The organism is Chitinophaga skermanii (assembly GCF_003259335.1).
Taxonomy (GTDB): Bacteria; Bacteroidota; Bacteroidia; order Chitinophagales; family Chitinophagaceae; genus Chitinophaga; species Chitinophaga skermanii.
Genome location: NZ_QLLL01000001.1, coordinates 462,077 through 577,419, shown reverse-complemented (window position 1 = coordinate 577,419; position 115,343 = coordinate 462,077). Strand labels below are relative to the sequence as shown.

Here is a 115,343-nt window from a genome sequence, read left to right as displayed (position 1 = left end):
CGTGTGCAAGGTGTGGCCGTAGCTCGCTACCATGGCGAAGCAGATGCCGCCACTGTACGGGGTACGCCTTTCGCATGGACCTCCATTTTGTTTAATGGCAGCCGTTTACCAAGTGCCAACGTAATGGGTTCTCGTAACTCGGTATTGGATGCCGTTCCCTCAGAAATGATCCAATACGTGCAAGTAGCAAAGGCTTTAACGCCCGATTTAGAAGGTGATGCTATTGGTGGGTCTATTAACTTCATAACGCGTACGTCGCCAGCTAAACGCCAATTAAACGTAAGCGCAGCAGGTGGATATAATACCTTCTCGAAAGATGGTACCTATAATGGCTCTATCGTATATGGCGACCGCTTCTTTCATAACAAGCTAGGTGTAATGTTGGCTGCGGCAGTTTGGAACCGCCAATGGGGCACCGACGCTTTTGAAGTGGCTTACAATACAGGTTTAACAAATCCTACCCAACAAAAATCGATCAGCACTACCATGCTGAAACGCTACATGGGTACCCGCCAAACATATGGCGCCAATATCGGTTTCGATTATACTTTCAATACCAACCATAAATTATTCGTGCGTGGATTGATGGATAAGTTCAATGATATTCGACCTGTATATGAATCGTACGTAGATTATAACAACAGCCAGTACCAATACAATTACCGTTATTCCTATTATCAAACCGTGTTAAATGGTGCTGAATTAGGTGGTGAACACCAATTATCACCCAAAGTAAAATTAGACTGGACCATTAGCGATTACTATACGAAGTACTTCTTAGAAACCCCGCCTACCAATGGTAATAAAGGATTACCAATTGCTACCTTCAAACAAAAGATCACAGGCGGATTCAATAACTTTTCTTCTGATGGGAAGCGCTATTGGGGATTTGATTCTCCCGACGGTATTGGCGGCAACCCGCTCGGCTTCGATGCAGGTTTAAAGAATGCAAACGAAGTAATGGACCCTACGAAGTTGACGTTACAACAACTCGTTATTGCTCAACTCGACACGAAAGAGGAGGACAAAACCGCCCAAGTAAACTTGAAATACCAAGTAAATACAAAAGTAAACTTGAAGTTCGGTGGTAAATTCCGTCATAAAGATCGTAGCGGCATGTATGGCTCGAATATGGTATACATGGCATCCGCATCTTTAGGAGTACCTAATTCACCTGCCCTATTACCATTAAGCAGTTTAAATCGAACAGATTTCCCAATGGCGGGCGGTTACTTCACCGGCATGCAAGGTAATCATGATGCATTTGCCATCGACCCTATTACCAAGAACCAATTATTCCAATTATTCGATACCGCCACTTTACGTCAAAACGGTTTCATGAACGTAACACCTAAAACAAATCCTACCAACATTTACAATGGTACCGAAGATGTTGCAGCTGCTTACGCCATGGCCGAAATTGATGCAACAGATCGCTTGAAAATTGTTGCAGGTGTTTGAAATGAATACACCTCCTTCAAATTGCACGGTTCAAAAGCTGCTACCGCGGGCACACCGGCTGTTACCACCATTTCTCCCGTAACAGTGAATAACAACTACAACGTGTTGTTACCGATGGTGCACTTGAAATACAAATTGAACGACAATGCCAATTTACGTGCCGCTTACACCAAGTCATTCGTTCGCCCGAACTTCTCTGATTTAACACCGGGTGAATCTATCGACAATACCAAGAACCCCATCACTGTTACAAAAGGTAACATCGATTTGAAGCCTACCATCGCGCACAACTTCGATGTAATGGGTGAATACTATTTCTCGAATATCGGTTTATTATCGGGTGGCGTGTTCTACAAGAACATCAAGAACGTGATTTTCAGTAACCGCGTAAACTATGTTTCGGAAGGACAAAACTTCGTACTTACACAAGCACAAAACTTAAGCGATTCTTGGTTGCTGGGTTTCGAAGCAGGTATTAACAAACGGTTCGATTTCTTGCCAGGTGTATTGAGTGGTATAGGCGTTGAATTGAACTACACTTTTATTAACTCTGAAGTGAAGCCAACAGGCACATATACCACCTCTTTACCGAACCAATCTAAACACCTTTTCAACAGCATTCTATTCTACGAACGCAATGGTGTTATGATTCGCTTAGCCGGTAACTACCGTGGCGCCAGCGTAGAAAGCATCAATACGCAACTAGGTCCCAATTTCTACACCTATACCGATAAAAACTTTACCGTAGATGCTGCTGCAACCGTAAACGTAACGAAAAAAATTCGCGTGTTTGCAGAGTTGAACAACTTAACGAACGAACCTCTGAAAGTGTACATGGGCGATAAACGTCGCATCACGAGCAACGAATGGTACGGTAGCCGTGGACAAGTAGGCATTCGTTGGGACATTATTAAATAACATTCAAACCATTAACACATGAAAAAATTATTCTTTTCGCTTGCTTTATTCATACCGGGTTTTGCTTTTGCACAATTAGCCGATTCTACGCAACGCCTTGTGCACGTACAAGGAGCTGTTAACTTCCGAGATATTGGCGGTTACAAAACCACAACAGGCAAAACAGTGGCTTGGGGTAAAATATTCCGCTCGGCCGACGTTAGTAAATTAACCAATGCCGATTTAGATACCGTTGCCGGTAGAAATATCCATACCGTGTACGATTTCCGTGGCGTAGCAGAAGCGGCAGCAGCACCCGATCGTTTGCCACAAAACACGCAATACCAATTGTGCCCACAAGGCAGCGATAGTATTCCTAACGCAGCACAAATGGCGCAAATTCTTAAAGAAGGCAACTTCCTCGAAAAGTTCTATGGCAATGTGGCACCATTAGGAGAAAGGTACAAACCGCTTTTCCAAACCCTATTGGCTATGCCGAAAGATGAAGCTGTTATGTACCATTGCACTGGTGGCCGCGATAGAACCGGTATTGCTACAGCCCTTATTTTGTATGCATTGCAAGTACCACAAAGTACAATCGAAGCAGATTACACCGCCAGCAATGTTTACTTGGAAAAAATGAACACACGCATGTTCAAAGGTTTACAACAATTCACCAACATGAGTGAAGCCGAAGTGAAAGAAGCCATGGAATTGAAGCCTAAATACATCCAGCTTACATTCGCAGAATTGACAAAGAAATATGGTTCGCTTGAAAAGTTCTTCGAAAAAGAATTAGGCGTAGGACCAAAAGAATTGAAAACACTGCGTGCAAAATATACCCTGTAACCATACACATTGCGTTTCTTTTTAACAACATCCCGCCCGGCGAAAGCTAGGCGGGATGTTCATTTATTTGAAATATTGATTAAATTCAGGGCATGAATTTCATGCAACAAATAGTGTCGTTCGTGAGCTTGCTCGGCGCCTTTAACGGGTTGGTACTAAGTACGTACTTGCTCGTTAGTAAGCGTACACACTCATTAGCAGCTCGGCTGCTGGGGGTTTTGTTGTTAATGATCAGTATCCGTGTTGCCAAATCGGTGTTCTTGTACTTTAACCCGCAAATGCCGAAAGTATATGCACAAATTGGGTTATCGGCCTGCCTATTTATTGGACCTGCGCTGTATTACTTTTACCGGGCAGCCATGCAGCAAAAAACAAGCATTCCGAAAAGTTGGCAACTTACTTGGGCATGTTTAATTGTAAGCATGCTAGCCATCAATATCTTTCTTCCTTACGATACCAACCGGGCATTTTGGAATAACGGGGTTATACAGGTGATTTACCTCGTTTGGGCTGGGTTTATACTTGCCTCGGGTGTTGTTTTGTGGCCGGTGATGAAAACCTTCTTTACAAGGTCGCGCCCTTTACAAGCAACCGAGCAATTTTGGTTATTGCTTTTTCTTGCCAACTTAGCGGTGAAAGTAGTATATGATTTGTCGATGTATAACCTTGTAGCTATCCGGTACTATATCAGCGGCGCTATTATGTTTACCTTCTTGTTGTACCTCACCTTGTTTTTCTATTTCCAGCGGGCTAGCATCGGGAATATTTTGAGTGGGGGTGAAGCGAACCAAGCGAAAGGGAATGGGAAGAAGAAAATTGACGAGGTGGCGGCTTCGGGTTTGAAAGAAAAACTCTTCCATTTATTAGCTACCCAAGGCATTCATAAAGATCCTAATTTGAAAATAAGCGAGGTGGCTAAATTGATGAACATCTCTTCCCACCAACTCTCCCAATTCCTCAACGATAACTTGCAAAAAAGCTTCACCACGTTCATGAACGAATACAGGGTAGAAGAAGCATGCAAATTAATTGCGCAGGACGACCGCCTTACCTTCGAAGCCATTGGTTACGAGGTAGGCTTCAACTCCAAAAGCACCTTTTACGCCGCTTTTAAAAAGATGACAGGTGCCACACCAGCTGGTTTTAAAGAACAAGCAAATAAACTATAACACACTCATTTCCAACACAATCAATTCCAATCACCGTCCTATATTATAAATCAGGACGTGCATTTCTATAAGATCAGACCCCAAGAAAGCCGCTATCCCATACGTTTGCTGAAAACGATTTTATGCCGCGCATCTCTATGATTGCCTGCCTCGCGTTTTTGTTACCATGCAATATTTTTGCGCAGGTTACCCTGCAAGGAAAAGTAGCCGATGAACGAACGAAAAGCGAAGTAGGATATGTTACAATTAGCCTATTGAAAAAAGAAGATTCCAGCCTCGTAAAAGGACAAGTAAGCGACTCGGCCGGTGCTTTTAGTTTAACGAACGTTGCGCCCGGTAGGTACTATGTACTGGCAACCGTATTGGGGTACGAACGAAAATATACCGAATTCCATATCCTCTCCTCCGCCCAATCTAATCTCGGTACCATTTTCCTCGTTCCTAATACCCAGCAACTCGGTACTGTTTCCGTTAGCGGCAGTCGCCCTACCCAGTCCCTACAAGCCGACAAACTAACTATAAGCGTGGCCAACAATGCTTTATACAATACTTCGATGAATGCCTTCGATGTGTTAACGAAAATTCCGGGTATCACCAGGGGCACCGACGGGGCCTTGCAAATTTCGGGGCGTAATACGCCCACGATTTTCATTGATGGCAAACCGTTGGTGTTAACGCCCGGGGAAATTGAACAATACCTTAGCGGTTTACCTCCCAATAGTATACAGTCGATCGAGGTAATAGCACAACCGAGTGCCCGGTATGATGGTGAATACAAGGGCATTATTGATATTAAACTAAAGCGCGATGCTACCTTGGGTTTACAAGGTACAGCCAACATTTACCTGCAACAAAATGCAGCCAGCTTTGCTGAAGGGTACACAAGCCTTACGTATAAAACCCCGAAGTTCGTATATACCGGTAGAATTGGGTATACCCTCGGCACCACCTTGTACCGCTATAACGCTTACCAACAATTGGCCAATACGAATTGGATGAGTACAACCAACAACGTATCCTACCACAACAACAACCTCAACTTTTTAGTAGGAACAGAATACACGATCAACAAAAACCACCAAGTAGAATTCTCTTGGCGGCGCAACAATACCGACCGTGAAACAGGTGCCCGCAGTATGCTAAGTACAACCAATGCGGCAAAAACCACTTTGCTAGATGTATCGCATAGCTTTAACCTAGCATTACCACAAAACACGAACAATACATTTAACCTAAACTATACCGGCCATATTGGCCAAACCAACATCCAGTTCCTAGGTAATCGCATGCAGGCCACATCAAAACAAACAGAAGATTTCCAGCATTACAACGACTTTACCAAAGCCCTGCTAACACAGTGGAAAACCAAGCTGCAAAATGATATAAGTATCACTAGTGCACAAGTAGATGTTAATCGCCCCTTGTTCCAAGGCACCTTAAGGTTCGGTGGACGCTATGCTGCCAATATCACTAAAAATGATCTTCGTTATGATACCTTAAATGTGGAAAAGAATTTCGTAGTGGATAGCGGTCGTACAAACCGCTTTAATTACAATGAATATGTGCATGCCGGGTACGTATCGTATGAAAGGAAATTGGGTAAATTACAATACAGCGTAGGTCTCCGGGTTGAAAACACGCAATCGGCAGCCAATGCCATCACAACAAAAAACATCACGGAGCGCAATTTTACCCGGTTATTGCCTAGCATTAGTTTGTCGTACCAATTGCAAGCACAGCAGCAAGTAAGCTTTTCTTATGCTGCCAGGATGACGCGACCGGTATTTGCACAACTAAACCCCTTTAGGTTTTATAACAGTCCGCTTAACTTCTTTGTAGGCAACCCCTACTTACAACCTTCAACTACCCATACTATCAACCTTTCGTACGCGGTAAAATCGTGGTTTGTAAGTATGAATATCGGCAAAGAATTTGATGTAATGGGTAGGTATCCATTGTATGATACTGTAACGAATGAATTGCAGTATTTAGGTAAGAATTTTCCATACACCGAGTTTATTACCATTGAAACAAGTGTACCTTTGAGAGTAACGAAATGGTGGAGAATGCAACACAATTTGCAGCTCAACTATAAAAAGGAGAAGTTCCCGTATTTGGATCAAGTGTATGCTATACCCAATTACGATTTCAGGCTCAATGGTACCCAGGTATTTACTTTACCTAAAAGCTTCACCTTCGAACTGCGATACTTGTATCAATCGCCTTATGGGAATAGTCTTTACCGCATGCAACAATACAGTAGCATTGATGTAGCCGTTTCCAAATCGTTCCTAGATAATAAGTTAATGGTAAAGTTGAATTACTACGATATATTCGACAATTACCAAGTAACGCTCACCTTCCGCGAGCAACAAATTATTAATAACCGTTTAACACATTACAATGCGAACCGCCGCGCAGGCATAAGTATTGTTTACAACTTCGGTAAATCAACACTAAAAGCTAAACAACGCGTGCGAACCGAAGAAGAAAATAGGATCGGATTTTAATAAAATATTGATATTCAACAGCCCTCATATTTTGCACTTTGTTAGTGTGGGGGCTGATTGAATAGACGTTTATAGGCAGAAAATCATATCATATTGTTAACCAACTATTTCTACATTAAAAACCCATACTTCCTCCGTACGTTCTCTGTACTTTCTCTGTAGCTTCTCTGTACTTTCTCTGTAGTTTCTCTGTAGTTAGCCCGGTAAACCACCGTGGGTCTACCTTTGCGAGGATTATGTTTTATCGTATTACACCCGTTGTTACCCTTACTATTACCTTGGTTGTAGTGCATAATGCCTTGGTAGTTAGTCGTATGAATGCTAGATCGACTCCCATTGCGCACAAAGTCTTTTGTAATTGCCTAGCTGATTTTTACAGTACTAATTCCATTGTTAAATAGCCTGTACATACCCAACAAAGGGTATAAATAAAAAAGTGCCTTAAAATTGCTTTTAAGACACTTTCCACTATTTTGAACTAGCAAATAAGGGTTATTAGAAAAGAACCCCCATGGTAGCCTTATAATCGCTTTTATTAATACCTGTTTGATTCGCTCCGTTTACTTGTACAAACCCAGTTACTTTAGGTGCTACAGGAAAATCGGCGCGCAAGCTGCCACCGAAGTAAGTACCGCCCGTAGTTAAATACTCGAAATTGCTATTTAACATTTGGTAGATAGATGGCTTATCGGGATCAAGGTTCCATACTTTGTTCTTGTCTTGGTTTTCAATTTGCTTGTACTCACCCTGCAGAGAGAACAAAATGTTACTGCATTGCTTACGTAAAGTAAGATCTACACCTGCTATAATATTCGTGTACGTTAATGTACGGTTGGGATCTACATAGCGCTGCGATTGATCGTCGTACGATACATCTGCCCCTACAAACCAATCCACCAAGCCGCCGGTTTTACCGTACACAGCGCGTACTTGTGCAATGGTGTACTCATGCAAATAGCGAAGATCTTCCGATACGGGTACTAGGCTTAATTGACTGCTTTTGTTATCAAATTTCGTTTCAATACCTTTTCTCTTCACCGATTCGAAAGCGGCCTTTACAATAAGCTGTGTATTATTTCGCTCTTGCATATATCCCAAATCAGCTTCCACCTTCGTTTCCTTCGTTCTTGCTACTTCATCAATTACACTGCCCAATTTCTTACCTACATTGTATTGTTGTACACCGGCTGTTACAAAAAAGCCATTCCGCGTAGTAGGTACAAAATTCAACTTTCCACCTACCATAAACCCATTATGCACAGCAGCATCGCGGGTACCTGCTAACAGTTTATTGTATACACCCAAACCGGCATCATGCCACAATAAAGGGCGACCTAAATCGCTCACAAATTGTATGGTATTCGATTGGTTGTATTTCACACCTGTAACATCAACACCCAATGCATAGTGCTGCCCAATTTTACGGGAACCAGCTAAGGTTAAGGTAATCTCTGAAGATATATTTTTAGGGCGTGGATCACGGTTCCTGTAAGCCTGCAATCCTTTAAAGCTTGCATTCACACCCCACTGGTATACACCAACTGATTGCGCAATACCACCACTAAAAAAATACGTTTCCGATTTCATATTACCACCCACAGAATCCACCATCACGTAAGGATAAATGATGCTGTAATCTGCCGATTCATTGAACTTCACTTGTTCAATTGTTTGCGTAGTGTAATAAGCTTTCCCCCACAAGGTGGTTCTTTCATTCGGCTTTAAATAGGTTTCTGAATGCACATGTAACCCCGCTGCACCACTGCCCAATTGTTGTAAATACAAATCTTGTTGGCTCTTGCGGTAAGAAGCAGCAATAAGTGAATATGTATTCACCCTTTGGTACGACTTTAAAGCAGGATTGCTATACACATCATCCCTAACATACGTTACGGGCGAAGCCTGTTCCTTCCATAGCTTAGTAGGAATAGAATCTTGGGCACTGGCTTTTACAGCAGTACCCAAGACTAAAATCGTTATAATGAATGACCAACGCATGGTTATTGCTTAATCAAGTATTTGGCTGTAACTTCAGGATCGAAGTCAAGCGTAGAGTTATTATTATCTTTCAACACAACACGACCATCGGGGTTTGTTAACAACTCCTTACGACGAACAGCTTTACCGTAACGTGTTTTATCTGAATCTACTTTACCACAGTAAGACCAACCCATATCCAAAGAAGGATCAGTTAAAATCCACTCGTAGTTTGTTTCTACTGATAAGTTTACAGCATCCATAATCCAAGCATTCGGGATTTTGTAAGCGTTTTGTTTCGTTGTATCACCGGCAGAATTCAAATATTTGTATTCGTAGTAATTAGCTGCTTTGTATGCGTCGATAGTCATATTCTGCGGGAAACGAGCAATTACGTACGTTTTGAAACCACGGTTGTGCATCGTCATATTACCATTGAGGTTAATTAAATCAGGCACATTTGGATTATCAACATTAATAGAGCCTACCAATGTTAATTCGAATTCAGCGCTTGTTAAATCGAATGAATTCGAGTTATATTCCAAGTGATTGATTGCGTTGTTAGCAATGGTGAAACCTTTACCAGGTAAGATAGGGTATTGTTTACCGGTACCAGGTATCATTACAATAGAACCAGCTGTGAAAGCTTCGCCCATGATGTTTGGAATATAGTTTCTTTTGGTAGTTGTTAAGAATTGTGCTTCAGAAATTACTAAACCATCGGCATATAAAGTATCTTCAGAGTTGTTGTAGATAACGAAATATTTATCACCATTGTATTGTTTACCTTCTTTAGTAACCGTACCTGTGAAGAAGATTTCTTGGAATACGAATTTAGATGCAACGTTGTATAAGAATAACGGGATGTTTAATTTTACTTCTCCACCTGAAATGATAATACCTTGTTTATAACCACGGATTTTAGAGGTTTGTCGATCGTTATCTGCACCAAAAGTTACCGTACCTTCTAAGTTTACGTTATAAGAACCTTCTGGTAAAGTAAGGTTAGATAATTCTGCTGCCGATCTTAAGTTGAACTTAGATTCAACACCACTGTTCACCTCTTTAAATTCAACCGCGATATCAGTAATTTGTGGATTCGTTAAACCAGCTGGGTTTGTTAAAGCAACCCCAACTTGCGAAGTTTTCACTTTTAATTCATCTTTCGAACATGCTGCCAATACGAGACCGATCGCAGCGAATATGAATAAGAATAGTTTAGTTTGACGCATATAACCTTGCTTATTTATTAAAAATTAAAATTCAATTCCATTCCAAAATACGGGGTAACATAACCGCTTCTCAACACTTTAATACCATTACGCACATAATCGGGGCGGTAAGTAAATAACCTATTCACAAACATGGATATGCTAGCTTTCTTTTTAAATTCTTTCGTGATTTTCATGTTCATCTGCAAATCAATCGGCACGGTTTTACGCTGAAAATCCGACTCTGTATATAGTATCGTTAAGAACTTCAAATCCGGGTCAGTCAAGTATTTCTCTGTATACGGCAACCACTGTTCATCAATACCGGCAAACATCACCGGCACACCATTCTTACGCTCGTTCTTCTGAGCGGTAAACCAAATATTTTGAATTGAGGTAGATACCGTTAAACCCAAGTTAGGTAAGTAACTATCAATGGTTAAGTTCGTATTGAAACTCTCTCTTACTTGCCCGTTATTACCTTCATACATACCAATGTACTGGTACGTATCTCCATTCGTAATCACCGAACTTGGGATTAAACCGTAGTAAGGCATAGAGTTACTGTAGATCGATATAAAGTAAGCACCATTCAACGTGAAACGTGTATTGATACCCGCAAAACGTTTAGAAGTATATTGGAACTCAACACCTTCCTTATTTAAAGTACTACCGTTCGTATCGAATGAATAAGTATAATATCTTTTTCTATCCACATAAGGATGCTCACTTAACACCGGTGCTTGGCCATTTAACTTCGTTGTATCGATTAAATATTGTTTGTACCCCAAGGCCAAATACTGCGACGATTCACGGAAACCGGTATTCATTTTCTCTTTGAAATAGGAGATCGATAAACGGTGGTGATCAATTTCGAAATCGACATTGATCTCGAATTTCTTATTGGTAGCTGGACGAAGATCGTAGTTGGTATTGTTTACTATATAGGTAACTGCATTGGCTTTACGCATACCGGGGTTATTGTGGTAGAAGTTTGCCTGTACTAAGTCGAAGTACTTGAAGTTCGGGTACAACTGGTCTAATGTAGGCATCTTCGTAGCATACCCGTACCCTGCACCCACTTCCATCTTCAATATTTTATTCCCTACATCCATCTTCGGCAACGCTAACTTAGCGTTGATACGAGGATCTATATAGATTTTATTGGCGATGGTGTATTTCGAGTCCATACCCAGTAAAGCCATACCACGTACACCAATGGCAGTGGTTAATTTGCTTTTACCGATATAGGTACTTATTTTATCTTCGATGAAGAAGGATTGGTTAAACATACCAGGGATGGTATCAAATGCCCTTGGGCGCGCACTAATGGTAGTGCTGGTAGGAAAATCTAAATCGTATACCTGGCCTTTACCAAAGTTTTTACTGTAACGAGATTCCATACCCACCTTTACTTCATGGCGAACCGCCAATGCATCAAAACCCAAAGTAGTATTGATCCTGAAGGCCGCATTAAATGGCTGGCCATCTACTAACAGGTGACTAGCATAACTAGGTGTTACATATTTCGCATCATGCTCGCCCGGCTCCATCGAATTAATGAGAATTTCGGCAGATTTCGCTTGAATCCATTTGGTAGCATCAATCTTATCTTTCGTATAAGAGGCATTGAATCCAAGGTCTAATCCCTGCCAAAAAGCTTTATGATTGATTGCCTTGGTAGAGAATTGTGTATTGACTTGGAATGAATTACTATTGGATGTATACTTATCAACTGGGGCATACCCATTATCGGGATCTACGCGTTGGTTGTCGATGGTAGTATTGTAATCAAGACTATTCCGCCAGGTATTACTACGGCCATTGGCCACCCATTTTCTATCTAAACGAACACTAGTGTTAATACGGTTATAAGTGTTGAAATCGTTACGTGGATCGCTTTTCGCTTTCATGTAACCGATATCCGTATTTAAAGTCCAGCCTTTTGTTCCGATATTAAAACCTTTACCGAGGTAGAATAATTTACTGAAGCCATCTGCTTTCATACGGGCAGAAAAAGGAGAGGCACCCGATTTGCGTTCGATATTCACAACACCGCTCGTCACTTCACCATACTCAACAGAAGGAATACCGCGAATAATAGTTACTTTCTCAATTTGATCGGTAGAAATGCTGCGCATATCTACACCTTTATTCACGGAGAAGCGGGATGCGTTGGGATCAGTCACGAAATAGTTTTCGGAGTTTTGAAGATTAGCGCTTGTATTAATGGTAGCACCATCTACTACGAAAGCTGTACCTAAAGAAGAAATATCGTAACTCCTGCTATCGTACCCCGTTTCGCGCAAACGTATTTGGTTCATGGAAGTTAATACCGGGTCTTTTGCACGACCGCCAGGTAATAATTCCAATAAATCGGTAAAGCTCGAAGGTTGTAAGTGTTGCATCGCCCGGCGATCGATCACAGACGTGCTTGTCATACCTTTTGATTCCGATGCTGTTATAAATACTTCTTGTAAAGTTCGTTGATTGCTTTGTACGGGCATTTCTACCAATACATCTTTGTGGAGATGGATCGTACGAGGTGCTGTTTTGAAGAACATACTCGTAATACTGAGTTTATAAGTACCCACTGGAATGGCGCCAAATGAGAAAACGCCTTCCGCATTTGAAAAGGCACGGTACTGTACGCTATCCTTTTTTGCAAACACCAACACCGAATCTGGGCGACTTGTATTATCCATGCTGATAATACGGCCCGACAATACGGCCTTGCTCGCCTGCTGTTGTGCATGCGTGAAAGTTGGCAAAACGATTGATAGAATACATGTAAATATTGCCCAGTTGTAAAGTTTTCTCGTATTACTGTTATCCACTTGCTAGTTCTCTATAGTTGATCGGCCGCAAAGTTATTGAAGAATCGCCCGGTTGCACCTTGTATAGCCTTTCCTCCCTGTAAATTTTCCCGATTCGATCATTGAGTTTTCGGTTTCGATTACCAGTGAATCAGCCATAGCAAAGCAAAGGAAACATATAAGGCATTAAATGTCCTCATACCCCTGGCTGTTCCCTGGCTCATTTTTTTACCAATTTCAAAAGCCGCAAAATTTTTTATTGCTGATTATCATTTGCTTGTATGTTTCTTGCCCTATTAGTCTACCATTTCTATAGGATATATCTGATTTAAATTTTACTTTCGTCTTAGAAACTAAAATCAACCTATAATGAAAACGTCCTTACTATTCATGCGGCCTTACTGTTGCTGCCCCGAATTACAATCAAAACACATTATCAACCAAACACTAACGTCACCATCACGACAGTGGCCATCTAATTAATTTTCACAACCTATTTGCATCATGAAAAAAATATTACCGCTCTTTGTCATTCTCTTAGTTACCAGTCATTTCCTCAACGCCCAAACACTTGTGAAGGGTATTGTTAAAAATGCTGAAGGCGAGCCGCTCATCGGCGCCACAATTGTTGTTAAAGGCACGGCTTCTTACGCTGTAGCCAATACTTCCGGTCAATTCACGATCGAATCTAAAAAAGAACCTCCTTTCCTTTTGTTGATTAGCTTTATTGGGTATAAATCTACCGAAGTGCAAGTAAATGGTGCTTCGGAAGAACTAGTGGTTACTTTACCGAAAGATGATTTATTATCCGAGGTGGTAATTACTGCCCGTCGTCGTAAAGAAACACTACAGGCAGTACCCATCCCTATTTCAGTAATAAGTGGTTCCCAAGCTGAAGAAGCGGGCGCGTTCAACGTGAACCGTTTGAAGGAGTTGATTCCGTCTGTGCAGTTGTACTCTTCGAACCCACGTAATACAGGTTTGAGTATTAGGGGTTTAGGTACAACATTTGGATTAACGAATGATGGGATTGATCCCGGTGTAGGTTTCTATGTAGATGGTGTATATTACGCCCGTACTGCCGCCACTACAATCGACTTCATCGATGTAGAACAAATTGAAGTACTTCGTGGCCCACAGGGAACGCTCTTCGGTAAAAACACTACAGCTGGTACTTTCAATCTCACCACTAAAAAACCTAGTTTCACACCTAGTGCCAACTTCGAACTGAGCTACGGTAATTATGGTTATACACAAGCTAAAAGTACTCTTACAGGACCTATCAGCAAAAAGTTAGCGGCACGCTTATCGTTCACCGGTACACACCGCGATGGTACTATTTACAATCAAAGAACTACGAAATATACCAATACAATTAACAACCTAGGCGGTCGTTTCTCCTTACTTTACTTGCCTTCCGATAAAGTAGAAATCACCTTCGCAGCTGACGCTTCGCGTCAACGTCCAGATGGTTATGCGCAAGTATTTGCCGGCGTAGCGCCTACCAAAAGGGCTGCTTATCAGCAGTTCCCAGCGATTGCAGCAGATTTAAACTACAAAGTGCCAAGTACCAATCCATTCGATCGTATTATCGATCATGATACACCATGGCGCTCTGGCCAAGATTTCGGCGGTGCTTCTGTGAATGTGGATATTAAAGTGGGCAGTGGTACACTTACCTCTACTACTGCATGGCGGTATTGGAATTGGGACCCTTCGAACGATCGTGACTTCACAGGCTTACAAGGTTTAGCTCTTTCGCAAGCTCCTTCTAAACATAAACAATGGTCGCAAGAAGTACGCTGGGCAGGTTCTTTCACTGAGAAACTGAGTGCTGTATTCGGGGTATTTGCCTTCGGCCAGAAGTTAGATCCTGATGATGCGCATACTGAACAAGCCGGTAAAGACCAATGGCGTTTCTCTCAAAACTCCACCAGCGAACTGTGGAAAACGCCAGGCCTGGTAGAAGGCTACGGTATTCGTTCATATCCACGCCTCAAAACATTCAGTGGTGCAGTATTTGGTCAACTCGACTGGAAAATCACGAAACAATTGAGCTTATTACCTGGCATCCGCTTCAACTACGACGATAAAGAGGTAGACTTCAAGCGTGAAACGTACGGCGGCTTACAAACCACCGACCCAGCCTTGTTAGCCTTGAAAAACGTTGTTTACTCGAACCAAGCCTTCAAAGCCGATATCGACGATACTAACTGGTCGGGCCAATTAACGTTGGCGTATAAACCAAACGATCGCCTAAATGCTTTTGCTACTTATTCTACAGGGTATAAGCCTGTTGGGTTGAACTTAGGCGGCTTACCAAATGCATCGGGTAAACCGATGACAGAATTAGCGGTGATTAAGCCAGAAGAAGTGCGACACTACGAAGTGGGATTAAAAACATCGCCTACTAAAAACTCTTTACTCAACCTTACCGTCTATAATACCGACATTAAAGACTATCAAACACAAGTACAAGCAGCCGATTTATCCGTTAACCGCGGTTACTTAGCGAATGCAGAAAAAGTACGTGTTCGTGGCGTTGAGTTAGATGGTAATATTAAGATCAAGAAATTCTTGTTGTTCTACGGTGCCGTAGCCTATACCGATGGCAAATACGTGAGCTTCAAGAATGCGCCACCACCATTAGAAGAAACCGGTGGTCCAACATTTAAAGATGTATCGGGTGGTCGTTTGCCTGGTGTTTCTAAATGGGCCGTATCATTAGGCGGTGAAGTGAATACAAAAGCTAAAAGATTCTTAGGGCATTTCGGTGAATACTTCTTAGCTGTTGATGGATATTACCGTAGCGAGTTTTCATCAAGCCCGTCACCATCCACATACTTAGTAGTAGATGGTTATACCTTGGTGAATGCACGTGCAGGATTTAGATCAGCAACAGGATTATCACTTTTTGTATGGGCGCGTAATATTTTCGACACTAACTATTTTGAACAGTTATTACCAGGTGCAGGCAACTACGGGCATTATGCCGGTGTGTTAGGAGATCCACGCACGTTCGGGATAACAGTACGGTACGGATTGTAATTGTACGTTCGTACGAACAAAAAACGGTCTCTATAAATATAGAGGCCGTTTTTTGTTATCGCATATTGACGTGCTATTCCCTCGTTGAAATATTTTATATTAGACCTATTATGATATTAATAGGCGATTTACATGGAGGTTATCCACAAATACTGCATAAGATAAAGCAACTGGATTTGCGACAAACATCGTTTATACAAGTGGGCGATTGGGGCGTAGGATTCCAATCGAAAGAGGATGATATAAAAGCATTGCAACAGGTAGATCGTTTCTTAAGAGAGGGTGAAAATACAATGTACATCTTGCGGGGCAACCATGATTGTAAATGGTTTTGGGATCATCGTTCAGATGTATCACTACAAAACATCGTGCTCGTACAAGATTACGAAGTATTACAAATAGAAGAACAATACGTTTTATTCATTGGTGGCGGTATATCCATTGATCGCGCTAAAAGAAAAACAGGGAAAGATTATTGGGAAGACGAAGTATTCGTATACGATGCAACCAAGCTACAAGCAGCCATTACAACAAATATTGATATAGTCGTTTCACATATCGCACCAAACGAAACATGGCCATTTACATTCGATGAATTGGTGAAGCATTATGCTGAGCAAGATTCTACATTGCTGTACGATTTAAAGGAAGAACGCGCTAGCATGAGTAAAATATTCTCCACTGTAAAACAGGCAAATTGTACATCTTGGTATTATGGACATTACCATCAATCTTATGTAGGTGAGCATGATGGGGTTTGGTTTCGTTGTTTGGGCATGGGAGAATTATTTGCACCTTAACAACATTGACATATCAATTTCTCTTTATCTTTGTACCCATTTAATAACCTAACTATGTCGTATTTTATGGTGGACATCGAGGCAGATGGCCCGATTCCCGGCAATTATTCTATGATCTCATTTGGCGCCGTATTGGTGGATAAAGATCTCAACAAAACCTTTTATGGTCGCTTGAAACCCATTTCAGATCAATTTGATCCCAAAGCATTAGCCGTTTCCGGTTTTAGCCGCGAAGAAACAATGCAATTCGACGATCCTGCGAAAGTAATGCTGGATTTCAAATATTGGCTGAACAAATACAGTTTCACATCTTCCCCTATGTTTATCAGCGATAACAATGGATTCGATTGGATGTTTATCAATTGGTACTTTCATCATTTTCTAGGTAATAACCCGTTTGGGTTTAGCTCTACCAACTTAGGCAGTCTTTACAAGGGCATGGTGAAAGATACGAAGCAAAACTTCAAACATCTCCGTCGTACACGGCATTCGCATCACCCTGTAGATGATGCGAAAGGGAATGCGGAAGCTTTATTGTTCATGATTGATGAAATGGGGTTGAAGATAACTTTGTAATGACACTTTTGGCAAAATGAAAAAAGGATTGGAAATGAATCCAATCCTTTTTTCATGCGCTGCATTAACAACAATGGTTTGCTATAATTTACTTTAACATGGTCGATAAAAAACCATCCTTTCTTTATGAACCTATTGGTAGCAACCGTTTGAGTTTAAGCAATCCATTACGTGGTGAATAGCTACGGAGTACATAGTATCCCAGGCGGTACCATTTGGTGCCGATACCCATACGGAAATCATTTGTCCGCATGCATCCCACATATCGAATCTCTTCTGAATGCGGAAGAAGCTTGCTGCTGGTTGTTTTTCTTCCACCCTAATTTCAGGTTGCGTTGTTTTTACTTCTACTTTAACTGCTGGCGGTGTAGAAGATTTGGGATTAGCTGCATTTGCAGAAAAGCCAATTGCTAGGCAAGCGAATGCTAAAATGAATTGTTTCATGGTTTTCAATTTTTTAATGTTTTCGTGGTAAATGAATGATTTTATTGATAACAACCGTTTGAGTTAAGGCAACCCATTACGTAATCGTATGCACAATCGTACATCACCGTGTTAGACGTGCCATGGGGAGCCGATACATATACGTAGATAATTTGACCGCAAGCATCTTCAATCAAATACGTTCTTTGAATACGGAAGAAATCCTTTCCTTCAGATTTCTTTGTACCTACCGAAATGTTTTTGGGATGAGCAGTAGGCGTATTGGAATCAGCTGCATATGCTGAGAAACCTACAGCGAGGCAAGCAATTGCGATGATAATTCTTTTCATGGTTTTCAATTTAAAATTGGTGTAATTCAGAAATATGTATTGGTTAAAAGGATGGTTATGCTATGGAACGTTTTTCTCTTACTGTAAAATTCGGGATTGCATAATGGTGTATAGATAGCGGATAAATGTCCGTATACGGCGACTTGAAATTCGTGCCGTTTTGGGGAATATTTGATGAATGATAACACATGCTATTACCAACACTTTAAATAAGCGTTACAACATGTAAGAAATCCTAACGAAGCCTGCAAAACAATCACCCTCTTCCTAACTAGGTAATTATTGGTAACAACCGTTTGAGTTCAAGCAACCTACTACGTGATCTAAGGCAGCATCGTACATTGTAATAAAAGATGTACCGTTTGGCGCCGATACCCAAACGTTTACGTGGTTACCACACAAATCGTTGATGGTAAACATTCTTTGAATGCGGTAAAAGTCTTTCTTTTCGAATTTGTTTGCACCAACTTTGATGTTGGCTGTAGTAGTTTTCACCTCTACTTTTTTCTCTGCTGGTGTAGAAGTTTTAGAATCGGCTGCATTCGCCGTGAAACCAATAGCCAAGCAAGCGATGGCGAAGATTAGTTTTTTCATGGTTTTTCAGTTTTTAATGTGAATAATAAAACGGAAGAGGGTGATAACGTTTTTGTTTTAGGGTGTTGTGTTAAAATTTCTGTATGTAAAAATCGTAGTTGCGTGGTAGGACTGCGTGCTTGGATTGAAGTGTGCACGAAGTGGGTTGAAATTCGTGCGGGTTTGGGGGATATTTGCGGGAAGGGTGTATTAAATGAAAAATGTGGTAGTGATGCAAATGCATACAACTACCACATTTAATTTGTCAAAACTATTGTTAACATTAAGATTACTTATGGCTACAAAATACGTTCAATAATAATTGTCATTTTAAGTTACCACATGCTTACTTCGCCAAACTTTCCCTTAGAACAAAACCTTGCTTTACACTTTTATCACTGGCAGTATACTTTACTTCGTACCAGTCGCCATTAGGGATAGAAATTACTTGTACTTTTGTTTTGTAAGGAATTTTATCAATAACCTTATAGGTTGAACCGGGGCCTGATCTTACTTGGGCGAATTGTGTGTTTACATAGTAAAGTAAGCTTTTCGGGTTAACGTCTGGTTTAATGATGAGTGTACTAGGAGGAGTGGATTTTGAAACTTCATTCTTTTTATTTTCCACTTTATTTTCATATCCGCTACTACAAGCACCACAGCTACCGCCACTATTACAATGTTTGCAATACCTACAATTTTTGCAGGCAGTACAATTACTCGAGCCGGTACATTTCCCACAACATTCGTTATAAACATTTGCAATGGAGTGTGTTCCTAATATAATTGGGAGAATGAATAACAAAAGGGTTTTAGGATGCATAAAAATTAGGAATAAGGGTTCATGAATAGCATTTATACAAGAAATATAAAACATCTATATGATAAAAATAGCTTTAACTAGTTTATACAATTTATGGGAACCCGTATGTAAGGGATAAACTGGCAACTAATGAATGGATGTAAATATGTATAAGGGGCGAAATACGAGGAAAATTCGTTGGAGATTATAAAATGGGAGATATAGGCAAGCTAACACCTCCCATTCGACTATTATTATTTAATCGTAGCACCTTCTTTTATCTCATCTGATGCATGGAGGAGGATAGCGTCTCCTTTCTGTAAATCACCGAAAACTTCTATTGAGTCATTTGATTTCAGGCCTTCCCGAATATCTACGAAATGAGCTTTCCCTTCCATTACTTTGATTATATATTGACGTTCAGTTGAACGAATTAAAGCATTTTCTGGAACTAATAATGAACGAGCAGCAGATAGCAACGGGATTTTTACTTCTGCATACATACCAGGTTTCAATTGCAAATCTTTATTATGAATGTCTATTTCAACAGCTTCTGAACGCATACTAGTTAAAGCATTTGCGCTTCTACTAATATGTGCAGTACGTTCACTACCCGGCAATGCATTGAATACAAAGCTCACAGGGCTTTCAAGGTTTACTTTGTCGACATATGCTTCCGGGATAAACACTTCTAACCTTAACTTTTCAAGATACTGTAATACTAACATAGGCACATCATTTCCTTTACTACCCGGCCCTACCAAAGCTCCTGCACTTATGTTTCTTTGAACAATCATCCCATTAAACGGGGAAGTAATAGTTAAGTAGCCTCTCATATTATTCATGGCATCCACGTTAGATTTCTCAACCAATACGATAGCATCATCGCTCCTCATTCTTGATAATGCATTGTCTAACTCCAATGGTGCTACAGCCCCTTGCTCTTTGGCAGCTTCTTTTAAACGGCGATATTTCTCTTTACTTGCCGAAGCATTCTCTTGCGCCTGTACAAATTTCGAGCTAATTGCTTGTAATTGGGATTCCATTTCAGGTGCTTCTATTGTAACCAATACCTGCCCTTTTCTTACAGAAGAACCTCTATCAACGAGCACTTCTTTCACAAAGCCATTTACCTTTCCATAGATATTTACTTCTTCGAAAGGTCGAAGCAGCCCAGGTAGTTTAATATAACCTGCTAACGGCTTTTCAGCAACTGATCCTATTTCATATTTTGTATTATTTGCATGCTGGCCGTCTGTTAGGTCTATGGGCTTTTGTTTTGCATTACATGCACACAATGCAATTAAAAGCGTGATTATGATTGTATTTTTCATGAGTACTTGTTTAAAGTTGTAGATGAAGTTTGGATGTTTTCTTGGATGAAGGCATTAACGAAAGTGAAGTATGACGGGCTGAATGTTGTAACCGGGCAAATACATGTGGTAGGATAAATAAAGCTGCTATCGTTGAAGCAAACAATCCTCCAATAACAGCACAACCCAATGGGGCCGATTGCTCACCTGCTTCTCCCATCCCAGATGCCATAGGTATCATACCGGCTATCATAGCAAAACTCGTCATTAAAATAGGTCGCAAACGGATACTAGCCGCTGTGATGGCTGCTTTATATGCATCTTTATACTCCATGCGCAGATATTCAGCATTTGTAACGATTAAGATCGCATTTGCAACCGACACCCCGGTCGACATAATCATGCCCATGTAAGATTGTAAGTTCAATGTTGCCCCTGTGATCAATAACAATCCTAAGGAACCGGCAATTACAGCTGGAATAGTACATAACACTGATAGTGCGAGTTTAAGAGATTGAAAATTAGCTGCTAGTAGTAGAAATATCACCACGATAGCAAATAACAACCCATATTGCAAACTCGTCAATGTCTCAGATAATAAACTACTCATGCCTTTTACCTCTGTTTTCATGCCACGAGGCACAGGCCCCAACGAGTTTAATGCTTCATTAACAGCATCTGTGGCACGTCCCAAATCCTTTTTATAAATATTGGCACTTACCGTTAAAAAACGACGAGGGCCACTACGATCATATTCGCCCGGTACACGTGTAATTTTAAAATCTGCAATATCACCCAAAGTTGGGCTATTCTTACCCTTCACCAATGGAATCTCTTTTAGTTCATCCATCGTATTCATCACATATTCGGGGATTTGTACTTGAACTTGGTAAGTATAGGCCTTCTCTTCATCAAGCCACTGGTTCTTTTCCGTAAAACGACTCGATGTAGTACTAGCGGTTACAGACCTAGCAATATCCTGTACATTCAAACCGAATTGAGCTGCCTTTAAACGGTCAATACTAATTGATACTACTGGAAACTCTAAGGGTTGAGCAATTTGTACATCTCGTAAAAAGTCGACTTGCTTAAGTTTACTTACAAGTTTAGTGGCATATCCACGAACCTCGTCCATGTCTTTCCCTAATACACGCACTTCAATAGGAGTTGCTGCACCTTGACTCATGATTTTCTCCGTCATATCAATTGGTTCAAAACTGATACGCAAGCCAGGTAAATTATGCGCGATATTCTTTCTTAAGACATCTTTTAATTCATCCATATTTACCTTATAATCTTCGTCAAGATTTACTTGTAATACGGCTTCATGTGTACCGGTGTTAAAAACATACAGGTTACTTGTGCCATAACTGCTGGGAATTAATCCAACATAGGCTGAACTGATAGCCACATGATGGTCAACAGTGGTATCAATAATTTGTAAAACTTTCCTTACTTTTTCTTCTGTACGTTCCAACCTTGTACCATCAGGTTCTTTAATACGCATTTGAAATTGACCATTATTTATTTTCGGCATCATATCTTTTCCTATATAAACAAATGCCCATCCTGTAAAACCAATTACTATTAAGAGATACAAAGCAATTAACCATTTACTACGCAGCATATTTCTATGGAGCGACCGCATGTACTTTAGTTTCATACGCTCAAAAAAATCGTTCTTATCAGCTTCCTTTTGCTCTTCTTTCAAATGATTATCCACCTGTTCAAGCTCTACTTCATCTAACACTTGTCCTGCATGAGCATGTAATTTTCCATGTTCATAATGTTGGTATTTTTCTTCTTTAATTAACCAATTAGAAAGAATAGGCACAAGCGTTAAAGCAGCAACATAGGAAACAATCATGGTCAGCCCAATCGCTAGTGATAATGGTAAGAACATTGCTTTAGGAACACCCGTCATTAAAAAAGATGGAGCAAATACAGCTAAAATGCACAGTAATATTAACAACAAGGGGAAGGCAACTTCTTTACATGCATCAAAGATGGCTTGTCTTTTATTTTTTCCCATTTCCAAATGCTGGTGAATATTCTCGATGGTAACTGTAGCCTGGTCTACTAAAATACCAATAGCAAGGGCTAATCCACTTAATGTCATTATATTCAACGTTTGCCCAAACAGCTTCATTAACAATAACCCAATCAATATAGATACTGGAATGGTGATAACTACAATAAGGCTACTTCGTAAATCTCTAAGAAACAAGAGTACCATTAGCCCGGTTAACAAAGCACCTAATGCACCTTCTGTTATTAGACTTTTAACAGCATTGCTTACAAATACAGATTGGTCAAACTCGTAAGAAATTTTTACATCGGCAGGTAATAAACTTTGCATATCCGGCAATTTGGATTTCAAATCTTGTACAACTTGCCAAGTTGAAGCATCTGCAGTTTTAACTACAGGTATATACACAGATCGTTTCCCGTTGATTAATGCATAATCGACAGTAATATCTGCGGCATCCGCCACACGGGCTACATCCTTAATTCTTACAGGTGCCCCGCTATTCGTAGTAATAGGAATATCTCCAAACTCATCCACCTCTTTCACTAATGTATTGATGGTTGTTAAGTACATTGTATTGTTGAGTCGTAAATTTCCTGAAGGAGACATCACATTAAACTTCGCCAAAGCGGTTACTACTTCATCTGGTGTAAGGTTATAACTCCTAAGTTTAGCTGGATCTACGTTTACAGTTATCGCGCGCGAGTTAGCACCGAATGGAGGTGGTGCCGATAAGCCCGCAACGGTTGAAAAAGCTGGCCGTATGCGTGTGGCAGCTAAATCGTAAATTTCCTTTAAACTGCGCGTTTCCCCAGAAATTACTAATTGTCCAACCGGTAAAGAGGATGCATCAAATCTTACTACTTGTGGAGGTAAGGCCCCTGGTGGAAAAAATTTCATAGCTCTATTCACCTGCAATGCCACCTGTGCAGATGCTTCAGCCATATCTGTATTTTCATAAAAATTCAGTTTCAACATCGTTAGCCCTTGGATATTCTTGGTAGTAATGCTTTTAATTCCATTCACATACAAGAATTGGTCTTGCAACCTAGTTGAAAAGAACCCTTCCATTTGTTGTGCCGACATACCACCGTACGATTCTATTACATAAATAGTAGGCATATTTAATTTGGGAAAAATATCCACCGGGATTCGCATGGCAGCCATGATTGAAAAAAGCAATAGGCTGAAAGTGATGACCATCACTGTAATCGGTCGTTTTAAAGAAGATACTATAATTGACATAAGGCGATCACTTTAACAAATTAATCAAGGCTTGTAATTGGTTAGTTGCAAAAGCTTTTTGGAACATAGCTTTGCAGTAAGCATACCGGGCATTTGTGTAGCTAGTTTCGGCCCGGTATAACATTGTTTGGGCAGCATTTAGCTCCACGATATTTGTTAAACCATTTTTATAGAGCGAAAATTTTTGCCGGTAAGCAGCATTGGCAGCATCTAATTGGTGAGGCATTTCCATTAATCGCTCTCGCGCTGTTTCTAGCTCTACATCCGCCTGGTCATTAAGCATTGTTAAGGCGACTTGTTGTTCTTCGATTTTTTTCTTTGCGTAATATGTTTGTTGCTGTTGAATACTTACTTCTAACTGGCGCCTTTTTAGGTCGAATATGTTAAACGTAAGCCCCAACCCAACTAAATAGTTACTACGTTCAAACCCGAAACCTTTTGACAGCGAACGGAATTCATCTTTTGCACTTACACTGGAACCTCGTCCCCAATATGCTGCTTGTAACATCAGTTTAGGATTGTAGTTCTTCCGTACTTGTTCCTCCCGGTATTGGCTGTTAGTTTCTAATGACTTGTAAACTTGAAGAAGCGGATGATTTTCTATTATTGTATCATTGTCATTTATCATCGGCAGAATAAACTTGCTGTACATTTTGCCTGGTAATGTAGTATCTGGCATTATATCAGCTGGCTGCATCCCCGTAATAGAAGATAATTGCAATTGCAACTTTTTAGCTTGATTATCTAATTCCATTAAATCGAGTCGCGAGCGGGATAGTTCCGCTTCAGCTATACTTGTATCAACACCGGCCTTCACCCCACTCACAGCTAGGGATTGTATGGAGCGACGGATTTCCACATTTCTTGCGATGTTCTGTAATTGAATGGTTCTTTGTTCCAGTAATCGTATTAGTTGTAGGTAACCGTTTAATGCGAGTACTTGTAATTCAAATTTCGCTTGCTCATAGCGGGCTTTTTCTAATGCTGTTTCGGATTTCGCTACATTTCTTTGTGCATTGTATTTTCCAAAATTGTAGATTTCCCAATCAAATGCAGCAATCCCGAGATCAGTTAAAATTGTACTGGTATTCTCCTCTTCTCTTACGCGTGAATTACCGGGAACAATTCCATTTGCGAAATACCCGCCAGGTAAATTGTTGTTTGTGCCTATATCAGCTTGGTAATTAAGTTTAAGAGAAGGAAGCCAATTAAACCGGGATGCTTCTTCTTGTGCTTCTTTTATTCGAATGGCCGATTCGTCGACCATTAATGAGGGAGCATGCTCATTTACCTTCATAAGTAATGCTGATAAATCTAATGGAGGTTTAACTTGCTGCTGCGCAAGTAACGGTAATGGTATCAATGCACCAATCAAACAAAGTCTGATTAGTTTTACAACTATCATATCTATAAACAGTTTTATTCGATTTATTACAATGCCTTATAGGCAAACACATGCTGATATATCTCCTCTCCATAAGAGCAGATATACAATTCAAAATTTGTTGTAAATAGGTTAGCAGGCTGGAGGACCTCGAAGAGAAAGTTGTAAAGTGAAATTAGCGTAGCAAAATGAACCTACTTCTACTTGATAAGCAAAATTGGAAGGATGATAAATTGGAGTAGGCACAAGACTTACCGGCAGTGTATAAACCGCCTCGGGTTGGTAACGCTTGTTTAGAACTATTTTTACTTGTGTGTTCTTAGCCTGCCCAACTTGTGTATGACCACTCTTCTTTTCAACGGAAATAACATGTGAAGTACGATTAATAGCATCGAAGGCTACTACATATTTGAAATGTAGTTGTACGCAGAAAAAGGACAGGTATATCCAGCCCAGTAATGCTTTAAATATGAGGGATCGTTCTGCTCCAATCTTCAACATCTTGCTAAGTTTACAAAAAAAATACTTAGTTCCTAACCTACTTATAACAAGTGATCTTTAAACTTTATAAGCGGAAAATAAACCTGAAGTTGGTCATTTGGGTGGCAATTATAAAAAGGCTAAGTGGATGATATTATTTTCTTCACATGACTTTCATCCGTTAGTCCAAACTCCGCTGCTATTTCTTTTAAGCTATACTGCTTGCTGGCAAGGCGTTGAGTAATGAGTGTTTTGCGGTAATCCTGTATATAATCGCGTAACGTGGTACCTGTATTGCGTTTAAAATATGGGCCTATATAGTCGGCCGTCATATTAAACTGGGCGGCGATAATGGGTGCGCGTAGATTTTCTGGGTGATAGATATTTTTATGAAGATAACAGAACAAGGCTTGCATGTCTTTGCTACGTTGGGGGATAGCCATTAACTCAGGCATATTGCGTTGTAAGATGGTAGCGATCGACAAGAGTTGCATCCAAATAAGCTGTTCGTTATAACTTACATCAGCTTTTAAGGCGGCTACTACTTCGAATAAACGGGCAGCGATTTGTTGATCTTCGCGCGATAATGAGAAGCCTGAAATATGGGTTTCACGGCTTTTAATGAGATACTCCAAATGCTGCCAGTTACGCATATCTCCACTGAGATGCTTATATCGATAAGGATCTGTAAACTTTAAGTATATAAAATGAGTAGGGATTTGAATCTCGAAATAATGTTTGTCTTCAGGGCCTAATAAATAGAGACCTCCTGCCTTATATGGTTGGGTTATTTGGTTGATTACATGCGTACCCTTTCCCTTTTTGATGTAAATGAGTTCATAGTGATTATGGTTATGCTCGGGATGCCGCCACTCCTTCATTTCAAAATCTGATACCAATAATGGCTGGTATTGATGATAACGCTTCATGTAAGAAAGTTACAAAATCTTATCGGAATTATACCAATACTACCGATAGACATACACCACCTTTGTATTGTTCAAACGGCTTGCATGGTAGGCCTTCATTTCAAATTTCTTTTATGAATACTTCTAACAATACAGCCCTAGTAGTGGGTGCCAATGGCGTGATCGGTACCAATTTAATCGAACATTTACTATCCCTCGGCAATTGGCAAGTGATTGGGCTTTCACGTAAAGGTGGCGCGCCACAACCCAACCTTCAACATATTGCAGTTGATTTATTGGATGAAACAGATAGTAAAACCAAACTATCACACCTTACGCAAGTCACCCATATCTTTTATTCAGCATACCAAGACCGCCCAACATGGGCCGAGCTGGTGCCACCAAACCTAAGTATGCTAGTAAACGTTGTAAGCGCCATCGAACCCATTGCGCAAAACTTACAACACATCAGCCTCATGCAAGGTTACAAAGTATATGGCGCCCATCTCGGCCCCTTTAAAACACCCGCCAAAGAAAGTGATGCAGGCCATATGCCTCCAGAATTCAATGTCGACCAACAAGCATATCTCATGGCCCAACAAAAAGGCAAACCGTGGACTTGGTCAGCCATCAGGCCTTCCGTTGTAGGAGGCACTGCCTTGGGCAACCCCATGAACCTCGCTTTAAACATAGCCGTATATGCCTCCATTTCAAAAGAACTAGGCTTGCCCTTACGCTTCCCCGGCAAACCCGGCGCCTACGACAAACTCATGGAAATGACCGATGCCGGCCTCCTAGCCAAAGCCACGATATGGGCCGCCACGACCCCTACAGCCGCCAACCAGGCCTTCAATATCACCAATGGAGACTTATTCCGCTGGAATGACCTTTGGCCCAAAATAGCGGCTTATTTTGGCTTAACAGTTGCCCCATCTTTACCTATGCATCTAGAAACCATCATGGCCGATAAAGGAGCCTTGTGGCAAAGTATGCAAGAGAAACATGGATTAGCAGCGCATGATTATGGAATATTAGCGAATTGGGGATTTGCTGACTTTGTATTTTCTTGGGATTACGACTTCTTTGCCGATGGCAGTAAAGCTCGGCGATTGGGGTTTCATGAGTATGTTGATACGGAGGAAATGTTTTACCAATTGTTTGATACCTTGAGGGCGCGGAAAGTGATACCGTAAGTAAAATATTGAGACTTGGGGGTTCAAGAAAATCCCTTTTCCCAAGCGCTTACAAAGTACACTAGTAAGACACAACACTGAATGTTAGTAAAACTTAATCTTTACTATTCCATCGAGGTAATTCTCCATAGATTTCCCGGTATATTGATAAGAGTTTATTCTCTACGGCTAAGGGGTTGTCGATGTAATCTTCATTATGCGTTACATACCAATAAACGTCTAATGCTATAATTCCTTCTGCCGACATTTGTTGATTCCATGATTTGTGACGCGGACTACCAAATTGACTACCATTTACAAGCCGATCTTTCAAACCACCAAGATCAGACTTTCCAATTAAAAAGGACCCATCTGATTTAATTTCTCCAGCATGCCCGATATAAACGAGTTCTATTTTTCCATCTTTCAAAGCGTAAATAACATAAACACCACTTTTATCAATTGGAGCATTACAAACTTGACTTAAATTATCATTTATTTTATAAAAAAAATGATCAGCATATGTATACTTATCTAATTCATTAAACATAATTACCTGAAAGATTTAAATGAATAAAGCGATTGTATTTACTTCACGATACAAAAACCAAAATAAATATGATAATCAAATATTTAAACAGCATCAAGGAATAAATAGACAATTTTACATATTTACATCTGTAACTATTTACCACTTTTACTTGCAGTTTAGAAGAATTTTAATTGCATTTATTGCTTATAATTTATTCTATTATCCCAATTCCTTGAGCTTCTAGTTTTGCAATTTCTTCTTTCATGAATTTTATTTGTTCTGGTTTATGACTATCCCATATAGTTACTTCCCCTACAATCTTAAGTGGATGCATAGAACGATAAGACATAGAAGCATTACCCTTATACTTTTGATTTGTGAGATTGGGGTCATCTTCAATTGGCCCAGTTGGCTCTACCAGGTAAATTCGTTGTTTTTTATCTCCACCAGCCAATTCTGCTCCCCATACAGCAGGGTCAAGAGTAGCAGTGAAATAGATATATTTAGCTTTGTCTTGTTTACCAAAATTAGAATTATATCCAGGTAGGAGTAATTCTCCAATCATTAGGTCGGCCTTGGTTCCATGTAAATAGACTTGAGCAAATGGAGTATGTATTGTTGATACTCCATAAGGTATTTTATCTTTTTGTGACATACTTAATTATTTTAGTTTATCAATAGTCTTCTCTGTCAATTGAAGTGCTTTAGTTAAATAGTTTTTTATGACTTCTCGTTCTGAACTAGAAAAGGAAGCTATTATTTTATCTGTTTCATTTTGAAAATCTTGGTAATAAGGTGTCATAAGGTCCATAATTTTTTCGCTTTCTGGTATGATGAAAACTTTTCGCCTGTCAATTGAATCATGCTCTCTTTTCACTAAGCCTTTCTTCTCAAATCTATCTATTAGTGCAGTGACGGATCCTGTGGTCAGTCCTGTTAATTCTGCCAGCTCTCCCGGGGTTAGCTTACCTTTTTGAAGGAAAAAACCCAAGTATTTGTGATCTGTTCCAGAAAATCCGGCTTTTTTTGCTATTGTGGAGTGCATTTCGATTGAATTATAAGCGTATTTCTGTCCGAGCTTCCTGATTTCTGAAACTTGAATGTCCTTCATTTATTTATCTTTATTTAAAAGTATCTTGACGACAAAGATAAAATTATGCTTACAATAATCAATTAATGAGCTAAAAAATATTAGAGACTTTGGGTCGTTAGAATAGGAATTTTGCAGCCTGTGTCAAGCTTAGGCTGCAAAAGCCTTGTTAGAGTTGTCTTGCGGTGAATTTGTTACCAAATTACTTACAAACGCACGAGGAAATTAAAGAGGTCAGATCATGAACATACTTATCGAAACTTTGAGTAAAAAATAGAAGCACAAGGGTTGTCGATACGGTAAAACGCATGCTGACAGCCCTTTGGGTGCATTTATCCATTTTTCTGTTGTTATTTGAGATGTTTACTTCCCAATACAAAACTTCGAGAATATCCAATCAAGCCTATCCTCATTGGTTACTTCGCCGGTAATTTCGCCTAGGTAGTGTAAACAGTGCCTGATATCCAAAGCCAGCAAATCGCCTGGTAATTGGTTGTCCATCCCGTTACGCACATCTTCTAATGAACGGAGTACTTCTTTCAGGGCTGCATAGTGGCGGGCATTGGTTACGATGGTATCTTCTGTGTTGATGGTACCACCCATTACTTCGGCTACCAGTTGATCTTTTACTTGTTGGATGTGATCGTGGTTCTTGGCGGAAATATAAATGATGCCAGGGTAGGCGGAGAACTTGTTGCGAAGGGCTACTTCTCCTTGTACATCAATTTTATTGGCAACCAAGATGTAGTTAATATTTTCTGCTTGGAACTGGGCTACTTGGGTTTCCAGTTCTTCTACGGTTAGTTCATTGGCATCGAATAGGTAAATTACCACGCCTGCATTGCGCATTTTCTCGAGTGACTTTTGCACCCCAATACTCTCGATGGTATCATTACTTTCGCGGATACCGGCGGTATCGATCAAGCGGAATAAAATGCCTTCGATATTCAACACTTCTTCGATGGTGTCGCGGGTAGTACCGGCGATTTCGCTTACAATGGCGCGGTTCTCGTTGAGGAGGGTATTGAGCAAAGTGGATTTCCCGGCATTGGGTTTACCCACAATCGCTGTATTTACACCGTTTTTGATCACATTCCCCATGCGGAAAGAATCGATTAGGTGCTGTACGTTTTTGTTGGCTTGGGTTACCAGTTCGTACAATTGCGTTCTATCGGCAAATGCCACGTCTTCTTGGCTAAAATCCAGCTCCAATTCTATTAAAGCCGAAAACTTTATTAATTCATCCCGTAACTGGTGCAATTCGCGTGAAAAACCACCCCGCATTTGCTGCATGGCCGTTTGATGAGAAGCGGCAGAGTTACTAGCAATCAAATCGGCTACTGATTCGGCTTGTGTGAGGTCGAGTTTACCATTCAAGAAAGCCCTTTGGGTAAATTCCCCGGGCTTAGCCATGCGGGCACCTGCTAGGATGCAAGCATCAATAATTTGTTGTTGAATGTACGGGGAACCGTGGCAAGAGATTTCTGTTGTATCCTCGCCCGTATAAGAACGGGGGCCTTTATACAAACTCACCACTACTTCATCAATAATAGCCTTGGTGTGTGGGTGTACAAGTCCTCCGAAATGAAGGGTATATCCTTTTTGCTGGTGTAGGTCTTTAGCGGGGAATACTTTGTTGGTAATATCAATCGCCTCTTTTCCACTGAGCCTGATAACAGCAATGGCACCTACGCCGGGAGCGGTGGCAAGTGCTACAATTGTTTCATCATGGTTCGCTAATTTTCCTAACATATACGCTGGTTTAAATCCTTCACAAAATTGGGTAAAAAAAAATTCCTCACCATGTTCGATGGTGAGGAATTATGTAAAGTTACGAAAGTATTACTACTCTTGCAAAGTAAAGCGGATCGGAAGGTTGAATTGAACCGATACAGAACGACCGTTCTGTTTACCCGGTTTCCAGTTAGGCATGCTTCTAACAACCCTTACTGCTTCTTCCTCTAGGCCACCGCCTTTAGCGGCACCTACAGTCTTCACGTCCTTAATTTTACCTTCAGAATCTACTACGAATGTTACGAACACTGTACCAGAAATTCCGTTTTCAGAGGCCATGTGAGGATAGCGAACGTTCTTTTGAAGGAACTTGTTCAATGCATCTTCACCGCCTGGGAAGGTTGGAGGATTTTCTACGAAAGTGAAAATTTCCTCTTTCGGTGGTGGTGGTGGAGCTTCTACTACACCAGTACCTTTACTGTCGCTCAATAATCCTGGATCGATACCGTTAGGATCACCTTCTACAGTTTTAGTACTTACCGCTTTATCCTTGATTTCTTCGATCTTTGGTGGTTCCTCTTCAGGTGGCACCTCGTTATCTTTTTTAATCACCGGCGGGGTAAATTGTACCGTCGGTTTTACTGGTGGCGGTGGCGCTGGTGGAGGTGGTGGTGGCGGAGGAGTTTTTGGATCATCCGGCATTTTCACGTCCTCAAGCTTAATATCCTCGATCACTGGTTTGCTCTTCGTAGTATCTTCATTAGCTTTCAATGATTTTGAAATCACGTAGCCGCCGATGATCAATACTGCTAAAGAAGCAGTCGCGATGATGGAATTCCGCACACGCTTATTGTATTGCTTACGCAAGTCATAAGCGCCGTATTCTTTGTTCCTGCCGTCAAACAGGATGTCAAGAAAATCGGATTTTAATATTTTAGCTGAATCCATTGTTTAAAAATTTATTGATGGATGCAATTGATGTTAATCTATTATTGAACGCCGTTTGCTGCTTCAGTAGATTTGATCCATTGTTTATCTTGATCAGAAATATCTACAGTTGCATAGCGTTGAATACGGTTGATAGCCATCTCATCCAAGATATCTACGAAGTCTTTGTAAGTAGCGTCATCGTTCGATTTGATGATGATTACTACATCTTCTGGTTCGCCTTTAGCATTACGCATTGTCGCTACCTTGTCTCTCTTCTCGATAATTACGTCGCGGATACCACCTTTGTTAGCAAAGGAAGTAGCTTTGAAGAAATTAGGATCAGCAGAAGCATTCGGATCTTGCGCCAAACCTTCGTAATAATATACACGATGATCTTTTCCTAAGAGTATTGTTAAGGCAGTACTTTCTTTAACTTTCGTTTGTTCCGCCTGGTTCTCAGTATCCTTAGGCATGATGAGATCCATCGTCTTAGGCTTAGACATAGTAGTGGTCAACATGAAGAAGGTAATCAAGAGAAAACCTAAGTCCACCATTGGTGTCATATCCACACGGGTCGATTGTTTCTTCGATTTCGTACCACCGTGCTTCTTGCCACCGCCACTACTGCTGGTATCCATTTCAGCCATGATGCAAGCTTTTTTTAGTTTACACTCACTAAACGCTTTCGGCGAATTAGTGTTTTTTCTCGTCTTGTAAAGCAGCTGCCGCAGTACCTGGAGGAATTGCTTCCAAATCAGTTACCAAGTTCAATTTTTGGATACCTTTCTTTTTGAAAGTTTCCAATACTGCTTCGATTTTTGGATAAGGAGTTGCGTTGTCTGCTTTGATGCAGTATTTCAACAACTTAGAGTTACCTTGAGCTGCTCTCGCATACTCAATCCAAGTGCCTAATTCGTTATTGGCAGAATCGGTTGGGATACCTGACTCAAGCGGCGATTTCTTACGCTCGTCTGGTTTCATATCCAACACAGCTTTCAAATTCTTGAAATCTGTACCGATACTAGATCCAATCGCAAAATTGGCAATCTCCCTATCACTTAATCCCAAGTTGAAATTTGTGTTCAAGTTGGTAATTAACTCTTTCCTTTTAGGCTGACCGTCCATGCTGAAAAACACTCTACCCTTATCATCAACTGTAATCAAGATCACATCAGAATCAGGCAATAATTGTGTGTTAATTGAAGACGGAGTAACCACAGTTACCGGTTCGTCCGGTTTAAACTTGGTTGCCAGCATGAAAAAGGTCAAGAGCAAGAAAGCCACGTCACACATCGCTGTCATGTCGATGAGGGTGCTTTTTCTTGGCATTTTTACTTTTGGCATATCACTCCTTTTTTAATTTTCTCTAATAAAGATGTCTAATCAACTATTTTCCACAAAAAATAACCAAAATTATTTGTGGTTAGCTGCGAAGCTTTGCGTTAAAGTAAAGCCAGACTCATCGATAGAGTAAGTGATGCTGTCGATATTTGTAGTAAAGAAGTTGTAAGCAATGATCGCGATAGCTGAAGTACCGATACCCAATGCAGTGTTAATCAAGGCTTCAGAGATACCTAATGCCAATGCAGAAGAATCTGGAGCACCTGAAGATGACATCGCGGTGAACGCCTTGATCATACCCAATACTGTACCGAAAAGACCTAACAATGTAGCTACTGAAGCGATTGTAGACAAGAATACCAAGTTTTTCTCCATCATTGGTAATTCCAAAGAAGTTGTTTCCTCGATTTCATTCTTGATTGTCAATAATTTTTGATCTGTATCCAACTCAGTGTTAGAGATCATTTCTTTGTACTTTTTCAAACCAGCTTTCAAAACGTTACCTACAGAACCTTTTTGTTTGTCGCATTCTGCTAATGCAGCGTCAACGTTTTTGTTAGCTAAATGGTATTGTACTTTTCTTACCAACTCAGCACCGCTGAATTTACCTTTAGCTTTAGAAAGATACAAGAATCTTTCAATTACGAATAAAAGGCAAACCAATAATGTAGAGATAAGAATAGGTACGATCACACCACCTTTGTAAACTGTACCAAACCATTTTCCGATACCCTCTTCAACTGGGTGTCCTGCTGTAGTACCACCTTGGAAGTTCGCTGGGTTACCCAATACGAATGCGTAGAAGCAAATACCGATAATGATACAAACGGGTACAGCCAATACAGCAAACAGGTTAGATGACTTTTTACCTTGATGAGAAGAAGCCGTCTTAGCAGTAGCTGCAGTCACAGTTGTTTTAGTCTCAGCCATGTTGATTGAATTTTAGTGTTAAAAATTAAACTGTTTGTTTTGTTAGTAATAAAGTAATTATAAGCAATTCACAATATTCAAAAATCCTACTTAGATTTCTTGCTACTACTGCAGCTATAACTATTAAATATAATGTTAATAATCAGCGATTCGCAAAGTTATACGGTTACCTCAAAAAAACAAGTGCAGCCCAAAAAATCTCCCAAAATTTAACTCACAGTTCAAAAAGCCGCTACCAGCACGCTTTTTATTCCTACCTCACTTGATTTGAGCAAACACTTATAACTAAATAAAATCCAGTATTTTTTTTCTGTCCCCGTGGCGTTACCTTTTTGATAACCCCAATTTAATAATTTTTCAAAGTTGGACGCACAATTTAAGAAAATTTTCAAATGTCCCAAGAGAATTTTTTAAAATGGACGATTCGTTTTATATCCCCTACCAGCCTACCTATCCAGCTAATTAAAACCCTTCGGTGCCTTTTTTACACTTATTCCATTACGTGTTCTAACGTACAAATGCAGTACAGCTACAGGTTCTTCCATTATACCCACCTTTCACCCATCCCCCATTTCATACCCTCCAAACGCATTACCCTACCTTCCCTATATGATTCAAATAATTAATTTTTCCATATGAAATTCCACCTATTTATCCACTTTTTAACCCACTTTTAGCCCCATTTCTTACGCTTATGGATTTTACTTGCCGTTCCCTTTTATAATCCATTTATTTGCACCGCTATTTATTTATAGCCCCTCGAAGGCTATTGGGAAAATCAATCATTAACCAATTTACAACATGCATCCAAAGAGCAAATTTATGCTTGCTGCACTGGCGGCCGGTACTATCGTATCCGCTACCCCAGCTTTCAGCCAAGATAAAAAAGAAAAAGGAAAGCAACCTGTGCCGTCAACCGCACCTGCTAAAGATTCTACTCGCCCCGCTGGCCCACAAGGTGGCCCCGGTGCACAGGCTAAACCTGCCGCCAAAAAATTCAGCGACCTCATCTCGCCACGTGCCAAAGCCGACTCAGGCCTGGTAAATATCTATAAACAAGATGACCGCTACTTCATGGAGATCCCAGACGCTCTCCTCGGCCGCGATTTCTTGATCGTTAGCCGCCTTTCTAAATCTGCTGCCGACCTCAGAGCCGGTATGAGCGGTTTCGCAGGCGACCAAATCAACGAGAACATGGTGCGCTTCGAAAAAGGCCCTGGTAACAAAGTGTTCATGAGAAATATCTCTGTAGGCGATGTATCGAAAGATTCTACCCAACCTATGTACACTTCCGTGATGAACTCTAACGTACAACCTATTGTTGCTGCGTTCGACGTGAAAGGCTGGTCTAGAAACAACGATGGTGCTATTATCGATATCACGGATTATATTGCTGGCGACAACGATATCTTCTTCTTCGATGGTAGAATGAAAACTTCGTTGAAGTTGACACAAATGCAACCGGATAAATCTTACATCCTAGATGTAAAATCTTACCCATCTAACACGGAAATTAAAACCGTAAAAACATACGCTAAGCAAGGTAGCTCACCATTCCCTGGTATGCCTCCTGCGCCGCCGGTAAACGCCACTGTAGAGTTAAACACTTCTATCATCTTGTTGCCAGAAAAACCAATGCAGCCGAGATACTTCGACCCACGCGTTGGCTTCTTCGCTACTGGTGTTACAGATTTCGATGCCGATCCACAAGGTGTTAAGAAATTGATCATGATTACTCGTTGGAGATTAGAACCAAAAGAGGAAGACATGGAGAAATTCAAACGCGGTGAATTGGTTGAACCTAAAAAACCAATCGTATTCTACATCGACCCTGCTACGCCGGTTAAATGGAGAAAATACTTGATCCAAGGTGTAAACGATTGGCAATCTGCTTTCGAACAAGCTGGTTTCAAAAACGCTATCTACGCGAAAATGGCCCCTACGCCTCAAGAAGATTCTACTTGGAGCTTAGAAGACGCCCGTTTCTCTGCAATCGTTTACAAACCATCTTCTATTCCTAACGCCAGCGGCCCTCACGTTCACGATCCTCGCTCTGGTGAAATCTTGGAATCACACATCAACTGGTACCACAACGTAATGCACTTATTACGTAACTGGTACTTCGTGCAAGCTTCTCCAAACGACGAGCGCGCTCGTAAAATGGAATTCAGCGACGAATTAATGGGCGATTTGATCCGTTTCGTATCTTCTCACGAAGTTGGTCATACCCTCGGTTTACGTCACAACTTCGGTTCTAGTTCTACTTACCCGGTTGAAAAATTACGTGATAAAGAATGGGTGAAAAAGAATGGCCACGCTGCTTCTATCATGGACTATGCTCGTTTCAACTACGTAGCACAACCTGGCGATGGTATTTCTGGTGCTGATTTGTACCCACGTATCAACTACTACGATAAATGGGCGATCGAATGGGGTTACAAAGCTATTCCTGAAGCAAAATCTCCAGAAGCTGAAACACCAATTTTGAACAAATGGGTGATCAACCGTTTACAAGATAAAAAATACTGGTTCGGTACCGAGTCTAACCCAGATGATCCACGTTCACAAAACGAAGATTTGGGCGACAATGCTATGAAAGCCGGTGCTTATGGTATCAAAAACTTACAACGTATCATGCCGAACTTAGCGGCTTGGACACGTGTAGAAAACGAAGGTTATGCTACTTTAGGCGAATTGTACGGTGAAATCTCTGGTCAATTCAACCGTTATATGGGTCACGTTGCTAAAAACGTAGCCGGTATTTACGAAACTCCTAAAACAGTAGAACAAAGCGGTGCTATTTATGAAGTTGTTCCAAAAGCAACACAAAAAGAAGCGGTAGCCTTCTTACAAGCACAACTTTTCACTACACCAAAATGGTTGATCAACACCGACATTATCGCTAAAACTGGTGGTAATGCTGCAGATGTAATCACGAAAGTTCAAACACCAACTATCAACAGGTTGTTAAGTGCAAGAACGATTTTGAAATTGGTGAATGCTGAAGCGAACTACGGTAAAGATGCTTACCCAGTAACAGAATACTTAACCGATTTGAAAGGTGGTATTTGGAAAGAATTAGCTACACATGCGCCAATCGATATCTACCGCAGGAACTTACAGAAATTGTATGTGAGTGCATTGCTCGACTTGGTAAAAGAACCAAGTGCCAACCAACAATCACCAATGATGATGGGTGGCGGTGCTAGCACAACAAACGATGTAATGTCGATCGGTCGTGCACATGCTACACAATTGAGAAATGAAATCCGCGCTGCGGCTGCAGGTGCTGGCGATGCAATGAGTCGTTACCACTTACAAGATTTAGCTGATCGTTTAACGAAAGGTTTAGATCCTAAATAAGCAACATCGCACAACGATAATAAAAAAGCCCTGGACGCATTGTTGTCCGGGGCTTTTTTATGCATTGAATTAAACAATAAGTAAGCTGAGTAAAAACCGCCCATGAATGAGCGGTTCGGCTATTTATCCCTATACTTAAATAAGTATCTTACCACAAAATTAAGGGGCCGGTACGCATTGAACATGCGTACCGAAATAATGTGTATAACGTTAAAGCCTATACGTTGATCGATTGTATCGATTTCTGCATGTTGACATTTAGGCGTAGTTTTACCGTTTAAATTTGGAAAACCATGTGGAAAGGCGCTTTGCTGGTATTTGCCGGCGCATGTAGTTTCGGGATTCTCTCTACCATCGTAAAATCTGCTTATAAGCTCGGCTATACGCTTACCGAATTATGCGGCATACAGGCCGGTTTAGGCATGATATTCCTCTGGGCGATCTATTTACTTACCCGCGATAAAAAAACGCCTATACAGTGGCGAAATGGCTTAAAATTATTAGCACTGGGTACTTCGTCGGGGATTGTTAGCATTACTTACTATCAAAGCGTACAGTATATCCCAGCCAGCGTAGCTATTTTACTTCTCATGCAATTCACTTGGATGAATATGCTGGTAGATGCCATTCTCCATAAAAAACGCCCTACCGTGCAACAACTTATTTGCGTGGGATTGATCTTATGCGGCACCATATTAGCCAGCGGTATGTTGAACGGCGTAAACAGTCACCTACCTGTTGCAGGTATCGGTTTTGGGTTACTAGCAGCTGCTTTTTACACAGTTTTCATGACTGCCAACAGTTCTACCCGTAGTAATACACCTCCAGTACTGAAAAGTGCTTGGATGGTAACGGGCGCTTTCTTGATAGTGAGCCTTATTTTACCGCCTACATACCTGTTTAATGGTCGATTATTCGACAGTACTTTATTGTTATGGGGACTGCCTTTGGCTTTGTTTGGAACGGTGTTACCTCCATTTCTCTATGCGAAAGGAATGCCGCAAGTAGGACTTTCCTTGGGGGGAATTATTAGCGCGGCGGAGCTACCTGTAGCGGTGGTATCTGCGGCGATTGTGCTACGTGAACAAGTAGGTTGGATGCAAATAGCTGGGATTGTACTCATTTTGGGGGCTATAACTTGGTCGAATTACCCCAAAAAAGCAGGCATAAAAAGCCCTACTGTGTAAACCCTACACATTGCTACAACCCTTTACTGCACTACATTACAAGTAGTATTCCATGGTTCTCATTTTATTTACGTAATATCGCTACCCTAAAGCAATAATTGCGCAAGTGAAACAGCAACCAGGTAAACAGCCAGCAACCAAGAAGGCGAACGCTAATAAGGATGATGTAGGGAAAGTCACTATTTACGACATTGCCAATCGTTTGAAGATATCCGCCTCTACCGTATCACGGGCCTTACAGAACAATTCTTTGATTAACAAAGAAACCCGCGAGCTTGTGCAGCAAACGGCCGATGAACTAGGGTACGTGCCTAACTGGATCGCTTCCAGCTTGCGTAAAAAACGCTCTAACATTATTGGGTTAATTGTGCCCCGTACTTCCATGTACTTCCAGTCTAACGCCATCAGCGGTATTCAACATGAAGCACACAAACATGGCTTTAGCGTGGTAATTGCACAAAGTGGCGAATCGGTAGCGATGGAGAAAGAGGTAGTACAAACCCTCTATTCTTTAAGGGTAGATGGCTTATTAGCAGCCTCCTCTATGTTTACCACGAGCTACGAACACTTCAACCCATTCATCAAAAACAACATTCCACTCGTTTTCTTCGACCGTGTTCCTAGCGGGTTCGATGGATTTGCCGTTACGGGCGACGATTTCAAAGGAGGCTTCCTCGCTACGGAACACCTCATTTTGCAAGGTTGTAAAAACATTGCTCATTTCGCCGGTGCGCTCACTTGTAACTTATACGAAAAACGCCTTGCCGGCTATAAAGCCGCCTTGGAGAAATATAAAATCCCTTTCAACCAGGACCTTCTTTTTGTACATAATCTTACCCTCGATGCAGGTGCCGAAGCTGCGAAAAAGATCTTTTCAGAAAAGATTAAAATCGACGGCCTATTTGCTGCCAACGACTCTTCCGCGGTAGCCTTTATCCAAGAAGCGCGGAAGCACAAAATAGATGTGCCGGGAAAAATTAAGGTAGTTGGATATTCGAACGATTTATCGTCGCGAATTATCTCGCCTTCACTTACTACTATCGAGCAATCGGGGTATAGAATGGGAGAAAAAGCTGCTTCTACACTGGTGTCCATCATAAATAAAACAGAGCAAATCGCTTTAAATCAACAATATGTGTTCGATGTAGAACTTATCTTGCGGGAATCGACCATAGGAAACCAATAAAAAAATTGTATTTTTTGCCCCAAATAACCTGCGACTATTATGAATTTACGAAACCTATGCTTACTTGCGACGCTTGCCGCTGGCTTGGCTGCTTGTAGTTCGCCTACTCACGTGTTTGTAGCTAATACACCGAATGTTCCTTTGCTAAAAGAGAAAAACGAATTCAAAGGAAGCGTTTCCACCCGTAACGCAGCTGCTGCGTATGCCATCACCGATCACATTGCTGTTTCTGCGAATGCGCAATACTTATGGGGCTTCCGTAGTGGCGATCGTAAAGATTATTACGATGATGTGTACTTGAAAGATTACGACTCCCGCGGTCATGGTTTTGAAGGCGCTATTGGGTATTTCACTGCATTCGGCCACAAAAAACTGATGGTGTTCGACGTGTATGCCGGTGTTGGTACAGGGTATGGTAAAACATATGAAAAAACATTCTACGAAAGTCCACAAGATAATACCGTTAAAAAGGATTACCTGCTTGAAACTAAATATTCAAAAGTATTCATTCAACCATCCATCGGGTTTGTACACCGTGCAGTAGAAATCGCGTTCAGTCCACGTTTTCAAGTGGTGAACTTCTATGGTGCTAAAGCAGGTAGAGCTGCTTTTTATGAGAACGAATACGACTTAAAGGATTTCAACCGTTCGGTGAGTCGCTCGATTCCTATGTTCCAACCAACATTTACGTTCCGTGCCGGTAAAAAGCTCGTGAAATTCCAAATGCAATACATGTTCACTTTACCTGTTGACGATTCAGGTGCTTACTATGCAGAAAGTAGCCACCGTTACTACCGTTTCTTCACGGGCGATATGGGTATTGCTTTCAACATTGCTAAATGGTATAATCAAACCTACTCGAAAAGCGCACGCGCTAAAAGGTACAGGGATTAAAAGCTTGATGTAATTGGCCAATAAGCTATTACGATAGCGCTTCAGCACATCATTATACAAAAAAGGAAGTCAACGTCTTACAACGTTGACTTCCTTTTTTTATGCTTGCTAGCCATTCTTAAACACTAATTGAAGCAGCAGTATGTCTCTAAGTAACTGTACATAAGCAATAACCAAAGGAATACCAAGGTAACAATAAGGGTAAAGTCGATGAACTATCGATCTCTATACGATGAACTATATATGAAACTACATGGAAATACCGGTAAATTACATGGCGGTTACATGGAAACTACAGAGAAACTACATGGAGGGTACCTAAAACTACACGAAAAGTACCTTAAAATGCCTTGGAAGATGACTATTGGGGATAGAGTTGTACGCTATTAGCCCATAAGAGGTATTATTATTCAACTCATGTACGCATTAATACCGTATAGGAATCATTACGACATCCGTACGGCCTCGCAAACGCCCCATTACGGTAGATATACGAAACGCATTTTACGCATTTACACCTTTAAAGGCGTTTTGCAACACAAAACTGCTATACAAATATAAAAAAAGCGGGTGCATCAGCCATGTGATACACCGGCTTTTGTATGATGACATTTAATTAGTGCTTAAAGCTAAACGCAACCGCGTGCTTGAAGCCTTTTGATTGAAGACTGGCAGGTACTGTAATTTCAACGCCATTAGCTGTTGATTTCCACTTTACGGTTGTGTTTGTGCCTACTACTTTCATCGTAGCACCTTTTGCAGGTGTTATGCCTTTGAAAGTGATGGTAGCTGGTAGTTGCTCGTTTTCATCCAATAAGTAAATAGCATTTACTTCGTTGGTTTGTTTATGCTGGGTGAAGCATACTTTTCCATCTTTATAGGGGGCAATAGCACGGGTTCCGTAGATCGCGTTACCGTTTAATTTCATCCATGCGCCAATGCCTTCCATGGTGGTATAAGCTGCATCATGCCATTCGCCATCTGGGCCAGGGCCGATGTTCACCAAGTAGTTACCGCCTTTCGCTACGATGTCTACCAAGTTGTGGATGATGGTGTTTACTGGTTTATAAGTGTCACCGGGTACGTATGACCAAGAATTTGCTAAAGTCATGCAGGTTTCCCAAGGATAAGATAATGGTTCATTAGGAATCTGTTGCTCTGGTGTACGGTAGTTTTCGTATGGGCCATGTACACTACGATCAACCACGATCAAACCCGGCTGGTGAGAGCGGGCCATTTTCGTGATACCACCCATGTCGATGTCTTGGTCTTGTGCTGGGGTTTTGTTCCATGATAACGATTCGTCGTTATGCATATTCAACGGGCGAACCCAACCGCCATCTAACCACAAGATTTCCACTTTACCGTAGCCGGTCATTAACTCCTCGATTTGGTTATAAGTGAATTGCTTGAACTTATTCCAACGTTCTGGATATTGTTTCAAGTCGTAGTTGACGTTTCTATCTTTCGGTGGAAAATATGGCCACCAGTAGTTTTCTGTATTCCAATCGGGTTTAGAGAAATAAGCACCGATGTGGATACCTTCGTTACGGAAAGCTGCGAAAATTTCCTTGGTAACATCTGCCTTGGGATTTTTGCTGAAAGCTACGTTAGGGGATGTAATACGGTAATCGGTTTGCTTTGTATCGAACATACAGAAACCATCGTGGTGCTTCGTGGTGAACACCATGTATTTCATGCCGGCATCTTTGGTTGCTTTCGCCCAACGTTGTGGATTAAACTTGGTTGGATTGAAGGTTTTTGCGAGACCTTCATATTTTTGAACGTATTCGTAATAAGGGATGCCATAAGGTTTCCGCTGTGTAAAGCCTTCATCTTCTGGGCATAAACTCCAAGATTCCACCACGCCCCATTGAGAATATGGTCCCCAGTGCATGATCAATCCAAACTTCCAATCTTGCCAATCTTCCAACTTATGCAATACGGCCGTATCTGTTTCGGGTATATACGGACCGGCTTTCTGGGCCACCAAAGGGCCTGCCGTTAGCATAGCGCACCCAAGTGCTACTAGAATTTTCTTCATATTGATGTTGCTGTTTTTCTTGCTATTGTTCACTGTTAATAACTGTCGATTAAACTACTGATTTGTAATTGTTGCTGTATTTCAGCCACGCTTAATGTTGTATTCACGCGCAAACGCACACGGTTCTTAGGTAACAAATCGAAGTAGTTATCTTCAAAATGCGAAGCGTCGTCTTTTGCTAGGAAGAGGTAGATATTCTTCGCTAGCACATCGGTTCTAAGTGTTATGTATTTGCCTGTATTATCTTCTTCTACGTTGAATGTAATGTTCGGTTTGGTTAGCTGTAACTCTTTAGGTGGCACGAGGTAGTATACGTTGTTGGCAACACCTTTGCCGTTAGCATCTAATAGGTAAGTGGAAATAACAGCATCGTTAGGTGTTGCAATGCTACTGGTTGGAATAGATTGTACCAACTGGCTGCTATTGGGTTGTACTGTTATCTTCTTCTCTTCTTTCAATATACCATTTCCTTTTAAGCTATATACTTCTGTTATCAAAGTAAGTTGTTTCGGTGTTAAGGCATCGTTTACAATGTACGTTTGCAGTTGACCATCTTTCACAGTATTACTTACGAGGAGTGGTGCGTAGGCTTTTTGTGTAAAGTATTGCATAGCTTTCCAACGACCGTAATAATCCATACCCGACCAAGAAGCTACCGGCCAGCAATCGTTTAATTGCCAATACAGCGTGCCCATACAGAACGGCATAGCTCTACGATGTGCTTCCATACCTATTTTCATGCCTTCAGCTTGTAATACGTGGTTCACGTAGAGGAACTGTTGGAAGTTTTTGGGTTTATGATAGTAGTGCAAGAGATAGGTATTAATCGCTGCATTTCCGCGGGCCACGCTTCGTTGATGGGATTGCATTACCGTGCTATTCAAATCAAAATCTGCCGGTGTAGCGAATTTCAACACGGTATGTAAATCTGGGAACGATTGGAAACCATATTCACTCATAAAACGAGGGATCTTCTGTTCTAATGCTTCAAACCATTCCATACCGTGCCAAACGCCCCAGTAGTGATTATCCGCGATTTTGAAATCCTCATCTTTCCCCCAATTACTAATGGGCGAGGAAGCGAAATAAAAGCGGTTATCATTTTCCTTTACAGCATGCGGTAATAAATGATTGAAGAGGGTATCGTAGCCTTTCAATAGTTGATTCCATTGTGCGTCTGTGTAAGCATATTGACCTTTCCAGCCCCAGTTTTTTATGGCCACACCAATTTCGTTATTGCCACACCATAAAGCTAACGATGCATGCTGGCGTAAGCGGCGGATATTGTATTCAGCTTCTTTTTGTACCGATTGTAAAAATGCGGGATCGCTAGGATACAATGTACAAGCGAACATAAAATCTTGCCAAACAAGTATACCTTTCTCATCTGCTAATTCATAGAAAATATCTTTCTCGTAAATACCGCCGCCCCAAATGCGTACCATGTTAAAATGGGATTGTTGCATTGTGTTGAAGAGGTATTCATATTTCTCGTTGGTTACGCGGGGTAAGAAGTTGTCTTGCGGAATGTAGTTGGTTCCTTTCATGAATACCGGCACATCATTCACTTTCACGTAAAAGCTAACACCTATGCTATCGGGTTTATTTACCACTTCGATGGTACGAAGCCCTACTTTCTTTGTAGCAACATCCACCACTTGTTTGTTGTGAATGATTTTTACTTGAACAGGGTAGAGGTATTGCTCACCTAAACCATTCGGCCACCAACGTTTCGGCTTATTGATGGTGAACGGCACTTCAATAGATTGTTTACCGGCTTGCGCGTTGATGGTTGTTTTCTGTGTAGGGAAGCTATTATTTGTACTGCTTACTTCTACTGTATATTGACCATTTTTTGTAAAATCTACCTCGAGTTGGGCTTGCATTTTAGCCTCTTTTGTATTGAGTGCATTTTGTTTGACATAGCAATCATTGATATGTGCAATACTGTATGCTTCAATAGATACAGGTAACCATATGCCGGCAGTTACGAAACGTGGGCCCCAGTCCCAACCGTAATGGTAAGGTGCTTTACGGGCATAAATGCTAAGTGGGATTTGGGCTTGATCGTTTCCTGCGGGATAAAGGAATCCATCGCGCACAAACTTTGGCATATCGTGCCTAATGGGGCTATGGAAGAATACGCGGATAATATTAGTACCGGTTTTTAAACGACCTTTTACATTCACTGTTTGTGCTATGAACATATTGTCGGACACTAATACTTTTTCACCATTTACATATACATCGGCATAGGTATCTAAACCACCGAAATAGAGATTTACGACATCTTCTTCTAGTAGTTTGGCCGGTATTTCGATGTTAGTACGGTATTCCCAATCGAGGTTTTCGATCCATTGTAGTGATTTTTCGTTTGTACCGAAGAATGGTTCGGGAATAAGTTTTTGTGCTAGGAGGTCGGTATGCACGGTACCGGGCACAGTAGCGGGATACCATTTTTGATCATCGGCACGTTTAAATTCCCAGCCTTTATCGAGGGGGATCATTGTTTTTTGGGCATGCAAGCAATGTGCAAAAAGCACGAGAATTGCCAGCATACAGCCTTTCACTACCTTCATGTATAAACTTTGTATAAAAATGGGAAATTAATTTTGGATGGCAAGCAGCCTGGATGATGCAAATCTACCCATGTATAATAGATTTTTAGCAAAGTACCGGAAAAATACTATCGGCATAGGCTTGTGAAGAATTTTCACGAACTTCGTAAGCCTAGAAACAATCCAATTATGAAGAAAAGTATGTGGCAACAAATCGCGGAATATCTCTATATCAAAAAGCGCGATCCAAACGAGCCTATTAATCGCAATACTCGCTTAATGCATGGCATGAATAGGATATCTATTATCGTGTTTTTATTTGCGATTATTGTGATGATTATTCGCTTGATAAAGCGGTAAGGTTGAAGTGTGTGACACAACCAAAGGGGATAAGAAATACAACCGCTCGTTTACAGGCAAGAAAAAACCCAGCGCCGCATACATTCGATCGCTGGGTTAACATTTATTTGCGTGCCATATCCACAACGGCCTTCGCGGCTTTGGCAGATGCTCCACCTTCGCCTAATAAAGTCCATAATTGTGCATAATCGGCTTTCAATTGTTGCTGCTTGGCTTCATCTTTCAGCAACAAAGTGAGTTCTTTTAAGAGTTTTTCCTCCGTTAAATCGTGCTGGATAAGCTCTGTTACTACCAGTTTATCCATAATGAGGTTTACGAGGGAAATGTATTTCACCTTGATGAAGTTTTTCGCGAGCATGTAGGAAATAGGGCTGCCTTTGTAGCATACTACTTCCGGCACACCGAATAACGCGGTTTCCAAGGTGGCGGTACCACTTGTTACCAATGCTGCACGGGATTGTAGCAACAGCGCATACGTTTGATTCTTTACAGTACTTACGTTCGGGTAAGCATTCGTAAACTGTTGTAAAAAGCTATCATCCAAGCTAGGTGCTTGTGCTACGATGAATTGATATTCCGGGAAATAACGCGCCATGGTAAGCATGATAGGTAACTTCTTGGTTACTTCTTGCTTGCGGCTTCCGGGCAATAACGCGATGATGGGTTTATCGGAGAATGGTGGCACGTGGTTATTGGCTTTCGCTTCTTGTACCACTTCGATAAGTGGGTGACCAACGTACTGCACATCAAAATTCCATTTCTTATAAAAGGCTTGTTCGAATGGTAGAATGCACAACATTTCATCTACACATTCCTTGATCTTCTTCACACGACCTTCCTTCCATGCCCATACTTGCGGAGAAATATAATACACGGTTTTAAAGCCTTGTTGCTTAGCCCATTCGGCGATACGGATATTGAATCCTGGGTAATCGATCAACACCAATACATCGGGTTTAAATGCCAATATATCTTTCTTACAAGTATCCAGGTTTTTCATGATCGTGCGTAGGTTCATGACCACTTCCACGAAGCCCATGAACGCCAATTCGCGGTAATGCTTTACCACTTTAGCGCCAGCTTGTTCCATTAAATCGCCGCCCCAAGCACGGATATCCGCAGCCGGGTCTTGCAATTTCATTTGCTTCACCAAGTTGCTCCCGTGTAAATCACCCGAGGCTTCGCCTGCAATTATGTAATACTTCATTGATGCATTCCGTTTATAAAATCGCCCAAATATAAAGAAGGAGCGGTGTTTTCCGCCCCCTATTTAATTATTTTCAGCAATAAAATGATGATGGCATATAACATGGTAACTAGGAATATTCCTTTTGCCGTAGTATCTAAGCGGCGACGTGTATATAAATAAAACACGATACCGTTCCCGATTAAGCAAATACTCATCACCTTCGGCAATAAGAAGAAATGGTTCAGGCTAATCAGCTCGATCATTTCTTGAAATGAATACCCTTTAGATGATCTCGCGTACAACCAATACAGCACGAATGCCAGTAAAGGTGTAACAAACCCCAAAACAATGCCGAGTGCGAGATTGTCTTTTTTGAACATAGTTAAATAGGATTAAATAGTGATAGTGTGCTTGATTATAAATTCCAGTCCTGCTGTAATTTGTCCTTCATCTTGTAATCCGTTAAGTCGAACTGTACCGGCACCAGCGATGCAAAATCATTGTCTAATGCCCATACATCTGTATCTGTTCCCGTATCACGATTCTTAAATTCGCCTGTTAGCCAGTAGTACTTTTTACCATGTGGGTCGCGGCGTTCATCGAATTCCTCTACCCATTTCGCATTGGCTTGGCGGCAAATCTTCAATCCTTTATAGCGTTCTTTCGGTACTTGCGGGATGTTTACGTTGAACAAAGTGCCATCTGGCAGGTTGCTTTCCAACATTTTCTTTGTTACATCGTGCGCCACTTCTTTACATAAAGAGAAATCGGCATCGTAACTATAATCAAGGAACGAGAATCCAACCGAAGGAATGCCTTCAATAGCGGCTTCCATGGCGGCAGACATAGTTCCAGAGTAAATAACGTTGATGGAGTGGTTGGCGCCGTGGTTGATACCGCTTACGCAGATATCGGGTTTTACGCCTTGTAGGATTTTGTCGCGGGCTAGCTTCAAGCAATCTACCGGGGTGCCGGAGCAATGCCATGCTTCAATGCCTTCAAAAATATCTACTTGGTACAAACGCAATGGAACACCAATGGTAATAGCGTGACCTTTGCCTGATTGGGGGCTATCGGGTGCTACAACAATTACTTTTCCCAGGCCCTTTACAGCTTCTATTAAAGCACGAATACCCGGCGCTGTTATGCCATCGTCGTTTGTTACGAGTATGATAGGTTCTTTCTTTGCCACGTTCAAATCTCTTTTTACGTTCAAATTTACTACCAAAGTAACAAGCCGCCAATTGTAATTGCAAACAAAGCCGGGTATTATCCAGTTATTTTTTTGTTATAATTCGCTACAGGTCAGCTTTTTTCATCTTCCTGTACGACAAGAATATGAATAATCCTATATAAACCAGTGTGGCAATTAGGTAAATTGAAGGATCGAGAGGCGCCTTTCCAGTAACTTCTTTCGACAATTTATCCATGTTTGGAAACGGAACTAGTTCATCACTGGCTTGTAAAGGCAAGAAGTTACCAACATAGCCACCTAAGTACTTGTTCATAACAAACTGGAGCAAGAACTCACCTCCAATCACCACGTACATAAAATAAATTGCGATTGCCAAGGCGGCGCGCTTCACGTATAAACCAATGAACAATGCCGCTGACAGATAACAGAGAGATTGTAGAAAGATATAGAAAATAAAATATGATCCCTTTGAAGCGTTATGCATATCATCTAGTGCAACACCTGTTATAATCCCAGCAATCGTAGCCACTATTGTAGCTAGAACTGACAACATAATAACTTGTAGCAGCTTTGCAGTAAAAAACTGTTCGCGACTCCAACCATCAATGATATTTTGACGAATAGTACGGTAAGTATTTTCATTGGTTATCATCAAGATCACCAACATCGCTAATAACACGAGGTTGATACTACTCCAGAAACCACTCATTTGCCAGATAGAAGGGAAGGCGGTGAACATAACGCCCACTACTCCCGCTTTCTCATCTATCTTTTTCATGATTTCCATGAAGATGATAGGGAATGGAACAGCGAAAATGCCGAGAATGATCCAGAAGGCTTTATATTTCTTGACTTTCAGCCATTCTACATATAATAAATTAAACATAGTAGATTGTAAATAAGGTTGATAATGAATTACGTGTAAGCGTGACTGTTAGTTAGTTAATTCTATGAACTTCGCTTCCAAGCTCTTCTTCTTAATCGACAGGTGACTTAACACGATGCCTTGTTCGAAGCAGTATTGGTTTACTTGTCCTGTTGTAAATTCACCTTCGAATGTAACTTGCAAGATTGTGTGGAAACGTTGCACAGATTTCACGCCCGGCCAAGCGGTTAGTACACTTTCAAGTTTTGCAAGATCGTCGGTACTTACTTCTATGATATCTTCATTCGACAATACCGTATTTACTAGGCCAGCTGTTAATAAGTTACCTTTTTTGAGGATAGCCACGTGGGTACATACTTTCTCTACTTCGTCGAGCAAGTGGCTTGCCATGATTACTGTTTTACCCAGTTGATTCAGTTTGCGAATCAAATCCCGGATTTCTGCAATCCCAGCAGGGTCAAGACCATTCGTAGGCTCGTCGAACAATAGGATTTGCGGATCGCCCAGCAAAGCTGCGGCAATGGCCAACCTTTGTTTCATACCGAGTGAATAGGTGCTGAACTTCGAGTGCCTTCTTTCGTAGAGGCCTGTCATTTGTAAGGCACCGTCGATATCTTGTTTACCATGACCTTTAATAGCGGCCGTGATTTCCAAGTTCTGAACGGCAGTATAGTAGTGGTAGAAATTGGGCGTTTCTAACAAGGTGCCGATGCGTTTCCGCAGGCTGGAATGTGGCTGTTCGTTAAACCAAGAATAGGTACCTTGGTCGGCTTTCAGTACATCCATGATGATCCCGAGGAGCGTGGTTTTACCGCTACCATTAGGACCTAAAATTCCGAACACACTCCCGCTAGGCACGTCGAACGACACACCTGCTAAAGCTTGCACGGCTCCATATTTCTTGGAGATTTGGTGAAGGGATAGAACGTTATTTTCCAAAGAAAAAGAGTTTTAATAGGATATAAATATAATTAGTTCCGAATTGGTTTCCCTGTTTTTATTACGCTTTGCAATCTTTCCAACGTTTTGCGTTCACCGCTTAAGCTCAAGAATGCTTCGCGCTCTAAATCCAAGAGATATTGTTCAGAAACTACGGCCGTATCGGTTAAATCGCCACCACACATTACGTACGCTAACTTCGTAGCGATTTTCGCATCGTGTTCAGAGATGTAGTTACCGAATTTCATACCGTTGATACCAGCCAATAGCGCACCTAGTGCTCCACGACCCAATACCTTAATATCTGTTCTTTCTTGTGGACGAGTATAGCCGGCTTCAGCCATTTCAATGGCTTTCTCTTTTGCATCGGCAATGAGCCTGCTTTGGTTCATTGTGATACTATCTTTATTGCGGTCTAAGATACCTAAGCCATATGCTTCTTCGGCCGAGGTTGACACTTTTGCTGTGCCGATCGCTAAGAATCTTTCTTGTAAATGCGGTAATTCGATTTGACCATCGCGGAATTGATCGCTGGCACGTACCGTCATTTCCTTTGTACCGCCGCCGCCTGGGATTAAGCCTACGCCTAATTCAACCAAACCGATGTACGATTCCGCTGCTGCTTGCACTTTATCGGCATGTAAACACATTTCACAACCGCCACCTAACGTTAAACCGTGAGGCGCCACAACAGTAGGAATAGACGAGTAACGTAAACGCATGGTACTACGTTGGAACAAGCGAACAGCCATATCGAGTTCATCGTATTCTTGTTCTGCTGCCAACATGAAGATCATACCTACGTTTGCACCGGCAGAGAAATTACCGCCATCGTTACCAATCACTAAACCGCGGAAGTCTTTTTCAGCACGATCAACGGCTTTATTCACTGCGTCGAGTACTTCACCACCGATGGTATTCATCTTTGTTTTCCAATCCAAGCAAACGATACCGTCGCCCAGGTCGTACAAGTTACTGACGCTGTTTTTCCACACAATATTGCTGGCGCGGTTTTCGAGGATGATAAAGCTATCTGCACCCGGTATTAACGCGTAATCGCCTGTATTTTGATTGTAGTAGTATTTCTTTCCACCGTCGATTTTATAGAAGGAAGTGATGCCTTTTGCTACCATATCTTCTACCCAAGTTGCTACCGTTAAACCTTGTGCTTTGATGGCGTCTACGTTTGCTTTTACACCTAAAAGATCCCATGTTTCAAAAGCACCGATTTCCCAACCGAAACCTGCTTTCATGGCGTCGTCTACTTTGTAGAGATCGTCCGCGATTTCCGGGATACGGTGTGAAATATAGCTGAATAAGTGTGCATGGAATTGTTGATAAAACTGTGCTGATTTATCTGTTCCTACGGCTAATGCGCGTATACGTTGTTTTAAATCTTCAATGGGTTTCGCTGCTTCAATACCAGGGAATTTCGCCTTTTGTTTAGGGCCGTATTCCATGGTTTCCAAGTTCAGGGTTAAGATTTCTTTACCACCTGCTCCTTTTGTTTTCTTGTAGAAACCTTGACCGGTTTTATCCCCGAGCCAATTGTTCTCTACAATCTTTTGCAAGAATGGAGGTATTTGGAAGATATCGCGGGCTTCGTCGGTAGGACAATTTTCGGCTACACCATTGGCTACTTTCACCAAGGTATCTATACCTACTACGTCGGCCGTACGGAATGTGGCAGATTTTGGGCGGCCTATTACCGGTCCTGTTAATGCATCTACTTCATCTACCGTTAAGCCCATTTTCTGCATGATGTGGAAAATGGCCATAATGGAGAACACGCCTACGCGGTTAGCAATAAAGGCGGGGGTATCTTTACACAATACGGTGGTTTTACCGAGGTAAAGATCGCCGTAGTGCATGAGGAAGTCGATGACCTCTTGGGAGGTGTGCGGAGTTGGGATGATTTCCAACAAGCGCAAATACCTTGGCGGGTTAAAGAAGTGGGTTCCACAGAAATGTTCCTGGAAGTCTTCGCTCCTGCCTTCGGTCATAAGATGAATAGGAATCCCCGAAGTATTTGAAGTAATGAGCGTGCCGGGTTTGCGGAATTGTTCCACTTGTTCGAACACGACTTTCTTGATATTTAAGTTTTCTACTACCACTTCGATGATCCAATCTACGTTGGCGATATCCTTCATGTTATCGGTGAAGTTACCGGTGGTAATATGTTGCGCTACCTCTTTGGAATAAACCGGTGATGGGTTCGATTTCAAAGCAGCTTGCAAAGCATCATTCACGATCCTATTCTTCACAGCGGGATGGTCGAGCGAAAGGCCTTTCTTTTGTTCTGCCTCGTTTAGCTCTTTAGGAGCAATATCAAGCAAAAGCACTTTCACCCCGATGCCAGCAAAATGACAAGCAATTCTTGATCCCATAACACCCGAGCCTAAAACGGCAACTTTATTGATTCTTCTTTGCATGATTGATCTAGCTTTTTCGGTTAGCGATACTTAAAAATTTAATAAGTAATGAATTTAGTGGATTTTTTCGACAAATGAACAAGGGGAAGGGGGAAGAATGAGGGTTTGGGAGGAATTTAACAAAGATTAAATAGGTCAATATCAAGATATTGCGAGGAAAGGGTAGATAATAAATTTTATAAATATAAAAGCCCCCGGGGTTGATGCCGGGGGCTTAGGTTGTATGCAATTATATGAATAGCATTTCGTTTATTACTTGACATCTATAAACCAGCCATTACTAGCTACCCATTCCCAGGATTTTATCGCTAAAAACATTCCTGCAAATACATAAAGTATTACAAAAATGTTTCCCCATAATTTTTGTGTCCTACTTTCGCCAGAAAACTCCTGTATATATGCATCCCAATCTCTTCTGAAATAAAATACGAAGTAATTCACGGCGAATAATCCCAATAAATACAGGATCATTCCCACACGATTAAAAGTAAGTATGTGGCTACCAAATGAAGGGAATAATACACTTACTATTAAAATTAGAATCGACACATAAAAGAAATGCACGAATGTTAATATCGCTAACGTACCACTTTTGGGAGATGAATTTCGCTTCGCCAAAGACGACATTAACTTGTAAATAATATATCGGTAAGGTTTAATCATATCTACGTTCATGAAACTGTCTTGTTCTCCGTATTCAAATTTTAAGGTGTATGTAAAAATAAGAAATGAGTTAAAAATAGATACCACGAATAATCCTCACTTTTCCCCTCAATGATAAAATACACCAGTGTTTGCGACGATTAATGAAACAAATATCAAGAGAAATAATGATCCCAAAATAAATAGTAGCACTAAAGCATTCCCTCTATTTTTTTGTCTCTTGCTTTCATTGGAAAATTCAAACATATAATCACCCCAATTCCTTTTGAAGCTAAATATTAAATAGTGAATTACTATTAACACTATCATCACAACTGCTACAATTTTCTTATTAATTACACTTAAGAGAAATGAGCCCAATGGAGGATAAAATAAAAAAGTTATTGATACAATAGCTTCTAGGTAAAAGAAGTGTATTAATGATAGAATTAATAAGGTAGTAAACTGCGGTAAACTATTCTTTTTCCTTTCAAGAAAATACAACTTTTTAGTTAAGTATTAAGAGAATGTCTTAAAGTATCCAAACAAAAAAGCGCTGCCTGGGTATCCCATAGCAGCGCTTTTATAATATTATGCTTGCGTTCCAAATCAGCTTACACCACTACCTGGTGCTACGGCTACATTTGGATTTACAAATACTAGTTTGCCATTATCCTCAGCCATCAAGATCATACCCTGGCTCTCGATACCACGCATTTTGCGAGGAGCTAAGTTTGCCACAACGGTTACTTGTTTGCCGATGATATCTTCAGGCGCAAAATATTCCGCGATACCTGAGCAAATGGTACGTTGTTCAGTACCCATATCAACAGATAATTTCAACAATTTATCTGCTTTAGGAATTTTTTCTGCATGCGTAATGGTACCAACACGTAAGTCGATTTTAGCGAAATCATCGAACTGGATTTCCGCTTTTGCCGGTTTTTCTTCAACTGCCGGTGCTACTGTTCCATTTGTAGCATTCATGGCATCTACTGCTTCTTTCAATCGTTGGTGTAATTTTTTAACTTGATCTTCTACTACTTCGTTCTCGATTTTCTTGAACAACATGATAGGTTCGCGGAGACTGTAACCTGTTTTTACGAGGTCCATTCTACCAGCGTTTTCCCATTCCAACATGCGATCTACTACTTTCAACATTTTGCAGATTTTTTCTGCGGTGAAAGGCAAGAATGGATTCGATAAGATGGCGAGGTTGGCCACGATTTGTAAACAAACGTGGATCGCGTTATCGATTTGTTTTTGTGCTTCAGGGTTCGTTGGCAATTGTTTTGCTACGATCCATGGTTCACGGTCTTGTAAGTAACGGTTACCAATTCTTGCTACGTTCATCACTTCTGCTAATGCATCACGGAAACGGTAGTTTTCCAAGAACTCGGTAGCTTTCTTCACAGCATCTTGTAATTCTGTGTATACTGCATCATCTTTCGCATCTTTCAAATCGGCGTGCATTGGTGGCACTTTACCGCCGCACAATTTGTGCATAAGCACCATAGTACGGTGAACGAAGTTGCTGAAGATATCGGTTAACTCGGAGTTATTGCGTTGTTGGAAATCTTTCCAAGAGAAATCGTTGTCTTTTGTTTCTGGTGCTGTGCTGCACAATACATAACGCAATACGTCTTCTTGTCCAGGGAAATCAGCTACATAATCATTCACCCAAACAGCCCAATTACGTGAAGTAGAAATCTTTTCACCTTCAATGTTCAAGAATTCATTAGCCGGTACGTTTTCTGGCAACACGAAGTTTCCATGTGCTTTTAACATGGCAGGGAAAATGATACAGTGGAACACGATGTTATCTTTACCGATAAAGTGTACCAATTTAGTATCGTCTTTCGACCAGTAATCTGCCCAGTTTTCGGTTAATTCTTTTGTTGCCGAAATATAACCGATCGGGGCATCGAACCATACGTATAATACTTTGCCTTCTGCGCCTTCAACGGGTACTTTAATACCCCAGTTGCTATCACGCGTCATAGCACGACTTTGTAAACCGCTATCTAACCAGCTTTTACATTGGCCGTATACGTTGTTCTTCCACTCTTTATGTCCTTCTATTAACCATTCGTTCAAGAACGGTTCATAGTTTTGCAATGGCATATACCAGTGTTTGGTTTTCTTCTTCACCGGCACCGCGTCGCTCAATGCAGAACGAGGGTTGATAAGTTCGTCGGGCGATAATGAAGTACCACATTTTTCGCACTGATCACCATAGGCTTTGTCGTTACCACATTTAGGGCAAGTTCCTATGATATATCGATCGGCTAAAAACACTTGTTTTATTTCATCAAAATATTGTTCGCTTTCTTTTTCTTCGAACAAACCATCGTCGTACATTTTTTTGAAGAAAGCGGCGGCTGTTTCGTGGTGAATTTGGCGAGAGGTACGGGAGAAAATATCGAAAGAAATACCCATCGCTGCAAAGCTATCGCGGATGATCGCGTAATATTTGTCTACAATATCTTGAGGCGTTACCCCTTCTTTCATGGCCTTAATAGTGATAGGAACGCCATGTTCGTCGGTACCGCAAATAAATTTTACATCTGCTTTTTTTGCCCTGAGGTATCGAACGTAGATGTCAGACGGCAAATAGCAACCCGCCAAGTGGCCGATATGTACCGGTCCATTAGCATAAGGAAGCGCAGCGGTAACTAAATACCTGTTAAATTGTTTCATATTGTTAAAAATCCGTAATGTTAAAAAACCCCTAATCGTTGTTAGCATTTTGGAAAGTCCAAAACCTTTTATCAATTTAGCCGCTGGAGTATATTGGATAAAGATAAGGAGAATTGCCGCAATTGGCTACGTGAATACGCGTAAACATAACGTTAAACCACCAAACTATCCTACTTTTCCACCATGCCCAAGGTAAAATCAGAACAAACAATTAATCAGCAAAGGTAAATAAAGCGTACTAGAATGATGAAAATTCCCCCATATCTTAAAAAAGGCGATTTGATCGGCGTTACTTGCGCCAGTAGTAAAATGGAACTTTACCAAGCCGAATATGCTGCTAAAGTATTAGAATCGTGGGGCTTTCGCGTGCATTTGGGTATTACCGTTGGCACGAGCTTCCACAATTTTTCCGCCCCCGACGAACTCCGCTTGGAAGAACTCCAAGATATGCTCGACGACCCCGAAATTAAAGCTATCCTATTTGGACGCGGCGGCTACGGCATGATCTGCCTACTCGACCAGCTCAATTTCCATAAATTCAAGAAACATCCTAAATGGATCTGTGGCTATAGCGATGTAACTGCCCTCCACTCGCACCTCCACCAAAAGGTAGGTGTAGCCAGCTTGCACTCTTTAATGTGTAGCGGCATTACAAGGGTAACCGAAGAAGATGCTTACGTACAAAGCCTCCGCGATGCCTTGGAAGGTAAAAGATACCGCTACGAATTCGAATCCCACGAACTGAATCGTAAAGGAACAGCCCGCGGACAGCTCGTTGGCGGCAATCTAACCCTGCTCGCTTCCCTATCAGGCTCCGAATCGCAGATCGATACAAAAGGTAAAATCCTATTCCTCGAAGATATCGGGGAATATAGATATAGTGTAGACCGACTCATGTACAACCTCAAGCGCGCAGGCTATCTCGAAGACTTAGCAGGCCTCATTATTGGTACATTCACCGAGGCGAAAGACACGGAAACACCATTCGGACAAACAGAATTCGAAATCATCGAGAACATCGTGAAGGATTACGATTACCCTGTATGTTACAATTTCCCAGTAGGCCACCAGCACGAAAATTACGCGCTAAAGATCGGCTTCCACCACGAACTGAAAGTTAGCAACAAAGAATGCTACTTGAAGGAACTGAAAAAGTAAATGATTATTTATAATGCAATAAAAAAAGGCATCTCCCAAGCGGAGATGCCTTTTTGTTTATACGTTGTTCCCTTAGCGAACCATTAACAAGCTATCCAGCTTCCCATGGAACAAAGGGAATTTATTCAAATTGTTATGACGACCTCCCGGGATGGTTACGAACAGGTCCGTAGGCTTCTTCAATAAAGGTTTCAATTTTTCACCGGAACTAAATGGTACCGTTTCATCATCATCGCCATGGAAAATGGTGATTGGCGCTGTTACTTTTTGCAAATATTCGTAGGTAGGAAATTGGTAGTCCATCAACAACGAAAGCGGGTAAATAGGGGCGTATTTACGACCTAAATCCGCCAATTTGTAATAAGGTGTTTCAAGTATCAAGCGTTGGCAATCGCGGATAGCTGCTAGCTCTGCCGCAACACCTGTGCCGAGTGATTTTCCGTAAATGATAATGTCTTGGGGTTGAAAGCGGCCGCGGGCCATATTATACATCAACATGGCATCGTCGTACATGCCTTGTTCTGAAAGCTTGCCTGTGCTTTTGCCGAATTTGCGGTAATCCATTACTAATACGTCATAGCCATGTTTCGTGAAGTTCGGCGCGTATTGCGCATACTGCACAACATTCCGGGCATTGCCATGGAAGTATAGTACGATACCTTTGGCGGAATCGGCTTTGAACAAGATGGCGCTGAGTTGTTCTTTGTCGTTGACTTTGATTAATTTTTCTTCGAAAGGAATGTCGAATTTGAATTGATAATCGGCTGCCAGCACAATGGGATGGAAGATAATCTTCTCTTGAAAATAGTATAGGCTAACACCCACACTTACATAGAAAAATAACAGGAGAATAGCGATTTTCTTCCACATGCTTTTACGTTTCGATTCCATACTGAAAAATAAAAAAACTGCATCAACAATATGTTGATGCAGCGGTATTTAAAATGATGTGTTCGTTTAATTAATCTTCAACATCCGGCACGATCTCCATGCCATAAATTTCGGCTGTTAAAATACCGACTGTTTTCACCTCGGTAATAATTTCCACATTCGGTACTAAATCAACCGTACCGTATTGATGATGTAAGAAGTTACAAGTATAGAGTTTACCTGCTAATGCCGGTACGCCTGCTATATACTTCATGATTTCGGTTGCCAATTGTAAGGCTGTAGCACCATGGGTAGGCCCCAGGGAACCTGCATCAAAATTCCGGTACTCGTCGATCACATGTGTATTGCAACGGTAGCTGGCGCTTCTTTCATTATTCAACACCGGCATGTTGAAGCCACCAAACCATGCCATCCAGTTATGCACTTCTGCAATCACAAATGGTTTGTCTTGCAGCACACAAGCATCGTTAATCACCAAGTGGGTGGGTACGTGCTGCGAACAATCTACAATCAAGTCGAACCCTTCAATTACTTGTGCAACGTTTCCAGGTTTAATTTGAATTAAGAAAGGATAATGTTTCGCGTACGGGTTTAATGCCCATAACCTGCTGGATGCCATTTTTGCTTTGTGCTTACGCACATCTTGCATTTGATACAAAGGCATACGGTGTAAGTCTTCCTCTAAGATCACACCATAATCCGCGATGCCTAATACTCCTACACCGGCGCCACTTAAGTATTGCAAAATAGGACTACCCAATCCGCCTGCACCTACAATCAAAATACGCGCAGCTTTCAGCGCTTCTTGCATATCAATGCCCATGCCCGGTACGGCAATGGGATGCTTGTATCTAAATATTTCTTTTTCAGTTAATGCCATGAGTCCTATGCTTTATTCGCCACAAAAATACGTTACTTAATCTTGCGGAAACTCTAGTATAAATTTCGAACCTTTTCCAATCGTGCTTTCCACCTTGATTTTACCTTTATGTGCATCTACAATCGCCTTCACGTAAGCCAAGCCCAAGCCGAAGCCTTTTACATTATGCACATTACCTGTATGAGCGCGGTAGAACTTCTCGAATATGCGCGACACGGTGTCTTTCGACATACCAATACCATTATCGGCAATGGTAATTTGTAAGCTTTTACGCGTGTTTTGGGTTTGTATTTTGATCAACAAACCTTCTTCTTTCGAGTACTTAATCGCGTTATCGAGTAAGTTGAAAATGAGGTTGGAGAAGTGTACTTCGTCGGCGCTGATGATGGGTTGATGCGCATCCAGTTGCAGTTCTACCTTACCGGATTTGTTATCGAGTTGTAACTGCAAGTTATCCACCGTTTTGTTGATCAGCTGGTGTACATCAATCACGGTTTTCTTCATCTCCAGTTCGTCTTTCTCTAACTGTGCACTTTGCAAAATGGTTTCTACTTGCCTGTTCATCCGTTTATTCTCCTCTTTAATAATGCCGGAGAAGTAGCGAATTTTATCTTTATTGTCCATCACTTTCTCGTTCCCAATTGCATCAATCGCCAATGATATGGTAGCCAAAGGCGTTTTCAACTCGTGGGTCATGTTGTTGATAAAGTCGGACTTAATCTCTGATAGTTTTTTCTGGCTGAACATCGTTCGTACCGTCAGCGAAAAGGCCGCGATAATGATGATGGTGAACAGTACGTTGCCCACGATCATTAACCCCAGTGATTTAAGTAAGTTGGGTTTGGGTACGATGATGGTAATAACGTCAGGTGAATCTGTCAATTCCGACAGGTCGCGTACAATTGGCGATACGAAAGGCGCCAAGTAGACAGACGAATCTAATTCAGCCCGTAGTCTTGGAAAATTCCTGGATGCTACTTTCACAGTATTACCAAAAGGCGTGATGGATTCGATCCCGAATTCGTATTCAGCTTTGATTTTTTGTTTGCGCAAGGCCGAGTCAATCATGGCGCGTACATCTACAACGCTGTATTGATTCATCTTGTAGGTAGTAGGATCGCTGGTAAAGCCTTCGAGCATTACGCGGTTACCGGTAGGGTCGATACTACTGCGCATACGTACCGTTCTAACGCTAATACGCGTAGTACGGTCGTACAGGTTGGAAGCCACTTGGGCTACCACTTCTTGCATCCTTTCTTGGTAGGATTCTTTCCGTAGGTGAACGGCATTTGTAATCCAGTTCACTTGGATAGCGATACTACCTAGGAGCGACAACGTAATTAGAATGATAATTACGGGGAATATTTTCTTTAACGGCCACATGCACTTAAAAATAGAACCATAAAAATAGATAAACAAATAATTGCAACAGTGCCTTATTTTGTTAAAAATAAATAATTGCTATAGCAACTATGATACAAAATTATTATCTCGAAATACGCATCCAGCTTGTTTCTTACAATACAACATCACTTTAACGTAATTTTAACGGAGAATTTATACCGGAATTACTCTACAATCCCCTACCTTTGCATTACAATCTTGGTACTAAATTTGATAAGTATATAGTACTGGTCAAACGCCAGGATTTCAAAATTTCAAACAAAGAGTTTTAAACTTTCTACATACATCGACGTGGATTCGTTCCATAAGCGATTTAGATTTTGGTTGATAAAATGGTAAGGAGGTTGTCTAGCCTCCTTTTTTCTTTTCTATAATTTCCTTCTTTTTTATTAGTTTTCTGTGTTACATTTGAATTGCATCAAACTTATGTGATATGGCCATACTTTCTCCAGGGACGATGTTGATTGCAGATCCTTTCTTAAAAGACCCCAACTTTGCAAGGAGCGTTATATTGGTATGTGAGCATACGGAAGCCGATGGAACATTTGGTTTCGTAGTGAACAACTTATGCCCGGTTACGTTGGCAGAAGTGGTACCCAATATTCAGCACCCCAACGTGCCTTTATACGTTGGCGGCCCGGTAAAGTACGACACCCTGCATTTCATTCACCAATTACCCGGTATTATCGATGGCGGCGTGGATTTAGGCAACGGGATGTATTGGGGTGGTGATTACGAGAAGGTAGTGGAGTATTTAAATGTTGGATTGCTGGATTTAGACTTGGTGAAGTTTTTCGTAGGTTATAGTGGTTGGGATCAAAACCAGCTCGAAGAAGAGATTAAAGAAGGCAGCTGGTTAGCTACGAAAGTACAAGACCCATCGTTATTATTTAGCCACGATGCCCAGAACATTTGGCAGAACGCTTTAAAGAAAATCGAGGACCCGGTAATACAGTTAATGGCTAATTTCCCTATTGATCCTTCATTGAACTAAACAGCCAGCCCTAATGGCGGCACATCTATACTGTACTTATGATATGCTAATTGGCTGTTAGGCTTAAACTAGGTTTTACTTGGCTAGTAAACGTTACCCCCAAATATCTCCCATTCTATTATTCGAACAACTTAATTACTTGTTAATGAAAGTGGTATTCCCGATATGGGAATAGTACTTCCTACAAAATAAAAACGCCTCTACGAGGTAGAGACGTTTATTATTATCAAAATCACTTTCTCAGCGAACTGAATTCAGTATTATTTTACGCTGGCACCTTCCACCAGAACGGTCGCTTTGTTATTTAAAACTTCTACGAACCCGCCTGAAATAGTGTAATTGTCAGCGCTATTTTTATCTTTCAATACCTTCATAGACCCTGTACCCAATGCTGCAATGAGCGGGGCGTGTTTATCAAGGATTTCGAAAGAACCGTCTATACCAGGTAATTGTACGCCGTACACTTCGCCTGTGTATAGTTTTCTTTCCGGTGTTAATATTTCTAATAGCATGAATAATTATTTATTCGTGACGCGGTAATCGGCCGCTATATTTAGGCCGGTGAACCTTGTGGTTAACAAGGCTCACCGGTTATTATCATTTATTTAGAAGCAGCAGCTAACAATTTCTTACCTTTTTCGATAGCATCATCGATAGTACCTACAAGGTTGAATGCAGCTTCTGGATACTCGTCCACTTCACCGTCCATGATCATGTTGAAACCACGGATTGTTTCTTCGATTGGTACCAATACACCTTTCAAACCAGTGAACTGTTCTGCTACGAAGAATGGTTGAGACAAGAAACGTTCAACACGACGAGCACGAGATACTGTTAATTTATCGTCGTCGCTCAACTCATCCATACCCAAGATCGCGATGATATCTTGTAACTCTTTATAACGTTGCAAGATCATTTTCACTCTTTGTGCAGTGTTGTAGTGAGCTTCACCTACGATTGCTGGCGACAAGATACGAGATGTAGAATCCAATGGATCTACCGCTGGGTAGATACCTTTATCGGAAATCTTACGGCTCAATACCGTTGTAGCATCCAAGTGGGAGAATGTTGTTGCAGGAGCCGGATCCGTTAAGTCATCCGCAGGTACATATACCGCCTGTACAGAGGTAATTGAACCGTTTTTAGTTGACGTGATACGCTCTTGCATGAGACCCATCTCAGTAGCCAATGTTGGTTGGTAACCTACCGCTGATGGCATACGACCTAACAATGCTGATACTTCAGAACCAGCCTGTGTGAAACGGAAGATGTTATCTACGAAGAAGAGGATATCTTTACCACCACCTGCAGTACCATCACCATCACGGAAGTATTCTGCCATTGTTAAACCAGACAAAGCAACACGCGCACGTGCACCTGGCGGTTCGTTCATTTGACCGAATACGAATGTAGCTTGAGAGTTAATTAATTCTTTTTTATCTACAGCAGCTAAATCCCAGCCACCTTCTTCCATTGAATGCTTGAATTTCTCACCGTATTTAACGATACCAGCTTCAATCATCTCACGCATCAAGTCATTACCTTCACGGGTTCTTTCACCTACACCAGCAAATACTGACAAACCGTCGTGACCTTTCGCGATGTTGTTGATCAACTCTTGAATCAATACTGTTTTACCTACACCGGCACCACCGAACAAACCGATTTTACCACCTTTTGCGTATGGTTCGATCAAGTCGATTACTTTAATACCTGTGTATAATACTTCTGATTCAGTTGCTAAATCTTCAAATTTAGGCGGTTGACGGTGAATTGAATAACCGTTAGCAGTTTCCAATTGACCTAAACCGTCGATCGCTTCACCAACTACGTTGAATAAACGACCTTTAATTTGATCGCCGATAGGCATTTTAATAGGGGCACCTAAATCTACAACTGCCATACCACGAACAAGACCGTCCGTAGAGTCCATTGACACTGTACGAACTGAATCTTCCCCTAAGTGTTGTTGAACTTCGAGAATGATTTTTTGTCCGTTTTCGCGGGTCAATTCAAGGGCGTTGTAAATTTCGGGCAAATTTCCGTCAAAATGAACGTCCACTACGGGACCGATGATTTGTTTGATCTTACCTGTGTTAGGCATATTTTTATGTAGTTTATATAATGCTATAAATAAGCTTGCGCAAAATTTCGCGCAAAGGTAAGCGTTAATGCATGAAAACCCAAATTATAACAGTCCAAAAAATTCCAAGTGCGCTACAACCGTTTACTGTTCTGTGAATTATGATGTGCGGTTTCTTTTTCAGATGAGTGAATTCTATATTTAAACACTCAAATTATATCCGCTTATCATATGTCGACTAAAAACCAACAACTCAACCGGCGCAACTTCTTAGGAAATGTATCAAAAGCCGGGCTATTAGGGGTTTTCGGTATATCACCGCTTGCTTCTACTGCGAAAAATGTTCTGCAAGATAATCAATCTCCTCCTCTTAACAGCACTGATAATACCCAGTTTTTATGTGCGCCGTACCTTCAAAACCCCGGCAGCACTCACATTACAATTTTTTGGCTTACCAATAAACCTTGTTATAGTTGGGTAGAATTCGGCGAAAATGCCCAACAACTCAGCGAAAAGGCTCACCATGTTACCAATGGCTTGGTAGATGCTAATTCCACGTTGCATAAAATTGTGCTCACCGATTTAAAACCCAATACCACCTATTATTACAAAGCCGTATCCAAAGAAATCGTTGATTTCCAACCTTATAAACTTACTTACGGAGAAACCATCTTTTCCGAAGTATACTCATTTACCACTATCAATCCAGCCGCCAAGGAAACATCCTGGTTGATTCTCAATGATATACACGATCGCCCGAACTCTTTTAAAGACCTCATTAGCTTGAATGGGAACGATCCGTACGATTTTGTATTCTTAAACGGCGACATGTTCGACTATCAAACCGGGGAGCAACAACTCGTAGATCACTTATTTAAGCCTACGTCAGAGGTATTTGCTTCGGAAAAACCGTTCCTATTTGTACGGGGTAACCACGAAACCAGGGGGAAGTTTGCACGGCAGATCGATAGCTATTTCGATAACCCGAACAACCGGTACTACTATTCGTTTACCCGCGGACCTGTACATGCCATTGTACTAGATACAGGCGAGGATAAAGAAGATACACATCCTGTATATGCCGGCATCGTGGATTTCGACCAGTACCGCGAACAACAGCAAGCCTGGCTGAAACGCGCCGTGCAAACCCCGGAATTTAAAAAAGCCAAGTACAGGGTAGTCATGATGCATATTCCTCATTACCATTCCGACGAGGCCCATGGCACCGTACATTGCCGGGAACTCTTCGGCCCCATCTTCAACGATGCTAAAATTGATCTTTTCATCGCCGGGCATACCCACAAGTTTGGGATCTACCAGCCAGAAGCCGGTAAACATAACTACCCGTTTGTAATTGGTGGCGGCCCTAAAGCCGGTAACCGCACTTTAATTAAGGTAAAAGCCAACCAAGAACAATTGGTGCTAACAATGTTGAAAGACGATGGTAGCGAAATTGGAACGGTGAAAGTGAAGGGAAGGAAGTAAAGAGCCAGTTAAAAGGCTCATATATTGTTGCTCATTCTCACCACAGAAAACAACCTACTCTTTTCAAGTACTTACATACATATAAAGCGGGTTCTACCTAGTAGTGCCCGCTTTTTTTAATAGGATATGATTTAAAGATTAGAGCATTGGTAAGGATCATCGGTATTGGGAGGTACCTTTTTATTCACCGACCAGCAGAAATCCATATTTTGACTGGTAATGCTTACAAACCGGATTTTCACCTTCATACCTTTCCTACTCCCCGCCGCTTCAATAGCGCCATTGGAACGTGGCTGTACATTCCGTAGGGTGTAGCTTTCAGTTTTAAATTGGTCGCCATTGCTTCTTAGGTATTGTACTTCTACTACCACGTTATCTAGCTGGTAATCGGTTTGATTGCCGACTGTGATTTTTAAGTTTTTAATACCACCGAATAAGCCTGTTCTGTAATCATTTGAATTAATGGATATGAACTGGCGCCAGTTTTTACGATAATAAGCGCGTTGTTCTACGAACTTGGGTTGTGTAGCTTGTACTTCATGGCGATCAACAATTTGTTGCGCTGTTTCGGAGGTTAAGGAAACTGATTTCCTTAAATCCCGGTTCTCGTTCAGCAAACGCTGATTTTCAGCTAATATACGCGACGCATGCCTTCTTTCACGGCAGGCATCTACCCCGAATAAGATGGTTAATAACGCTAGTCCTCCTATGATGATTTTATTCCATGGCATACCCTTCTTATGAAAAAATAATGCCAATATTTACTCCAAACCATTGCTCATACTGCGTTTAGAGAACAGGCTACCATGTAATCATGGGAAATCATAAGGGTACAAATAAGGAAGTATCGATGAAGATATAGGTAATTTACTATTACCACACGATCAACATACGATGCTAATACGATGAAAGTACATGGATTTACATGGTAGTTACATGGATTTACATAGAAATTACTTGAAAATTACATGGTAGCTACTTAGAAACTACCCGAAAATTACCTTGTTCTTACATGGAGGGTAGCTACTCGGAATAGGGAATGATAAGGGTACTAATAGGGTTTGAAAAGGTAATCAATTGGTAGGATATAGGCAAGCAAGCTTAGTTGCATTGATAATGAATAGTAATACAAAGGCCCTCTCTATACCAACGAGAGGGCCTTTGCCTATTCAAGAAAGGATATTGCTATCTAACGATCTGAAAACTTGTAAGTTATCTTTTCGCTTTTCTCGAAATCGTATAATGTTAGGCGCCTAACGGTGTAGTACGCTGTCCAGAAGTTATCGAGGGCGGAGATATAGCCACGGCTGGCTTGGTTCATCTCTTCTTGGGCTAGGTTTAGGTCGGTAATAGAGATTTTACCGATTAAGTAGCGTTCTTTCGTGATTTGGTAGCGTAATTGCGCAATGGTATCTGATTTTGCGGCACCGGCAAGGAGGCGTTTTTGGATGTTGAATTGTTGACTTTGTAAGAAGATTTCTTGTTCGAAGTTTCTTTCATCCAATTGCACATCAATTTCATTCAAATCGCGGTTCGCTTTAGCTTGCTTTACCCGGTTGCGCGCCCTTCCCCAGTCAACAATCGGTACAGCCACACCAACAGAAAGGGTTTGCTGGGTATTACCGCCAGAGTATGCGTTTTTCAACACTTCGTTACTATTCGATCTACCCAATTGCGCCCGCAAGTTCAGTTCGTAACCGTTACTACCGCGTGCTTGGGCTACGCTTTGTTCAGCCTGCAACCTTCTTCTCCTGAAGGCAATCACGGCTTGACGGTTACTGGCTGCTTCTGCATAGGCTTTTTCCACATCTACATCAAACTGGGGCACATTCTCTGGCAGCGTTAATGCCAACTTCGCGTCTTTCTGAATACCCAAAAATACTTTTAGGTTCTGCATCGCTATCTCTCGTTCTACAATCGCTTGCTCCAAAGTGGTTTTACTACGCAATAGGTTCAATTCAATCTGTAACAAATCATTCTCCGCGATCTTACCTAACTCGTAACGGCCTTTAGAAATGGTATATAAAGTATCCGTGTTCTTCACGTTATCTTCATAAATAGCCACTACTTTCTCCGCCGCCGCAGCAGCAAAGAAATAGCGGGCTGCATCTAAGGCAACTACTTCTAAATCTTCGATATACTTACGTTTCGATTCATCATATAACAAAGGTTCAATTCTTCTATCCCACCTATACTGGTTATACATAATAGAAGGCTGGTTATAGTTGATAGAAAACGGTGTACTCAAATAGTTCTGTGCACTTGTAGGCGTAAACTGGTCGGTACGCTCTAAATCGGATCGAAACGAGAAGTTACCACCTGTTAAGGGCACAATCTGCGTAAGCGATAGGCCTACAGCAGTTGAGGAATATGAACGACGGCGGTAATCGATCGTACCATCGGGTTGCGTGATGGCGATCGTTTGTCCCATGAAGCTCGAGTTATTATCCAGGTTCAATACCAATTGCGGCATTTGCCCGGAAGAAAACCATCTATAACGGTATAAACTGTTGAGCGCATTACTTTGCGCACGGTTATAGGAAGGCGATTTCTGTTTGGCCGATAAAATCACATCATCGAGCGACATGCTTTGCGACATGGCACCAGATGTTGCGAGGCTAAAGAGTGTGGCAAGGAAAACTTTATTCTTAAGCATGACGTAAACATTCAATAGGATTTTGATTGGCTGCTTTTTTCGCTGGCGAGATACCGAATATCACGCCCACAGCGGAAGCCAATACAAAGGATAAGAAAATAGAAAGGCCGGAAATAATGGTATTGATATCAGCCACTTTATCCACAAAGTAAGCGCCAACAACACCGAGGATAATACCAATAATACCACCTGTTAAGCTGATGAGCACCGCTTCGAACAAGAACTGCATAATAATATCTCTCTTCTGCGCACCAATAGCCATGCGAATACCAATTTCCCTGGTACGCTCCAATACAGAGGCTAGCATGATATTCATAATACCAATACCGCCTACCAGCAAAGAAATTCCAGCAATCGCGCTTAACACGATGTTGAATACATCCTTGGTTTTTTGCTGCTGCTTCAAGAGTTGCTCAGGAATGGTAACTTCAAAATCGAGCAAGTCATTATGCCGCCGTTTGAGCATACGTGTAATCACTTCTGCCGCTTCCGATACGTTTTCGGCACGATCAATTTTAACGATGAGTTGATCGAGTTCGCCGGCTTTGCTGTTAGCATTATTATTCCCATCGTCCATCCACCAGCCGCTTTCCCCGGTTTCTACTGTAAATGTTTGTTTAGCGGGGTTTTTATAACGAATATATAAGCTGCGAATGGGTGTATAAATATCCATGTTGTAATCGCGGATACCCAAGTTAGATTGCATGCTGCTATTGATATTCTTCTCCTCCGTTACGCCTATAACTTTCAACCATTGCGGTCCTACTTTAATGAGCTTTCCTACAGCAGCTTCCCCTACGAAAAATTTCTTGGCTACGCCGCTACCGAGTATACATACGGCTTCACCGTTGAGTAATTGTGTAGGATTGAATTGAGTGCCTTGATCGACCGGGATATTGTTTAGGTGGAAGAAGTTGGTATCTACGCCCACTAGTTTCAAGTTTCCGCTGCGCGATTTATAAAGCACATCTTGGTCCATCACTACTTCTGGACTTACATTTTCCACCGTTGGCAGCGTAGCTTGAATATTCGCTGCATCGGCCATGGTTAAGCCTTTAGAGAATTTCTTTTTCGTGGCTTCTTCTTTCGGTGCGTTGGCATCGGTAGATGCTTGTGAAGAAGGTTTGTCTTTATCAGTGCTTTTGGGTTTGATAACAATATTATTCACCCCCACGAGCTTCATCTGATCTAATATTTCCTGTTGCGCACCATTACCAATCGCCAACATGGCAATCACTGCCCCTACGCCGAAGATGATACCCAATGCCGTTAGAAAGGATCGTAAACGGTTGGCTACCAGCGACTCGAAGGCAATAGCAAGGTTATTGAGGTTGCGCGTTCCCCAGAATTTAAACATGTGTAAAGTTTTGTGTGAATGTTTTTAGAGTCGCTTTACGGCTTTCTCTTTCGAGGAAACAGGTTCGCTCAAATAAATCTCGTCGCCTTCTTTAATGCCTTTGGCAACTATCACCTCTTCGTCGTTGGCTTTACCGAGTTTCACTTCTTGTTTGATCACACTATTACCGTCGCGGAGGTATACAAAGCTGATTTCCTTTTCAGCAAATACGGCTTCCAGCGGGATGATCAATTGATTGGGGGTTTCATTCACCAAAATATTATTGGAGGTAGTCATACCCGGGCGTAGGATAGTATCTACTTTATCGAGTTTTATTTGTACTTCGAACACTTTTGCGTTTGAACCGGGACGGTTCTCTCCAATGCTGGCTACGCTAACAATTTTACCGGCGAGCTTCACATCTGGGAAGGCGTCTAAGCTCATATTAACGGGTTGTTCCTTTTTTATTTTGCTAATGTCGACCTCGTTAATATAAGTTTTCGACATCATAGACGAAAGATCTGGCACCATGGCTACCCTTGGGTCCCAAGAGCGTACTACGGAACCGGCTTTCTTTTTACCGTTGGTCATACGATCGGGAATATACACCAATAACCCTTGTTTATTGGCCATGAGGCGGAAGCGGGAGCGGAGGCTTTCCAGGTCGTTGATAATATTTTGGAACCTATTCAAGTTAGTTTGCGCTTGTTGCATTTTAGCTTCGGCTTGGCGCACCTTGATTTTGTAGTTAGATTCCGCTTCAGCAATATCACGGTGTGATTTTTCGTAGTCGATTTCTGCTTGGCGAATCGTTGCTTTCGGTTCAAACTTGCTTAGTTCTACGGCCAACTTCTTTTGTTCAGCTTGGAACTCGAGGTTTTGCATGTTGGTACGAGCTTCGCGGAGTGTAAGCGCGGTATCGAGTGCCGTTTGAGAAAGCGTTGTTTGGGCTGTCATCAATTGTGTTTGAAAATCGCTGATTTTCTTACTAACAACAGCGGGATCGAGGGTGGCAACATAATCACCTTCTTTCACAATGGTACCTTCGGGGATCATATCTTGAATTTTGATCTCTTCGTAGATATCATTGCTTTGCAGGTCGCTGGGGGCAGAGATATAGGTTGTATTTTCTGCTTGTAATTCACCAGGACTGCTAACTACATTTCTAAAATTTCCTTTTCGTACTTTAACGGTAGTATTTACAGCGCTGGCTTTCCTTCCGAAAGCAAAATAGGAGGCAGCTGCAATCACAACAGTGGCAGTGGCGAAAATCCACCATTTTTTCTTGAGCATAGTAACGTGTGTGTTTTACTAGGGGAATATTATTGGTTAAATGAGATTTTGGATTTACGATTTAGTCTTCAAACTTATAAAGATGCAACAACACGGATATTTCATAAAAGTATAAGCCAGGGTCTAAAATTTGTGTTAAATCGGCACATTCACAAGCATAGCACTGTATATAATTTATAAACGATATTTAAAGCGGATGATTGGCATTTCCGTGATTTTTGTTTATTTAGCGGTGCGTTTCTGCAAGCTAAGACATGAAAAGCTCAGCTGCATCCGTAAAAACACATGAAGCAAACAGCTGGTATGGAATTAATTTTAGTTGACAATCCACAAAAGGCGAAGCTATTTATAGAAGTGCATGCTATTATTAATAAGCATACCACTAACTGGATTCGCCCGCTGGATAAGGACATCGAACAAGTATTCGACCCAAAGAAGAATAAAACATTTCGTTCGGGAGAATTAGCTCGTTGGATTTTGAAAGACAATAACGGCAATTATATCGGCCGTATTGCGGCATTCGTAAATAAAAAATATAAAACAGTTGGCGACGAGCAACCCACAGGCGGTTGTGGCTTCTTCGACTGTATCGATAACCAAGAAGCAGCCAACCTACTGTTCGACACGGCTAAAAACTGGCTGGCAGAGCGGGGTATGGAGGCCATGGATGGCCCAATTAACTTTGGTGAACGCGATAACTGGTGGGGTTTAGTAGTAGAAGGGTTCCATGAACCCTTATACGGTATGAACTTTAACCCGCCTTATTATCAAAAACTGTTAGAAACCTACGGGTTCCAACCTTTCTTCCACCAATTGTGCTTTTCCTTAAACGTGCGTGATCGCGTAATGGAGAAACACTATACCCGCCACGACGCAATCGCTAAAGATCCTGCTTATTCGGCTAGGTATATCGATAAATCGAACTTGAAAAAGTACGCGGAAGACTTTGCCACTATTTACAATCAAGCCTGGAAACAACATGGCAGTGGGAAAGACATGGCACCGGCACAGGCCTACCTTATCTTCAAAAAAATGAAGATGGTGATGGACCCTAAGGTGGTGTGGTTCGTTTACCACAACGATGTTCCTATTGGTTGCTGGCTTAACTTACCTGAGTTGAATCAATACTTTAAACACCTCAATGGGAAGTTCGGGCTATTCCAAAAGCTTTATTTCTTATGGCTGAAAATGACGCGGCCGAATAAAAAGCTGACGGGCATTGTATTTGGACTTATCCCTGAGTTCCAGGGCAAGGGGGTCGACTCATTCATGATCATGGAAGGAGCTAAAATAATCCAGCACGAGCTACCGTATACGGATTACGAAATGCAATGGATTGGCGATTTTAATCCCAAAATGGTGAATGTTGCTGCTAGTCTTGGTGGATTTGTGAGCCGAAAATTGACTACATATAGGTACTTATTCGATCGAACAAAGGAGTTCCACCGTCACCCAACGGTATAAATAATAGTAAAAGCATCCTTTTGGGGTGCTTTTGTTTTTTAGGAGAAGACGCTTGTAATTTTTACTTAATAGGATGCGGGGTTGGGGATGAAGAGCGGGGGATATATTGGGTAATTTTGCTGATTGGGATGGTGGCGATTCCCCAGTGCCTTAACTGTAGCGGGTTTTGAAGCTCGTAACAAAAACTTGCCCATCAAACTCATTTTTGTGCTAATTTCGGCACTTGGAGTGAAGCAAGTTTATGGAAAATTTTATTGTATCAGCTAGGAAATATCGCCCCCAAAACTTCTCAACAGTGGTTGGGCAGTCGCACATTACTACCACTTTAAAGAATGCCATCAAAAACCACCAGTTGGCGCATGCGTTCTTATTCTGCGGTCCACGTGGTGTGGGAAAAACGACCTGTGCGCGTATCTTGGCTAAAACCATTAACTGTGAAACCCCGCAAGCCGACGGTGAAGCATGTAATACATGTAATTCTTGCCGCAGCTTCAATGAAGGGGCATCGTTCAACATTCATGAGTTGGATGCTGCTTCTAATAACTCGGTAGATGATATCCGTACCTTGGTAGAGCAAGTTCGCTTCGCCCCCCAAGCCGGCAAGTATAAAATATACATCATCGATGAGGTACACATGCTCAGTTCTTCCGCGTTCAATGCATTCTTGAAAACATTGGAAGAACCCCCTTCTTACGCTATTTTCATCCTCGCTACCACCGAGAAACATAAAATCCTTCCCACGATCTTGAGTCGATGCCAGATCTTCGATTTTAAGCGCATTACCATTCAAGACACCGTGGATCACCTCCAAGAGATTGCCCAAAAAGAGCACATCACGGCCGAAGCGGATGCTTTGCACTTGATTGCGCAGAAAACGGATGGCTGTATGCGCGATTCGTTGAGTACGCTTGATAAAATCGTGAGCTTTACCAGCGGCAATTTGACTTACCAAAACACCTTGGAGCATTTGAATATTTTGGATTACGACTATTACTTCAAAGTAATGGATTGCGTACTACAACAAGATATTGCAGGTGCTTTACTTATATTCGATGAGATCTTGCAGAAAGGGTTCGAAGGCGATAACTTCTTGGGAGGTTGGGCTGAATTCCTTCGGAATTTATTGGTGAGTAAAGATGATAAGGTACAGCACTTAGTAGAAGTATCGGGTAATTTGAAGGATCGTTATAAGCAACTGTCCGGCAAACTAAGCCCTGAATATATTATTACGGCTTTATCCTTGTTGAATGAAACAGAGATCAATTACCGCCAAGCACGTAATAAACGCCTGCATGTGGAAATGGCATTGATCAAATTATGTTACCTCCAACAAGCAGTAAACCTAGTAAGCAACGATACCACCGGAGAGGTGGTAAAAAAAAACTTAGTTCCTAATAACGGCCAGCCGCAGAAATTGCGCGCACCTTTCATGCAGCCGTTATCGGAAAAAACAATCGTGGCGAAACCCGCCACAGCCGAAACACCAGTAGCCACTGCTCCAACCGCACCGCCAAAGCCCGTACAAGCGCCTACTTACCAAGCGCCTGCACAACAAACGGCTACCATGGCACCGCCAGTGGAAAGGCCGGTTCCTCCGCAACCTACTATGCCAACTAGCACCGCCACGAATACCGCGACTGCTACATCATCTGCACCAAAAACAAAACTTACAGGCTTGGCTGCCATGAAGGAAGCCATCGCCGAAAAGAATAAATCCACTACCAATGCCGCCGTGCCTATTACATTGGGCGCTTTACATGTGTATTGGGAAGAGTTTATTGAAAGATTTAGAGCGGCTAATAAAATGACCGTCGTAAGTAATTTAGCCCTTGCGACCCTTAGCCTTATCGGTCCCGAAGAAATCGGGCTTTGCAGCAGGAACGTTGTACAAATGCGCTTTATGGAAGAGGAGAAACTAGAAATCTCCGAATTCTTCAAACGCAAGTTCAACAACCCAACCATCGTACTAACCCTGTTATTGGATGAATCCATGCAGGAGAAAGTCGACCTAGGGCCAGAACCGCTGTCGAGCCGCGAACAATTCGCCCGGATGATCGAAAAGTACCCGCTCGTGAAAGAGTTGAAGGACAAGTTAAATATGGAGCTTGACTTTTAGAAAGATGTAGTATTAAATAAAAAACTATTATAAACTACCCAAGTACGGCTTTAGTCGTGCTTTTGCGTGAATGTCGACCGTGACCGTTGCATTTTAAATTTTCTAAATTTTAATAGAGAATGTGATAGTTACTTTGCGTTTTTGCGCAAAAACTTGTAGGTTTGGGCAAAATTTGGAAGAAACACTATGGCAGAAGTTATCAGAATGCCCCTTTTAAGTGATACCATGACCGAAGGGGTGATTGCGGAATGGCATAAGAAGGTAGGCGATACCGTAAAATCCGACGATGTGATTGCTGAGGTGGAGACAGATAAAGCAACCATGGAAGTTGTTGGATATGTTGATGGCACGCTGTTATACATTGGTACGGAGAAAGGTCAAGCCGCCAAAGTAAACCAGGTGATCGCAATCGTGGGTAAACCCGGCGAAGACTATAAAGCATTATTGGAAGGCTCTACTACAAGTAATAGCACCGCTAAAAAAGAAGAAGCGCCGGCTCCTGCCGCTGCGCCAGCACCTGCTGCACCAGCTGTTGATAAAGCAGCCGCTGCAGAAGCATTGAAAAATGCTACTGTAATTCGTATGCCACTTTTGAGCGATACGATGACAGAAGGTAAAATCATAGCTTGGAATAAAAACGTAGGCGATACCGTTAAAGGTGACGATGTATTGGCTGAAGTTGAAACCGATAAAGCTACGATGGAAGTAGTTGGGTATGCTGATGGTACACTTTTATATATTGGTGTTCCAGCAGGTACAGCAGCTAAAGTAAACGACATTATTGCCATTGTAGGCAAAAAAGATACAAATGTAGATGTGATCCTCGCAGCAGAAGGCGCACAAGGTGCAGCTCCAGCAGCAGCATCGGCACCAGCTGAAAGTGCAGCACCAGCGGCTATACCGGCAGCAGCTAGCGACAACGGCAGTACTTCATCATCAGAAGGCGGTCGTGTTAAAGCATCTCCATTAGCTAAGAAATTAGCACAAGAGAAAGGCATTGATTTGGGTAAAGTACAAGGTAGCGGCGACAACGGTAGAATCGTGAAGAAAGATGTTGACAGCTACGTACCATCTGCAGCACCTGCAGCAGCTCAACCTGGTAAAGCAGCCGCTCCTGCAGCAGCAGCATACGTTGGTGGCCAAGAAGGTTATACCGATACACCAGTTAGCCAAATGCGTAAAGTAATTGCTAAGCGTCTCAGCGAAAGCAAATTCCAAGCGCCACACTTCTACTTGACCATGGAAATTAACATGGACAACGCGATGGCTGCTCGTAAAGCTATCAATGAAGTATCTCCAGTTAAAGTTTCCTTCAACGATATGGTGATCAAAGCAGCTGCTTTGGCATTGAAAGCAAATCCTGCCGTAAATAGCAGCTGGATGGGCGATTTCATCCGCGAAAATCACCACGTACACATCGGTTCTGCTGTAGCAATCGAAGATGGTTTGATCGTTCCTGTGATTCGTTTCGCAGATCAAAAATCATTGAGCCAAATCGCTAGCGATGCGAAAGTATTGTACGATAAAGCGAAGAACAAGAAATTACAACCACAAGAATTCAGCGGTAATACCTTCACTATCTCTAACTTAGGTATGATGGGTATCGAAGAATTCACAGCCATCATCAACCCACCAGATTCTGCTATCTTAGCTGTTGGCGGTATTAAAGAAGTGGTGATCGTTGAAAAAGGTCAATTCAAAGCTACCAACGTAATGAAAGTTACTTTGAGCTGTGACCACCGTAGCGTAGATGGCGCTGTAGGAGCTAAATTCCTTGGCACATTGAAAGGTTACATGGAAAACCCAGTAACGATGCTCGTATAATTAAAAGACACAAACATCTTTTTATAAAAACGCCGCCTCTACCCGTAGAGGCGGCGTTTTCTTTTGTAGTTTACCAAACCATTTCCCCCAACTATTCCTTCATTCCTACCAAACTCAATTCCAATGATATAGGAAAAAAAAGATTCGTTATATTTATATACATGCTTTACTACTAATCTGAAGGAGACATGCAAATTCCAAAAAACGCAGTTAACTGGGTGGAAATCCCCGTGAAAGATTTCGAAAGGGCAAAGCAATTTTATAATACTATATTCCAGTTTGATATGCCCGAAACGAATATGGGAATGAACCGTATGGGATTCCTATTATTCGATATGCAACAAGGCGGCGTTGGCGCGGCCATTGTACAAGGTGCCGATTATATCAGCAGTCAACGAGGCTGCCTAGTGTATTTAAACGCCGGGAACGACCTATCCGAAGTCCTCGATCGAATCCCCAACGCTGGAGGCAAAATAGAGCTCGGAAAATCGCCCGTTTCTGAAAGTCAACATTTAGGTTACTTCGCCATCTTTTACGACACAGAAGGCAACCGTTTGGCCCTTCATTCTATGGAATAACACCCCGATCCATCTCCCGTAAAATAATTTTCACTAACTTTTGAAAGTTCGAAAACTTTATCTAACTTCGATAAATGAAATTACAGGAAGCTAAAGCGCAGTTCATCCAAGCATGGGGTTCTCTAGGTGCTCAATGGGGCATTAATAGAACAATGGCACAAATCCATGCCTTACTTTTGATAGCGCCTGCAGCGTTGAGTGCCGACGAGATCATGGAAGAATTGAATATTTCGCGCGGTAATACCAATATGAATGTTAGGGAATTAATTAACTGGGGAATCGTGGAAAAGGTACTGGTGCCCGGTGAAAGAAAGGAATTCTTCATCGCGGAAAAAGATATCTGGAAAGTAGGTACTGCCATTACTGCCGAAAGAAAGAAACGCGAGCTTGACCCTATGTTGAAAGTATTACAACAACTCCAAAAAGTAGAAGGCGATGCGAAAGATAAAAACGTAAAAGCCTTTGTCGACGCCATTAACGGCATCTATAAATTCGCTAAACATACAGACGTTACCTTAAATGCATTAATTAAGGCTGAAGAGAGCTGGTTCTATAGCACCATCTTCAAATTGCTGAAATAATTTTTTTTGGTACAATGTTTCAATATTTTCTGAAAGTTCGAAAAACAAAAAGAAATGAAAATTGTCATCGCTGCCGGCACCGGCTTTATCGGTAAGGCGCTTCTTGAAAGGCTCAGTCCAAGTCATGAAATAATCGTTCTTACCCGCCAACAACTCCCTAGCACCCCAACACGCCAATTCGTCCAATGGGACGGCAAAAATCCCGGTCCTTGGCAATCCCACTTAAACAATGCCGACTTGCTCATTAACCTCACCGGCAAATCCGTTAATTGTAGATACACCAAGGCTAATAAAGCCGAAATCATGCACTCGCGCCTCAACGCGGTACATATACTCGGCAAATCCATCCAACAATGCACCCATCCGCCCAAAGTATTCATCAACATTGCTTCCGCTACTATTTACAGGCATTCCCTAGATAGGCCTATGACGGAAGACAGCCATGAAATACACAACGATTTCTCCGTTCAAGTATGCAAGGTTTGGGAAGCAGCCTTCGATCAGCTAGCATTACCCAATACCCGGAAAGTACAATTCCGAACCTCCGCCGTATTTGGCAAACAAGGCGGCGTACTAGCTTACTACCTGCAATTAGCAAAATGGGGGCTTGGTGGTTGCCATGGCAATGGCCAACAAATGGTTAGCTGGTTGCATGTTGACGACCTGGTTGACTTAATGTTGTGGGCATATAAAAATCCCCAAGTAACTGGTACTTACAATGCAACAGCGCCCAACCCAGTGAGCAATAAAGTCATGATGCAAAGCATTCGCCGGGCAACCGGCCACGCTTTTGGCATGCCCATGTCAAAATGGATGTTACAAATGGGTGCCGGCCTAATTGGTACAGAAGTTGAGTTATTATTGAAAAGCAGGTGGGTATTGCCTGCTAAGGCAGAACGGGAAGGTTTCCAATTCAAGTTTACGCATGTTGATGCGCTATTTGCTGATTTGGTGTCCCAAGTGCCCCGCAATCAATATCACCTCTTCTAACGGTCATTAAAATCAGCTGGTATGTCAGAGAAATTAACCGTCGTAATTGGCGCTTCAGAAAACCCGGAACGTTATAGTTATTTAGCCGTAAACAGGCTACGTGCACACAACCACCCAGTTATTGCAATTGGTAACCGTGCCGGCCAAATTGGTGATACTCCTATTACGAAAGAACACCCGGAAGTGGAGAAAGTAGATACTGTTACCTTGTACATCAATCCTACTTTGCAGGCAGATTATTACGATTATATCTTCTCCTTGAAGCCGAAACGCATCATCTTCAACCCCGGTACAGAAAACGATGAGCTCATCGAACTGGCGAAAGAACATGGCATTATGCCCCAAGAAGCTTGTACATTGGTGCTACTAAGTACAGGCCAGTATTAAACATCTCTAGCTATACATATATCACGTAGCCGTCTCTACTTTGTAGAGACGGCTATTTTTTTACTATTACCTGCAAGCGCACAGCAGTTACTACTCCTACCTTCAATCGCCATTCCCATCAACCCGTTCCACAAACCCAAATTGAATACACATGAAAAAGAACAAAATCGCCTTGTTAGCCTGCACGATTCTATTTGCTGCCGGCGCCGCTTTCGCTACACCGAAATTATTGCCGCTCTGTATACAAGAGCAACAATATGTATTACGTGATGGCGCGTACTATCCAGTTACTATTAACAGCGACTCGGAATGTATTCGCAGTCAAAACACTCCTTGCACTTATGTAAGAGATGCTACTACCGGTGCTTTCAAGCCTTGCCGATTGGGCATTTATGCGTCGATTGACTAATAAAGATTTTCTAACAAGCCGCTCCTACAAATGGTAGCGGCTTCTCTAACCATTTCTATTCACCACGAAAAAACCACACTATGCTCACACGCAAATTCCTATTGCTATTTATCACCGTATGCGTTGCCTTCAGCGCAGCCATCGCTTCTTCACAAGCTTTTATTCCCATTTGTGCATTGAAAACGATGTACTACAAAAATGCCTTTGGTGCGTACATTGAATTGCCGATAAACTACCAGTATAGCTGTATTAAGTCGCCTAATGAAGTATGCACATACACGTACGACGAATTAACTCATTCGTTTGTACCCTGTTTAAGCGGCCATTTCTTCACTGGTTTGGAAGAATAGGTATTCGTATCATACATTTTAATCCCCATCATACTGCAATATGCCTGCGTGATGGGGATTTATATTTATGGCTATCAAACCCTATATGTATGAAGAAAATTAAATTATTGGTACTCTCCTTTACAATTATTGGTGGTGTAAGTGCTGCAGTAACCTCTCATTTGTCGGCGCCTTGTACAACAGAAGCGCAATGGTATGCCGATGGCGATTGGTATACACCTGTTTTCATGGAAGGTGTTGACTACAATTGTATTTACGATTTAAACAGCACTTGCACGTATGTGTATGATCCAACGATCGCTAATTTCGTTCCTTGCAAAACTGGGCGGTACGAACCCATCAGAACCAAATAAGCGCACATTTCCATGTATAACGCCTCTTTATTAAAGTGGCGTTATACCATTACTTGTACCCGTGCACACTAACCTTTGCCTTGATCCTCTTCTATAAAGTTTTATCCATTCATGTTATCCACCACTTCTACTCATCGATTTGCAAATACCATCTTCCAAAAGCGCGGCGTAACAATTTGTTCATCTTGTAAACAAGTTTTGTAGCTACGTTATATTCATTACCCTGTTATTCCTCGATTAACTATCACTTAAAAACTATCACATGAAAAAAATCAAATTAACCCTTATTGCTATTACTATAGTTGGCGGTATGGGAGCCGCTATTGCAGCAAATGCTAAAGAACACCAAGCAGCTCGCTTAGATCTTTATTTTTTAGGCGGTGACGGTGTATTTTATCCTGCTGGTGTAGAAGGCGTGGATTACACGTGTTTAACTCACTTCGAAGGTGTTTGTACATATACCTACGATCCCGCTCGCCGCCGTTATACACCCTATAATTTTGGTATGTACGGACCAATTTCTATTCAACAATAACCCTACTTGTTCATATCAATTCTAACTAAACATTTATCTATGAAAAAGTTCAAATGGGCACTTTTTGCATGTGCCATTATGGGTGGTTTTACCACTGCCATTATCAATGAAACGTATGCCGCTAATAAATTGGTGCCGCTTAGGTATCACTTAGAAGCAAATGGGTCTTATACACTAATTAACGGCAGACTTAATGTAGATTATGCTTGTGTTCTTGATCCTACAGCCATATGCACATATAGCTACGATACTGATTTGCACCAATATGTACCATCCCAATACGGCAAATTTTACTGGATTGAGTAATATTTCTTGGTCAACAAATTCCCCAAAAAGCCATCTCCACAAGAGATGGCTTTTTGCTTGACATATCAATTATTACGACTGTCGTGTTTCCGCAGCCATTGCATTTAATTTCGGCCTGCATGTTAGAACAAAATCGATTTTGTAAACCCATTTCACATCTATAAACCACATACGCATGAAAAAAGTAAAATTTGCATTAACGGCATTGACCGTTGTTTTCGGCATTACTGCCGCTGTAGCTTCTACTTCTGCTCCACTTTGCAGCAGCCTTCCACAATACTGGAGAAGCACCGATGGTAATTTCTATCCTGCAGGCATTGAAGGATACGACTATGTTTGTGAAGGTTCTGTTATTTACAACTGTACGTATTACTTCGATACGAATAGCGGCACATACAGACCTTGCAAATACGGTAAATTGCTTTGGTTGCGCTAAAAGCTTCTCTTGAATCTTTTCCACCGTGCTTTATGTAATTGTTAATAAGCAGGTATAACAATTTCTACAGCAGCGTAATCACCGTATTTATTTCGTATATTCGATATCGTTGTTATGCGAGTGACACGCAATGTTCTTTGATGATGCCTTACTTATTCACCCATTAAAATATATATTGTATGAAATGGAGAAGATTCAATGGCGAACCCATTAGTTTGCCAATCAAAGAAGAAGTACGCAATGCCATTGTGCGGGAAACCGCCAACGGCACCCGTTTAAAGGTTTGCATCGGTACCGATTCACAAGTGAAAGGCGCCGATACCGAATTTGCAACGGTTATTGTGTTCCTGCGGGAAGGTCATGGCGGGTTTATGTTTATCCACAACGACCGTACAAAAGACAAGTACACCGTAAAAGAAAGGATGCTTGTTGAAGTAGCGAAAAGTATTGAAATCGCCTATGAATTGTGCGACTTATTTACCGAGTATGATGTGGATATGGAAGTGCACGTAGATATTAACACGAACCCACAATTCAAAAGTAACCTGGCATTGCACGAAGCCGTAGGGTATATTCTAGGAATGGGCTTTGCCTTCAAAGCTAAACCCGAAGCTTTTGCCAGCAGCAGTTGTGCCAACAAGGTGGTGAACTAATCATCCACCTAAAAAAATTGCAACGAACCCCGAAGCGCCCGTTGCAAATATCTTTCTCCCGGTAGTTCCTTTTACCGGGCATACATTTCTCTCCCCTATGCGATCCCTCTAAACGACGCATTCAACTCCGCAATCAGCGCCAAAATTTGGTCGCGCCCCGTTTTCTTTACGGCACTCGTTACAAAGTGTTGCGGCAAGAATTGCCATGTTTCTCGCATCTTATTTAAGAAAGCTTTTACGTTACGGCTAGTTTCCAACTGCGTATTCTTATCACTTTTTGTAAACACAATGGTGAACGGAATTTCCCATTCGCCCAATTGGTTAATGAACTCCAAATCGATCTTTTGAGGCGTTAGACGGCTATCGATCAACACGAATACATTCACCAAGTTCTCACGCTTACGTAAATAATCCTCGATCATCTTCTCCCAGCTCTTCCTTTGCGATTGCGATACTTTCGCAAAGCCGTAACCCGGTAAATCGACTAAGTACCAATCTTTATTCACAATAAAGTGGTTAATCAGTTGGGTTTTACCCGGTGTACCCGAGGTTTTTGCCAACTTCTCGTTATTGGCCAAAGAATTGATGAGGGATGATTTTCCCACGTTAGAGCGACCAATGAAGGCATATTCCGGCATATCCGGTTTAGGGCAATCTTTGTAACTGGGGCTACTGATCAAGTATTCGGCCGTTTTTATAATCATATCAATATAAGTTTTAAAACGTAGGCATGATTTATATCACATCTACAGATTCTGTTCCTAATTCTACCAACTATTTCAATACCTTTGCGGCGTATGTCGGAAAAAGAAACGGTTCAGAAAATTGTTCCTTTCAAAGCCTCAAATTTAAGCAAGAAGGAGCAGATAGCGCACATGTTCAATGATATCGCACCACGATATGACTTTTTGAACAGGTTTATGTCATTACGAATTGATGTATTATGGCGGAAATCAGCCTTAAAACGCCTTAAACGCGACCAGCCTAAAAAAATGTTGGACGTGGCTACTGGAACAGGCGATTTTGCCATTATGGCCAATAAAATACTCAATCCCGACTCCATCATTGGCATCGATATTTCCACAGGTATGTTGGAAGTGGGTAAGCAGAAGATCGAAAAATTGGGATTGACCAATAAAATCACCTTGCAACAAGGCGATAGCGAAACAATAAGTTTCCCTGATCAAACGTTTGATGCGATAACAGTCGCTTACGGCGTTCGAAATTTCGAGCACCTAGAAAAAGGTTTAGGGGAGATGTTGAGGGTATTGAAACCGGGTGGGAAGTTGGTGATATTGGAATTTTCAAATCCTACAGCGTTTCCTATTAAGCAATTGTATAATTTTTATTTCCGTTACATTACCCCCCATATCGGTAAAATGGTAGCTAAAAGCCAAGAGGCCTATACCTACCTGCCAGATTCTGTGAGGGCCTTTCCACAAGGGAAAGAAATGTGCGATATATTAACAAACACAGGCTTCCAAGCAGTTACATGCAAAACGCTCACATTCGGTATCAGTTCCGTTTATTTCGCTACACGCTAGTAGCGATTTTCGTCCTATGGAAATCTGTCGTACCCACCTATGCGCAACAAGTGTTGCACATGGAGGAGCACGACCAGAAACGCTTTTATTTCGGTATTACCTTGGCTTCGAACCAGTCGAACTACAAGCTGACGCACTCCGATCTTTTCTTAAAATCGGATTCGATCATGGTGGCCGAGCCACTTCGCACTTTTGGGTTCAACCTCGGTTTATTGGCTAATATGCGCCTCAACGATCGCTTCGATTTGCGCTTCAACCCGCAACTCGTATTCGCCAATAAAAACCTGTACTACCGGGAGAAATACCCCGATTGGCACGATACCGAGAAAAAAGTAGAATCCATCCTCGTCAGCTTTCCCCTCCAAGTGAAGTTCAAAAGCGACCGCTTCGGCAACTTCCGGGTATATACCATTGCCGGGATGAAATTCGATTACGATCTTGCCTCCAACGACCGGGCTCGCCGGGCTGAAGACCTCGTAAAAGTGAAGAAAAGCGATTATGGGTATGAAGTAGGCGCAGGGTTTGAATTCTATTTCCCGAATTTCATATTCGCACCAGAATTCAAAATCAGCAACGGGATCGGCAACGTACATGTAAGAGATAAAAACCTCCGCTATAGTAACGTAGTAGAGCAATTACAATCCCGTATGTTGGTGTTCTCCATCCACTTAGAAGGATAACAAAATCAAAAATATTTGTAAAAAGCTGCCTTCCCGGCAGCTTTTTTTGTGCCTGGGATGTTGCCGCGGTTTATCTTTGCGGCATGCAAGCATATTTGATTAGAAACATTGCCGTTGTTAACGAAGGCAACACGAGCGTACAAGATGTGCTCATCCGCAATGGCCGTATCGAGAAAATCGCCCCGCAAATAAGCGCTAGCGGCAATTACAAAGAAATTAACGGTGAAGGGAAACACTTGCTACCCGGTGCAATCGACGACCAGGTGCATTTCCGCGAGCCCGGGCTTACCCACAAAGCCAACATCTTCACAGAATCGCGCGCAGCCGTAGCAGGCGGTACTACCAGCTTCATGGAAATGCCGAACACCAAACCAGAAGCGGTTACCCAAGAACGCTTGGAAGAAAAATATACCATCGGCGCAAATACCTCCCTTGCTAACTACTCCTTCTTTATGGGTGTAGCCAACGATAATAGCGACGAGGTACTCCGTACAAACGATAAAAAAGACCGCGTACCCGGTGTTAAAATATTCATGGGTTCATCTACCGGCAATATGCTCGTAGATAACCTCGCTACCTTGGAGAAAATCTTCTCTGAAAGCGAATTACTCATCGCCACGCATTGTGAAGATGAACGTATTATCCGCACCAACATGGAAGCTTTCATTAAAGCAAAAGGCGACGGCCTTACAGCCGCCGATCATCCTTTGATTCGCAATGAAGAAGCTTGCTTCGAATCGTCGTTATTAGCGGTACAATTCGCTAAAAAACACAACTCCCGCTTACATATCCTTCACATCTCCACAGAAAAAGAATTAAGCCTATTCGGCAACTTCTTGCCTTTGGAAGAGAAGCGTATCACCGCGGAAGTATGCGTACACCACTTGCATTTTACAGCAGATGATTACGCGAAATACGGCAACCTTATCAAGTGCAACCCCGCTATTAAAGCACCACATCACCGCGATGCATTATGGACTGCTTTATTAGATGACCGCTTAGATGTGATTGCTACCGATCACGCTCCGCATACTTGGGAAGAAAAGCAACAACCTTACGCACAAGCACCATCAGGTGTTCCATTAGTGCAACACAGCGTATTGTTAATGTTAGATTATGTGAAGCAAGGCAAAATCTCCTTGGAGAAAGTGGCACACAAAATGGCACATGCCCCGGCCATCGCTTTCCAAATCAAAGAAAGAGGCTTTATCCGCGAAGGTTACCATGCCGATTTAGTGATTGTTGACTTGAACAAAGGCTACCAAGTAACAAAAGAAAATATCTACTACAAATGCGGCTGGAGCCCGTTTGAAGGTCATACTTTCGATTCAACCGTAACACACACTTTCGTGAGCGGCCACTTGGCATATGAAAATGGTCGTTTCGACGATAGCATTTTAGGTCACCGTGTATTATACGATCGCAAATAATTGATATAACAAGCATTATCAGCCGGCCATTTGAAAAAACTGGCCGGTTTTTTTATGTTTAGTTTATGGATAATTGCGGCCTTTGCATCTCAATACAATCGCCATCCGATTATTTTACACTAATTTCAATCAAAATTCACACGCATGGAGTTAGACAAAACCACCTACCTCGACCTATCCATCTTCAACCGTGAAGAAGAATTTTCCCTATTTCACAAGCTCGATTTTACCACTACGGCGGGTGGACGTGAATACTTGCGTGGATTATTCAGTAAGCCGTTACAAGATACCGCTGCCATTAAGCAACGACAAGAGATCTTGCAATACCTCATTAGCAAAGAGGATAATTGGCCACAAAGCATCACCAATGGCACCATCGTAGTGATTGAGAAATACTTAGAAGCTGCGATACCGCCTATTTCCAGCGCTAGTGGATTAGGCTTAGCGGTGAATTCTTTAATGATGAAAACGTTTTACGCACCTGATTACGGCTTCATCAAGTTTTCGTTTTCGCAATTCGTGTTATTACTAAAAGGCTTCGCCGAGTTTATTGTACACTACAACAAGCCCGAAGCGCCAACACCCTTGCGTTTACTCTTGGATCGAGCCAAAACACTCCTTAATCAACAAGTGTTTTACGACATCCTCGTGGCCGATCAAAAAGGTGACTTGAACTTCATGCAAATCCTAGGCTTCGATCACCAAGTACGTAAACGCCACACGAAGGTCGTATGGGAACTCACGGAAATTTATACACAACTCGATGCTTACTATAGCATGTCGAAAGCCGTAAAAACTTTCCAACTCAACTTCCCAAAGTTCGTAGAAACAGCAGAGCCGCATATTGTACTCAGCGATCTATACCACTTAATTTTACCACAACCCATTGCATACGACATTACACTCGATAAGCAAAAGCCCTTCTTGTTCTTAACCGGTGCCAACATGGCGGGTAAAACCACCTTCATTAAAGCACTGGGTGTAGCCGTGTTCCTGGCACACTTAGGTATGGGTGTACCTGCTAAAAACATGGAGCTTAGTTTCTTCCATGGTATCTTAAGTAACATCCAGGTAACCGATAATATCTTCAAAGGAGAAAGCTATTTCTTCAACGAAGTACAACGCATTAAAAATACCGTTGTAAAAATTAGCGATGGAAAGAAATGGTTGATCTTGATTGATGAAATGTTCAAAGGCACGAACGTAGAAGATGCCAAGAACTGCTCATTAGCCGTGATTCGTGGCTTGCTTCGGAATTCCCGCTGCTTGTATATCTTATCTACTCACTTGTACGAAATCGCCGACGAGTTAGTAGCAGAACCTAAAATCACCTTTAAGTATTTCGAATCGGAAGTAAAAGACGATACTTTGTATTTCACTTACCAATTAAAAGATGGTATTGCGAAAGAAAAATTAGGTTACTTAATTTTGAAGCGCGAAAAGGTGTTAGACTTGTTAGAACAACTACATTAAGCATATTCATTACGTTAACGGCTACACGCTTTATAAGTGTGTAGCCGTTTTATTTTTTTTCGAGATGAAAATTACATTTACATTTATAGCAAAACCAACTCGTTGTTAACCCATGTTTGTAAAAATCTTCGGCAGCGCCATTTCAGGCGTAGATGCCATTACTATTACGATTGAAGTAAGTGTAGAAAACCAAGGTGTAAAGTTCTACATGGTAGGCCTTCCCGACAATGCTGTTAAAGAAAGCCAGCAAAGAATAGAAAGCGCTATTAAATACGCCGGTTTTAAAATGCCACGTTTCCGCGTGGTAGTAAACTTAGCACCTGCTGATGTACGCAAATCGGGCGCCGCTTACGATTTACCCATAGCCATCGGCATCCTGGCCGCCTCCTCGCAAATTGCACCCGTATTGGAAGTAAGTGAATATATGATGATGGGTGAATTATCGTTAGATGGCCATATACAGCCCATCAAAGGCGCTTTACCGATCGCTATCAAAGCCCGTAAAGACGGTTTTAAAGGACTGATCGTACCAATGGAAAATGCGCGCGAAGCAGCAATGGTGAGCGACCTACAAGTATTCGGGGTGTCCCATTTAAGCGATGTAGTCGCCTTCTTACAAAACCCTTCTACTATACAACCTACAACCGTACATACCCGCGATGAATTCTTTGCATCACAATACGACTTCGATACAGATTTCTCCGATGTGAAAGGCCAACGCCCAGTAAAACGCGCCATGGAAATTGCTGCTGCCGGTGGCCACAACATTATTCTCATTGGTCCTCCCGGTGCAGGTAAAACCATGCTCGCGAAAAGAATGCCAACCATTCTTCCCCCGCTAACACTCCATGAAGCACTCGAAACCACGAAGATTCATTCCGTAGCAGGTAAACTACAACAAAACGCAACGTTAATATCTCGCCGCCCTTTCCGAGCACCGCACCACACGATCAGCGATACGGCACTCGTTGGCGGAGGTTCCATTCCACAACCCGGCGAAATATCCCTAGCACATAATGGTGTTCTCTTCCTCGACGAACTACCCGAATTCAAACGCAGTGTACTAGAAGTTATGCGCCAACCGATGGAAGAAAGATTCGTTTCTATCGCAAGAACTAGAGCCGGGGCCGACTTCCCGGCGAGTTTTATGTTGGTCGCGTCTATGAATCCTTGTCCTTGTGGGTATTACAACCATCCCACTCGCACTTGTACATGTGCCCCTGGCGTAGTGCAGAAGTATTTGAATAAAGTTTCCGGCCCATTATTGGATCGGATCGATCTACATTTAGAAGTAACGCCCGTAGAATTCCCAGCCCTCCTCAACAACGATGAAGAAGAAACCAGTGAAAGTATCCGGGAAAGAGTGATCGCCGCTAGGGAAGTACAAGCAGCACGCTTTAATGAACTACCCGGTATTTATTGCAATGCCCAAATGGAATCAAAACTATTACAAACACATTGTGATATTAGTGATGCCAGTAAAAAGCTCTTAACCAAGGCCATCGAGAAATTGGGCTTATCGGCCCGCGCATACGATCGAATTTTGAAAGTGGCACGTACAATAGCCGACTTAGCTTTATCGCCTAATATCCGTCCAGAACACATCGCGGAAGCCATTCATTATCGATCTCTTGACAGGGAGAATTGGGCAGGCTAAATTTTTTGTGTATTGTATGTGCATAAACCTAGCATATGCATATACAGCAGGGCAACCGGAAACTACGTAAATAATTAACATCCCCCGTATGCATTACAACTAGTATCTCAATTAATCGCCAAGCTATTATTAGGAATTAGCGGTATTACTGCTCTTGTATTGTCATGAACTTTTTTTTGAAATTAGAAGCCTATCGATGCATTTGCTTTATAGAATATTTGAACAACAGCTTCTATTACTTTCTTAAAAGAAACAATGGAAGTAATTAATCAAACTTCACCCTTCAAACGAGGGCTATAACCATCATATAAAACTTAGCGAAGCGGAATTATTGACACATCAAACAATCCCACTTCGCTATCATATCATCACACTTCTTTCTCTTCCTTCTTACTATACTCCTCGCTCAACTTCTTCTGCATATCTGCCGGTACCGGTGCATACTCTGCAAAAGCTGCTTTCACTTTCGCTTTGCCTTGGGTTACATTCCGCAAGGCTGCATACAGCCTATCCAGCTCTGCTTGCGGTGTACGGGCTTTTATCACTTGCTGGTGATTATCTGTATCCATGCCCGTTATTATACTACGATGCCCTTGGAATTCGCTCATCACATCGCCCATCATACCACCTGGAGCAGCGGCTTCAACATCGAATACAGGTTCTAATAACTGCGGGGCCGCTTGGTGAAACGCTTCGCGGAATGCCATTTTACCGGCAATCTTGAACGATACATCATTGCTATCTACAGGATGCATTTTACCATCGTACACCGATACGCGGATATCCCGTACATACGAGCCCGTTAACGGCCCTTCTTGCATCTTCTCCATCACACCTTTCAAAATACTCGGCAAAAAACGGTTATCGATCGCGCCGCCAACAATACAGTTGTTGAAAACCAGCTTCCCTCCCCAATTCAAAGCAATCTCCTCCGTTTCTCGAACCGGGTAATCGGCCAAGGGTGGCATGCCATCTACATAGGGTTCTATGCGTAAAAACACTTCCCCGAACTGCCCTGCACCACCCGATTGTTTTTTATGCCTATAAGAAGCGATCGCATTGCGTTGAATGGTTTCACGGTAAGGGATTTTAGCAGGTAAATACTCGATTTGCATGCCGTAAATATGTTCGAGTCGCCATTTTGTAACGGCTAAGTGAAGTTCTCCCTGGCCATGTAATATTACTTGCCTTAATTCTCTATTGTATTCAATTTCTAACGTGGGATCTTCCATGTGAATTTCCGCTAACACGGTACTCAACTTTTCGTCGTCGCCCTTATTTTTTGCAACGATCGCTGCGCGGACTTTTGGTGAAGGAAAATGTATGGGGTCTACTTGGAGAGAGAAGTTCTTATCACAAAGGGTATGGTTGGTAAAGGTGTTTTTCAGTTTAAGGGTGCATCCTATATCACCGGCCTTCAATCGTTCTACCGTATTTCGGTTCTTCCCATCGGCAATCATCAATTGGTTCAGCCGTTCTGTTACATTGCCTTTTTCGTTGAATAATTCCATCCCGGTTCTCACTTCCCCCGACAGTACTTTAAAGAAGGTTAATTTGCCTATATGAGGTTCTAATAATGTTTTAAACACAAACAGCACTGTAGGTCCATTTAACGCACAAGGGATCGGTTGGCCGTCTTCACTGGTTTCTGGGGGCATATCCACGGCCGAAGGGGCTACATTGTCGATAAATCCCATCAGGCGACCACTGCCCATATTATGCCGCGCATCCAGGCAGAAAACAGGGAACACCTGGTGCTTCATCATCCCAATTTTCAAGCCCTCCCGTAACTCGTCTTCATCCAAACTCCCTTTCTCAAAATACATTTCCATCAACGCATCATCATTCTCTGCCGCCTTTTCCACCAACTCGTTATGCAAGGCATTGGCCTGTTCCTGCTCGCTTTCTGGTATATCCAGTTTCTCCGGTTTGCCGCCATCTGCCGGGAACTTATACATCACCATCTTCAACAAATCAATCACCGCGTTAAAGCCCGGCCCCGCATTCACCGGGTATTGCATCACGGTAACGGCAGCCCCAAAATATGCCTTGGCTTGCTCTACCACGGCTTGAAAGTTCGCCTGTTCATTATCCAAATGATTCACCGCGATAATCGTGGGTTTCTGGTACTGATCTACATAATCCCACACCAGCTCCGTACCCACTTCTACACCGTATTGCGCATGCAATACCATCACCGCCGTATCACTTACCCTAATAGATGAAATCACCTCGCCGATAAAATCCTCCAAACCCGGGGTATCTATCACGTTTATTTTGTAATCGCGCCACTCGGTATGCAACGTGGTAGCATACACCGAGTTACCGCGCTCATGCTCTACTTCGTGATAGTCCGACACCGTATCCCGGTCTTCAACACGACCCCTACGGTCGATGATGCCCGCTTCGAACAACATCGTTTCCGCCAAAGTCGTTTTACCGCTCTTCGATGCCCCTATCAGCACAATGTTTTTAATGTGTTTTTCGTCGTACAACTTCATAAAAATGGAATTTGTATGGTGAACAATGGCATGCGCCGCCGAAACGAGCTTAGCGTGGAGAACGTTTTGAGAAGAAGGCCCCGCAAGGAGAGTTATTGGCCTTAAAGCATGTGGGAAAACCGTATTGTTTGGATCTAAAACCAGTCGACGTTTCGCAGCAGCGAACGCTACTATTAAGTTAACGAATTTCCACTGAAAAATGAAGGAATTGTCATATTGTAGTGACAACATTAACAGCGTTCGTTTTCTCTTTAATTTTGCCCCGTATGAAAATATTATTGTCCTATCTCAAGAATTATAAATGGCTGGTAGTGTTCGCTTTATTGCTAGCGAGCGTGAATCAAATCTTTTCACTCTTAGATCCCATGATCTTCGGTAAGTTAGTCGATTATGCAAATAACTCTTCCAATATTCCGCGCCCAGCATTCGTGCAACAAATAGCCATTTTCATTGGCTTACTCGTAGGAACAGCCATGGTGTCGCGCATCGCGAAGGCGTTCCAAGATTATTTCGTGAACGTTATTATTCAAAAAACAGGTGCTAAAATTTACCAAGACGGGTTACGACACTCACTCCGTTTACCCTTCCAACAATTCGAAGACCAACGCAGCGGCGAAACACTCGCCATTTTGCAAAAAGTACGTGTCGATTGCGAAAAGTTCATCACCTCTTTTGTAAACGTATTATTCGTGTCGTTAATAGGTGTGGTGTTTGTAATGACGCTAGCGGTTTCAATCCACTGGAGTTTAGGCCCCATCTATTTAGGTGGCTGTATTTTACTCACGGTATTAACAAGGGTACTCAGTAGAAAAATCAAAACCATTCAAAAAAGCATCGTAAAAGAAACAACTGCCTTAGCAGGTTCTACCACGGAAAGCTTACGCAATATTGAATTGGTGAAAAGCCTTGGCTTAACAAACCAAGAAGTAAGAAGGCTGAATAAAACCACCTTGGAAATCTTAAAATTGGAGCTGAAAAAAGTTCGTGGTTTACGTATGATTTCCTTCGTACAAGGTACTTTCGTGAACCTCTTACGCCAATCTATTTTGTTTGTTTTATTATACTTAGTATTCAATAAAGAATTAACAATTGGCCAGTTATTCTCGTTCCAATTGTATTCTTTCTTCATCTTCGGTCCACTCCAAGAAATTGGTAATATCACGTTGATCTACCGCGAAGCAGAAGTATCGTTGAATAACTTCGAGAAATTAATGCAAACACCGGTAGAAGAAACGCCGAAGAATCCACAACACCTTAAACAACTCGAACAATTCGCTTTCGAACAAGTAAGCTTTAAACACCTTACGGCACCTACCAAAGCACTTGAAAATATCAACTTCAACGTGGAAAAAGGCCAAAGTATCGCGTTCGTAGGCCCTTCTGGTTCTGGTAAAACTACCCTGGTAAAACTCCTCGTAGGTTTATACCCCGCCCAAACAGGCCGCGTACTCTACAATGGCATCGATGCCAAGCATATCGACTTGGATGAATTACGCCAACAATTAGGCTTCGTTACCCAGGACACGCAATTATTCTCCGGCACCATCCGCGAAAACTTGCTGTTCGTAAATCCTGCGGCCACGGAAGATGATATCATGGATGTACTCCGTAAAGCTTCTTGCCAAACCCTCTTAGCCCGCGCCGAAAATGGTATCGACACGGTCATCGGTGAAGGTGGTGTAAAAATCTCCGGTGGTGAGAAACAACGCTTATCCATCGCCCGTGCATTACTACGCAAACCCAAATTGCTCGTATTCGACGAGGCTACCTCGGCTTTGGATTCCATCACGGAAGAAGAAATTACCCAAACCGTACGCGATATTACTGCTACAAAAGAACATATCACGGTAATGATCGCCCATAGGTTATCCACGATCATGCATGCCGATAAAATATATGTGTTGGAGAAAGGACATATCATCGAAACAGGTACCCACAGCGAGTTACTAGCCGAAAAAGGCTTGTATTACGCTATGTGGCGCCAGCAAATTGGTGAGCGTAAGCAAACAATCGAAACTGTTAAGGGTTAATATTGTAAAATGACGAAAATCAATTTTTCGGCGTCATTTACAAAGTAAATTGCAGGCTTAAACCCGTAACAAGAAATATGAGTAAACGCCCGAACTATTTTTTAAGCATCCTCCAAATGAAATGCCCGCATTGTAGGCGTGGTCATATGTTTAAAACAAAGAATGCCTTCCATTTGAGCATGTCTAAGATTTTCAACATGTACGACAATTGCCCTGTATGTGGACAAAAATTCGAGTTGGAAACGGGCTTCTGGTTCGGCACCGGCTATGTAAGTTATGCTTTAGGAGTAGCCTTATCTGTATTTAACTTGATATGGTATGCATTGATTTTCAAGCTCTCTTGGCAAGATAACAGCGTCATTTATTGGTTAATTGTGAACGGGGTCATCCTCATTCTATTGCAACCATGGCTCATGCGCATTTCCAGGGTAATTTACTTGTACTTCTTTGTGTATTATGATGAATCTACCGCATCATTGCCGGGTGCTCCCAATGAATAAACGATTATATCAACTCACTATAACAATCAAGGGCCGTAAAAACGGCCCTTTTCCTTTTCATCCAAAATCTGAGCAGTTTGCCAGATAACTTCTTTTGTAACAAACAATCCTTGCCTTCCAAAAGGCAATCATACAAAATTATTGTTTTTGTAGTTTACTTGATACTAAATGTCGTAAAGGGATGCATTTTTGGATAAAAGGCATTTCCTAAAAACACGAAAAGGGCCCTAAGGCCCTCTCCCGTAATCCATTTATACAATCAACTTATTTGATAGCGAATGGGAATTCAGTATCAACATCGGTAGATCCTGGTGCAAAAGTACCGTCTTTAGCGCCCGGTTGGTGACGAATAATCACGCGGTAAACCCCTTTAAATGCACCTTTCGTTGCAATGGTGTTTTCTAAACCTAATGGTAATCCTTTCTCGTCTTTATCCAACGGTGTAACGGTAGCTACGTTTGTCAATGCATCAGCAACGCTGGAATTGGCAGTAGCGAAGAAAAGGTGGAACACACGGTGCTCGATTCCTTCTTTAATAATTTCGGCTGTAACAGTGTCGACAGGGCTTACCCTTTCATCGTACACATCCGTATAAACAGTGTAAGTTGTATTTGCTTTTAAAATAACTGAATCGATTGTTGGAGCATTACCACCAATACCATCGATATCACGCCAATTGGCTACTACTTTATCTGCTGCATTCGCGTTATTAACAAAAGTGAGTTTCAGTGTAGTGATTTCTTCGTTGGCATTTTCAGTAGGATCATTATCGTCTTCTTTCTTACAAGCAGTGAAGAATAATGAAGTACCCAATACAATCATCGCCAGGGTAGAGAATCTTTTTAACATAACTAATAATTTGAGTGTGAGTTGAGTGGTAGCTCGATGTTATTTTTTAGTGATTGTAAAAGGAACTTTTACTTTTAAATACACGTTAATACCTGGATCATCGGCAAAATAACGGAAGGTGTTTAAGTACTCGCGGTACTTTTGGTTAAGCAAGTTACTTGCCCCCAAAATGAAACCTATCGGGCGTTTACCTAAGTGCCAGTCGGTGCCTGCTTCCAGGTTCACCAAGGTATATGCATTCGGTGGTGCCATTAAATCCAACTTATTCTCCCCTTTGTCATTTGCTTCAAACGGTACACGTGTTTGTTTCGTTACGCTGCTAACAGTTAACGAGAAATAACTATCCTTCAAACGCTTCGTATCGCCAGGATAGAACGTCAAATCTTGCGTAAACCTGTCGGATGGCATGGATATCAACCAATCGTTGATGTCTTCGTTGCGGGCGCGTAAGATGGATGCTTTGGAACTGAATTGCCATTTAGGTAAGAAGTGCCAGCGAATTTGTGCATCTACTCCTTTCATATTCACATTGGCTTGGGTGTAGTATGCATATGGGAAAAATCCTCTTACGCTGCCTTGCAAACTATCCGTGAGTTGCAAGAAGATGAAGTTTTGAAACCTATTATAATACACTACTACGTCGGCCTCGAAATTGTCGGAGATTTTATAGTTACCGCTGAGGTTCATTTTTATACCTTGCTCTGCTTTCAAGTTCCTGTCACCTTCTTCAAACATGGCGGTACCATGGTGTATGCCGTATGCATACAATTCATTCGGCCCCGGCACACGGTATACGTTGGTGGCATTGAAAGCGATGGTGGTACGTTGATTAGGATACCAAGTGGCGCCTAATGTTCCGGTTAAACCGGCAAAATCGCGGTCCCTAAAATTCTTCTCGTGTAAATTATCGTGCACGTCGGTATACGACTTATTATCATATCGAATGGCACCTTCCAACATCCATTGGTTGTTTTTGCTTTCCCATTTCTCTGCCGCAAAAACACCCCATGCTATCGACTCATAATTCGGAATGAACATACGCGATTGGTAATGGTTCCTTTGGTAAGTACCCGTAGCCCCAATTGTTCCACGTAAGCCATGCCAGTTGTAATGATCCCAAGCAAGGTTAGCTGTATAGGTGGTTAAGTTCAATTTCAAGTTATTTACCGATAAAGCGGAGTTACGATCCAATTCATCGCGGTAGTTGAACTGGCGCGAAAAATCGAGGTTGATCTTCCCAATTTTGCCGGTATTCAAATACGCTTTCGCTTTGAACAGTTCGTGTTCTGCCGTTTGCATCGGGCGGTTAATATCGTACGAGAAACCATGGGTAAATTCCGGTAAAGGACGGTCCCTTTTAATCGTTTCCTCCAAATCCTTCCGGTTACCTATGTGCGAGCCTGTAAATACGCCTATATTGGTGTTAAACTGGCTATAAAATAACTCCAATCCATATTTCTCCTTCCGCCAACCTGTAGCCAACGAGAAGTTCTTTTCTTCCATGCCTGTATTGTCTAACCAATATCCCGGCGCTCTATACGTTCCGCCTTTCCTCAATGTACCCTGTACGCGCCAACTTAATGCCGGGATCTTCGCAAAGTTCCCTTCCACCGTAGCCGACGTTACACCCATTCTATTGTTTGAAAAAGCACCCAAGTTCAACTCGCCACTAATACCCGGCGTGGTTGGCAAGGGTTTCGGTTCTACCAAAATAACACCCCCCACAGCATCACCACCATAACGAATCGCGTTCGCACCTTTGATCACCACGAGCTTATTCGCAATAAATGGATCAACTTCCGGGGCATGATCTGTACCCCATTGTTGCCCTTCTTGGCGAACACCGTTGTTGTAAATCAATACCCGGTTACTATGCAACCCGTTAATAATCGGCTTCGATACGGTAGCACCTGTGCTTAACATGGTAACGCCATTCACATCCTTCAACGATTCCGCTAAAGAAAGGCCACGTACTTTTTCCAATGTTTTACCACTCACCTCCGATACCGGGCCCGACATCGATTTTTGACTCGATACCCCGGCCACCGTAATGCCCTGTAATTCACTAATAGCATGCTCAAGCTGGATATTACGCTTACCATCTCCCGCCACTGTGTACGAGAACTGGTACGTTTTACAACCAATATGCATCACACGAATAGTGTAAGTACCGGCGCAAAGTCCATTCAACTTGTAAAACCCGCGCTCGTCGGTAGCTGTGGCTTGCTGTGTTTCAACAACGCCAATGGTAGCGCCAATTAACGCTTCGTTCGTTTGACTATCAGTAATTTTTCCACTCAAAGTATAAGTACATTGTGCATAACCCGTACGCACAAATAGCAGGCATAGCGCGAGTAAACTAACCACGCGTTGAATCATGTTCATAAACAAAATGCGGGACGTGTAGCCATCATCATGGTATAATACCTCCATGCAAAATGGGTACGCTTGATAGAATCATAAGACGCGCCAGTGAACACATCACTGCACCTCTTCCTTTTTTTCAAACAAAATGATAGATAATAAATAGTGTATTATGCCACCGTAGCGGGTGGGGCGCGTAGAGGAAGGTTCCAAGTAACTGCTGGAACTTGGTGAGGATAAGTAGGTACTGCATAATACCAATCCGTTACTGCCACAATTGGAAGGTAAGTCACCTGGTAAACATCTACCGGCGAATACCCAATCTGCAAAAAGTCACAGTGCTTGTGCGGAAGGTCTATGATCGTACCCTCGATTTTCTCGTGCTTCGTATCGCAGTGATCAGCAAATAAATGCACAAATTCCCTTGGCGTTGCATGGAATGCAAACACAGCCAATAGGAAAAGTGACCATATTTTCTGATATAAAAATTTCTTCACGCGTACGAATTATGCTGCGAAAATACGAAATTTTAATTATTTGCAACAATGTTGCACCATCTATCTTACTTTTAACATTGTACGTACTTGCTGCACCATCCCATTCTGGAAACGTGCATAATAAACACCCGTTGGTAATCTTTCCCCGTCAAACACCAAGTTATACGTACCTGCCACGTGTATCCTATCCACTAAAGTATGAATCATGCGGCCCATGGTATCAAAAATTTGCACCAAGGTATGCCCGCCTTGTGTAATATAGGTGATATTGGTTTTAGTAGTGAACGGGTTAGGATAATTGGTAATGATGTTCGTACCGGCGGTTTGATTCGGGTCTGGATCTACACCCGTTACCAAGCCACAAGCTTGTGGCCTTACGATCGGCAAGCTTTGGTAGTTCCGCAGCAAAATCGTTTGTAAGTCGCCGTTATTTACACAGAACCATTGTTCTAACAAAGAACCATAAACAGAACGGAAATCGTACTGCATCGGTATGTTATCGTTCACTGATGCGGCATCTGGCATGGTTGGGGTATTCCCCAATACGCCCGACTGTACATAATCGCCAAATATAATCATCGGCGCAGATGCACCATGGTCGGTACCCATACTGCCGTTAGATTTAATCCTTCGCCCGAATTCACTGAACGTCATACCCACCACGCGCTTCGACGCTTTTAGGTTCGTTAAATCCTTCATGAAGGCATCGATCGACGACGATAATTGCTCCATTAAGTTCGCGTGCATCCCCGTAGATGTATCGCCTGCATTGGTTTGGTTTGCATGTGTATCGAAACCACCCATGCTTACCATGTACAAACGAGTTTTTAAACCACCTGCTACCAACCGCGCTACAATTTTCAATTGTTCTGCTAAATGGCTTTTAGGGTATTGCCCTTGGTTTGTTACCTTACCTGCCGCGAGTTTAATGGAATCGGCGAACTTATTGGTTTGCTTCGCGATGAGGCGGATATACGCCAATTCATTCCCCGCTTTTGTATTGGGAACAGGATCTTCCTTCCCGCTAATTAAATTATAGAAATCGGTCGCACTCGTTACCGCCATGGCCATCGTATTCGTTGGTCCTTGGAAGGCCGGCGATACAATCGATCCAATCTGGATGGCCAATGGATCGGGCATTTCTGCATTGGGGAAGCCATTCGGGTAATTGGGATATTCGTAGTTCAAATACCTACCGCCCCAGCCTGTGCTAAGTACTTGGTTGGCATCGGAACCTGTTACCCAAATATCTGTCGCCCTAAAGTGAGAGTAGTTCGGTGAAGGATAGCCCACACTTTGTACCACGCACACTTTTCCTTCGTTATATAAACGCTGTACACCCGTCATAGAAGGGTGCAACCCAGCGCGGGTATATTTTTCTAACTTCAATACTTTCCCTTCTTGAATGGCAATGTTGGTACGGGCAGCTTGGTATTTGCCATATTGATCCAAGGGAATCACCATGTTCAAACCATCATTACCACCATTCAATTGTATCATCACTAAAACGTGATCGTTATCCGTAGCAGCACCTTGCAAAGCGTTTAACAGCGGCGAAGCACCGAAAGCTTTGATGGAAAAGCCATTGATAAAAGAAGGTAAAACCGTTGCCGGCGCACTTAATTTTAGAAAATCTCTTCTTTTCATAAAAGGGTTTTTGCAGCGCTGCTTACGCTAATTGATATTCGGATAGGTTCATGATGTATTTGTACAGGGCTTGTAAACGTTTTAATACAACGTCTTTGTTGGCCATATCGGGGTTCGATTCATATGCATTCCAAGCATTCGTCCAATAGTAATCGGTTTCAGTACCTGTTAGTAGAATCATGTCTTTCAAGAAGGTTTTCGTTTCTGTTGAAACACCCATCCTGTACAAGATATCGAGCGAATCGCTTACCAGCTTAATAGGATCACTAGGATCGGGTAAATGCTTCGCAAAGTCGATAGGATCAATGGTAACCGTATGCCCACCGATGGTATACCCAATTGAAATGGCTAAATCGCTGAATTGGTTACGTTTAGGCAAGGTATCGGTATTAATCCATAGCTCGTGGAACTGCGGTTCTTGGTAGTAAGCTTCCCAACCCGATACACCCGGCGGGTCGCCAATGTTTTGCTGTTGTATTGAAGCCGCGTACTGCACCACCTGCCATGTACCATATGCATCGTTGTAGTTGCTGGCAGGGGGGAAGGTTACGCCGAATTCACGGCATAAGCCAACTGTAAAGTCGAGCGGACTTTTAATCAAGCACGACATATTCAACGGATCGTAAAAATGCTCGCTCTTGAAAAGAGCTTGCAATACGGGTTTTATCTCGTAGTTGTTCTGCCTGAAAAGGTTAGCGAGAGGTGTAATCACCTCATCTTCTACCGATTGATCGATATCGTAATACACGAAAAAGCGGTACAATTTTCGACAGATAAACTTGGCTACTTCTGCTTGTGAGAAGATGATATTGAGGAGATCGTCAAGCTCGGTAGTACCCAAATTGCCCGTTTTCCCGGAAATAACCTTGCTACCGTACCAAGTAGAGAACTCCTTATTCGTGCTATCATGTAAAGTAGCATCGAAGTAAGATTTACAGGTTACCTTATCGATTTTATAGCCCGTAAGTACACGCGCCGTGGCTTGTACATCGGGTTCTGTAAAATGGGAATCAGGCCCTTTACCTACGGTGAATAATTCGTGTAGTTCACGCGCATAGTTTTCGTCGGGCGCTGTTTTCACGTTGAGATAACCATTGAGGTATACCAACATCGCGGGATCGAGCGTAACGGCCTTTGTTAAGGCTTTGAAATTGCCAAGGGCGTATTGGCGGAGGGTGATGTTATGATTGTATAGATAGCGCCCATCTTTTACGGTATTGGTTTCGGTGGCGAAGTGATTATGCCAGAACAGTACCATTTTTTCGTGGATGGTACGTTGTTGGTTGAGCATTAACCCAATCCACCAATATTTATAAGAATTCTTCCGGCGTGTTTGTACCTCTTCATCACCTTCGGGTGCTGTAACCCAGGTAGCACCTGCAGCCACCCCGGTAGGATCGGAATAACCGTCTACATTGTAGTTATTCACAGGCGGCGTAGGCATGGGAGAAATATTCAGTAATGTTTCCACCGCTTGGTCCATCGTTAGCGTTTTAAAATACGCTACATCGGCGGGCGTAGCACCAAACATGGCACGCTTCAGTAAATGTACCACTTGCGCAGTAGTCCATTCGCCGTTGTAAAGATTAACGCCTGAGAATGTTCGGCCATAAGAAAGTTTCTTAGCCTTTTTGGGAGATAGCGGGGCAAAAGATAAAAATGCTCTACGATCCATGTGAGATACGGTTATTCAATAAAAGATGTACACAGGTCCAGGTTCGATTCCGGTTTTCAGGTTCCAAATTAATAAAAAGTTTTATGCAATTATATTATCTTATTAAGCTTTGTTGAAATTGAAGTAAATTTGTGTATTGTTAGGGATGCAAACAAGTGACCACCTTGTAATCATGTGCCATCTTAAGTATTGAAGAATACTTGTAAATGAATGCTTTCCTGTAAATTCTCCGTACCCGCCCTGTACTTTCCCTGTAATCTCTCTGTAGTTTCTCTGTAGTTTGCTTATAACTACCTTATTTTCACCCGCTTGTAAGCCGTTATTTCACCGTGGTATTGCCGTGGGTTACATGTTGATAACCAATCAAAATTATGTTGCCACACCTTTGCAAATACGGGAGAATTTGCTTATCTTAATAAGTAAAAGCAACATCCATTTTGTAACCACAAAAAAGCCATTGTTATGCGTAAATCGCTACAACTAACCCCGCAATTACTCGAGCAACTCGCTCTTCTTCAATCATTACAAACATTATTAGCCGCCGCCAATAAGAAGCCCTCTACCAATTGGGGAGCAGGCACTTGTGCACAACGGAAAGAATTCGGCCGAGCGGCCACTACAGCCGCCGCCGTACGCCACGCTTTTAAAGAAACGATGGAATATATCAACGATAAAGGCATGTACCGCAGGCTATCATCCCAATTATTCAAAACTCTCAAGCAAGATACCATACATCCATTAGGCGAACGCACCGTAGAGGCAGGCAATATAGCCCAGCTTAAAGGCTTCGAATTCAACAGTCAAACAAAGTTCCGCCGACTGTTTACTGCGCCTTATCATGTAGCGTTAAATAGGCAACAAGGGCATGCACAAGTAACCATCCCGGCATTCCAAGCAGGCAGCGAAGTACACGCCCCTAAAAACAGTACACATTTCAAGTTAATAGCCACCATTCACGCCATTAACTTCGATACATATAGCTATAACAGCACTTGCGTAACCAGCGAATACCAATCCATCTACCAATCTATACCCGAACAAATATTCCAATTACCTTTCCAACCCAACGACAATCGCCACCTATTCGTATCCATCGGCATTGTATTCGTAGATGTTGAAAACAACCGCGCATACAAGGTAAAAGGTGGTACCTGCAATGCCATGCAAATAACCCACGTGTTCGACAAAGCCGAGTGGAAACCTATACCGCAAACAGTTAAAAAAATTCGCCCGAAAGTATTTACCATCTCCAACAAAACATGCACTTTCGCCATTCCCCCGTATGTCGCTATAGGAGCGCCTATTCTTCGTCGACATACAGTTATTCACAAACAACCGCGTACGCGTGTTAGAAAGCAACTTGCACGCAAGGAATGAGATAATCTTTCGTCATAATTACACTGGTGGATGGCATTGCAACGCTAATGCTAGGAGCATTATGTACCTACTAAAACAAAGTGGAGGAAAAAGGTAGAGAAATAGACTTTATAACTACGTTTATGCATAGCCGTGTAAATGCAAGTACAATGTGCATACAGTGTATGCAAAACAAAAACGGCGCAACAAGCCAAAGCTCATTGCGCCGACAATATTATGTTGATCGCTTATAATCTTTCGATTACACCGGCAATACCTTGCCCACCACCTACACAGGCAGTTACGATACCGTATTTTTGGTTCAATCGTTCCAAATCATTGAGGATTTGTACCGTTAATTTCGCGCCTGTACAGCCCAATGGGTGACCTAAAGAAATAGCTCCACCGTTGATGTTCACTTTGTTCTCATCCAATCCTAATTCGCGGATAACCGCTAAAGATTGGCTAGCAAAGGCTTCATTCAACTCAATCAAATCAATATCTGCTAAGGTCTTATTCGCTACTTTCAATGCTTTCGGAATAGCCGCAACAGGACCAATACCCATGATCCTCGGGTGCACACCCGCCGATACACAGCTAATTAAACGACCAATCGGTTTCAATCCCAAAGAGGTCATCATCTTTTCACTCATAACCACCACGAAGGCAGCACCATCACTGGTTTGAGAAGAGTTACCGGCTGTTACCGAACCACCGGCAGCAAATACAGGTTTCAGTTTTGCCAATGCTTCCATAGAAGTATCTGCACGTGGACCTTCGTCTGTATCAACTGTATACTTACGGCTGGCACGCTTACCTTTCTCGTTCACGTATACTTCTTCTACTTCAATAGGCAAAATACCCTTTTTGAAGTAGCCATTCTGAATAGCGTTGATCGCACGTTGATGCGAACGGTATGAAAAAGCATCTTGGTCTTCACGGGAAACTTTGAACTCGTTGGCTACTGCTTCCGCGGTATGACCCATGCTTAAATAATAATCTGGTGTTACGCTGGAAACCGTGTAGTTAGGCACTGTTTTCCAACCTGCTGTTGGTACAAGGCTCATACTCTCCGTACCACCCGCCACAATACAATCGGCCTGGCCGGTTTGTATTTTTGCCGTAGCAATGGCAATGGTTTCTAAACCCGATGCACAATAACGGTTAACCGTCATGCCCGGCACTTCAATACCCAATGCGCGTACAGCAATCATTCTACCAATCTGTAATCCTTGTTCTGCTTCTGGAACAGCGTTGCCTACAATCAAATCATCAACCTGTGCAGGGTCGAGCTGCGGCACCGATTTCAACAAACCCGTAATTACATCCACTGCGAGATCGTCGGGCCGGTAAAACCTAAATCCGCCACGTTTCGATTTACCAACTGCTGTTCTAAAGCCGGCTACGATATATGCATCTTGCATGGTTAAATATTTTTATTGAGATGAATAATGATCTTTCCAAATTTAAGATAAATCCTGTCAAAAACCGCGGTGCAACACATAGCTTTAACGTTTATTTTAAACGCTGTACAGGCTTACATTTCATCTTTTTCAATTAGTAAGCGATACCAATTTTCCGGTATATGAAACTCATTAACCAGGCCGGGCCAATCAATAAAAATTGTAAGTCCTTTAGAAAGGAAGGCTTTTTCCCCTCTACTTTATGTCCCCAGAATTGCCCAATCCATGCCAATACAAATACAACCACGCATACCAACCATAGCGGCAGGCCTTGTAGTTCAATAAAACGGGCTAAGAGTAAACAAGCACAAGAGAAAATAAGCATGCCTACAGATAATGCAGGCGAGAGGCGAACGTAGTACACAATTACTAACAGTAACGCGATCATGGCAAGGTTCAAGGGCATGTTCAGTACTTCGAAAGCACTAATCTTTACGCTAAACAATAAACCCACAATGCTGAAGAAAATAGCCGGCACACAGATCCAGTGCACGGTTTTGTTTGTTTCGTTTTGGTGGCTTTCCCCGTAGTCGGACAGCCAATCTTGGATTGTTTTCATAACGGGCACGATTTAGATGATGTATCACCTAATTTAATGAAAGCCGCCCGCTTTTCCAATTTCCTAATCGGGTATTTTGAAGTAGATCCTCCGCACATTCACCCCTGCCACTATTCCATAACCATTTAACACGTTGCTATACACGCGGGTAGGTTCTACCAACACATTCCCTTCATCCATTCTCTGCTGATCCAATGATTTCAAATATTGGTAAGCCGTTTCTGTAAGCGAGGTTACTTCTACTACAATAAAGTCTTTCGCTTTATGCGCTTCTTGTAATTGCAATACAACAGGAGTATCCTTCCCATCGAAACGCTCGTCGGTAATCAACGCGTAATCGTAATAATTCTCCGTTGCAATATCTGTAAACGCATTACTATAAGATGGATCGAACCTAAACTTCTTCACTACTTTAGGTTCTATTTTGTGGGTTACGGCAGAAGAATCACCCGCGTACATTCTTACACGGTAATACTCTTTTACACGTGGCCGATCGTGTAAATAAAAGCGTGCACGAATACCTCCTTTCCGCGCGCGCAACAAGTTAATAAACGGCGCATGCGGCAAGGTATCGCGGCCCGACACTTCATCTAAACCACTGGCACCTACCACGTATTTATATTGCTTTCCAAGTTTCGCTTTTTCGGTAGACACATAGTACCCAAATCCTTTAATACGTTGGAACGTAACAGGTATTTCCACATCGTTTTCCATTAATTGCACCTTGGCATTCGTTACCTCTGCAAACGACGTATTACTGGGCTTGCCCGACACTGTTACGCGTAAGTAAATAACGCTGTCGGGTTGAATAAATGAATTCAACACCAGCTTATCGCCCTCGTAAGGCACATCCAAATTCACGGTTTTCTCGCATGATTGCGTTGTAAAACTCGCTACCAGCAATAAGAATAAGGCGATATGTTGTATCAACTTTTGCATGTTCCTAAAATTTTAAAGCATACGTTACACTTGGTAATAAAGGCAGAATGCTGAACTGCGTTAGTTCGCGTTGATTTGTTTGTGGATTCGTTTTGTAATAGTAGAAGAAGGGATTTTTACGGTTATACGCATTGTATAAACTGAAGTTTAAACTATGTGTAAACTTGTTCTTCCTCGACCAACTATACGTTACACTCGCATCTAAGCGGTGAATATCTTTCATGCGTAAACTGTTCCGGTCGCCAATTTGATCTACCGGCGTAGAAGGCAAGCCTACCGGGTCGTGCGGCGAAGGATCGGAAATACCTTCGTAACGAGCTATCGGCAAGGTAAGCGGCAAGCCTGTAGAATATTCCCAACCACCGGAAATTTCCCAGTGCTTGTTAAATCGGTGCATGAATACCAATTCAAGATCATGCGTACGATCGTATTTATACGGGAAGGCATGCCCGTTGTTGATGTTCGGGAACTTCCGGTCGCTACGCGATAAAGTGTACGCTACCCAGCCACGTGTTTTCCCTTTCTTCTTCTGGAACAATACTTCTAACCCGTAACTCCAACCACGACCCACCGATACCTTTTCATCCCACTGCTTCGTGGCCGATTCCAATGTTTCGGTTCCACTAAATTCAATCACGTTCGACATGGTTTTATAATACACCTCCGCCGATGCTTCGTACACTTGGCTATTACTTGTTTTACCAATGCCTACAGCTATTTGCCGAGAGTTCATCGGCTTCACCCTATTGGTAGAAGGCACCCATATATCGTTCGGTAAATAACTGGTACTATTGGCCAATAAGTGAATATACTGGGTCATATGTGTATAACTCATCTTCAAAGCCCAGTTCTTCGGTAAAATATAGCGAATGCCAAGGCGCGGTTGTACCGACCAATAAAACTGTGGGAACAACATAAAACCCGATATATGCACACCAATATTGGCATATAATGAGTCCGATAATTTCCAATCATCTTCCCCGTACAAATTCAACTCTACACTTCCTTTTCTTTGCTTGTTAAACACTGTATCCACCGGGTTTGCATCATCCTTATTCCTAAAGCGTGTAATCCCTGGTTCGAACTGGTGATAAATAGCATGCATACCAAACTTAGCCGTATGCTTGGGATTAGGACGGAAGTCGAAATCCATCCTGGCAGCGGCATCATGTATTTTAGAATAGTACTTCCCGAATAAATCATCTTGTTCCTCTTTATCATCGGATTGGTAGAGGTAACTGTAATCGGTTAAGAAGTAGTATTGAGAATAATTGAGTGTTAGGTTAGAAAAGAGTTTCGGGTTGAAGATATGGTTCCAACGAGCCGAATATACTTGGTTACCCCAGCCTAATCTAAAGCTGATTCTTTCCTTGTAATCGACCCCAGTATTGGGGTTTACCCGCTTCAAGCTGAAGTTATCCTGCCCGGCATAAGCGCTGAGGAATAAACGATCTTTGGGAGAGAAGATATGGTTCACTTTCGCATTGAAATCGTAGAAATAAGCGTAGAACTCGCCGTCTTCTCCAAGGTCTAATGTTTCTTCAAAGAAGGGGCGCGCCACCAAATCGGTATAGGTTCTACGGCCTGTAACTACGAAAGAGGTTTTATCCTTAATAATCGGTCCTTCTACCATAAACTTCGCCGCCAATAAACCAATCGACGCTTCGCCATGGTAATTCTTCATATCTCCATCTTTCATAGCAATATCTACCACCGACGATAAACGGCCGCCGTAACGAGCTGGGAAGGCCCCTTTATATAAATCGACGTGCTTAATGATATCTGGGTTGAAAACGGAGAATACCCCGAATAGATGGGAAGAATTATACACCGGCGTGCCATCCATAAGGATCAAGTTTTGATCGGGGCTACCACCGCGAACGTGTAAGCTGCTGGCCCCATCGCCACCGGCGGTAACCCCTGGCATTGCTTGGATAGCGCGCAGCACGTCGTTCTCGCCAAGTAGGCGCGGCATGCTTTTCACTTCCGATACCGCTACTTCCACTTTGCTCATTTGGGTTTGCTCTTGTAAACGTGGCCCATCATCTTTCACACTTACTTCTTGCAAGGTGTTATTGGGTACGAGCGAAACGGTCAGTTGTTTATTCTTTTCTTTTTCCGAGAGATGGATTTTCTTAGGAATATAGCCGATGTACGACACCACGAAATTAACCGTGTCTTTCGGCACTGTTAAGCTATAGAAACCGTATTGATTGGTTAAAGTGCCCGTATTGTTATGGGCAGCGTAGATCGTGGCACCAATGAGTTTCTCACCGGTACGCGCATCCTCCACGTAGCCATTAATGGTACGTGTGTTCACTACATAAACTGTCAACACAACCTGTTCGCCGATACGTTTGTAAAGAATCCCGTTTTGCGTGAATAACATATCCATTACCTTCCGCAAAGGTTCATTCTTAACTTCCAACGTAACCCGTTGGTTCATTTTCACTACATCGCGACTAAAGGAAAAATGGATGCCGTAGGCTTTCTCCAGTTGTTCGCAGGCGTCGGACAGGGGTTGATTTCGCAAGGTAAGGGATACCCGGGTGTGCCAGTTCCATCCCAATACTTGCATTGGTAACCATATAAAAATAGTCACCAGCAGAGCTTTCCGGGCCAGCGACCTCATAAATTACTGTCTATTTTCGATAAATCCGATACCCTAGTTGGCCATTTTTCTCAGCCACTAAATTGGTCATAAACGTAATCGATGCGATAATATTATCCATCGATTCATTCTCAAAAGTAGCAGATATCGGAATCTTAAACAAGGAGGAATCTTGTAGTTGTATGTCTACCTTGTAAACAGTGCGTATAGTTTGGGCTACGCTAGAGAGGGGAATATCTTTAAAAGTGAGTTTTTTCTTATCCACATCCACCACGTTACCAGCTACATCGAATTTATCCAGTTCATTTTCAGCTCGTAAGATCATGCCTTGGGTAAGCACAATACTATCGTCGGTATTGTGATTGATAACCAAAACTTTACCTGCATCCACATGAATCATAATGGCCGAGTCGGGATGATAATCGATGGTGAAGCGGGTACCTAGTACCTTTACTTCAATACTGTCGAGGTGAATAACGAAGGGGTATTGATCGTTTTGTGCAATGTCGAATACACCGTGGCCCCTGAAATGTACGGCGCGGTGTTTCTTATTAAACGACTTCACGGGTGTTAAATGACCATTTTCCCCTAAATCGATAACAGTACCATCTGCCAAATTTGTATGCAACGGCCCAGACAGTACCGTTGGTTCATCTTGTTGGAGAAGACGCCACACGAGGGTGGTACCCAATATTACGACGAGGATAGCCGCTATACGCATCCAAGCGCGGAGGGGCTTTTTATGAGCAACGGTTAAAGGAGCTTCGTTATAGCTAGGCCTGCCAATAGCGGTATATAATTGTTCCCAGGCAGCCTCGGTATTGGTAACAGGAGTGGCCAAAGGAGTATTAATTACCTTTTGAATGCCGGTCAATATAGATTCATTATTAGCATCGGCTACGCGCCAAGCATTTACCCATGCGCGTTCTTCCTCGGTACTTTCATCGAGGAGATATTTGCAGAGTAATGCGTATAATTCGTCGCCTTGTAATGAATCGAACATGGATAGTTCCTGTTTATGTATGTAAGACGTTTGGCAAATAGCCTTCCCCCTACACCCGTTAAAAAAGCGTTAAAAAAATTGGTGGTGTCCTTTCCCGGCAGATAATAGCAACAAGATAAGGGGTAAAAATTCCTTTAGTTCTTCGTGTAAAATTTTGAGGGCTTTTCCCATTTGGTTTTCCACGGTTTTGATAGATATGCCCATTGTGTCGGCAATTTCGGCGTACTTGAGGTGCTGTTGCCGGCTAAGCACAAACACTTCCCGGCAGCGTTCCGGGAGTTTTTGTAGGGCTAGCTGGAGCATATTTTCAAGATCGCGTGCAAAGGCGGGCATATCTGCGGCTTGGGATTGCGACTGCCCAAAATCGGTTTCTTTTTGGTTGCGCACCTGCTGTTTACGCCAGTGGCTGATGGCGGTATTGCGTATGGCGCCGAGTAGATAGGATTTTGGCGTGCCTTGGATATCTATTGTACTACGTTTCTCCCAGAGCTGGGTAAATACAAGTTGCACCACCTCTTCGGCCACGTGGGGGTCGCCGGTGTATTGCGTAGCAAACGCTATACAGCCATGGTGCTGTGTTTTAAAAATATGTTCAAACTCTTGTATTGTCAACATAATAGTTACGTGTAAAAATATGGGCTTCTATGCAAACCTCCATGGAAATCCATTATAAACATATAATTTAATTTACGCAATAGTATTCCTTTATGCCGCATAAAAGTGTGATGCTGAAACTTTATCTTTGCATCACTCATGTACTCGTTAATTAAAAAAATACTGTTCGGCTTTCAACCTGAAAGCATTCACCACGGCGTAATGCGTGGCCTGAAATTTGTGCACAATGTGCCATTTGGTAAGTCTATTATAAGCGCTTTTTGTAAGCCGAATGTTACAGGCTTGGAAAAAGAGTTATTTGACTTGAAGTTTAGCAACCCGGTGGGCCTTGCTGCCGGCTTTGATAAGGATGCTAAGTATATTGATGAATTGGCACAATTGGGATTCGGTTTCGTAGAAATTGGAACAGTAACGCCCCTTGCACAACCTGGGAACGATCTTCCCCGCTTATTCCGTTTACCGGAAGATGGCGCGTTGATTAACCGCATGGGCTTTAATAACGAAGGTGCACCCGCAGCAGCAAAACGTTTGCTCAACCGCAAATCGAACATCATTGTAGGTGGTAACATCGGTAAAAACAAGGTAACGCCCAACGAAGAAGCAGTAAGCGATTACGAAAAAGGCTTCCATGCTTTATTCGACGTGGTAGATTACTTTGTAGTGAATGTAAGTTCACCCAATACACCCGGTTTGCGTGCTTTGCAAGAGAAAGAGCCATTAAAACAATTGCTCCACCACTTGCAAACGTTGAATGCACAGAAAATAAAGCCAAAACCTATTTTATTAAAGATAGCGCCCGATTTAACCACCGAGCAGCTCGATGATATTATTGAAATTGTATCGGAAACTAAGCTGGCTGGGATCGTGGCTACCAATACCACCATCAGCCGCGAAGGTTTAAAAACACCTGCTGCCACATTAGAGGAGATTGGCGCAGGCGGGTTAAGCGGCCTACCGGTGAAAGAGAAAGCCACCGAAGTCATTCGCTACATTCACAAACATTCAAACGGGCAAATTCCCATCATCGCCGTTGGTGGAATTTTCACAGCTGCCGACGCCCAAGAAAAACTGGATGCAGGCGCTGCCCTCGTTCAAGTGTACACCGGCTTCATCTATGAAGGTCCTGCTATTGTGAAGAAGATCTGTGCCGGCCTTAGGAGATCATAAATTTTATTGATTGCGCATTTATATCACCTAACAATTACAGTTAACAAAACACACCATGAACTTCGACATTAGCCATCTATTAACGGTCGACTCGCTCATTAGCTTGCTCACCCTTATATTGATGGAAGTAGTCCTCGGTATCGACAACGTTATTTTCGTGTCGATCGTTATGAACCGCTTACCCGAAGAAAAACGGAAAACAGCCCGTAAACTTTGGATGGTATTCGGTATCATTACCCGCATCATCCTCCTATTATTCATCGGCCAAATTGTGAAAGCCACGCAACCGCTTTTCACCATCTTCGGCAATGGCCTCAGCTTGCGCGACCTCATCATGTTGGGCGGTGGTTTGTTCCTCCTCGTGAAAACAACCATGGAAATTCACCACAAATTAGAAGGTGAAGAAGATACCCACGTAAGCGGCGACGGCAAAAGCAAAGCCTCTAATTCCATGGCCAAAGTGGTAACACAAATCATCATGATCGACCTTGTGTTCTCTTTCGACAGTATCATTACGGCCGTAGGTTTAGCGAAACACACCGATATTATGATCATCGCCGTAATAATCGCGATGTTCGTAATGTTCTTGTTTGCCGCACAAATCAGCAACTTTATCCACAAGCACCCTACATTAAAAATGTTGGCCTTATCGTTCTTGGTAATGGTGGGAGCGATCTTAATCGTGGAAGGTTGGGATGCAGAACGTGCCCACGACTTACACTTGAAAAACTACGTGTATTTCGCAATGGCCTTCTCGTTCCTCGTAGAAATATTGAACATGCGTGTACGCAAGAAAACAGCCCCTCCAGTTAAATTGCGCGAACCGCAATTGGAGGATACAGACTTGAAACCATAATTATTGTGCAATACATTAGAAAAAGCTCATCGGAAGATGGGCTTTTTTTGTTACTTATACACAATCTAAAAGCATATTGCCGTCTAAATGGAACCGGTTATGCAAGCTTTTTACAATATCCAAATTAGGATTTTTGCTTCCTTTTAATAGCCCTGATAAATAAGCTTTAGAGATTCGTAACTCTTCTGAAAGTTGCGTTTGATTAAAACCATTTGTAATCATCACATGATAGATTACAGTTTTAAAATCAGGTTTCATTGGCATTGGATAATGTTTAGCCTCCCATATTTCTACTGCCTCTGATAATCTGTCCAACTTTTCATCATCTTCAGGTGTAAGATTTGCGGATCCTTTGGCCATAATCGCTTCGATTTCAGCCATCGTTTCGTGATACATTTTCTTTGAAGTAATATGTTCCATTTTTAGTTTTTTACAAATTCAACATCATAAGGTTAATAAGCTATTTGATTTACATAATTCATCGTACTCTCGATGAGTAAAGATTCCACGGATGTAAACCAATCGCCTTTTAAAAAAGATCATAGCAATTAGTCTAAACTTATTTCCTCCTACATTGAATACAAAACGATCCTCTCCAATAAAATCTACTGTTGAAAAAACTTCCTTTAATTCATTAAAAGAAGAAAAATTCATTTTTGTCAATTTGTACCACAAATCATTCAAAGGAATTAAAGCCCTTGAATGTTTCTTTGAAAAAGCATTTACCCTCTCTTTAGAGATTACTCTCATACTATATCGTTTAAGCCTGAAAAATTGTTTTATAATTTTTACATGCTTAGTACGAACAATACTTTCATGAAAGTAATCATTAATTCACAAAAATAAAAGTTTGTTCACAATTGTAAACACATAAAAACAATTGTAAAACAACTTTTTAATCCGACTTGTATTAGAAATTACTCCACATTCTTCGCTGCCAATAAAGTAGCCGCTACAACACCGGCTGTTTCCGTACGCAAGCGGGTATTCCCTAACGACACGGGTGTGAATTGTTGTTGTAAAGCCAACTCAATTTCTTGTGGTGTAAAGTCGCCTTCCGGGCCAATGAGGATAATGGCATCTTCGGCTGGTTTTACCACGTGTAACAGGAATTGTTTGCTTTCGGGTAAGCAGTGAGCAATAAACTTCTGGGAAATAGTGCAGGATTGTACCAACTCGTTAAAGGTAGTAGCAGGCGCTAGCTTGGTAATGAAGCTTTGTTGGGATTGTAGCATGGCACTTACCAAGATACTTTCCAAGCGCTCTACTTTAAGCTTTTCTTTTTCGGTTCTGTGGGTGATGAGTGGAATGATGTTTTGCACACCTATTTCCACGGCTTTTTCCAGGAACCATTCAATACGGGAAGCGTTCTTTGTAAAGGCAATGGCAATGGTGAGTTGGGGATGTGAAGGGGGAACAGTTGTTACGTTAAGAATGTTAAGCACGCAACGTTTACGGTGATCGTCGATAATTTCGGCTTCGTATTTACTGCCGTTGCCATCGGTTAGCAATACGTGATCGCCTATGGTTTTGCGTAATACTTGCACACAATACTTCGAAGTGGGTTCATCCATCGTGTATTGACTTTGTGCGGCTTGTAGTTCTTTTGCGTAAAATACCGGTAGTTCCATTGCCGCAAAAATAACAAATAGCCCGTGCAATAAAAAAAAGTGCGGGTATCACTACCCGCACCGCAAAAACTACCTTATTTATTCGCTGCTTCCAGCTGCTTTGTTCGTACATGGAACCGGAAGAATAACAAGAGCGAAGCCACCATCAAGCCAAGCGTTAAGCCCCACCAAATGCCGCTTACACCCATACCCATTTTCCAGCCTAACACGTAGCCTAAAGGCAATCCTATCACCCAATAAGCTACCAGTGTAATTAAGGTCGGTAATTTCACATCACCCAACCCCCTTAACACACCCAAACCTACTACCTGTGTACCATCAAATAACTGGAACACCGCCGCGATAATTAATAATCCCGAAGCGCATTGAATTACTGCCGGATCATCGATGTAAAAGGCCGGTAATATTTGGTTGCCGATAAGGAAAATAAGGGCGCAGAAGCTCATTAATACTAACACTAAGTGATAGCTAGCAATGGCCGACATCCGCAGTTCGGTAAAGTTCTTCCTACCGAAGTTGTTACCGCTTTTAATACCCGCCGCAGCAGATATACCACTGGCCATCATGTAGGTCATGGCCGCTAAGCTTAATGCTACCTGGTGTGCCGCTAATTCGGTCGACCCAATCCAGCCCACCATAATCGCTGCGCCGCCAAAAGCACTTACCTCGAAGATATATTGCAAAGCCACGGGCGTACCCAAACCGGCAATCTTCTTTAAAATAGCACCCTGTATACGGTTGAAGCTAAAGGTTTTCAAATATGCTTTGAACCTCGGTGCACTTAATACATAATAGGCCATGGTAATACCCATTAATAAGCGATCGGTAAAGGTGGCAATACCAACCCCTACTACGCCCATTTTAGGCAAACCGAATAAGCCATATACCAAGGTAATACCCAGCAAAATATTCAGCACGTTACCCACAATGCTAATATTCATCGCCTGCCGCGTAAAGCCCAACCCTTCCGCGAACTGCTTGAAGGTGAGGTACACCATTAAGGGTATAAACGAAAATGCCAAGTAACGCAAGAAGGGCTTCGCTTCGCGGGCAACATCCTCGCTTTGCTTTAGTATGTCGATATGGTTCGATAACAAGTAAATCACCGAAAACAATAACATCGCCACCACCATGTTAATCAATAAGCTATGGGCGAGTAATCGACCACAACGGGCACGGTTACCACGACCATTTTCTTGTGCAATTAAAGGAGTTAAGCCGTACGACATACCAATACCTGCCACCATAAAAGTGGTAAACATGCTATTCCCCAAGGCAACGGCCGCCAAGGGTACCTTACCGGCATGCCCGATAATGATACTATCTGATAAAGCCACGAGCGTGTGGCCTAATTGGGAAATCACAACTGGGAAAGCCAGTTGGAAATTATCCCGGTAATAACCTTTGTACTTGGTTAACATTGTTTTCATAAGCAGTGGTTAATAGCCTGTCTAATAAAATTCATCCATCAATTTTCCACGATTGTTTTGATACGCATAAAAAAAGCCAGCACCGTGGAGGTTGCTGGCTTTCAAATATTGTTGAAAGGATTAGAACGGGGCATCTCCAAACCCGTCGTCTCCAAAGTCCATATCGTTCATCTTCGAACCCTTTTGGATATAAAGTTTCGCTTCATCATTACCACCCATTTCACCACGACCTTTGTTCATGCCTGCAAACGGGCTGGAACCAGGACCACCGCTAGGGCCGTTACCATCAACGAAACCGTCGTCTTCGAAGCGTTGGAATTCAAGAACGGCACGGAGCTTCACGGTATCGAGCTGACCATTACGGTGTTTCGCGATGCGGACGTGGGTTTCACCTTTATTGGATTCACCCATTTCGTTGGTGGTGATTTCGTAGTATTCGGGGCGGTACAAGAACATAACCATGTCGGCATCTTGTTCAATGGCACCCGATTCACGTAAGTCACTCAACTGGGGCATTTTGTTACCATCTTTACGTTTTTCCACATCACGGCTAAGCTGGGAAAGTGCAATAACGGGCACTTGTAATTCCTTGGCCAACCCTTTCAGATCGCGGGAGATTTTGGAAATCTCCTGTTCACGGTTCGAGTTTTTGCCATCGGCGGAGCCAGACATTAGCTGTAAGTAGTCGATAATGATGATACCCACACCGTGGTTATGTACAAGCCTACGGCATTTAGCACGTAGCTCGAAGATATTGAGGGCCGGGGTATCGTCCACGAAAATGGGTGCCTTCGCCAGGCGTTCGATACCATGGGTCATTAACTTCTTCATTTCGTACTCTTCCAGCTTACCACGCGAGATTTTTTCGAGTTTGATCTCTGATTCGGCGGAAAGAATACGCATAACGATTTGCCCGCTCGACATCTCCAGCGAGAAGATCGCTGCACCTTTACCATGTTTGGGGTGAAGGGCGGCGTTACGCGCTAGGTTCAAAGCGAAGGCGGTTTTACCTACAGAAGGACGGGCCGCGATGATGATTAAATCCGTTGGCTGCCAGCCGTATGTAATTTTATCAAGGGATGGGAAGCCTGAAGGAACACCTGTCATGTCTTCTCCCTTGTTACGTAGATCTTCGATACGCTTAATGGTGTTTACCAATACGCGGTCGATAGAATCATAGTTTTTACGAAGGTGATTATTGGTGATTTCGAAGAGTTTCGATTCGGCAGCATCGAGCAAATCGAATACATCGGCCGTATCTTCATACGACTCGGAAATGATTTCACCGGAAATGCGGATAAGTTCGCGTTGGATGAATTTTTGGAGAACGATACGCGCGTGTGCTTCGATGTTGGCGGAAGAAACAACCATGTTGGTAAGCTTCGTTACATAGAACGGGCCGCCAATCATTTCAAGCTCGCCGCTTGACTTAAGTTCTTCTACAACGGTTAGGATATCTACCGGCATCGATTTCGCGGCTAAGCGCGTCATCGCTGAAAATACTTTTTGGTTTGCTTCTACATAAAAACATTCGGGCTTTAAAATCTCGATTACGGAGTCGAAAGCGCCTTTCTCCAGC

97 protein-coding genes (2 of these 97 running past the window's edge) are annotated in these 115,343 nt (G+C 42.2%); 41 read left to right on the top strand and 56 right to left on the bottom strand.

Annotated features, from left to right (window positions below; all coding sequences use genetic code 11):
* From LX64_RS02390 to LX64_RS02375, 5 genes are all read left to right on the top strand, one after another.
* Positions 1–1,461: the 3' portion of a TonB-dependent receptor gene (locus LX64_RS02390; RefSeq protein WP_211324712.1), read on the top strand. 462 nt of this gene lie to the left of the window's left edge; only the last 1,461 of its 1,923 coding nucleotides appear in the window; the start codon falls outside the window, past its left edge; it ends in the stop codon at positions 1,459–1,461.
* A gap of 21 nt (positions 1,462–1,482) precedes the next feature.
* On the top strand, positions 1,483–2,379 hold the full coding sequence (locus LX64_RS26135) for a TonB-dependent receptor domain-containing protein (RefSeq protein WP_211324711.1): 897 nt from the start codon (positions 1,483–1,485) through the stop codon (positions 2,377–2,379).
* Positions 2,380–2,397: 18 nt separating this feature from the next.
* Complete coding sequence (locus tag LX64_RS02385) at positions 2,398–3,207, top strand: tyrosine-protein phosphatase (protein ID WP_111595997.1); 810 nt, start codon at positions 2,398–2,400, stop codon at positions 3,205–3,207.
* Between the two features lie 92 nt (positions 3,208–3,299).
* Positions 3,300–4,376, top strand: a complete 1,077-nt coding sequence (locus LX64_RS02380; protein ID WP_111595996.1) for a helix-turn-helix domain-containing protein — start codon at positions 3,300–3,302, stop codon at positions 4,374–4,376.
* 122 nt (positions 4,377–4,498) lie between these two features.
* The gene (locus LX64_RS02375; protein WP_111595995.1) at positions 4,499–6,886 is read left to right on the top strand and encodes an outer membrane beta-barrel protein; all 2,388 of its coding nucleotides are present in this window, start codon (positions 4,499–4,501) and stop codon (positions 6,884–6,886) included.
* Positions 6,887–7,381: 495 nt separating this feature from the next.
* Here LX64_RS02375 and LX64_RS02370 read toward each other — a convergent pair whose 3' ends face one another.
* Genes LX64_RS02370 through LX64_RS02360 form a run of 3 tightly spaced genes read right to left on the bottom strand, consistent with a single transcriptional unit; the run spans position 7,382 to position 12,845 of the window.
* On the bottom strand, positions 7,382–8,884 hold the full coding sequence (locus LX64_RS02370) for a DUF6850 family outer membrane beta-barrel protein (RefSeq protein ID WP_111595994.1): 1,503 nt from the start codon (positions 8,882–8,884) through the stop codon (positions 7,382–7,384).
* Positions 8,885–8,886: 2 nt separating this feature from the next.
* Positions 8,887–10,095: a DUF4876 domain-containing protein gene (locus LX64_RS02365; RefSeq protein WP_111595993.1), complete on the bottom strand. Its 1,209-nt coding sequence runs from the start codon at positions 10,093–10,095 to the stop codon at positions 8,887–8,889.
* A 17-nt stretch (positions 10,096–10,112) separates the two neighbouring features.
* Positions 10,113–12,845 carry a TonB-dependent receptor gene (locus LX64_RS02360; protein WP_111595992.1) on the bottom strand — a complete coding sequence of 911 codons (2,733 nt, stop codon included), beginning with the start codon at positions 12,843–12,845 and terminating at the stop codon, positions 10,113–10,115.
* A 549-nt stretch (positions 12,846–13,394) separates the two neighbouring features.
* Here LX64_RS02360 and LX64_RS02355 point away from each other — a divergent pair.
* The 3 genes from LX64_RS02355 to LX64_RS02345 all read left to right on the top strand — a co-directional run bounded on the left by LX64_RS02355 (position 13,395) and on the right by LX64_RS02345 (position 17,314).
* Positions 13,395–15,938, top strand: a complete 2,544-nt coding sequence (locus LX64_RS02355) for a TonB-dependent receptor (protein WP_111595991.1) — start codon at positions 13,395–13,397, stop codon at positions 15,936–15,938.
* 110 nt (positions 15,939–16,048) lie between these two features.
* Positions 16,049–16,738: a metallophosphoesterase gene (locus LX64_RS02350; RefSeq protein ID WP_111595990.1), complete on the top strand. Its 690-nt coding sequence runs from the start codon at positions 16,049–16,051 to the stop codon at positions 16,736–16,738.
* A 54-nt stretch (positions 16,739–16,792) separates the two neighbouring features.
* Positions 16,793–17,314 (top strand): 3'-5' exoribonuclease domain-containing protein, encoded by a 522-nt coding sequence (locus LX64_RS02345; RefSeq protein WP_111595989.1) that lies wholly within the window; start codon positions 16,793–16,795, stop codon positions 17,312–17,314.
* A gap of 132 nt (positions 17,315–17,446) precedes the next feature.
* On the opposite strand, the gene LX64_RS02340 is transcribed toward LX64_RS02345, so the two are convergent.
* The 9 genes from LX64_RS02340 to LX64_RS02295 form a co-directional block, all read right to left on the bottom strand.
* On the bottom strand, positions 17,447–17,758 hold the full coding sequence (locus LX64_RS02340) for a hypothetical protein (protein WP_148707163.1): 312 nt from the start codon (positions 17,756–17,758) through the stop codon (positions 17,447–17,449).
* Between the two features lie 41 nt (positions 17,759–17,799).
* Positions 17,800–18,087 (bottom strand): hypothetical protein, encoded by a 288-nt coding sequence (locus LX64_RS02335; RefSeq protein ID WP_111595987.1) that lies wholly within the window; start codon positions 18,085–18,087, stop codon positions 17,800–17,802.
* 279 nt (positions 18,088–18,366) lie between these two features.
* Positions 18,367–18,681 (bottom strand): hypothetical protein, encoded by a 315-nt coding sequence (locus LX64_RS02330; RefSeq protein WP_111595986.1) that lies wholly within the window; start codon positions 18,679–18,681, stop codon positions 18,367–18,369.
* A gap of 325 nt (positions 18,682–19,006) precedes the next feature.
* Positions 19,007–19,288, bottom strand: coding sequence for an SH3 domain-containing protein (locus LX64_RS25920; RefSeq protein ID WP_158538503.1), 282 nt, complete (start codon positions 19,286–19,288; stop codon positions 19,007–19,009).
* A 428-nt stretch (positions 19,289–19,716) separates the two neighbouring features.
* The gene (locus LX64_RS02315) at positions 19,717–20,796 is read right to left on the bottom strand and encodes an efflux RND transporter periplasmic adaptor subunit (protein ID WP_111595983.1); all 1,080 of its coding nucleotides are present in this window, start codon (positions 20,794–20,796) and stop codon (positions 19,717–19,719) included.
* 10 nt (positions 20,797–20,806) lie between these two features.
* The gene (locus LX64_RS02310) at positions 20,807–24,049 is read right to left on the bottom strand and encodes an efflux RND transporter permease subunit (RefSeq protein WP_111595982.1); all 3,243 of its coding nucleotides are present in this window, start codon (positions 24,047–24,049) and stop codon (positions 20,807–20,809) included.
* A 7-nt stretch (positions 24,050–24,056) separates the two neighbouring features.
* Positions 24,057–25,454, bottom strand: coding sequence for a TolC family protein (locus LX64_RS02305; protein ID WP_111595981.1), 1,398 nt, complete (start codon positions 25,452–25,454; stop codon positions 24,057–24,059).
* Positions 25,455–25,565: 111 nt separating this feature from the next.
* Positions 25,566–25,934: a hypothetical protein gene (locus tag LX64_RS02300; protein ID WP_111595980.1), complete on the bottom strand. Its 369-nt coding sequence runs from the start codon at positions 25,932–25,934 to the stop codon at positions 25,566–25,568.
* Between the two features lie 119 nt (positions 25,935–26,053).
* A complete protein-coding gene (locus LX64_RS02295; protein WP_111595979.1) occupies positions 26,054–26,842 on the bottom strand; it encodes an AraC family transcriptional regulator in 789 nt (262 codons plus the stop codon).
* A gap of 113 nt (positions 26,843–26,955) precedes the next feature.
* Between LX64_RS02295 and LX64_RS02290 the strand changes: the two genes are divergently transcribed.
* A complete protein-coding gene (locus LX64_RS02290) occupies positions 26,956–28,014 on the top strand; it encodes an SDR family oxidoreductase (protein ID WP_111595978.1) in 1,059 nt (352 codons plus the stop codon).
* Between the two features lie 94 nt (positions 28,015–28,108).
* On the opposite strand, the gene LX64_RS02285 is transcribed toward LX64_RS02290, so the two are convergent.
* From LX64_RS02285 to LX64_RS02250, 8 genes are all read right to left on the bottom strand, one after another.
* Positions 28,109–28,543, bottom strand: coding sequence for a hypothetical protein (locus LX64_RS02285; RefSeq protein WP_111595977.1), 435 nt, complete (start codon positions 28,541–28,543; stop codon positions 28,109–28,111).
* A 193-nt stretch (positions 28,544–28,736) separates the two neighbouring features.
* On the bottom strand, positions 28,737–29,180 hold the full coding sequence (gene arr / locus LX64_RS02280; protein WP_111595976.1) for an NAD(+)--rifampin ADP-ribosyltransferase: 444 nt from the start codon (positions 29,178–29,180) through the stop codon (positions 28,737–28,739).
* Positions 29,181–29,186: 6 nt separating this feature from the next.
* Positions 29,187–29,636, bottom strand: coding sequence for a MarR family winged helix-turn-helix transcriptional regulator (locus LX64_RS02275; protein WP_111595975.1), 450 nt, complete (start codon positions 29,634–29,636; stop codon positions 29,187–29,189).
* A gap of 342 nt (positions 29,637–29,978) precedes the next feature.
* Positions 29,979–31,367 (bottom strand): tRNA uridine-5-carboxymethylaminomethyl(34) synthesis GTPase MnmE, encoded by a 1,389-nt coding sequence (mnmE, locus tag LX64_RS02270; protein WP_111595974.1) that lies wholly within the window; start codon positions 31,365–31,367, stop codon positions 29,979–29,981.
* 93 nt (positions 31,368–31,460) lie between these two features.
* Positions 31,461–32,297, bottom strand: a complete 837-nt coding sequence (locus LX64_RS02265) for an energy transducer TonB (RefSeq protein ID WP_111595973.1) — start codon at positions 32,295–32,297, stop codon at positions 31,461–31,463.
* A 41-nt stretch (positions 32,298–32,338) separates the two neighbouring features.
* On the bottom strand, positions 32,339–32,926 hold the full coding sequence (locus tag LX64_RS02260; protein ID WP_111595972.1) for an ExbD/TolR family protein: 588 nt from the start codon (positions 32,924–32,926) through the stop codon (positions 32,339–32,341).
* A gap of 46 nt (positions 32,927–32,972) precedes the next feature.
* On the bottom strand, positions 32,973–33,623 hold the full coding sequence (locus LX64_RS02255; protein ID WP_111595971.1) for an ExbD/TolR family protein: 651 nt from the start codon (positions 33,621–33,623) through the stop codon (positions 32,973–32,975).
* Positions 33,624–33,692: 69 nt separating this feature from the next.
* The gene (locus tag LX64_RS02250; protein ID WP_111595970.1) at positions 33,693–34,550 is read right to left on the bottom strand and encodes a MotA/TolQ/ExbB proton channel family protein; all 858 of its coding nucleotides are present in this window, start codon (positions 34,548–34,550) and stop codon (positions 33,693–33,695) included.
* A gap of 801 nt (positions 34,551–35,351) precedes the next feature.
* On the opposite strand from LX64_RS02250, the gene LX64_RS02245 reads away from it, so the two are divergent.
* The 4 genes from LX64_RS02245 (at position 35,352) to LX64_RS02230 (ending at position 41,180) form a co-directional block, all read left to right on the top strand.
* Entirely contained in the window at positions 35,352–37,913 is a 2,562-nt protein-coding gene (locus tag LX64_RS02245; RefSeq protein WP_111595969.1) for a zinc-dependent metalloprotease, read from the top strand.
* A 293-nt stretch (positions 37,914–38,206) separates the two neighbouring features.
* On the top strand, positions 38,207–39,100 hold the full coding sequence (locus LX64_RS02240; protein ID WP_111595968.1) for an EamA family transporter: 894 nt from the start codon (positions 38,207–38,209) through the stop codon (positions 39,098–39,100).
* A 106-nt stretch (positions 39,101–39,206) separates the two neighbouring features.
* Positions 39,207–40,286, top strand: coding sequence for a LacI family DNA-binding transcriptional regulator (locus tag LX64_RS02235; RefSeq protein WP_111595967.1), 1,080 nt, complete (start codon positions 39,207–39,209; stop codon positions 40,284–40,286).
* Positions 40,287–40,325: 39 nt separating this feature from the next.
* Positions 40,326–41,180, top strand: a complete 855-nt coding sequence (locus LX64_RS02230; protein ID WP_111595966.1) for a hypothetical protein — start codon at positions 40,326–40,328, stop codon at positions 41,178–41,180.
* Between the two features lie 616 nt (positions 41,181–41,796).
* Here LX64_RS02230 and LX64_RS02225 read toward each other — a convergent pair.
* On the bottom strand, positions 41,797–43,224 hold the full coding sequence (locus tag LX64_RS02225) for an alpha-L-fucosidase (RefSeq protein ID WP_111596333.1): 1,428 nt from the start codon (positions 43,222–43,224) through the stop codon (positions 41,797–41,799).
* A gap of 35 nt (positions 43,225–43,259) precedes the next feature.
* Positions 43,260–45,803, bottom strand: coding sequence for a beta-mannosidase (locus tag LX64_RS02220; protein WP_245952517.1), 2,544 nt, complete (start codon positions 45,801–45,803; stop codon positions 43,260–43,262).
* A 168-nt stretch (positions 45,804–45,971) separates the two neighbouring features.
* On the opposite strand from LX64_RS02220, the gene LX64_RS26120 reads away from it, so the two are divergent.
* Positions 45,972–46,142: a DUF6728 family protein gene (locus LX64_RS26120; RefSeq protein WP_170132806.1), complete on the top strand. Its 171-nt coding sequence runs from the start codon at positions 45,972–45,974 to the stop codon at positions 46,140–46,142.
* Positions 46,143–46,245: 103 nt separating this feature from the next.
* On the opposite strand, the gene lpxB is transcribed toward LX64_RS26120, so the two are convergent.
* The 7 genes from lpxB to metG all read right to left on the bottom strand — a co-directional run bounded on the left by lpxB (position 46,246) and on the right by metG (position 56,125).
* On the bottom strand, positions 46,246–47,349 hold the full coding sequence (gene lpxB / locus LX64_RS02215) for a lipid-A-disaccharide synthase (RefSeq protein WP_111595965.1): 1,104 nt from the start codon (positions 47,347–47,349) through the stop codon (positions 46,246–46,248).
* Positions 47,350–47,408: 59 nt separating this feature from the next.
* A complete protein-coding gene (locus tag LX64_RS02210; RefSeq protein ID WP_111595964.1) occupies positions 47,409–47,711 on the bottom strand; it encodes a hypothetical protein in 303 nt (100 codons plus the stop codon).
* A gap of 35 nt (positions 47,712–47,746) precedes the next feature.
* Complete coding sequence (gene surE / locus LX64_RS02205; protein WP_111596331.1) at positions 47,747–48,523, bottom strand: 5'/3'-nucleotidase SurE; 777 nt, start codon at positions 48,521–48,523, stop codon at positions 47,747–47,749.
* A gap of 106 nt (positions 48,524–48,629) precedes the next feature.
* Complete coding sequence (locus LX64_RS02200; protein ID WP_111595963.1) at positions 48,630–49,412, bottom strand: ABC transporter permease; 783 nt, start codon at positions 49,410–49,412, stop codon at positions 48,630–48,632.
* A gap of 48 nt (positions 49,413–49,460) precedes the next feature.
* Entirely contained in the window at positions 49,461–50,351 is an 891-nt protein-coding gene (locus LX64_RS02195; protein ID WP_111595962.1) for an ABC transporter ATP-binding protein, read from the bottom strand.
* A gap of 32 nt (positions 50,352–50,383) precedes the next feature.
* Complete coding sequence (locus tag LX64_RS02190) at positions 50,384–52,783, bottom strand: 3-hydroxyacyl-CoA dehydrogenase/enoyl-CoA hydratase family protein (protein ID WP_111595961.1); 2,400 nt, start codon at positions 52,781–52,783, stop codon at positions 50,384–50,386.
* 1,251 nt (positions 52,784–54,034) lie between these two features.
* Complete coding sequence (gene metG / locus LX64_RS02175) at positions 54,035–56,125, bottom strand: methionine--tRNA ligase (RefSeq protein ID WP_111595958.1); 2,091 nt, start codon at positions 56,123–56,125, stop codon at positions 54,035–54,037.
* Positions 56,126–56,368: 243 nt separating this feature from the next.
* Here metG and LX64_RS02170 point away from each other — a divergent pair, with 243 nt between their 5' ends.
* Entirely contained in the window at positions 56,369–57,283 is a 915-nt protein-coding gene (locus LX64_RS02170) for a S66 peptidase family protein (RefSeq protein ID WP_245952516.1), read from the top strand.
* Positions 57,284–57,355: 72 nt separating this feature from the next.
* Here the strand turns inward: LX64_RS02170 and LX64_RS02165 are convergent, their stop codons facing one another.
* The 3 genes from LX64_RS02165 to LX64_RS02155 form a co-directional block, all read right to left on the bottom strand.
* Positions 57,356–58,174: an alpha/beta hydrolase gene (locus LX64_RS02165; protein WP_111595957.1), complete on the bottom strand. Its 819-nt coding sequence runs from the start codon at positions 58,172–58,174 to the stop codon at positions 57,356–57,358.
* 70 nt (positions 58,175–58,244) lie between these two features.
* Complete coding sequence (locus LX64_RS02160; RefSeq protein ID WP_111595956.1) at positions 58,245–59,054, bottom strand: HesA/MoeB/ThiF family protein; 810 nt, start codon at positions 59,052–59,054, stop codon at positions 58,245–58,247.
* Positions 59,055–59,090: 36 nt separating this feature from the next.
* The gene (locus LX64_RS02155; RefSeq protein WP_111595955.1) at positions 59,091–60,437 is read right to left on the bottom strand and encodes a sensor histidine kinase; all 1,347 of its coding nucleotides are present in this window, start codon (positions 60,435–60,437) and stop codon (positions 59,091–59,093) included.
* Between the two features lie 454 nt (positions 60,438–60,891).
* Between LX64_RS02155 and LX64_RS02150 the strand changes: the two genes are divergently transcribed.
* Entirely contained in the window at positions 60,892–61,452 is a 561-nt protein-coding gene (locus LX64_RS02150; RefSeq protein WP_111595954.1) for a YqgE/AlgH family protein, read from the top strand.
* Between the two features lie 260 nt (positions 61,453–61,712).
* Here LX64_RS02150 and atpC read toward each other — a convergent pair whose 3' ends face one another.
* Together atpC and atpD are read right to left on the bottom strand one after the other, a co-directional pair.
* Positions 61,713–61,964: an ATP synthase F1 subunit epsilon gene (gene atpC, locus LX64_RS02145; RefSeq protein ID WP_111595953.1), complete on the bottom strand. Its 252-nt coding sequence runs from the start codon at positions 61,962–61,964 to the stop codon at positions 61,713–61,715.
* An 89-nt stretch (positions 61,965–62,053) separates the two neighbouring features.
* Positions 62,054–63,556, bottom strand: coding sequence for a F0F1 ATP synthase subunit beta (gene atpD / locus LX64_RS02140; protein WP_111595952.1), 1,503 nt, complete (start codon positions 63,554–63,556; stop codon positions 62,054–62,056).
* Positions 63,557–63,766: 210 nt separating this feature from the next.
* Between atpD and LX64_RS02135 the strand changes: the two genes are divergently transcribed.
* Positions 63,767–65,020, top strand: coding sequence for a metallophosphoesterase (locus LX64_RS02135; RefSeq protein WP_111595951.1), 1,254 nt, complete (start codon positions 63,767–63,769; stop codon positions 65,018–65,020).
* A 131-nt stretch (positions 65,021–65,151) separates the two neighbouring features.
* Here LX64_RS02135 and LX64_RS02130 read toward each other — a convergent pair whose 3' ends face one another.
* The 4 genes from LX64_RS02130 to LX64_RS02115 form a co-directional block, all read right to left on the bottom strand.
* Positions 65,152–65,751 carry a hypothetical protein gene (locus LX64_RS02130; protein ID WP_111595950.1) on the bottom strand — a complete coding sequence of 200 codons (600 nt, stop codon included), beginning with the start codon at positions 65,749–65,751 and terminating at the stop codon, positions 65,152–65,154.
* Positions 65,752–66,209: 458 nt separating this feature from the next.
* Positions 66,210–67,676 (bottom strand): TolC family protein, encoded by a 1,467-nt coding sequence (locus LX64_RS02125; RefSeq protein WP_111595949.1) that lies wholly within the window; start codon positions 67,674–67,676, stop codon positions 66,210–66,212.
* Positions 67,669–69,033 carry an ABC transporter permease gene (locus LX64_RS02120; protein WP_111595948.1) on the bottom strand — a complete coding sequence of 455 codons (1,365 nt, stop codon included), beginning with the start codon at positions 69,031–69,033 and terminating at the stop codon, positions 67,669–67,671. Before LX64_RS02120 ends, LX64_RS02125 begins: the two co-directional genes overlap by 8 nt.
* Positions 69,034–69,057: 24 nt before the next feature.
* Entirely contained in the window at positions 69,058–70,305 is a 1,248-nt protein-coding gene (locus tag LX64_RS02115) for an efflux RND transporter periplasmic adaptor subunit (protein ID WP_111595947.1), read from the bottom strand.
* A gap of 303 nt (positions 70,306–70,608) precedes the next feature.
* Here LX64_RS02115 and LX64_RS02110 point away from each other — a divergent pair, with 303 nt between their 5' ends.
* From LX64_RS02110 to LX64_RS02045, 14 genes are all read left to right on the top strand, one after another.
* Positions 70,609–71,769, top strand: a complete 1,161-nt coding sequence (locus LX64_RS02110) for a hypothetical protein (protein WP_111596329.1) — start codon at positions 70,609–70,611, stop codon at positions 71,767–71,769.
* Positions 71,770–72,010: 241 nt separating this feature from the next.
* Positions 72,011–73,885 carry a DNA polymerase III subunit gamma/tau gene (locus LX64_RS02105; RefSeq protein WP_111595946.1) on the top strand — a complete coding sequence of 625 codons (1,875 nt, stop codon included), beginning with the start codon at positions 72,011–72,013 and terminating at the stop codon, positions 73,883–73,885.
* A gap of 186 nt (positions 73,886–74,071) precedes the next feature.
* Positions 74,072–75,709 carry a pyruvate dehydrogenase complex dihydrolipoamide acetyltransferase gene (locus LX64_RS02100; protein WP_111595945.1) on the top strand — a complete coding sequence of 546 codons (1,638 nt, stop codon included), beginning with the start codon at positions 74,072–74,074 and terminating at the stop codon, positions 75,707–75,709.
* A 188-nt stretch (positions 75,710–75,897) separates the two neighbouring features.
* Entirely contained in the window at positions 75,898–76,287 is a 390-nt protein-coding gene (locus LX64_RS02095; RefSeq protein WP_111595944.1) for a VOC family protein, read from the top strand.
* A gap of 74 nt (positions 76,288–76,361) precedes the next feature.
* On the top strand, positions 76,362–76,868 hold the full coding sequence (locus LX64_RS02090) for a GbsR/MarR family transcriptional regulator (protein ID WP_111595943.1): 507 nt from the start codon (positions 76,362–76,364) through the stop codon (positions 76,866–76,868).
* Between the two features lie 54 nt (positions 76,869–76,922).
* Positions 76,923–77,858, top strand: a complete 936-nt coding sequence (locus LX64_RS02085; protein WP_111595942.1) for a TIGR01777 family oxidoreductase — start codon at positions 76,923–76,925, stop codon at positions 77,856–77,858.
* A 21-nt stretch (positions 77,859–77,879) separates the two neighbouring features.
* Positions 77,880–78,245, top strand: coding sequence for a CoA-binding protein (locus tag LX64_RS02080; protein WP_111595941.1), 366 nt, complete (start codon positions 77,880–77,882; stop codon positions 78,243–78,245).
* Between the two features lie 151 nt (positions 78,246–78,396).
* Positions 78,397–78,654 (top strand): DUF6520 family protein, encoded by a 258-nt coding sequence (locus LX64_RS02075; RefSeq protein WP_111595940.1) that lies wholly within the window; start codon positions 78,397–78,399, stop codon positions 78,652–78,654.
* An 80-nt stretch (positions 78,655–78,734) separates the two neighbouring features.
* Positions 78,735–79,004 carry a hypothetical protein gene (locus LX64_RS02070; protein ID WP_111595939.1) on the top strand — a complete coding sequence of 90 codons (270 nt, stop codon included), beginning with the start codon at positions 78,735–78,737 and terminating at the stop codon, positions 79,002–79,004.
* Positions 79,005–79,093: 89 nt separating this feature from the next.
* Entirely contained in the window at positions 79,094–79,357 is a 264-nt protein-coding gene (locus LX64_RS02065; protein WP_111595938.1) for a hypothetical protein, read from the top strand.
* Positions 79,358–79,619: 262 nt separating this feature from the next.
* Positions 79,620–79,892, top strand: a complete 273-nt coding sequence (locus LX64_RS02060) for a hypothetical protein (protein WP_111595937.1) — start codon at positions 79,620–79,622, stop codon at positions 79,890–79,892.
* Between the two features lie 39 nt (positions 79,893–79,931).
* Complete coding sequence (locus LX64_RS02055) at positions 79,932–80,198, top strand: hypothetical protein (RefSeq protein WP_111595936.1); 267 nt, start codon at positions 79,932–79,934, stop codon at positions 80,196–80,198.
* A 175-nt stretch (positions 80,199–80,373) separates the two neighbouring features.
* Positions 80,374–80,634, top strand: coding sequence for a hypothetical protein (locus LX64_RS02050; RefSeq protein WP_111595935.1), 261 nt, complete (start codon positions 80,374–80,376; stop codon positions 80,632–80,634).
* 179 nt (positions 80,635–80,813) lie between these two features.
* Positions 80,814–81,287, top strand: a complete 474-nt coding sequence (locus LX64_RS02045; RefSeq protein ID WP_111595934.1) for a ribonuclease H-like YkuK family protein — start codon at positions 80,814–80,816, stop codon at positions 81,285–81,287.
* A gap of 95 nt (positions 81,288–81,382) precedes the next feature.
* Here LX64_RS02045 and yihA read toward each other — a convergent pair whose 3' ends face one another.
* The gene (yihA, locus tag LX64_RS02040; RefSeq protein WP_111595933.1) at positions 81,383–81,991 is read right to left on the bottom strand and encodes a ribosome biogenesis GTP-binding protein YihA/YsxC; all 609 of its coding nucleotides are present in this window, start codon (positions 81,989–81,991) and stop codon (positions 81,383–81,385) included.
* A 93-nt stretch (positions 81,992–82,084) separates the two neighbouring features.
* Between yihA and ubiE the strand changes: the two genes are divergently transcribed.
* The 5 genes from ubiE to LX64_RS02015 all read left to right on the top strand — a co-directional run bounded on the left by ubiE (position 82,085) and on the right by LX64_RS02015 (position 88,071).
* Complete coding sequence (ubiE, locus tag LX64_RS02035; RefSeq protein WP_111595932.1) at positions 82,085–82,831, top strand: bifunctional demethylmenaquinone methyltransferase/2-methoxy-6-polyprenyl-1,4-benzoquinol methylase UbiE; 747 nt, start codon at positions 82,085–82,087, stop codon at positions 82,829–82,831.
* Positions 82,780–83,511 (top strand): type IX secretion/gliding motility protein PorT/SprT, encoded by a 732-nt coding sequence (gene porT / locus LX64_RS02030; protein ID WP_111595931.1) that lies wholly within the window; start codon positions 82,780–82,782, stop codon positions 83,509–83,511. Before ubiE ends, porT begins: the two co-directional genes overlap by 52 nt.
* An 83-nt stretch (positions 83,512–83,594) precedes the next feature.
* Positions 83,595–84,941: a dihydroorotase gene (locus LX64_RS02025; protein WP_111595930.1), complete on the top strand. Its 1,347-nt coding sequence runs from the start codon at positions 83,595–83,597 to the stop codon at positions 84,939–84,941.
* 144 nt (positions 84,942–85,085) lie between these two features.
* Positions 85,086–86,414: a MutS-related protein gene (locus tag LX64_RS02020; RefSeq protein ID WP_111595929.1), complete on the top strand. Its 1,329-nt coding sequence runs from the start codon at positions 85,086–85,088 to the stop codon at positions 86,412–86,414.
* Positions 86,415–86,526: 112 nt separating this feature from the next.
* Positions 86,527–88,071: a YifB family Mg chelatase-like AAA ATPase gene (locus tag LX64_RS02015; protein WP_111595928.1), complete on the top strand. Its 1,545-nt coding sequence runs from the start codon at positions 86,527–86,529 to the stop codon at positions 88,069–88,071.
* 368 nt (positions 88,072–88,439) lie between these two features.
* Here LX64_RS02015 and LX64_RS02010 read toward each other — a convergent pair whose 3' ends face one another.
* Positions 88,440–90,572 (bottom strand): elongation factor G, encoded by a 2,133-nt coding sequence (locus tag LX64_RS02010; protein ID WP_111595927.1) that lies wholly within the window; start codon positions 90,570–90,572, stop codon positions 88,440–88,442.
* A gap of 266 nt (positions 90,573–90,838) precedes the next feature.
* Here LX64_RS02010 and LX64_RS02005 point away from each other — a divergent pair, with 266 nt between their 5' ends.
* Both LX64_RS02005 and LX64_RS02000 read left to right on the top strand, forming a co-directional pair.
* Entirely contained in the window at positions 90,839–92,602 is a 1,764-nt protein-coding gene (locus tag LX64_RS02005) for an ABC transporter ATP-binding protein (protein WP_111595926.1), read from the top strand.
* A gap of 77 nt (positions 92,603–92,679) precedes the next feature.
* The gene (locus tag LX64_RS02000; RefSeq protein ID WP_111595925.1) at positions 92,680–93,102 is read left to right on the top strand and encodes a DUF983 domain-containing protein; all 423 of its coding nucleotides are present in this window, start codon (positions 92,680–92,682) and stop codon (positions 93,100–93,102) included.
* Between the two features lie 264 nt (positions 93,103–93,366).
* Here LX64_RS02000 and LX64_RS01995 read toward each other — a convergent pair whose 3' ends face one another.
* The 5 genes from LX64_RS01995 to LX64_RS01975 form a co-directional block, all read right to left on the bottom strand.
* Entirely contained in the window at positions 93,367–93,951 is a 585-nt protein-coding gene (locus LX64_RS01995) for a hypothetical protein (protein WP_148707161.1), read from the bottom strand.
* 39 nt (positions 93,952–93,990) lie between these two features.
* Positions 93,991–96,384, bottom strand: coding sequence for a TonB-dependent receptor (locus LX64_RS01990; protein ID WP_111595923.1), 2,394 nt, complete (start codon positions 96,382–96,384; stop codon positions 93,991–93,993).
* Between the two features lie 101 nt (positions 96,385–96,485).
* Positions 96,486–96,812, bottom strand: a complete 327-nt coding sequence (locus tag LX64_RS01985; protein WP_148707160.1) for a hypothetical protein — start codon at positions 96,810–96,812, stop codon at positions 96,486–96,488.
* A 60-nt stretch (positions 96,813–96,872) separates the two neighbouring features.
* The gene (locus LX64_RS01980; protein ID WP_111595921.1) at positions 96,873–98,459 is read right to left on the bottom strand and encodes a DUF1501 domain-containing protein; all 1,587 of its coding nucleotides are present in this window, start codon (positions 98,457–98,459) and stop codon (positions 96,873–96,875) included.
* A gap of 22 nt (positions 98,460–98,481) precedes the next feature.
* Positions 98,482–100,134, bottom strand: coding sequence for a DUF1800 domain-containing protein (locus LX64_RS01975; protein ID WP_111595920.1), 1,653 nt, complete (start codon positions 100,132–100,134; stop codon positions 98,482–98,484).
* A 462-nt stretch (positions 100,135–100,596) separates the two neighbouring features.
* On the opposite strand from LX64_RS01975, the gene LX64_RS01970 reads away from it, so the two are divergent.
* Positions 100,597–101,511: a hypothetical protein gene (locus LX64_RS01970; protein ID WP_111595919.1), complete on the top strand. Its 915-nt coding sequence runs from the start codon at positions 100,597–100,599 to the stop codon at positions 101,509–101,511.
* A 227-nt stretch (positions 101,512–101,738) separates the two neighbouring features.
* Here the strand turns inward: LX64_RS01970 and LX64_RS01965 are convergent, their stop codons facing one another.
* The 6 genes from LX64_RS01965 to LX64_RS01940 all read right to left on the bottom strand — a co-directional run bounded on the left by LX64_RS01965 (position 101,739) and on the right by LX64_RS01940 (position 108,680).
* Positions 101,739–102,914 carry a thiolase family protein gene (locus LX64_RS01965; RefSeq protein ID WP_111595918.1) on the bottom strand — a complete coding sequence of 392 codons (1,176 nt, stop codon included), beginning with the start codon at positions 102,912–102,914 and terminating at the stop codon, positions 101,739–101,741.
* A gap of 133 nt (positions 102,915–103,047) precedes the next feature.
* Positions 103,048–103,512, bottom strand: coding sequence for an Mpo1 family 2-hydroxy fatty acid dioxygenase (locus tag LX64_RS01960; protein ID WP_111595917.1), 465 nt, complete (start codon positions 103,510–103,512; stop codon positions 103,048–103,050).
* A 63-nt stretch (positions 103,513–103,575) separates the two neighbouring features.
* The gene (locus tag LX64_RS01955) at positions 103,576–104,451 is read right to left on the bottom strand and encodes a DUF4249 domain-containing protein (RefSeq protein WP_111595916.1); all 876 of its coding nucleotides are present in this window, start codon (positions 104,449–104,451) and stop codon (positions 103,576–103,578) included.
* A gap of 4 nt (positions 104,452–104,455) precedes the next feature.
* Positions 104,456–107,029, bottom strand: a complete 2,574-nt coding sequence (locus LX64_RS01950) for a carboxypeptidase-like regulatory domain-containing protein (RefSeq protein ID WP_158538502.1) — start codon at positions 107,027–107,029, stop codon at positions 104,456–104,458.
* Between the two features lie 64 nt (positions 107,030–107,093).
* A complete protein-coding gene (locus LX64_RS01945; RefSeq protein ID WP_111595914.1) occupies positions 107,094–108,065 on the bottom strand; it encodes a FecR family protein in 972 nt (323 codons plus the stop codon).
* Between the two features lie 69 nt (positions 108,066–108,134).
* Entirely contained in the window at positions 108,135–108,680 is a 546-nt protein-coding gene (locus LX64_RS01940) for an RNA polymerase sigma-70 factor (RefSeq protein WP_111595913.1), read from the bottom strand.
* 138 nt (positions 108,681–108,818) lie between these two features.
* Between LX64_RS01940 and LX64_RS01935 the strand changes: the two genes are divergently transcribed.
* Positions 108,819–109,847, top strand: coding sequence for a quinone-dependent dihydroorotate dehydrogenase (locus LX64_RS01935; protein ID WP_111595912.1), 1,029 nt, complete (start codon positions 108,819–108,821; stop codon positions 109,845–109,847).
* Positions 109,848–109,902: 55 nt separating this feature from the next.
* Positions 109,903–110,703 carry a TerC family protein gene (locus LX64_RS01930; RefSeq protein WP_170132805.1) on the top strand — a complete coding sequence of 267 codons (801 nt, stop codon included), beginning with the start codon at positions 109,903–109,905 and terminating at the stop codon, positions 110,701–110,703.
* Positions 110,704–110,757: 54 nt separating this feature from the next.
* Here the strand turns inward: LX64_RS01930 and LX64_RS01925 are convergent, their stop codons facing one another.
* The 5 genes from LX64_RS01925 to dnaB all read right to left on the bottom strand — a co-directional run.
* The gene (locus tag LX64_RS01925; RefSeq protein WP_111595911.1) at positions 110,758–111,123 is read right to left on the bottom strand and encodes a helix-turn-helix domain-containing protein; all 366 of its coding nucleotides are present in this window, start codon (positions 111,121–111,123) and stop codon (positions 110,758–110,760) included.
* Positions 111,124–111,147: 24 nt separating this feature from the next.
* Positions 111,148–111,453, bottom strand: a complete 306-nt coding sequence (locus tag LX64_RS01920; RefSeq protein WP_111595910.1) for a type II toxin-antitoxin system HigB family toxin — start codon at positions 111,451–111,453, stop codon at positions 111,148–111,150.
* 167 nt (positions 111,454–111,620) lie between these two features.
* Positions 111,621–112,334 carry an RsmE family RNA methyltransferase gene (locus tag LX64_RS01915; RefSeq protein ID WP_111595909.1) on the bottom strand — a complete coding sequence of 238 codons (714 nt, stop codon included), beginning with the start codon at positions 112,332–112,334 and terminating at the stop codon, positions 111,621–111,623.
* A 74-nt stretch (positions 112,335–112,408) separates the two neighbouring features.
* Positions 112,409–113,764, bottom strand: a complete 1,356-nt coding sequence (locus LX64_RS01910) for an MATE family efflux transporter (protein WP_111595908.1) — start codon at positions 113,762–113,764, stop codon at positions 112,409–112,411.
* 120 nt (positions 113,765–113,884) lie between these two features.
* Positions 113,885–115,343, bottom strand: the 3' portion of a protein-coding gene (gene dnaB, locus LX64_RS01905) for a replicative DNA helicase (protein WP_111595907.1). It continues 128 nt past the right edge of the window; 1,459 of the gene's 1,587 nt are visible here — the last part of the coding sequence; its start codon lies beyond the right edge, outside the window — the gene reads right to left on this strand; the stop codon is at positions 113,885–113,887.

What these genes read in the sequence shown, in the direction of transcription:
- arr (WP_111595976.1), bottom strand. Translation starts at nt 29,180, where the DNA reads ATGTCACAAAAAGATAAAATACCTTATGGAGTATCAACAATACATACT.
- LX64_RS02160 (WP_111595956.1), bottom strand. Translation starts at nt 59,054, where the DNA reads ATGGCATTAACTGAAAAAGAAATATTTAGATACAAGCATCCCATTGCC.
- LX64_RS02045 (WP_111595934.1), top strand. Translation starts at nt 80,814, where the DNA reads ATGAAATGGAGAAGATTCAATGGCGAACCCATTAGTTTGCCAATCAAA.
- LX64_RS02370 (WP_111595994.1), bottom strand. Translation starts at nt 8,884, where the DNA reads ATGCGTTGGTCATTCATTATAACGATTTTAGTCTTGGGTACTGCTGTA.
- LX64_RS26120 (WP_170132806.1), top strand. Translation starts at nt 45,972, where the DNA reads ATGAAGAAAAGTATGTGGCAACAAATCGCGGAATATCTCTATATCAAA.
- ubiE (WP_111595932.1), top strand. Translation starts at nt 82,085, where the DNA reads ATGTCGGAAAAAGAAACGGTTCAGAAAATTGTTCCTTTCAAAGCCTCA.
- LX64_RS02070 (WP_111595939.1), top strand. Translation starts at nt 78,735, where the DNA reads ATGCTCACACGCAAATTCCTATTGCTATTTATCACCGTATGCGTTGCC.
- LX64_RS02080 (WP_111595941.1), top strand. Translation starts at nt 77,880, where the DNA reads ATGTCAGAGAAATTAACCGTCGTAATTGGCGCTTCAGAAAACCCGGAA.
- LX64_RS01940 (WP_111595913.1), bottom strand. Translation starts at nt 108,680, where the DNA reads ATGTTGACAATACAAGAGTTTGAACATATTTTTAAAACACAGCACCAT.
- metG (WP_111595958.1), bottom strand. Translation starts at nt 56,125, where the DNA reads ATGAAACAATTTAACAGGTATTTAGTTACCGCTGCGCTTCCTTATGCT.
- LX64_RS02095 (WP_111595944.1), top strand. Translation starts at nt 75,898, where the DNA reads ATGCAAATTCCAAAAAACGCAGTTAACTGGGTGGAAATCCCCGTGAAA.
- LX64_RS01920 (WP_111595910.1), bottom strand. Translation starts at nt 111,453, where the DNA reads ATGAGAGTAATCTCTAAAGAGAGGGTAAATGCTTTTTCAAAGAAACAT.
- LX64_RS02135 (WP_111595951.1), top strand. Translation starts at nt 63,767, where the DNA reads ATGTCGACTAAAAACCAACAACTCAACCGGCGCAACTTCTTAGGAAAT.
- mnmE (WP_111595974.1), bottom strand. Translation starts at nt 31,367, where the DNA reads ATGTTAGGAAAATTAGCGAACCATGATGAAACAATTGTAGCACTTGCC.
- LX64_RS02290 (WP_111595978.1), top strand. Translation starts at nt 26,956, where the DNA reads ATGAATACTTCTAACAATACAGCCCTAGTAGTGGGTGCCAATGGCGTG.
- LX64_RS02210 (WP_111595964.1), bottom strand. Translation starts at nt 47,711, where the DNA reads ATGTTCAAAAAAGACAATCTCGCACTCGGCATTGTTTTGGGGTTTGTT.
- LX64_RS02130 (WP_111595950.1), bottom strand. Translation starts at nt 65,751, where the DNA reads ATGCCATGGAATAAAATCATCATAGGAGGACTAGCGTTATTAACCATC.
- LX64_RS02240 (WP_111595968.1), top strand. Translation starts at nt 38,207, where the DNA reads ATGTGGAAAGGCGCTTTGCTGGTATTTGCCGGCGCATGTAGTTTCGGG.
- LX64_RS01970 (WP_111595919.1), top strand. Translation starts at nt 100,597, where the DNA reads ATGCGTAAATCGCTACAACTAACCCCGCAATTACTCGAGCAACTCGCT.
- LX64_RS02000 (WP_111595925.1), top strand. Translation starts at nt 92,680, where the DNA reads ATGAGTAAACGCCCGAACTATTTTTTAAGCATCCTCCAAATGAAATGC.
- LX64_RS01935 (WP_111595912.1), top strand. Translation starts at nt 108,819, where the DNA reads ATGTACTCGTTAATTAAAAAAATACTGTTCGGCTTTCAACCTGAAAGC.
- LX64_RS02345 (WP_111595989.1), top strand. Translation starts at nt 16,793, where the DNA reads ATGTCGTATTTTATGGTGGACATCGAGGCAGATGGCCCGATTCCCGGC.
- LX64_RS02220 (WP_245952517.1), bottom strand. Translation starts at nt 45,803, where the DNA reads ATGAAGGTAGTGAAAGGCTGTATGCTGGCAATTCTCGTGCTTTTTGCA.
- LX64_RS01955 (WP_111595916.1), bottom strand. Translation starts at nt 104,451, where the DNA reads ATGCAAAAGTTGATACAACATATCGCCTTATTCTTATTGCTGGTAGCG.
- LX64_RS01910 (WP_111595908.1), bottom strand. Translation starts at nt 113,764, where the DNA reads ATGAAAACAATGTTAACCAAGTACAAAGGTTATTACCGGGATAATTTC.
- LX64_RS02200 (WP_111595963.1), bottom strand. Translation starts at nt 49,412, where the DNA reads ATGTTTAATTTATTATATGTAGAATGGCTGAAAGTCAAGAAATATAAA.
- LX64_RS02025 (WP_111595930.1), top strand. Translation starts at nt 83,595, where the DNA reads ATGCAAGCATATTTGATTAGAAACATTGCCGTTGTTAACGAAGGCAAC.
- LX64_RS02285 (WP_111595977.1), bottom strand. Translation starts at nt 28,543, where the DNA reads ATGTTTAATGAATTAGATAAGTATACATATGCTGATCATTTTTTTTAT.
- LX64_RS02300 (WP_111595980.1), bottom strand. Translation starts at nt 25,934, where the DNA reads ATGTTGAAGATTGGAGCAGAACGATCCCTCATATTTAAAGCATTACTG.
- LX64_RS02055 (WP_111595936.1), top strand. Translation starts at nt 79,932, where the DNA reads ATGAAAAAGTTCAAATGGGCACTTTTTGCATGTGCCATTATGGGTGGT.
- LX64_RS02150 (WP_111595954.1), top strand. Translation starts at nt 60,892, where the DNA reads ATGGCCATACTTTCTCCAGGGACGATGTTGATTGCAGATCCTTTCTTA.
- LX64_RS02065 (WP_111595938.1), top strand. Translation starts at nt 79,094, where the DNA reads ATGAAGAAAATTAAATTATTGGTACTCTCCTTTACAATTATTGGTGGT.
- LX64_RS01930 (WP_170132805.1), top strand. Translation starts at nt 109,903, where the DNA reads ATGAACTTCGACATTAGCCATCTATTAACGGTCGACTCGCTCATTAGC.
- lpxB (WP_111595965.1), bottom strand. Translation starts at nt 47,349, where the DNA reads ATGAAGTATTACATAATTGCAGGCGAAGCCTCGGGTGATTTACACGGG.
- LX64_RS02125 (WP_111595949.1), bottom strand. Translation starts at nt 67,676, where the DNA reads ATGCTTAAGAATAAAGTTTTCCTTGCCACACTCTTTAGCCTCGCAACA.
- yihA (WP_111595933.1), bottom strand. Translation starts at nt 81,991, where the DNA reads ATGATTATAAAAACGGCCGAATACTTGATCAGTAGCCCCAGTTACAAA.
- LX64_RS02230 (WP_111595966.1), top strand. Translation starts at nt 40,326, where the DNA reads ATGAATTTACGAAACCTATGCTTACTTGCGACGCTTGCCGCTGGCTTG.
- LX64_RS01990 (WP_111595923.1), bottom strand. Translation starts at nt 96,384, where the DNA reads ATGGAGGTATTATACCATGATGATGGCTACACGTCCCGCATTTTGTTT.
- LX64_RS02255 (WP_111595971.1), bottom strand. Translation starts at nt 33,623, where the DNA reads ATGCCAAAAGTAAAAATGCCAAGAAAAAGCACCCTCATCGACATGACA.
- LX64_RS02190 (WP_111595961.1), bottom strand. Translation starts at nt 52,783, where the DNA reads ATGCAAAGAAGAATCAATAAAGTTGCCGTTTTAGGCTCGGGTGTTATG.
- LX64_RS02155 (WP_111595955.1), bottom strand. Translation starts at nt 60,437, where the DNA reads ATGTGGCCGTTAAAGAAAATATTCCCCGTAATTATCATTCTAATTACG.
- LX64_RS02085 (WP_111595942.1), top strand. Translation starts at nt 76,923, where the DNA reads ATGAAAATTGTCATCGCTGCCGGCACCGGCTTTATCGGTAAGGCGCTT.
- LX64_RS02090 (WP_111595943.1), top strand. Translation starts at nt 76,362, where the DNA reads ATGAAATTACAGGAAGCTAAAGCGCAGTTCATCCAAGCATGGGGTTCT.
- LX64_RS02265 (WP_111595973.1), bottom strand. Translation starts at nt 32,297, where the DNA reads ATGGATTCAGCTAAAATATTAAAATCCGATTTTCTTGACATCCTGTTT.
- LX64_RS02005 (WP_111595926.1), top strand. Translation starts at nt 90,839, where the DNA reads ATGAAAATATTATTGTCCTATCTCAAGAATTATAAATGGCTGGTAGTG.
- LX64_RS02295 (WP_111595979.1), bottom strand. Translation starts at nt 26,842, where the DNA reads ATGAAGCGTTATCATCAATACCAGCCATTATTGGTATCAGATTTTGAA.
- LX64_RS02275 (WP_111595975.1), bottom strand. Translation starts at nt 29,636, where the DNA reads ATGAAGGACATTCAAGTTTCAGAAATCAGGAAGCTCGGACAGAAATAC.
- porT (WP_111595931.1), top strand. Translation starts at nt 82,780, where the DNA reads ATGCAAAACGCTCACATTCGGTATCAGTTCCGTTTATTTCGCTACACG.
- LX64_RS02380 (WP_111595996.1), top strand. Translation starts at nt 3,300, where the DNA reads ATGAATTTCATGCAACAAATAGTGTCGTTCGTGAGCTTGCTCGGCGCC.
- LX64_RS02075 (WP_111595940.1), top strand. Translation starts at nt 78,397, where the DNA reads ATGAAAAAGAACAAAATCGCCTTGTTAGCCTGCACGATTCTATTTGCT.
- LX64_RS02375 (WP_111595995.1), top strand. Translation starts at nt 4,499, where the DNA reads ATGCCGCGCATCTCTATGATTGCCTGCCTCGCGTTTTTGTTACCATGC.
- LX64_RS02010 (WP_111595927.1), bottom strand. Translation starts at nt 90,572, where the DNA reads ATGAAGTTGTACGACGAAAAACACATTAAAAACATTGTGCTGATAGGG.
- atpD (WP_111595952.1), bottom strand. Translation starts at nt 63,556, where the DNA reads ATGCCTAACACAGGTAAGATCAAACAAATCATCGGTCCCGTAGTGGAC.
- LX64_RS02100 (WP_111595945.1), top strand. Translation starts at nt 74,072, where the DNA reads ATGGCAGAAGTTATCAGAATGCCCCTTTTAAGTGATACCATGACCGAA.
- LX64_RS01960 (WP_111595917.1), bottom strand. Translation starts at nt 103,512, where the DNA reads ATGAAAACAATCCAAGATTGGCTGTCCGACTACGGGGAAAGCCACCAA.
- LX64_RS02165 (WP_111595957.1), bottom strand. Translation starts at nt 58,174, where the DNA reads ATGGAATCGAAACGTAAAAGCATGTGGAAGAAAATCGCTATTCTCCTG.
- LX64_RS02305 (WP_111595981.1), bottom strand. Translation starts at nt 25,454, where the DNA reads ATGATAGTTGTAAAACTAATCAGACTTTGTTTGATTGGTGCATTGATA.
- LX64_RS02015 (WP_111595928.1), top strand. Translation starts at nt 86,527, where the DNA reads ATGTTTGTAAAAATCTTCGGCAGCGCCATTTCAGGCGTAGATGCCATT.
- LX64_RS02335 (WP_111595987.1), bottom strand. Translation starts at nt 18,087, where the DNA reads ATGAAAAGAATTATCATCGCAATTGCTTGCCTCGCTGTAGGTTTCTCA.
- LX64_RS02225 (WP_111596333.1), bottom strand. Translation starts at nt 43,224, where the DNA reads ATGAAGAAAATTCTAGTAGCACTTGGGTGCGCTATGCTAACGGCAGGC.
- LX64_RS02260 (WP_111595972.1), bottom strand. Translation starts at nt 32,926, where the DNA reads ATGGCTGAAATGGATACCAGCAGTAGTGGCGGTGGCAAGAAGCACGGT.
- LX64_RS02350 (WP_111595990.1), top strand. Translation starts at nt 16,049, where the DNA reads ATGATATTAATAGGCGATTTACATGGAGGTTATCCACAAATACTGCAT.
- LX64_RS01950 (WP_158538502.1), bottom strand. Translation starts at nt 107,029, where the DNA reads ATGCAAGTATTGGGATGGAACTGGCACACCCGGGTATCCCTTACCTTG.
- LX64_RS02120 (WP_111595948.1), bottom strand. Translation starts at nt 69,033, where the DNA reads ATGTTTAAATTCTGGGGAACGCGCAACCTCAATAACCTTGCTATTGCC.
- LX64_RS02170 (WP_245952516.1), top strand. Translation starts at nt 56,369, where the DNA reads ATGATGAAAATTCCCCCATATCTTAAAAAAGGCGATTTGATCGGCGTT.
- LX64_RS02315 (WP_111595983.1), bottom strand. Translation starts at nt 20,796, where the DNA reads ATGAAAAATACAATCATAATCACGCTTTTAATTGCATTGTGTGCATGT.
- LX64_RS01945 (WP_111595914.1), bottom strand. Translation starts at nt 108,065, where the DNA reads ATGTTCGATTCATTACAAGGCGACGAATTATACGCATTACTCTGCAAA.
- atpC (WP_111595953.1), bottom strand. Translation starts at nt 61,964, where the DNA reads ATGCTATTAGAAATATTAACACCGGAAAGAAAACTATACACAGGCGAA.
- LX64_RS02110 (WP_111596329.1), top strand. Translation starts at nt 70,609, where the DNA reads ATGGAATTAATTTTAGTTGACAATCCACAAAAGGCGAAGCTATTTATA.
- LX64_RS01915 (WP_111595909.1), bottom strand. Translation starts at nt 112,334, where the DNA reads ATGGAACTACCGGTATTTTACGCAAAAGAACTACAAGCCGCACAAAGT.
- LX64_RS02340 (WP_148707163.1), bottom strand. Translation starts at nt 17,758, where the DNA reads ATGAAACAATTCATTTTAGCATTCGCTTGCCTAGCAATTGGCTTTTCT.
- LX64_RS02365 (WP_111595993.1), bottom strand. Translation starts at nt 10,095, where the DNA reads ATGCGTCAAACTAAACTATTCTTATTCATATTCGCTGCGATCGGTCTC.
- LX64_RS02115 (WP_111595947.1), bottom strand. Translation starts at nt 70,305, where the DNA reads ATGCTCAAGAAAAAATGGTGGATTTTCGCCACTGCCACTGTTGTGATT.
- LX64_RS01980 (WP_111595921.1), bottom strand. Translation starts at nt 98,459, where the DNA reads ATGAAAAGAAGAGATTTTCTAAAATTAAGTGCGCCGGCAACGGTTTTA.
- LX64_RS01965 (WP_111595918.1), bottom strand. Translation starts at nt 102,914, where the DNA reads ATGCAAGATGCATATATCGTAGCCGGCTTTAGAACAGCAGTTGGTAAA.
- LX64_RS02330 (WP_111595986.1), bottom strand. Translation starts at nt 18,681, where the DNA reads ATGAAAAAACTAATCTTCGCCATCGCTTGCTTGGCTATTGGTTTCACG.
- LX64_RS02060 (WP_111595937.1), top strand. Translation starts at nt 79,620, where the DNA reads ATGAAAAAAATCAAATTAACCCTTATTGCTATTACTATAGTTGGCGGT.
- LX64_RS01975 (WP_111595920.1), bottom strand. Translation starts at nt 100,134, where the DNA reads ATGGATCGTAGAGCATTTTTATCTTTTGCCCCGCTATCTCCCAAAAAG.
- LX64_RS02020 (WP_111595929.1), top strand. Translation starts at nt 85,086, where the DNA reads ATGGAGTTAGACAAAACCACCTACCTCGACCTATCCATCTTCAACCGT.
- LX64_RS02355 (WP_111595991.1), top strand. Translation starts at nt 13,395, where the DNA reads ATGAAAAAAATATTACCGCTCTTTGTCATTCTCTTAGTTACCAGTCAT.
- LX64_RS02310 (WP_111595982.1), bottom strand. Translation starts at nt 24,049, where the DNA reads ATGTCAATTATAGTATCTTCTTTAAAACGACCGATTACAGTGATGGTC.
- LX64_RS02385 (WP_111595997.1), top strand. Translation starts at nt 2,398, where the DNA reads ATGAAAAAATTATTCTTTTCGCTTGCTTTATTCATACCGGGTTTTGCT.
- LX64_RS01995 (WP_148707161.1), bottom strand. Translation starts at nt 93,951, where the DNA reads ATGTTAAAAAGATTCTCTACCCTGGCGATGATTGTATTGGGTACTTCA.
- LX64_RS02245 (WP_111595969.1), top strand. Translation starts at nt 35,352, where the DNA reads ATGCATCCAAAGAGCAAATTTATGCTTGCTGCACTGGCGGCCGGTACT.
- LX64_RS02250 (WP_111595970.1), bottom strand. Translation starts at nt 34,550, where the DNA reads ATGGCTGAGACTAAAACAACTGTGACTGCAGCTACTGCTAAGACGGCT.
- LX64_RS02050 (WP_111595935.1), top strand. Translation starts at nt 80,374, where the DNA reads ATGAAAAAAGTAAAATTTGCATTAACGGCATTGACCGTTGTTTTCGGC.
- LX64_RS01925 (WP_111595911.1), bottom strand. Translation starts at nt 111,123, where the DNA reads ATGGAACATATTACTTCAAAGAAAATGTATCACGAAACGATGGCTGAA.
- LX64_RS02105 (WP_111595946.1), top strand. Translation starts at nt 72,011, where the DNA reads ATGGAAAATTTTATTGTATCAGCTAGGAAATATCGCCCCCAAAACTTC.